We start from the raw sequence: 112,945 nt of genomic DNA, 5'->3' as shown, positions 1-112,945 counted from the left end.
CGCCATGTGTTCCAACAGATGCGAGATGCCGTGCTCGTTCGGCTTCTCGTCGCGTCCGCCGACGCCGGCCCAGACGCCGAGCGCCGCCGTCTCAAGGTGGGGCATCTCGTCGGTGACGACGGTGAGGCCGGAGGCAAGCTTGGACATCTCGACGCTCATCCGGCAACTCCCTGCTTTGCGGCGCGGCTGGCGGACAGCACGAACCGCTCGAGCTCGACCTGATCGTTCTTCATCACCCTCATGTGTTCGGATTTGGTCATCAGCCCGTCGAGCCAGGCCGGCAATTGCGGCCGCTGGCCGCAAGCCGCCTCGACGGCGTCGGGGAACTTGGCCGGATGGGCGGTAGAGAGCACGATGCTCGGCACCCTAGTATCGGTGGTGTCGCGGTCCGCGACGGCGAGCGCCACGGCGGTATGAGGATCGACCAGCTCGCCTGCTTCGCGCCAGGCGGCGCGGATCGCAGCCGCAGTCTCGGTCTCGTCGGCGCGCCCGGCATCGAACTCCTCGCGGATCGCGGCGAGTGTCGCATCGGGTAGCACGAAGCGGCCGGACTGCTTCAGCTGTTCCATCAGGCGACGCACGCCGGCGCCATCGCGCCGGCCGGCCTCGAACAGCAGCCGTTCGAAGTTCGAGGAGATCTGGATGTCCATCGACGGCGATGCCGTCGCGTGCACCTCACGCACCTCGTAGATGCCGGTCTTCAGCGTGCGCGCCAGGATGTCGTTGACGTTGGCGGCGATGCGCAGGGTGCGCACCGGCAGCCCCATGCGCTTGGCGACGTAGCCGGCGAAGATGTCGCCGAAATTGCCCGTCGGAACGACGAAATCGACCGCGCGCGCCGGAGCACCGACCGCGACGGCGGAGGTGAAATAGTAGACCACCTGCGCGACGATGCGCGCCCAGTTGATGGAATTGACGCCGGAGAGCGAGGTCGCATCGCGGAAGCGATGGTTGTTGAACATCCCCTTCACGAGCGCCTGGCAGTCGTCGAAGGTGCCTTCGATGGCGAGCGCATGGACGTTGGCCGCGCCCGTCGTGGTCATCATCCGCCGCTGCACCTCGGAGATGCGGCCGTGCGGAAACAGCACGATGAGATCGACGTTCTCGAGGCCCGCAAAGGCTTCGACCGCGGCGCCGCCGGTATCGCCTGACGTCGCGACCACGATGGTGGTGCGCTGGCCGCGCTTTTCGAGCACATGGTCCATCAGCCGCGAGATCAGCTGCATCGCCACGTCCTTGAAGGCGAGCGTCGGACCGTGGAACAGCTCCAGCACGAACTGGTGCGGGGACATCTGGCGCAGCGGCACCACCGCAGGATGGCGGAAGGTGGCATAGGCCTCGTTCGCCATGCGCCCGAGCTCGGCGTCGGAAATCTCGCCGCCGGCGAAGGGACGAATCACGTCGACCGCGACCTCCCAATAGGGGCGGCCGAAGAAGCCGGCGATCGTCTCGCTCGGAAGCTGTGGCCACACCGCAGGCACATACAGGCCGCCGTCGCGGGCAAGCCCGGTCAGCATCACGTCACAAAAGCCGAGTTCGGGGGCTTCGCCCCGGGTCGAGATATAGCGAGTCAAACTGCCCTCCAAAGGCGGCCGGGCCCTAAGCTCGACCCTTAAGCCTTTGATTTTACGTAATTACTTGTCAACAGCCGGTGGCTTTGAACCACCATAGAGTGTTTTGCGGCATCGGGAAACCGCTTCCGACCTACCCCTCGCCCAATGAAAAAGGGCTGCGGCATTGCCGCAGCCCTTCTCTTGGAAGGTCTGTCGTTGTGTGCAGACCGGTTGCCTCATCGGGGTCGCCGACCCCTCAAAACTGTTCCGGCAAGCTTTCGTCGCCTGTCACGAAATCGTCAAGTCCAAACCCCGCGCGCGTCGAAAATGTTCCTATTTTTCCCGATCCGGGCTCTGGTTCGTTTTGGCAATTGCAGCCAAGTCCTGTCAGTGATCCTTGCCCCTGAACTCCGCTTTTTCCCGAATCAGCCGCGGGAACGAATACAGCCTCGGCCCATTGTGTCGGCGGATGGGTGTCAGCCCGTTGTCCAATGCATTGCCCGGCCAACGGCGGCGTCGATCCGTCGGCCGAACCGCTGCATCCCGGAGCAGCCGGTTCGGTCGCTGGCGAACGTCAGTTCATCCCGATTTCCACTGCGATCCGGATCAGGTCGGAATGGTTCTTGGCGCCAAGCTTCTGCTTGAGCAGGGACGTGGTGTTGGCGACCGTCTTGTAGGAGATGCCGAGCGCCTCGGCGACCTCGACGATCTTGTCACCGCGTCCGAGCAAGCGAAGAATTTCGAGCTCCCGCGGCGTCATCTGTGACGCGGGGTTGGCCTTGATCGCCGCGCCGGAAAACGTCACGGCTTCCGCAAGCTGCGGCGAGATGAAGTTGTCACCCGCGACCACCTTGCGCACTGCTTTGAGCAGGATCCTGGGGTCGTCGCCTTTGGAGACATAGCCCTGCGCCCCGAGCTCGACGGCCCGCACGACGAACGCCGGATCGTCGTTCATGCTGAACATGATGATCTTGGCGTCGGGGTCGTCCTTGCGGATACGCCGCATCAGCTCGAACCCGGAGACGTCGGGCAGGCTGATGTCGATCACGGTGACGTCGGGCCGCTTGCTGACATAGGCGCGATGCCCGGATTTGGCATCGCTCGCCTCGTCAATGCGGATTGAATGGTCGGATGCGAACAGGGTGCGGCAGCCCGACAGCACCACGGGATGGTCGTCGACGATCAGGACCCTCGTCGCCAGCTTGGCGGTATCTTGCATCGCGCACTCTCTTGTTTTTCGACTCATAGCCCGCCGGGAATAAATGGAAAGAGCAAATCCGGCCGATACGCGTTAGAATTGACCTAATGTGGCGACGACTTTCGTTCCGAACGCAATTGTTTCTCCCGCTCGGCGCGAGCCTTCTCGCAGCCCTGATCCTGGGCGGCATATTACTGCAGATATTTGCACCAGGTCAGGTAGCTGATGAACACGAGCCGGCTCGACGCTCGATCCAGACCATCGCCGCCGCGCTCAACAGCACCCTGCGCGCATCGGACAACCCGCAAAAGACCCTCGATGCATTTGTTCAGTCCTTGAACGCCTCCACGGATATTCAATTCCGCCGCATGGATGGAGGTCCCCCGCCTTCTCCGAAAGACTTGCGCAACCTGAAGAAGGTTCCGCAATGGTTCGTCAACCTCATCACCATACCAGAGATGGAAGCGGCGTTTCCGATCGTCATAGACGGCAGACATGTCGGCGATATCGTGTTCTTCCCGGACATATCGGCCGACTTGTTCGAGAAGTGGATCGGCTTCCTTGCGCTGACCAGCCTGGTCGCTGTCCTGATGGTGCTCACCGGCACCGTTGCCTATGTCTTCGCCGGTTCGGCCCTGCGCCCCCTGCAACATCTCGGCGAAGGTCTCACGCGAATACGGCGGGGCGACTACACGAGCCCAATTCCGGTCCGAGGCCCAGCGGAAATCCGGCAAGGCTGCGAGGAGGCGAACGCGCTGGCTGCAACGCTGGCGCAACTCAGCCAGGACAATCGCGATCTGATGCACCGCCTGGTGTCGCTGCAAGATGACGAGCGGCGCGATCTCGCCCGCGAACTGCACGACGAGCTCGGGCCCCTCCTCTTCAGCATCCGCGCCGGCACGATCGCGCTGACCGATGCCTCCGAGCCAACGGGACATCTCGGCAATTCGGCACAGGACCTGCTGCAATCGGTCGAGGCCCTGCAGCAGACCAACCGCCGCATCCTCGACCGGCTGCGGCCGCTCTATATCGAAGAGCTCGGCCTTTCGAGCAGCGTGCAAACGCTGCTCCGGAATTTTCGTAAGCAGGCACCTCATATCATGCTGACGGATGCGATCGATCGCGATCTCAGCGCAATCGGCGGACCGTTGGCGCAGACCGTCTATAGAGTGATCCAGGAGGCACTGACCAACGTGCTGCGACATGCCAACGCCGGCAACGCACATGTGCAGGCGACGGTTGCCGACAAGACGCTCGTCGTCGAGATCTCCGACGATGGCGGCGGCTTCCCTGCGGACAACGTCTTCGGCCGGGGCCTGACCGGCATGCATGAGCGCGTGCGCGCGCTCAGCGGATCGCTATCGCTGTTGCGCGTGGATGACCGAACCTACGTGCGCTGCCGCCTTCCGGCGGAGACGATGCGGGACGTTCCGTCACCAGGCTAGTTCAGCAGGCGCAACCATCATGCGCATTCTGTCGCGCCGGTTCGCACAGCGTGCTGTGGATCTTGCCATCCGGGCTGAAGCGGAACGAGGCCTGAATGCGCAGCGCGCCGGCGACGGAATATTCGAGGTGGATGCCGTGGGGCGCGGGATTGATCTCTTCCAGCCCGAACCCCGCCAAGGAGAAGGCGCTGAGCCGCGGTTGCCAATAGGCCGCGATCTCGCTCCGGCCACGATAGCGCCGCGCGCCGTCGCACGTGCATTCGAGCTGCGCGTCGTCGGCATAGAGGTCGAGCAGGGCTGTGAGGTCGCCCTTACGGCAGGCATCCACCCAGTCTACGATAATTCCCATCTGGTCGAAATCACTCACGCCGCACCCAATCTGCCGCGGACAATATTGGCGGCTTAGAACTACCCTCGTGAATATGCGCTGAATAATAAACCCCGGGCGATACCGGGTTCCCTCGATGGACCTTATTGTTTGAGCATGATCTTTTCGGAAAACCGCTACCCATTTTCCGGATCATGCCCCAATGAGCTCAGCTCTGCCGCCGGCCTCTTGCCCACACGCCGAAGGCGATAAGCACGGCGCCTGCAAGCGTGAACCAGGTGATTGCATATTGCAGATGGTCGTCCTTGAGATTCACCTGGAGCGGTCCCGGACGCGGGATGCCGTTCGCCGGCGCGGGCCGTTCGAGATCGATATAGAACGGCGCAACCGTGCCCCAGCCCAGCACGCTTGCGATTGCCAGATGATCGCGCACGAACCAGAGCCGCTTGCCGCGATTCTCCGCCGGAGTCAGCCAGCTTGGCGCCTCGGGAAAGCGCAGATAGCCGGTGAGCTCAACCGGTTGGCCCGTGACGAGCTTGTTCACCGCGCGATCCTCGACGCCGCGGTCCTGCATCGTGTTCTCGACGAAACCCGCGTCGATCACGACCATCTCGCCGCCGGGAAGCCGCGCCGGCAGGAACGCCCAGGTGCCGGGGCCGGAGGCGTCCTTGCGCACCGCCGAGCCGGAGGAATAGACCATTGCATCGGGGAGGGCTGCGTAGGTCGCGGTGAAGCTGACGCGGCGGAATTCGTCGCGGGCGGGATTGAGCGCGGCCCATTGCGCGGGCGGCGGCAGCGCAACCGGCGCGGCCGCAAGCCGCTCGGTGAGCGCCGCAATCAACTCGTGCTTGGCGGTGCGGCGCTGCAGCTGCCAGACACCGAGCGCCACGAACACAGCCGTGAGGAACAGCGTGAACAGCGCGAAGCCGGCCACGGGGGCCTTGCGCGACGCAGGCTCGTTCATTTCGCGCGATCGACCAACCGGCCCGGCGCCGCCTTGTGGTGGAATTGCAGCGCGATCAGCAACGACTTCATCGAGCGCAGCGGCAACAGCGTGGTGGCGAGGATGAGCGGCAGCCAGAGCACCGCATGCAGCCAATATGGCGGCTGGTATTTGACTTCGACGATGAGGGCGCACGCGACGACGATGCCGCCGGCCAGCATGATGATGAAGATCGCCGGGCCGTCGCCGGTATCGATGAAGGCATAGTCGAGCCCGCAACGGTCGCATGCGGGCGCGAGCGCCAGAAAGCCCGCATAAAGCTTGCCCTGGCCGCAGCGCGGGCATTTGCAGGCAAGCCCACGCAGCGCGCTTTGCAGGACGGTGGTTTCGGACGGGGGTGTGCCGGCACTGTCGTTCATGATGGCGGACTCTATCACAGTTTCCGACGAAACTTCGGGCGGCCGGAAAGCGAAAGGGCGGCCCTGCGGCCGCCCTTCCTGATCGGTTCGATCGGGCTCAGTGCGCCGCGCTGGCCATGGTCTCGGCGCCGCGTCCCCAGACGTAGATGCAGAGGAACAGGAACAGCCAGACCACGTCGACGAAGTGCCAGTACCAGGCCGCGAACTCGAAGCCGAGATGCTGCTTCGGCGTGAAGTGGCCGGCATAGGCGCGGAATAGGCACACCAGCAGGAAGATGGTGCCGACCAGCACATGGAAGCCGTGGAATCCGGTCGCCATGAAGAACGTCGCGCCGTAGACGTTGCCGCCGAAGGAGAACGCCGCGTGGGCATACTCATAGGCCTGCACGCAGGTGAAGAGCGCGCCGAGCACGACGGTGAGGATCAGGCCATACTTCAAGCCCTGGCGGTCGTTCTCGAGCAGCGCATGGTGCGCCCAGGTGACGGTGGTGCCTGACGTGAGCAGGATCAGCGTGTTCAGCAGCGGCAGATGCCAGGGATCGAAGGTCTCGATGCCCTTCGGCGGCCAGGTGCCCGGGACCGCGCAGGCGCCGGGCTGCGTGCCGAGGCCGCAACCGAACACCGCATCGCGGGTGGCGTGGACGGCATCGGCCGGAAACAGCGCCGCGTTGAAATAGGCCCAGAACCAGGCGACGAAGAACATCACCTCGGAGGCGATGAACAGGATCATGCCGTAGCGGTGATGCAGCTGCACGACACGGGTGTGGTCGCCCTTGTACTGGGCTTCCTTGATCACGTCGGCCCACCAGCTCGCCATGGTGTAGAGCACGCCCACGGTGCCGACGCCGAACACGATCGGCGCCGCCGAGAACATGTGGTGCATCCAGGCGACCGCGCCGACCGCCATGATGAAGGCCGAGAGCGAGCCGACCGCCGGCCAGGGAGAGGGATCGACGAGGTGATAGTCGTGATGCTTGGTGTGCGCCGTGGCCATTTCCGTCTCTCTCTCTCCTCAATCCCGTGCCTGTCCGGCACTTATCCCCTTGTGTCCAACCGCCTGCGCGTGAGCCCTGCGGTCAAAGATTTCCCTTGCGCTTGTCGGCTTCGCCCGATGCCAGCGGTTTCACCACGGGATCGCGCACCGGATAGAACGTGTAGGACAGCGTGATCGTGCTCAGCCCGTCGTTCTCATGGTCGGCGGCGATCGACGGATCGACGTAGAACACGACCGGCATCTCGCGCTTCTCACCGGGTGCCATGGTCTGCTCGGTGAAGCAGAAGCAGTTGATCTTCTGGAAATAGGCGCCGACCGTCAGGGGTGCGACGTTATAGGCGGCCTGGCCCGCAGTGGCGCGCGCCGCCTGGTTGGTCACGGTGTAGAAGACCGTCACGACCTGGCCGATATTGACCTCGATCTCGCTCTGCTCCGGCTCGAACTTCCAGGGCAGGCCGGGCGCGACGTTGGAATCGAAGCGCACCGAGATCTTCCGCGCGATCGGGCCCGTGGCCGGCGCAGAGGTCGCCACTTGCGTCGTGCCGTTGAAGCCGGTGGCGCGGCAGAACCAATTGTAGAACGGCACCGCCGCGTAGGAGGCGCCGACCATCAGCGCGACCACGCCGCCGCAGATGGACGCGACCACCACATCGCGCCCCAGCCCGCGGCCCTTGCCCGGGTTGCGATGGCCGGGCTTGGCGCTGACGTCCTGCGATATGGTGGGCTCGTGATCCATGTTTTCTACATCGGCCGCACGAGCACGGCCGGCCCCTTGACCATGGTGACGGCGAAGAACAGCACCACGAGCACGCCGAGCGCCAAAGCGATCGCGATGGAGCGCTGACGACGGCTCTTCCGCTGCGCCTCGGTGAGGACGATTCCTTCCGGCTCGGGTTTGTCGGCCATCGCGGTGATCATGCGCCCCCAACCATCGGAGAAAGCGCCCGGTACACGACCTCGGCCAGCAGGGTCGCAAACAGCGCGAACAGGTACAGGATCGAGAACGCAAACAGCTTGCGGGTCGCGCGCAGCGACTGGCTGCGCTCGCGGCGCAGATAGACGTTGATGGCGAGCACCAGCATGCCGGCACCGAGGAGCAGCGAGACCACGCCGTAGACGGCATCGAAATAGCCGAGCGCCCAGGGCGCGGCGGCGACCGCGATCAGCACGATGGTGTAGAGCAGGATCTGCAGACGCGTGGCGTCGGGACCGGCGACGTTCGGCAGCATCGGAATGCCGGCGCGCGCGTAGTCGTCGGAGCGGAACAGAGCCAGCGCCCAGAAATGCGGCGGGGTCCAGAAGAAGATGATGGCGAACAGCAGCAGCGGCTCGACATCGACCGTGCCCGTCACCGAGGCCCAGGCCACCACCGGCGGCAGCGCACCGGCGGCACCGCCGATCACGATGTTCTGCGCGGTCCAGCGCTTCAGCCACATCGTGTAGATCACGACGTAGAAGAAGATGGTGAAGGCGAGCAGCGCGCCCGCGACCCAGTTGACGAGGATGCCGAGCGTCATCACCGAGAAGAAGGCGAGCGTCGTGCCGAACGCCATCGCTTCAGGGCGGGTGATGCGGCCGCGCGGGATCGGCCGGTTCGCCGTGCGCGACATCTTGGCGTCGATGTCGCCTTCGAGCGCCATGTTGAGCGCCCCAGAGGCACCGGCGCCGACCGCGATGCAGAGCAGCGAGGTGATCGCCAGCACCGGGTGGAAATGCCCCGGCGCCATCGCCATCCCGACCAGCGCAGTGAAGATCACCAGCGACATCACCCGCGGCTTGAGCAGCGCGAGATAATCGCCAACCTCCGCTTCGGAGATGTGGGGATCGATGTCGATGGCGTTGTGGTCGAGGACGGACACTTAGATTGACTCGCTTCGTTACAGCGCCGCGGCGCCCGTCACGGGCGCCGCGGGGGATTGCTTACTGCACGCGGGGCAGCACTTCGAACTGATGGAAGGGCGGCGGCGAGGACAGCGTCCACTCCAGCGTGGTCGCGCCAGCACCCCAGGGATTGTCGCCTGCCGGCACCCTCTTCATGAAGGCGTCCAGCACGCAGTAGAGGAAGATCAGCACGCCGAAGCCGGAGATGTATGAGCCGACCGACGAGACCAGATTCCAGCCCGCGAACGCATCGGGATAGTCGATGTAGCGGCGCGGCATGCCGGACAGGCCGAGGAAGTGCTGCGGGAAGAACACCAGGTTGACGCCGACGAAGGTGACCCAGAAGTGCAGCTTGGCAAGGCCCTCATTGTACATGTAGCCCGACATCTTCGGGAACCAGTAGTACCAGCCGGCGAAGATCGCGAATACCGCGCCGAGTGACAGCACGTAGTGGAAGTGGGCAACGACGTAGTAGGTCTCCTGGAGCACGCGATCGACACCCGCGTTCGCCAGCACGACGCCGGTCACGCCGCCGACCGTGAACAGGAAGATGAAGCCCACCGCCCAGATCATCGGCGCGCGGAATTCGATCGAGCCGCCCCACATCGTGGCGATCCAGGAGAATATCTTCACGCCGGTCGGAACGGCGATGACCATCGTGGCGGCGACGAAATAGGCCTGCGTCGCCGAGGACATGCCGACCGTGTACATGTGGTGCGCCCAGACCACGAAGCCGATGCCGCCGATCGCGACCATGGCGTAGGCCATGCCGAGATAGCCGAACACGGGCTTGCGCGAGAAGGTCGAGACGATCTGGCTGATCATGCCGAAGCCGGGCAGGATCAGGATGTAGACCTCGGGGTGACCGAAGAACCAGAACAGATGCTGGAACAGCACGGGGTCGCCGCCGCCGTCGGGGGCGAAGAACGTCGTGCCGAAATTGCGGTCGGTGAGCAGCATGGTGATCGCACCGGCGAGCACCGGCAGCGACAACAGCAGCAGGAACACCGTCACCAGGATCGACCACACGAACAGCGGCATCTTGTGCAGGGTCATGCCCGGCGCGCGCATGTTGAAGATGGTGGTGATGAAGTTGATCGCGCCCAGGATCGAGGAGGCACCGGCGAGGTGCAGCGACAGGATCGCGAAGTCGACCGCCGGGCCGGGATGGCCCGAGGTCGACAGCGGCGCGTAGATGGTCCAACCCGCCCCGACGCCGTTGGAGCCCGGCTCGCCCTCGACGAAGGTCGACATCAAGAGCAGCGCGAACGATGCCGGCAGCAGCCAGAACGAGATGTTGTTCATGCGCGGGAACGCCATGTCGGGCGCGCCGATCATCAGCGGCACGAACCAATTGCCGAAGCCGCCGATCATCGCGGGCATGACCATGAAGAAGATCATGATCAGGCCGTGCGAGGTCACGAACACGTTGTAGGTGTGGGCCTCGTGGAAGACCTGCACGCCCGGATACATCAGCTCGGCCCGGATCGCGATCGACATCGCCGCACCGATGATGCCGGCGACGACCGCGAAGATCAGGTACATCGTGCCGATGTCCTTGTGATTGGTCGAATAGACGTAGCGCCGCCATCCGGTCGGATGGGCATGCTCGTCATGATGCGCGTGATCGCCGTGTGCCGCTGCGCTCGTTGCCATTTTCAAATCCTGCCTTGCGTCCCATTCGGACCTTTGGAGGTCCCACCCTTATCGCTTTCAGTCCCTCAGGCCGCCCCCCGGCGCTTACTGCGTCGGGCCGGCCGCGGAGGCGTAGGTGCTGGTGCCGCCGCTCGCAAACTTCTTCTTCGCCGTCTCGACCCAGGAGGCGAACTCCTGGTCGCTCACCACGCGGATCGCAATCGGCATGAAGGCGTGATCCTTGCCGCACAGTTCCGAGCACTGGCCGTAATACATGCCGGTCTTGGTGGCCTTGAACCAGGTCTCGTTCAGGCGGCCGGGAATGGCGTCGATCTTGACGCCGAAAGCCGGCAGCGCAAAGGCGTGGATGACGTCCGCACCCGTGGTCTGGACCCGAACCACCTTGTTGACCGGCACCACCATCTCGTTGTCGACGGCAAGCAGGCGGGGCTGCTTGTCCTGGGCCATCAGCGAGTCGAACTCGAACTTGCCGTTGTCGGGATAGGCATAGGACCAATACCACTGCTTGCCGGTCGCCTTGACGGTCAGGTCCGCCTTCGGAATGTCGAGCTGCAGGAACAGCAGCCGGAACGACGGCACCGAAATGCCGACCAGGATCAGCACCGGGACGAGCGTCCAAGCCACCTCGATCAGCGTGTTGTGGGTCGTCCGCGACGGCACCGGATTGGCCTTCGCGTTGAACTTGACGACCACGATCACGAGCAGCGCCAGGACGAACAGCGTGATCAGGGTGATCAGCACGAAGAGGAAGTTATGGAACCAGACGATGTTGTCCATCACCGGGGAACCGGACTGCTGGAGCGTCCACTCCCACGGCGCCGGCTGCCCGAGCTCGGCCAATGCCGCACCACCCGTCGCCAGCGTGACTCCAGCCGCCACCAAGGCGATGGTGGCCAATCCCAGCAGTTGCCGGCCCACCCGACCCATCGACATCCTCATGTCGTTCGCGCTCCCCTTCCGAAATCACCCCACGTGCATTTCCCTGCTTGCGGGAAACGCTTATTCGCTCCGCCAGTCCGACAAACCGCCACGCAAGAATACCTCTAAGAGGAATTGGGGCCAGATCGCTAGAACGCGAAATCAAGCCTCTCAAACCATAATTCTTGATCTATCGCAATGCAGTCTTGAGCCCCGCCTGCCAGCCATCACCGGCAAGATATTTCCCAGCAAGATCAGACAAAAATACCGTTTCCCGGGACGCTGCGGCTTGACAGCGGAATTGCCCGCGGTAGGCACTGGAAGACTGCCACGCGGCAGCCTGATTCGTGCGGGCAATGGCGGTGTGCGCGGCGCGGAATTTGCTTGGGAATCGCCTTCAAGACGCCGTCATTCCGTATCAGTCCGCCAGATCAGTCCGCCAAGCGCGAGCAACCCAGGCGAGCAGAGGGACCGACCCGATGGGGCTTTCGAGATCGATGGCAAAGCCGGCGAACGGCCTCCCGGCGCTCGCCGCCCTCGTGGCTGCGATGGTCCTGCTGGCGCTGCCGGGGCTTGCCCATGCGCAGGGCGCGGTGCGCTCCGTCCATGGCGACTGGCAGATCCGCTGCGACACCCCGCCCGGCGCCCAGACCGAGCAATGCGCCCTGATCCAGAGCGTGGTGGCGGAAGACCGCTCCAATGCCGGCCTGACCGTGATCGTGCTCAAGACCGCCGACCAGAAGAGCCGGCTGATGCGCGTGGTCGCTCCGCTCGGGGTCCTCTTGCCCTCCGGCCTCGGGCTCAAGCTCGACAACCAGGACGTCGGCCGCGCCGGCTTCGTCCGCTGCCTGCCCAACGGCTGCGTCGCCGAGGTCGTCCTGGAGGACAAGCTGCTCGGTCAGCTCCGCAGCGCCAAGACCGCGACCTTCATCATCTTCGAGACCCCGGAAGAAGGCATCGGCTTCCCGCTCAGCCTGAACGGGCTCGGCGAGGGCTATGACAAGCTGCCGTAGCAGCGGCTAACCTTGGCAATCCTTTTGTTTCCGTAATGTGAGGCTTCGCGCTCTCGCGGAACTGGTCCGAAACCATTATCTTGCCCCACATCCCCGGCTAATGGACGGACGCATGACCAATCCTGCCACGACCTCCCTGCTCGACCGTGCCAATCTCGACCGCGATCAGGTTCGCAGCGAGGTCGCGCGCGGGCTTTCCGGCGCCGACGACGGCGAGCTGTTCCTGGAATACAGCCAGACCGAAGCGCTGATGTTCGACAATGGGCGGCTGAAGCAGGCGACCTACGACACCTCGCAGGGTTTTGGCCTGCGCGCCGTCAAGGACGATGCGGTCGGCTACGCTCATTCCTCCGACGTGTCGCTGCCGGCGCTGATCCGCGCTGCCGATGCGGTTGCCGCCGTGCGCGGCGGCTACTCCGGCAGCTTCTCGGCGCCGCCGCCGCACACCAATGTCCGCCTCTATGGCGACGACAATCCGCTCGATGCGCCGGGCTTCGAGACCAAGGTCAAGCTGCTCGCCGAGATCGACGCTTACCTGCGCGACAAGGATCCGCGGGTGCGGCAGGTCAGCGTGAGTCTCGGCGCGACCTGGCAGGTCGTCGAGATCCTGCGGCCCGACGGAGAGAGCTATCGCGACATCCGTCCGCTGGTGCGCGTCAACATCTCCGTCGTCGCCGGCCAGGGCGACCGCCAGGAGAGCGGCAGCAAGGGCTATGGCGGCCGCGCCGGCTATGCCGAGTTCATCCAGAGCAGGAATTGGCGCGAGGCCGCCGACGGCGCGCTGCGCGAGGCGCTGGTCAATCTGGAATCGATCCCCGCCCCCGCTGGCGAGATGGACGTCGTGCTCGGCGCCGGCTGGCCCGGCGTGATGTTGCATGAAGCGGTCGGCCATGGCCTCGAAGGCGACTTCAACCGCAAGAAGACGTCTGCTTTTGCGGGCCTGATGGGCCAGCAGGTCGCGGCCAAGGGCGTCACCGTGGTCGACGACGGCACTATCGCCTCGCGCCGCGGCTCGCTGTCGATCGACGACGAGGGCACGCCGACCAATCGCACCGTGCTGATCGAGGACGGCATCCTGGTCGGCTACATGCAGGACCGCCAGAACGCACGGCTGATGAACATGAAGCCGACCGGCAACGGCCGTCGCCAGGGTTATGCCCATGTGCCGATGCCGCGCATGACCAACACCTACATGCTCGCCGGCGATCGCGATCCGGCCGAGATCATCGCATCGGTGAAGAACGGCGTGTTCGCCGCGAATTTCGGCGGCGGACAGGTCGACATCACCTCGGGCAAATACGTGTTCCAGTGCACCGAGGCCTACAAGATCGAGAACGGCAAGATCGGGGCGCCGCTCAAGGGCGCCATGCTGATCGGCAACGGACCGACCGACCTGCATCGCATCCGCATGATCGGCAACGACCTTGCGCTCGACACCGGCATCGGCACCTGCGGCAAGAACGGCCAGGGCGTGCCCGTCGGCGTCGGCCAGCCGTCGCTGCTGATGGAACGCATCACCGTGGGTGGAACCGGCGCATGAGCGTTGAAGACAAGGTCACGGTCAGCCCCAAGCGCAAAAGCAGCGGCTGGGGCGGACAGATCGCTCAGCTCGCCGGCATCGTCGCCGCGGTCTTCATCGCCAAGGGCGCGCTCGCCGAGCCGTTCTACGTGCCGTCGGGCTCGATGGAGCCGACGCTCCTGATCGGTGATGCGCTGCTCGCCTCGAAATTCCCCTATGGCTACGGCACCTCGTCGCTGCCGATTCAGATCAGCCTGCCGGAGAGCGGCCGCGTGTTCGCGGAGACGCCGAAGCTCGGCGACGTCGTCGTGTTCCGCTGGCCCGGCGATCGTTCGCAGGCCTGGGTCAAGCGTGTCGTGGGCCTGCCCGGCGACCGCATCCAGATGCGGCAGGGCCAGCTCTTCATCAACGACCGTCCGGCCGAGCTGAAGCCGGACGGCGTCGGTGCGGCCGAGAACGACCGTGGCGGCAGCGAGCCCGCCTATCGCTATGTCGAGACGTTGCCGAACGGCGTCTCGCATCTGATCTTCAAGATGCGCGACAGCGGTCCGCTCGACAACACGCCCGAGGTGACGGTGCCGGCGGGACATCTGTTCGTGCTCGGCGACAACCGCGACAATTCCGCCGACAGCCGCGTGCCGCTGCGCTCCGGCGGCGTCGGCCTGTTGCCGATCGATAATCTGATCGGCCGTGCGGACGCCGTGGTCGGCTCCTGGGACCTCGGCATGCGCAGCCAGCCGGTGTGGACCTGGCTGTCCGGATTCAGGCTGTCGCGGTTCTTCACCGCCGTGCACTGACCGGTCGCAGGTGAGCAAGGACGAATTCCTCGCGCTCGCCTTACGCAATCCGGTCAACGCCGCGATCCTCGACGAACTGCACCGGCTCGCGCTGCCGGATGCGTGGCTGGTGTCGGGATGCCTGGTGCAGACGGTATGGAACGTGCTCACGGGGCGCCCGATCGACCACGGCATCGCCGATTACGACGTGTTCTATTTCGACGCCGACACATCGTGGGAGGCCGAGGACGCGGTGATCCGCACCCTCCATACGCGCCTCGCGCATCTCGGCGCCAAGATCGAGGTCCGCAACCAGGCCCGCGTGCACATGTGGTACCCGGCCAAGCACGGCCTGCCCTATCCGCCGCTGAGAAGCTCGAGGGAAGGCATCGACCGCTTCCTCACGCAGAACACGCAGGTCGGCGTCAGGCGCGCAAGCGATGGCCACGAGGTCTATGCACCGCGCGGGTTTGACGACATTGCAGCACTGATCGCGCGGCCAAATCCAGGACCGAATTTTTCCGCGGCGAACTACGAAGCGAAGGCTAAGCGCTGGAAGGCGCTGTGGCCGGAGATCACGGTGATCGCGGCGGAGTGAGGTGCCGTAGGGTGGGCAAAGCGAAGCGTGCCCACGCGCCTGCGGCCGTATCGGAAGATCGTGGGCACGGCGCAAAGGCGCCTTTGCCCACTCTACGGCACCTTGCCTACCGCACGACGCCCGACGTGAACCCCGCCTTCCTTCGCGGCGGCTTGATTTCCTTCTTCAGGAAGCAGCGCGCCTCGCGCCCGGTGTAGCCGGGGCGGGCATAGGTGAAGGCGCGGCATTTGTTGTCGGCGGTGCAGGCGGCCTTGCAGGCCTCGACGCTTTCGCCGTCCTTGAGCTCGAAATTGCGCAAGTCGCCGCCGGGCCGGTCGATCGACGTCTCGACGCCTTCCACGCGCGGCTCGATCACGCCGGCGCCGCGCACGCCCGAGATACAGCAACTACCCGGCACGCGCGCCGGCACGGTGTTCTTCAGCCAGCACACCGCCGAGCCGCCTTCGACATCGGGATAGTTGAAGCTCCAGGAGCGGCAACGGCGATCGCGCTCGCATAGCAGTGCGCAATCCTCGGGATCGCCGGAGGTGACGGGCGTACTGAAATAGTCGCCGCCGGGCCGGTCGAACGCCGTCTGGGCAAGCGCCGGCGCGCTTGCAAACGCAAGCGAAAGCAGCACGACACATGCCGCGGCGCTGGCCATGATGGCCCCGGACAGGCGGCAATTCCCCATCGGAACAGCTTTCGAGTTATTGACGACGCTCAGGTTTTTTCAGCCGGTCATTTGATCGCCGCAAACCTGTATGGGCGATGAACGGCTGAATCCTGGTGCCCGGCTTCAGAGGTCTAGAACGCGTATTCCGCGTAGGCCGGTTCCACCGAACCCTGCCAGGGACCGTTGAATTTATCCAGCATCTCCTCGGCCGGCGTCCGGCCGGAATCGATGATGCGATCGAGCGGCTCGAGATGCCGGGTTTCGTCACGGCCGAGCTGGTCGATCCGGCCGCGCCGGCGCAGGCCGGCATGGGCAAGAACGAGGCATTCCTTGGCGATCTCGAACAGATAGCGGTCCTTGATCCGCGCCTTGAAGCCCATGCGCGGCACGTCGTCGCGCAGGGCCTGGCGTTCATGCGCGCTCCAGTGCTTGACGATCTCCCAAGCGGCATCGAGCGAGGCATCATCGTAGAGCAGCCCGACCCAGAACGCCGGCAGCGCCGGCAAGCGGCCCCACGGGCCGCCGTCCGAGCCGCGCATCTCGAGATAGCGCTTGAGCCGCACTTCCGGGAAGATCGTCGAGAGGTGGTTGGCCCAGTCCGACAAGGTCGGACGCTCGCCGGGAAGGTTGTTGTTGCGGCCGTCGAAGAAGGCGCGGAACGAGGAGCCCGAGACGTCAATGTACTCCTCGCCGCGCTTGACGAAATACATGGGCACGTCCAGCGCATAATCGACATAGCGCTCGAACCCCATACCGTCCTCGAACGCCCACGGCATCATGCCCGAACGGGCATTGTCGGTGTCGCGCCAGATTTCGGACCGGAACGACAGGAAGCCGTTCGGCCTGCCCTCGGTAAACGGTGAATTGGCGAACAGCGCGGTCGCGACCGGTTGAAGCGCGAGCGAGACGCGCAGCTTCTTGACCATGTCGGCTTCGGAGGAGAAGTCGAGATTGGTCTGCACCGTGCAGGTCCGGTACATCATGTCGAGGCCGTATTGACCGACCTTCGGCATGTAATTGGTCATGATCTTGTAGCGGCCCTTGGGCATCACCGGGATATCGGCGCGCGACCAGGACGGCGTCATGCCGAGGCCGAGGAAGCCGATGCCGAGCGGGGTTGCGATCTCGCGCACCTGCGCCAAGTGCGCCATCAGCTCGCTCTGGGTCTGGTGCACGTTCTCGACCGGCGCGCCGGACAGCTCGAACTGTCCGCCGGGCTCGAGCGAGATCGCGCCGCCGCCGGTGACGTCGTAGAGGCCGATGATGTTGCCCTGCTCCATGATCGGCTCCCAGCCGAGCAGGAGCTTCATGCCTTCGAGCAGCGCGCCGATGCCGCGCGCGCCCTCGTAAGGCACCGGTCGATGGCCGTCGAGCGTGAACGGCGTTTTCTCATGCTCGGTGCCCATGCGGAATTCGGACGGGTCCTTGCAGCCGGCCTCGAACCACGCGACGAGTTCGTCGCGTGATTGCAGCGGCGTCATGTCGATCTGGTCTCGCGCCATATCAAACTCTAATCAAAAGCGCTTCGACCGAACGCGCGCGGGTGACAGGGATGGCCCGCGAACCCACCGGTTGCACGGGCGAGCGGATTTGCCGCGCGATCATCGCGACGGCATGGTTTCGTTGGCGGCCGCAGGCGGCAGTTTCATCTCGCCGCACGAGCAGCCCAGGCGATCGAGCAGATTGCTGAGCTTGACGGCGTCGGCGTCCGACAGTTTCGAACCGACATATTTCTCGATCGCGGCCGAATAGGCGCCCCACATCCGCTTCTGCAGCTCGCGGCCGGCTTCGGTGATCTCGACGAACTGGCCGCGCTTGTCGATCTTGCATTCGCGCCGCGAGGCGAGGCCCTCGTCGACCAGGCGGTCGATCAGGCGCGAGGTCGAATATTGCGGGATCAGCATCTGCCGCTCGAGTTCGACCGGCCGCAGCTCGCCCGAGGGCGCCCGCGACAGTTCGAGCAGCGCGTCGTACCAGGCCAGCGGTGGGAAGCCGGCCTTCTTCAAGTCCTGCTCGACGCAATCGAGCACGCGGCTCTGCACCCGCATCAGGCGGATCCAGGCGGCGGTTGCCTCGGTCGATGGTTTGCGTTTCATGATCCCGCTCAAGCTCGTCGTCCGTCTCTTACTCCACTCGATGCACCTGCATCAATCTTGACTATTTCAAGCAGGTGCATGTAGTCGTTCTTTCGGCCGAACCAAGCGTCAGGGGAAGGAAATTCCTCGAAACCGGACGGTTTGCCCGGTGTGTGCCCGCCGTCCCCACATCGTGCTCCTGGAGGCCAGCCCGCTCTATGGCCTGGTCGAGGTCGGTAGCGGCGCCAAGAAGCCCGAAAATAGTGAGGATTATCTGAAGCTGACCCCCTTGGGGCCAGGTCCCTGCGCTGGGCCTCGACAGCAAATGAGATCGTGACGGAAGGCCAAGTGATTGTCCAGATGATCGCCGATCAGGTCTGGTCCACCGTTCGCGAAGCACGACCGGAAGGACGGCGAAGAGCCGGACCGGTGATTCGGCTCTTTACTTGCACCATTCGTTAGATCCGAAGATTCCCGATGCGCTGACACCGATTTTACGAGCATTGTCCGGGTTAACAATAACTCCGTGTTGTGCGCTCCGGGGACGTCACCATCCTTGTGAGAGCAATGCTCTTGGCTCAGCTTCAGCGCGAGGACAGGACGCTAGCCGTCGGACCGGAAAAACTATCGTGACGACCGTACTCCTCCTCCTGCTCGCGAGTGCAATAACCGGCTTGGCGACGGGGCTATTCTTCCGAGTCTGGACTCTATTGCTGGTCTCGCCGGCGACTGCGATCCTTACTGCGACGGTGCTTCAGACCTCAGGCTTTGGATTCTGGACGGGCGTTCCAATCGTCGTCGTCTGCCTGTTTGCCGGCCAGGTGGCCTATTTGGCCGCGACGTTCTACGTGCACAGAGGTGAGCTTTCAGTGCAGGACGAGATAGACGGCGAACCAGGCAAGCACGGCCAGCGCAACATCAAAGACGAGGACGAGTAGGGCCAGGCCGACCCACGAAGGAATTTTTCTGCGCCGCCGGAAGAGCCTGCGGCGCGGCCACGGCCGCCGCAGCAACAACAAAGGGACGTATCGTACCGCAACGCCGGCTGCGCGGTCTTGAGACACCGTGGGGATCATTGCGAGACACCTTCAATGTCGATGGGCCATCCGGTGGATCATCAGCAAGAGCGGTGCCAGGGCGAAGCGAGCGTGGCCGGGGTGGGGGATTGGGTGCTGGGGTGAGACGAAAGCGCATCAATCGATGTGACAAGGCGCAAGGCAGAGCGCCCAAGCGATGATCCAGCCCTTCCATTTGTGAACCATCTGATCAGCGGCGACGTCGAAGGAGCATCTCCAGGAGACAATTGCCTCCATGAACATGATCGTCCTCATGACCGCCGCGGGCGCGCCGCTCGCGATGCTCGGGCTCTCGACGCCGGTCGCGCCGGAACGCAATTGCATCTTCATGATCCATCCGCAGATCACCTCGGCCGTGTTCGAGAGCAAGGAAGGCAAGATCGTCTTTCCGGACCGGCCGACCGAATATCCCTGTCGCTACGCCAGGACGAAGGGCGGCACGGAGATCGCTTTCACCAACCAGAATGGTTGGCGCTTCGAGGTGCGCATCGGCCGCGGCGACGAAGGCAGCTGGAAGGCCCGTCTCGACGACGATGTAGTCGGAGGGCGCGCCTTCTCGCCGTTCGGCGACGGGAAATGAAAAGGCCGGATCGATGATCCGGCCTTTTGTTTCTGCGTAACCTCCTCCGTCAGGCTGCCGCCTTCTTCGGCGCGAAGCGGCCGTAGAAGGTCTCGCCCTTCGCGGCCATCTCTTCCAAGAGCTTCGGCGGGGTGAAGCGCGAGCCGTACTTCGCCTCCAGCTTGTGGCAGAGCTCGACGAACTTCTTCGTGCCCATGAAGTCGATATAGGACAGCGTGCCGCCGGTGAACGGCGCGAAGCCGAAGCCGAGGATCGAGCCGACATCGGCCTCGCGCGGATCGGTGATGACGTGGTCCTCAACGGTGCGCGCAGCTTCCACCGCCTGCACCACCAGGAAGCGCTGCTTCAGCTCCTCGATATCGAGCGTGTCGGGGTCGAGCTGCTTCGGCTGCAGTGCGGAAAGGCCCGGCCACAGGCTCTTCTGGCCCTTGCCCTTCTCGGGATAGTCGTAGAAGCCCCTGCTGTTCTTGCGGCCGAGGCGGCCCTGCTTCTCGACCATCTCCACCATCAGCTTCTTCTGCTCGGGATTGATCGCGTTGGGGCCGAGGTCGGCTTCGGTCGCCTTCATGATCTTCAGACCGAGATCGAGCGCGACCTCGTCCGAGAGCGAGAGCGGGCCGACCGGCATGCCGGCCATCTTGGCGCAGTTCTCGATCATCGCGGGCGGCACGCCCTCCAGGAACATCTCGTTGCCTTCGGCGACGTAGCGGCCGACGCAGCGATTGGCGAAGAAGCCTCTGGAGTCGTTGACCACGATCGGCGTCTTGCCGATCTGGCGGACGTAGTCGAGCGCGGTCGCGAGCGCGACGTCGCCGGTGTTCTTGCCGAGGATGATCTCGACCAGCATCATCTTCTCGACCGGCGAGAAGAAGTGAATGCCGATGAACTTGCCCTGATCCTTAAAACTCTCGGCCAGCGAGGTGATCGGCAGCGTCGAGGTGTTGGAGGCGAAGATCACATCCGGCTTCAGATATTGCTGCGCCTTGGCAAAGGTCTCCGCCTTGACCTTGCGGTCCTCGAACACGGCCTCGATGACGAGGTCGACGTCCTTCAGCGCGGCGTAGTCCGCGGTCGGCGTGATGCGCGCGAGCAGCGCTTCGGCATCACCGGGCTTGGCGCGGCCCTTCTTGATCTGCTCCTCGATCACCTTCTGCGCATGTGCCTTGCCCTTGTCGGCGCTTTCCTGGTCGCGGTCGATCAGGACGACGTCGAGGCCGGCGCGGGCCGAGACATAGCCGACGCTCGCGCCCATGAAGCCGGCGCCGATCACGGCGATCTTCTTCACCTTGGTTGCGGGCACGTCCTTCGGACGACGCGCGCCCTTGTTGAGCTCCTGCATCGACAGGAACAAGCTGCGGATCATCGCGGCCGCTTCCTTCGAGCGCAGCACCGAGGTGAAGTAGCGCGACTCCACGCGCAGCGCGGCATCGATCGGCAGCTGCAGGCCCTCATAGACGCAGCTCATGATCGCGCGTGCGGCCGGGTAATTGTCGTAGGTCTCGCGGCGATAGATCGCGTTGCCGGCCGGGAACATCATCATGCCGGCCTTAGAGAAGACCGGGCCGCCAGGCAGCTTGAAGCCCTTCTCGTCCCACGGCGCAACGGCCTTGCCGCCGCCCTTGATCCAGTCCTTCGCCGCCTTGATGAGGTCGGCGGCGGGAACGATGGCGTGAATGAGGTTCAGCGCCTTGGCCTTGTCGACCGTGACAGGATCGCCCTTGAGCAGAATGGTCATGGCGTCCTGCGGCGGCACCAGGCGCGGCACGCGCTGCGTGCCGCCGGCGCCGGGGAACAGGCCGACCTTGACCTCGGGCAGGCCGAGGCGCGTCTTGGGATTCTCCGCCGCGACGCGATAATGGCAGCACAGCGTGATCTCGAAGCCGCCGCCGAGCGCGAGCCCGTTGATCGCCGCCGCCCACGGCTTGCCAGAGGTTTCGATTCCGCGCAGCACCTGCGAGAAGCGGCGGCTCTGATCGAACAGCATCTGGTTCGCCGCGGTCTCGCCCTGCTCCTTGAAAACCTTCGCATAGGCCTGGTTCATGCCTTCGAGCATGGACAGGTCCGCGCCGGCGCAGAATGCTTCCTTGGCCGAGGTAATGACGACGCCCTTCACCGCGGCGTCGGCCGTGGTCGCCTTGACGATCGCCTCGAGTTCGTTGGTCGAGGTCTCGTCGAGGACGTTCATGGAACGGCCCGGGATGTCCCAGGTGACGAGCGCGATGCCGTCGGAATCGGTCTCAACCTTGAAGTTCTTGTACGACATGTTGGTTGCTCCTCAACCCTTAGACGCGCTCGATGATGGTCGCGGTGCCCATGCCGCCGCCGATGCACAGCGTGACGAGGGCGGTCGACTTGTTGGTGCGCTCGAGCTCGTCGAGCACGGTGCCGAGGATCATCGCGCCGGTCGCCCCGAGCGGGTGGCCGAGCGCGATCGCGCCGCCATTGACGTTGATCTTGGCATTGTCGATGTCGAAGGCCTGGATGTAGCGCAGCACGACCGAGGCGAAAGCCTCGTTGAGCTCGAACAGGTCGATGTCCGACTTCTTCATGCCGGAGCGTGCGAACAGCTTCTCGGTGACGTCGACCGGACCGGTCAGCATCATCGCCGGCTCCGAGCCGATGTTGGCGAATGCGCGGATCTTGGCACGCGGCTTCAGGCCGTACTTGCTGCCCGCCTCCTTGCTGCCGAGCAGCACGGCGCCGGCGCCATCGACGATGCCCGAGGAATTGCCGGCATGGTGCACGTAATTGACGCGCTCGATCTCCGGGTGCGACTGGATCGCGACGCCGTCGAAGCCGCCCATCTGCGCCATCATCGTGAACGACGGCTGCAGCTGCGCCAGCGACTGCATCGTGGTCGAGGGACGCATGTGCTCGTCCTTGGCGAGGATGGTGAGGCCGTTGATATCCTTCACCGGCACCACGGATTTGTTGAAGCGGCCTTCGTCCCAGGCCTTGCCGGCGCGCTGCTGGCTCTGCACGGCGTAGGCGTCGACGTCGTCGCGCGAGAAGCCGTACTTGGTGGCGATCAGGTCGGCCGACACGCCCTGCGGCATGAAATAGGCCGGCACCGCCATCGAAGGATCCATCGGCCAGGCGCCGCCGGAGGCGCCGATGCCGACGCGGCTCATCGACTCGGCGCCGCCGCCGATCACGAGCTCATGCTGGCCACTCATGATCTGCGCCGCGGCGAAGTTCACGGCATCGAGGCCGGAGGCGCAGAAGCGGCTGATCTGCACACCGGGCACGGCTTCGCCGAGACCGGCCTTCAGCGCCGCGAAGCGCGCGATGTCGGAGCCGGCTTCGCCGACTGGGTCGACCACGCCGAGCACGACGTCATCGACCGAATCCTCAGGCAAATTGTTGCGGTCCTTCAGCGCCTTCAGCGGCACGGTCGCAAGCGCGAGCGCGGTGACTTCGTGCAGCGCGCCGTCCGGCTTGCCGCGGCCGCGCGGGGTGCGAACGTGGTCGTAGATGAATGCCTCAGGCATGACGCCCTCCTGATGTGATGTTCGTTACGATTGGGAGCAGGCAGCGGAAGCAGGCTCAGAACGCGTCCGCCGGCAGTTCCATGATGGTGGCGCAACCGGCCTGGATGCGCGCGAGATTGGCGGCGGTCTCCGGCAGCATCCGCTCCATGAAGAAGCGGCCGGTGACGAGTTTTGTGGAGAGATAGGGCGTCTGCCCGCTCTCGGCAATCTTGGCTAGCGTCACCTTGGCCATCCGCGCCCACATGTAGCCGAGCGCGACGAAGCCGAAGAGATGCAGGTAATCGGTTGCGGCGGCCCCCGCATTGTCAGGCTTCGCCATCGCGTTCTGCATCAGCCAGGTCGTCGCCTGCTGCAGATGGCCGAGCGAGGTCGAGAGCGGCGTGATGAAGGGCTTCAGCGCCTCGTCGCCGCCGTTCTCCTTGGCGAACGCCATGACCTCGCCGAAGAAGGCCATGATGGCGCGGCCGCCGTCGCGCGGCAGCTTGCGGCCGACGAGGTCGAGCGCCTGGATGCCGTTGGCGCCTTCATAGATCATGGCGATGCGCGCATCGCGCACGAACTGCTCCATGCCCTGCTCGGCGATGTAGCCATGGCCGCCATACATCTGCTGCGCCTGCACCGCGTTGGCGAAGCCATAGTCAGTGAGGAAGCCCTTCAGCACCGGGGTCATCAGGCCCATGTGGTCGTCGGCGGCCTGGCGGTCCTTGGGGTCTTCGGAGCGATGGGCGACGTCGCTCTTCAGCGCGGTCCACATCACGAAGGCGCGCGCGGCCTCGTTGAACGCGCGGATCGAGAGCAGCGTGCGGCGCACGTCGGGATGCACGATGATCGGATCGGCCTGCTTGTCCGGTGCCTTGGCGCCGGTGAGCGCGCGGCCCTGGATGCGCTCGCGGGCATAGGCGACCGCGTTCTGATAGGCGACCTCGGACTGCGCGAGGCCCTGCACGGCGACGCCGAGCCGGGCCTCGTTCATCATCACGAACATGCCCTGCATGCCCTTGTTCTCTTCGCCGATCAGCCAGCCGGTGGCGTTGTCGTAGTTCATCACGCAGGTCGAATTGCCGTGGATGCCCATCTTGTGCTCGATCGAGCCGCAGACGACGCCGTTGCGCGCGCCCACCGAACCGTCGGCGTTGACGAGGAACTTCGGCACCACGAACAGCGACACGCCCTTGATGCCGGCCGGCGCGCCCTCGATGCGGGCGAGCACGAGATGGATGATGTTGTCGGCGAGATCGTGCTCACCGGCCGAGATGAAGATCTTGGTGCCCGTGATCTTGAAGCTGCCGTCCGCCTGCCGCACTGCCTTGGTGCGGAGCATGCCGAGATCGGTGCCGCAATGCGGCTCGGTGAGGTTCATGGTGCCGGTCCATTCGCCGGCCACCATCTTCGGCACGTAGGTCTTCTTCTGCTCCGGCGAGCCGTGCACCAGCAGCGCCGCGGTCGCGCCCATGGTGAGGCCGCCATACATCGAGAACGCCATGTTGGCGGAGATCTGGAATTCGTTGACGGCTTGCGAGAGCGTCACCGGCAGGCCCTGGCCGCCATATTCGGTCGGCGCCGACAGGCCGAGCCAGCCGCCCTCGGCGACCTGCTTGAAGGCCTCCTTGAAACCCTTCGGCGTGGCGACGCTGCCATCATCCGCGCGCTTGCAGCCTTCGAGATCGCCGACGCGGTTGAGCGGCTGCAGCACCTCTTCAGCGAGCTTGGCGGCTTCGCCGAGGATGGCCTCGCGCACGTCGCTCGACGCATCGGAGAAGCCGGCGAGATTGTCGTAGCGATCGATCTGGAAGACGTCGTTGAGCAGGAAGTTCACGTCTTCGACGGGGGCTTTATAGATCGGCATTGGGGGTCTCCCGGCGTGGGCTTGAAGGGGATGTTGAGCTTATGATTGGGCGGCGGCAAGCTGCTCCGCCATGAGGCGGTGCAGCATGTTGATCGCCTTGAGCGGACGCACCATCACCTTGAAGTGGGTGATGCGTCCTTCGCTATCGAAGCTGATGATGTCGACGCCGTTGATCTCGATGCCGTCGATGACATTCTTGAATTCGAGCACCGCGCCTTTATCGCTGCGCCACTCGCCGACATAGGTGAAGCCGGGGCCGCCGAGCACCTTCTCGGCGCTGGAGAGGTATTTGAAGGTGATGTCGCGGCCGGCTTGCGGCGTGTGCACGACCGGGCTTTCGAACACGGCGTCGGGATGCAGGAGGTCCCAGAGCGCGGCGCGGTCGTGGGACTTCATGTAGGCGTACCAGGAATCGAGGCCGGTCATTCTCGGATGCCTCCCTCAAGGCTAGGGCAAAAGTTGCGAAAACAACCCCATGCACAGTAGCGAGGAGATTGATTTCACTTGATTATTCCAGTCGGGCCTGTGGCCCGCCTGCACGCTGCCTCATATGCACATTGACGCATATGCGCCGATGCGCATAAAGTCAAGCAAGTTGGTCAAACCTAAAGAAGGGGGCCAGTCATGGCACTGGGCGACGCAATCCTCGCATGCCTGACGGAACGCCCGATGACGGGCTACGAGCTCGCCAAGACGTTCGATTCCTCGATCGGCTTCTTCTGGAAAGCCGACCATCAGCAGATCTACCGCGAGCTCTCCAAGCTGCGGGACCGCGGCTACATCCAGGGCCGCGAGGTCGTGCAGTCGGGCAAGCCCAATAAGCTGATCTATACGCTGACTCCCGAGGGCCGAACAGCACTGCGGCACTGGGCCGCGCGGCCAAGCACGCCGCCCTCGATCAAGGACGACCTCCTGGTGCGGCTGCACGCGCTCGACAGCATCGACATCGAGCCCATGCGCACCGACCTGATGGCCCGCCTGGAGCACCACCGCGACCGCCACGCTAATTACGAGCGCATCCTGAAGAAGCGCTTTCCGGAGGGCACGGCGGAGGGACGGCTTGATCTCGGCAATCTGCTCCTGCTCCAGCTCGGCGCCCGCCACGAGCAGATGGTGGCCGATTTCTGCGAGGAGGCGCTGGAGGCGCTATCGGCGATGAGCGGCAAGGCGACAGTGGTGCCGCTGGAGGATGGCAAGCGCGAGAAGGGCTGAGGGCGCCGACGTTACGCGAGCCCTTTCCGCCTCCTCGCTGTCATCGCCCGCGAAGGCGGGCGATCCAGTATTCCAGAGACGGCGCGGCTAGAGCCGAGGAGCCGCGGCGTACTGGATGCCCCGCCTTCGCGGGGCATGACACCGGTTTGTTTCGGGACCGGATGAGCGACACAGCACCGCCCCTCAGTTCCCGCCGCCCAACTTTAAGAAAGCGGCTCCGCATTCCTTAACTCGTTATTTACCGTAACAGGAAAAAGTCGGTTTTCGAGGCAGACGACCCGCGCCAAATTCGATTGTCTTTGCAACCGGCACGCGTGGGGAAGCTGGAGGCGCCGGGGTGGGGTGCCGAAGTCGGAACCGGACAGAGTCATGAATTCGCGCGTATCGTGGAGTGTCGACGGCATCGATCCATCCGTCCGGGAGCGGGCCGAGGCTGCTGCGCGCCGTGCCGGCATGTCGCTCAACGACTGGCTGAACTCCACGCTCGGCGAAACTGCCCCGCCCAACTTCCGCGGATCCTACGATCAGCGTCCGCAGCACGTGCCGAGCCAAGGACCGAGTCAGGAGAGCCGCGAAGTCGCCGACATCCACCGGCGGCTCGACGCGATCACCCAGCAGATCGAGCGGATCTCAAAACCCGCGCCGCGCCAAGACTCCTCAAGACAAGACGCCTCAAGACAAGACTCCTCACGACCAGACGTCTCGCGTGAGCAGGGCGTCGCGCGCCAGCTCAATGATGCGATCTCGCGGCTCGACGCGCGCCTGTCGCAGATTTCCCGTCCACAGCGGCAAGCGCCGCAACCGCAGGCCCCTCGCCTCACCCCGGCCGAGACGCGCCAGCGCCAGGCCGACGCCGTCGAGCGCGCCGCCGCGCAAGTCTATCGCGGCTCACCACCCCTGAGCCCGGCTTCGTTCGACGTCGCGGTCGCCGAGATCACCGCGCGCCAGAGCGAGCTCGACGGCTTTGCGCCGCGGCAGATGCCGCCGCGTGCCGCGCCGCCGCTTGCGCCAACGGCTCCATACGCGCCGCCGATGGCGCCGCCGCCACCGCAGCCGGGGCCGGATTTTTCCTCGCTCGAGCGCCATCTGCTCAAGATCACGAGCCAGATCGAATCGCTGCAGCGGCCTGACAATACCGAGCAGGCCATCAACGCCTTCCGCAGCGAGCTGGCCGAAATCCGCGCCGCCATCACCGAGGCGATGCCGCGGCGCGCGATCGAATCGATCGAGAACGAGATCCGCTCGCTGCACCGCCGGATCGACGAGACCCGCTCCAACGGCACTGACGGGCAGGTTCTTGCCGGCATCGAGCGCGCACTGTCCGACATCAAGCAGGTGTTGCGCACGCTGACGCCGGCCGAGCAGCTCACCGGCTACGACGAGGCGATCCGCAATCTCGGCGCCAAGCTCGACCTGATCCTGCGCGCCAATGACGATCCCTCGACCGTGCAGCAGCTCGAAGGCGCGATCTCGGCGCTGCGCGCCATCGTCTCCAACGTCGCATCCAACGAGGCGCTGGCACGGCTATCCGAAGACGTGCAGCTGCTGTCGTCCAAGGTCGACCAGATCACCCGCGCCTCCGGTCCCAGCGACAGCTTTGCCGTGCTGGAGCAGCGCATCGCGGCGCTCACGGCGGCGCTGGAAACGCGCGAGCGGCCGCAGCCGTCCGAGAGCACCGAGCATCTCGAAGCTGCGATCCGCGCGCTGTCGGACCGTTTCGATCGCATGCAGGTCGGCAACGATTCCGCCTCGACCTTCGCCCATCTCGAGCAGCGTGTTTCCTATCTCCTGGAGCGGATCGAGGCCGCCGCCGATCCGCGTAACGGCAATTTGAGCCGCGTCGAGGACGGGCTGCACGACATCCTCAGGCACCTGGAACGGCAGCAGGCGACCTATGCGGCCCTCGCCGAGAGCCGCAACGCCGCGCCGCCGCCCGATTCCGGCATGGTCGATCTCGTCAAGCGCGAGCTCTCCGACATCCGCTTCAGTCAGGCCGAGACCAACCGGCACACCCAGGACTCGCTCGAGGCCGTCCACAGCGCGCTCGGTCACGTCGTCGATCGCCTCTCGATGATCGAGGGCGATCTGCGCGCGGTGCGCACCGCGCCGCCTTCCCCCGCCCCACAGCCGATGTCGATGCCGATGGCGGCGGCGATGGAGCCGGCGCCGATGGCACGCGAGCCGCGGCCGCAACCGCCAGCACAGCCGCCGAAATACGATCCGAAGCCCGAGCTGCCCAATCCAGCTGCCGCGCAGGCGCCCCCGGCTGCCTTCGTCGCCGCACCGCGCGAGTTCCACGCCGCCACCCCCACCGCGCCGCCGCCCGTGCCGGCGGCTCCGCCGGTTCCGCCGCGCGCGATCAGTGAGATCCTGGAGCCGCACACGGCGCGCGCTGCACTCGCGCCGGAACTGCCGCCGGATCACCCGCTCGAGCCGGGCACACGGCCGGGCGGGCGCGTCGCCACGCCGTCGGAACGCATCGCCGCCTCCGAAAGCGCGATCAGCGGAATTGCCGCCGCGCCGAAGGAGTCGGTGTCGTCGTCGAGCTTCATCGCGGCCGCGCGCCGCGCGGCGCAAGCTGCCGCCGCACAGCCGCCCGAGAAGCCGGCCCGCGGCGCCAAGGGCGCGATCGCCCGCGCCAAGGAGAAGGGCCAGGAAGGCGGCTCGACCATCACCTCCAAGATCCGCTCGCTGCTGGTGGGCGCGAGCGTGGTCGTGATCGTGCTTGGCACCTTCAAGATGGCGATGAACCTGCTCGAAGGCGGCAGCACGTCACCGACGCCGCAGGCGATGCAAAACATCCCGAGCGAGCCGGCACCGCAGCCGGCGCCGCCGCCGGTCGAGACCAAGCCAGCCGCGCCCGAGCAGATCACCCCGTCGATGACGTCGCCGACACCGATCGGACGACAGTCGCAGAACAATGCCGCACCGGCGCCCATTCCCGGGTCCGGCGGCTCGGCTTCGGTCGAAATCCCGCAAGCGCCTGCCGCGGCGGTGCCGCCGGCCTCCAGCGACGTCACCGGCGCGCTGTCGGGCACCAGCCGCGCCAGGCTCGGCGTCGTACAGGTGCCGCCGAGCGAGAAGCTGCCTGACGGCATCGGCGGCCCGGTCTTGCGCAGCGCCGCGATGAAGGGCGATGCGACGGCGGCCTACGAGATCGGCGTGCGCTTTGCCGAAGGCAAGGGCGTCGCCACGAATTACGACGAAGCGGCGAAGTGGTACGACCGCGCCGCGCAGGCCGGGGTCGTCCCCGCAATCTTCCGCCTCGGCACGCTCTACGAAAAGGGCCTAGGGGTGAAGAAGGACGCCGACATCGCGCGCCGCTACTACACCCAGGCCGCCGAGCGCGGCAACGCCAAGGCGATGCACAATCTCGCCGTGCTCGATGCCGACGGCGGCGGTCGCGGCGCCAATTACAAGAGCGCGGCGCAGTGGTTCCGGAAAGCGGCCGATCGCGGCGTCGCCGACAGCCAGTTCAACCTCGGCATCCTCTATGCCCGCGGCATCGGCGTCGAGCAGAACCTCGCCGAATCCTACAAATGGTTCAACCTGGCAGCTGCCCAGGGCGATGCGGATGCCGCCGGCAAGCGCGACGACGTCGCCAAGCGCCTCGACCCGCAATCGCTCGCGGCCGCCAAGCTTGCGATCCAGACCTTCAACGCCGAGCCGCAGCCCGACGATGCCGTCAACGTGGCGGCCCCGAACGGCGGCTGGGACAGCGCACCGCAGGCCAGCGCGAAGCCGGCCCCGAAGCAAGTGGCGACCAAGCGCTCGGCCTCAGCAGCGCATTGAGCCGCGTCGCGTTCGATCCGACGCTGAGACACCCCCAACCCTCCCCTCAACCGCAGGGCTACCGCGTATGACTTGTGGCGGCGGCCTGCGCGCACGCCTCGTCCTTCGAGACGGCGCTGACGCGCCTCCTCAGGATGAGGCTAATTAGCATCAGTGCTCGTTGAAACTGCTGCCGCGCGCTCCGCCCTCATCCTGAGGAGCCCGCCCAAAGCGGGCGTCTCGAAGGATGGCCGCAGGGAAGAAACTCCCCAATGCTATAACCCTCCCCGCAAGCGAGAGAGGGCTGGGGGTATCAGCTCGCAGCTTTTGCATTCTGCGGGGAAATCGCTATTTTCCGCGGCCCGGAGGCCCCTGATGTCCGTTATTGATCTAGCCGCAAACCCGAGCGAGTTGCGTGCGCTCGCCGAACAATCCAACGCCTGGCCGTTCGAGCAGGCGAAGGCCATTGTCGCGCGGCTGAAAAAAAGCCCGAAGGACGAGGTGCTTTTCGAGACCGGCTATGGTCCGTCCGGCCTGCCGCATATCGGCACGTTCGGCGAGGTGGCGCGCACCTCGATGGTGCGCCACGCCTTCCGCGTGCTCACCGAGGACAAGGTCAAGACGCGCCTGTTGGCATTCTCCGACGACATGGACGGCTTCCGGAAGGTGCCCGACAACGTTCCGAACAAGGAGATGCTGGCCGCTCATATCGGCAAGCCGCTGACGCGGGTGCCGGATCCGTTTTCGAACGAATATCCGTCGTTCGGCGCGCACAATAACGCGCGCTTGCGCGCGTTTCTGGATCATTTCGGCTTCGACTACGAGTTCGCGAGCTCGACCGACTATTACACGTCGGGCCGGTTCGATGCGACGCTGCTGAAGATGCTCGCCGCCTACGATGAGATCATGGCGATCATCCTGCCGACGCTGGGCCCGGATCGCCGCGCGACCTATTCGCCGTTCCTGCCCATTAGCAAGACCACGGGCGTCGTGCTGCAGGTGCCGATGATCCGCCGCGACGTCGCGGCCGGCACGGTGACCTATGTCGATCCCGACACCAACCAGGAAGTTGAAACGCCCGTCACCGGCGGCAACGTCAAGTGCCAGTGGAAGGCCGACTGGGCGATGCGCTGGGTCGCGCTCGGCGTCGACTACGAGATGGCCGGCAAGGACCTGATCGATTCCGTGAAGCTGTCCGGCGCGATCGCCAGAGCGCTCGGCAGCACGCCGCCCGAAGGTTTCAACTACGAGCTCTTCCTCGACGAGAAGGGCCAGAAGATCTCGAAGTCAAAGGGCAACGGCCTGACCATCGACGAATGGCTGCGCTACGCCTCGCCGGAATCGCTGTCGCTGTTCATGTATCGCGAGCCGAAGGCGGCCAAGCGGCTGTATTTCGACGTCATCCCGCGTAACGTCGACGACTACCAGCAATTCCTCGACGGCTTTCCGAAGCAGGACGGCAAGCAGCAGCTCGGCAATCCGGTCTGGCACATCCACAACGGCAAGCCGCCGACGGGCGACATGCCCGTCACCTTCCAGCTGCTCCTGACGCTGGTGTCGTCGTCGAACGCGGAGAACGCCGAGACGCTCTGGGGCTTCATCGGCCGCTACCGCCCTGGCGTGAGCCCGCAGACGCATCCGAAGCTGGATGCGATGGTCGGTTACGCCATCAACTATTATCGCGACTTCGTCGCGCCGACGAAGCAGTTCCGCGTACCCACGGACAGCGAGCGCGCCGCGCTGCAGGATTTGCGCGATGCGCTGTCGCAGCTGGCGCAGGATGCCTCGGCCGAGGACATCCAGAACGTCGTCTACGAGATCGGCCGCCGCGAGCCGTTCCTCGATCAGGTCAAGAAGGGCAAGGACGGCCGCCCCGGCGTGACGCTGGACTGGTTCAACATGCTCTACCAGGTGCTGCTCGGCCAGGAGAAGGGCCCGCGCTTCGGCTCCTTCGTCGCGGTCTACGGCGTGCAGAACGCGGTCAACATGATCGACGGCGCACTGGCAAGGAGTGCGTGAGCGGCGCCATCACTGGCTCGCCCAGAGGATCCGCGCAACCCAGGCGACATCGCTCGCCGCCACCGTTCGCGCCGCCTGTGACGCATCGAGGGGCGCCAAGTCCAGGGTCTTTGCCGTGCGGCGCTTCAGGGTCGCAATCGTGATCTCGTCCGTCTTGATCTTGACCACCACGCGATCACCCTTGCGGATCGGCGCCGCAGGCGAGACCAGGATGATGTCACCGTCGCGATAGGCAGGCAGTAGCGCAGCGCCGGAAATCTCCAGCGCAAAGACTTGACCGTCCTCTCCGATCGGAAGCGCGATCTCGGTCCAGCCCCTGCCGGTTGGAAGACCCGCCTCATCAAAGGCGCCGCTCATTCCGGCCTGTGCAAAGCCGAGCAGCGGCACCGAGCCGCGGCCGCTTCCACCGTCGTCATCAATCAGCTTCGCAAAGCTGTCGATCGAGGCGTCGGCCGCCGCCAGCGCTTTTGCGATCGATTCGGTCGAGGGCCAGCGCTCGCGGCCGTCGGCGGTGACCCGCTTGGACCTGTTGAACGTCGTGGGGTCGAGCCCGGCACGCTTGGCAAGGCCGGACGGCGACAATCCGGCGCGCGCCGCCAGCCGGTCCAGCGCGGCCCAGATCTGGTCGTGAGTCAGCATCCTCTGCGCTTTGGCCTGTCTGACCATGGAAGGTCCAGCCCGTCGCAACTCAGGAAAACTGTCCTCAAATCAACCGGTTTTCCGTTTTTCGCGCAAGAGGCGACCGAGGCGGCGTTCGCAAACGAAACGGGTAGCCGTTCGCGTCAGGAAAGCGCGCAAAACGGGAATGTGGAGCCCCGTGCCGATTTCATCGGCGCGGAAAAGGCACTAAGCCTTGAGTTCGGAAGGGGCGGCCTTTACGGTCGCGCCCGAGTTTCGAGGACCCGCGAAAAGCGAAAAAACCCAAGAGACTCAAAGAACAAACAAGGCTGCGGTAGCGGTGGTCAAGATCTACAAAATCTGTCCGGCCTCGGCCTGGCGCGAGGCGGAACGGCAGGGTGTCTACCGGGGCAGCGCAGATGACGCGCGCGACGGGTTCATCCATTTCTCGACCGCGGCCCAGGTTCCCGAGACCCTGCGCAAGCACTATTTCGGGCAGCGCGCGCTGTTCCTGGTCGAGGTCGACGGCGACGCGCTCGGCAGCGAGCTGCGCTGGGAACGCTCGCGCAATGACGAGCTCTTCCCGCATCTCTATGGCGAGCTCGATCTCGGCGCGGTGATCGCGGTGATAAACCTCAACACGCGCTCCGACGGCGGTCACGATGTTCCGGAGCTGTTGCCGTGATCCGCGCGTTCGACGCCTTTTCGCTGCCGGTGCTGCGCTGGCTCGATCCCGAGGACGCGCATCGCCTCGCGATCCAGGGCCTGCGCTTCCTGCCGCCGGTCAAGCCGCGTGCCGATGATCCCAAGCTCGCGGTGCGCGCCTTCGGGCTGAACTTTCCCAATCCGATCGGCATGGCCGCGGGCTTCGACAAGAGCGCCGAGGTGCCGGACGCGCTGCTGCGGCTCGGCTTCGGTTTCGTCGAGATCGGCTCCGTGACGCCGAAGCCGCAAGCCGGCAATCCGCGGCCGCGGCTCTTCCGTCTCGAGCGCGACGAGGCGATCATCAACCGCATGGGCTTCAACAACGACGGCGCGGAGGCGGCTCTGCGCCGGCTTGCCGCGCGGGCGCAGCACGGCGGCATCGTCGGCGTCAATGTCGGCGCCAACAAGGATTCGCCGGACCGCGTCGGCGACTACGTCAAGCTGATCGAGACCTTCGCGCCGGTGGCGAGCTATTTCACCGTCAACGTCTCCTCGCCGAACACGCCGGGCCTGCGCAACCTTCAGGAAGGCGCGCTGCTCGACGATCTGCTCGCGCGCGTGATCGAGGCCCGCGAGCGTGTCAGGCAGAAGGCCGGCGACACGCCGGTGCTGCTCAAGATCGCGCCGGATTTGAGCCTCGCCCAGCTCGACGACGTCGTGCAGGTCGCGCGCTCGCGCCGGGTCGACGGCATGATCGTGTCGAACACCACGGTCGCGCGGCCGAGCACGTTGCGTGAAGAGACGCGGGCGAAGGAGCAAGGCGGCCTGTCCGGCCGGCCGCTGTTCCGTCTGTCGACGCGCATGGTCGCGGAAACCTATGTGCGCGTCGAGGGCGCATTCCCGCTGATCGGCGTCGGCGGCGTGGATTCGGGCGGCGCCGCGCTGACCAAGATCCGCGCCGGCGCCAGTTTGATCCAGCTCTATTCGTCGCTGGTCTACAAGGGCCTCGGCCTCGTCGACGAGATCAAGCGCGACCTGACGTCGACATTGCTGCGGACAGGGCGGGATTCGCTGTCGGAGATCGTCGGTGCCGACGCGGCGACGCTGACGGCGGAAGACTGGCCGGGGATGTAGCACTGTCTCGTGCCCGGACGCCATAAGCGCGTTTACGCGCGTCTTCGACGCGCTATGGCAACGCTTCTGCAGCGGTGCGCTGCAGAGCCGGGGCCTATGCTGCCGCATCCTGGGTCCCGGCTCGCGCTTCGCGCGTCCGGGACACGAGAGCTACGGCTTCACGAACGTCGCCCGGTACAGCGCCGGATACCTCGCGCCCTGCAAGCCGCCGCGCGCGACGTAGAACGCGATCAGCGCACTCCACAGGCCGGCATTGCCGAACGATTGCAGCGCCAGCCAGGCGGCGAAGAAGATCGCGAGCGAGAGCAGCATCAGATTGCGCATCTCCCGCGCCCAGGTCGCGCCGACATAGATGCCGTCGAAACCGAAGGCGAACACGCCGGGGACCGGCGCCAGCACGATGAAGGGCAGGAACTCGCGCGCGGCGCGGCGGACGTCCTCGCTCGCCGTCATGACGTTGATGATGTCAGGGCCGAACGCTGCGAACAGCACGGCGACGACGATTGCGAAGCCGAGCCCCCAGAGCAGCACCAGCCTGGTCGAATCCGCAAATCCCTTGGCGTCGCGTCCGCCAAAGGCGCGGCCGCAGAGCTGCTGGGCCGCGTTGGCAAGGCCGTCGAGGAAGAAGGCGCTGACCAGGAGGAAATTGTTGAGCACGGAGTTCGCCGCCAGCGTGACGTCGCCGGCCCGCGCGCCCTTGGCGGTGAAGAACAGGAACACGGCGATCAGCGCCGCAGTGCGGATCAGGATGTCGGTGTTGACAGCCAGGAGCCGCATCAGCTTGTCGCGATCGAACAGCATCGCGCGAGGCACGGCAAAACCGCCGACCGCATGGCGCCTGCACACGATCACGCCGAGCATGAAGCCGATCGTCTCGGACAGAAGCGCGGCGATCGCCGCGCCGGCAATGCCGGTGTCGTAGACCAGCACCAGCAGGATCGTCGCGACCATGTTGACGAGGTTGATGACAACCTGAAGCACAAGGGCCGGATTGGCGCGGGCCTGCCCCACCAGCCAGCCGAGGATGACGTAATTGGCGAAGGCGAAAGGCGAGGACCAGATCCGGATCATGAAATAGGTCTTTGCGGCCTGCGTCACGCCCTCGCTGCCGCCCATCAGGTCAAACAGTGCGCCTGCCAGCGGCAGCTGCAGCACGATCAGCGCCGCGCCGATCAGGCCGGCGACGATGAAGCCGCGCACCAGGATCACGGTCTGCTCCCGCGTCTCGCCCGCGCCGAGCGCCTGCGCGGTGAAGGCGAGGGTGCTCATGCGCAGGAAGCCGAACAGCCAGAACAGGCAGTCGAAGATGACGGAGGCCATCGCGACGCCGCCGAGCAGCGCGGCATCGTCGAGCCGTCCGATCGCGGTGGTCGAGACCACGCCGATCAGCGGCGTCGTGAGGTTCGCGATCATCGCAGGACCTGCGATGGCGAAGACCTGCCGGCTACCGACGCGGTGATGGACGGGCGCGTGCATGTTTCAGAACACGAGCACCATGCCGTCTTCGGCGGCGAGGTGCTCGACCTCGCCCAGGCGCGAGAGCATGTCGTCGCTCATATGGGTGAGGACGAGCCGCTTGGCGCCGATGTCGGGCAGATGCTGTTCCAAGGTCTTCAGGCTGAGGTGATTCTTGACCACCTTCTCGTACATATAGGCTTCGGCGATGAAAAGGTCCGCGCCATGCGCCAGCGGAATGAGCGTCTCCGTCCATTCGGTATCGGCGGTGTAGGCGAGCGTGCGGCCCTCGGCCGCGACGCGATAGGCTAGGAACGGTCCGCCCGATTCGCCGTGCACGACCGGATAGGGCGTCACATTCACCGCGGCGAAGTCTCGGCTTTGTCCGGGCGCGAGCTCGACCACGTTCAGCTCGAAGTGCGGCTTGGTGTTCGAGGAATGCTCGAACAGCGCCTCCATCACCTCGCGCAGCCGCCTCTCGATGCCTTGCGGGCCCGCGATCGTCAGCGGCCGCATTCGCCGCGAGAATTGCGCGTCGAGCAGAAAGAACGGCAGGCCGGCAAAATGGTCGCCATGGAAATGCGTGATCAGGATCAGCTCGATGTCGCCCCGATCGATCTCGAGCCGCTTCAGCGCCGGCAAAGCCGACGCACCGCAATCGATCAGGAAGTTCGCTTTGCGCCCCGAGACGTGGAAGCAGGTGTTGAGCCTGCCGCCGGAACCGAAGGCATCACCGCAGCCGACGAACCGCAATTGCATCGGCTGCGCACTCCCTCAATCCGATCCTTACCTGCCGCGTGGCGCGCCGAACACGCGCGACAGCAGCCAGATCGGAATCACGATAACCGCACCGAGCAGGAAGTAGCGCCACAGCCAGTTCACCGCGTCGAAGCCGAGGTCCCACAGCCGCTGGAACAGGAGGCGGATGCTGTGGATGATGTTCCAGGGGTCGAAGCCGATCGTCGCCAGCACGACGCCGACCAGGATCGAGAGCAGCGCCAGGCGGAACGCGACCGCCAGCGGCGAGCCGCCGAGAAAGCGGTGCAGGCCGTCGCTGCGGCCGGCCGGCAAATCTCTGACGTCTTGGACCATCGCAAACTCCTGAAGCGGATTCGAACCCATTATAGGGCACGGCGGGGGACATGGGGAACCCGCAAGGGGCCGTCAATCGGATTACGGGAGTTTAATTCGGACGGTCGGTCACCTCTCCCGCGACGCTATTGAGAGTGTTTGCCTGCGGCCATCCTTCGAGACGCCCGCTTCGCGGGCTCCTCAGGATGAGGACGGAGTGCGCGGCAGCAGCTATAACGTGCACCGACGCCGATTAGCCTCATCCTGAGGAGACCGCGAAGCGGTCGTCTCGAAGGACGAGGCGCGCGCTCAGGCGCCGCCAAAATTCGGCTCAGCGCGCGCCTCACACCTCGATCTCCGCCGCCTCTTCCTTCAGCATCTTCTCCAGCGTCCCCAGCCGGTCGGCCTCGCGCGGCGGCTTGTCCCAGCGCAGGCGGCTGATGCGGGGGAAACGCATGGCGACGCCGGATTTGTGCCGGGGCGAGCGCTGCAATCCCTCGAAGGCGACTTCCAGCACCAGCCCCTTGTCGCCCTCGTGCACAACGTGACGCACGGGGCCGAACTTTTCCGTGGTGTTGCGGCGGACGAAGCGGTCGATCTGCAGGAGCTCCTCGTCGGTGAAGCCGAAATAGGCTTTTCCAACCGGCACCAGCTCCTCGCCGTTCTCGGTCTCGGTCCAGACGCCGAAGGTGTAGTCGGAATAATAGGACGAGCGCTTGCCGTGGCCGCGCTGCGCATACATCAGCACGGCGTCGATGATGTGCGGGTCGCGCTTCCACTTCCACCATTGGCCCTTCGGCCGCCCCGGCAAATAAGGCGCATCGCGCCGCTTCAGCATGACGCCTTCGACGGCGTCCGCATCCTCGCCGGCGCCGGCGCTGGCGGGATCGGCCCGCGCGGCGGTGAGTGCTTCCCAGCTATCGAAGGGCACGGTGGGCGAGAGATCGATGCGGGGATCGTCGAGCTTTGCGATGAACCGCTCCAGCCGCTCGCGCCGCTCGGCAAAAGGCAGCTCGCGCAGATCGTTCTCGTCGTCGCCGAGCAGATCGTAGGCGCGCAGGTGAATCGGAAACTCCTTGATCAGCTTCGGCGAGACGACCTTGCGGTTGAGCCGCTGCTGCAACACGTTGAAGCTCTGCACCCGGCCTTCGCGCAGGATCAAGAGTTCGCCGTCGATCGCGCCCGGCAGGCGCAGCGACGGCACGAGATCCGGAAAGCTTCCCGTGATGTCCTCGCCGGTGCGCGAATAGAGCCGCGCGGTGATATGGCCGCGCTCGTCGCGCCCCGCCACCGCCTGCACCCGGATGCCGTCCCATTTCCATTCGGCGATGTAATCGGCGGCATCGAGCGCGGCGAAATCCGCATCCTCGATCGCATGAGCCAGCATCACGGGCCGGAACGGCGCGGGATCGCGGTTGACAGGCTTGTCGCCGCGGCCCTCCAGCCAGGCGAACAGGTCGAGATAGGGCGGGACGAGCCCCGGCCAGATCAGCTCGATCTCGTGCGGGTCCTTGTCGCCGAGCGCGGCGGCCGCAGTCTTGGCAAGGCGCGCGGAGATGCCGATCCGCAAGCTCCCGGTGACGAGCTTCAGCAGCGCCCAGCGGCCGGTCTCATCTAGCTCGTCGAGCCAGCGCGCGAGCTGCTTGGGCAACTCGGTCTTGCCGAGCGTGCGCAGCGTGGTGACGACTTCGGTGAGGCTCGGTGGCGGCGGGTTGTTGTGGGCGGCGAGCGCGGCCTTCGGCCACATCAGCGCCACCGTCTCGGAGAGATCGCCGACATAATCGTAGCTCAGCCCGAACAGCACCTCATCGGTGCGTGCCGCGATGAGATCGCGGATCAGCGCGGGCTTGGCGTGCTTGAAGCTGAGTGCGCCGGTCAGCGCAGCCAGTGCATAGCCGCGGTCGGGATCGCCGACCTCGCGAAAATAGCCGGTGATCAGCCGCAGCTTGTTGTTGCGGCCGGGCTCATAGGCGATGCGGTCGAGCAGCTCGGCGAAGCGGTTCATGCTTCGGCCTCGCCTTGAATCGGCGTCTCGCTCTCCTCCTCGTCGCCATAGCCGACGAGATCGAGCGGCCGTGCCTTCAGGCCTTTGCTCCGGCACCAATGCACCAGCGCATCTTCCTGGCCGTGGGTGACCCAGATCTCTCCGGCGCCGGTCGACGCGATGGTCGCGGTGAGGCCGTCCCAATCGGCGTGGTCGGAGATCACCAGCGGCAGCTCGACGCCGCGCTGCCGCGCCCGGGCGCGCACGCGCATCCAGCCCGAGGCGAAGGCGGTGACCGGATCGGGAAAGCGCCGCGTCCAGAGATCGGAGGTGGCCGAGGGCGGCGCCAGTGTGATGGTGCCGGCGAGCGCCGCCTTCTTCATGCCCTTCACTGGTTTGAGCTCGCCGAGGTCGATCCCGCGGCTCTGATAATAATGCGTGATCGTCTCCATCGCGCCATGCAGGTAGATCGGCGCATCATAGCCGGCCTGACGCAGCAGCTTGATCACGCGCTGCGCCTTGCCGAGCGAATAGGCGCCGACGAGATGCGCGCGCTCCGGAAACAGCGCGACGGAAGCCAGCAGCTTCTTGACCTCGTCGCTCGCATCGCCATGCCTGAACACCGGCAGGCCGAACGTCGCCTCGGTGATGAAGACATCGCATGGCACCAGCTCGAACGGCGTGCAGGTCGGGTCCGGCGCGTCCTTGTAGTCGCCGGAGGCGACGATGCAGGTGTCCTTGCACGAGACGGCGACCTGCGCCGATCCCAGCACGTGGCCGGCCGGGTGAAACTTAATCTTGACATCGCCGAGCCGGATTTCCTCGCCATAGCGGATCGCCTGGGTCGAGCCGGCGAAATTCTCGCCGTAACGCAGCCGCATCATGTCCAGCGTTTCCTGCGTCGCCAGCACCGCGCCGTGGCCGGCACGGGCATGGTCGGAATGGCCGTGGGTGATCACGGCCCGCTCCACGGGGCGGACGGGGTCGATATGGAAGCCGCCGGGCTTGCAGCACAGGCCGGCAGCATTTGGCAGCAGGATGTCTTGCGGACGCATGCCTGTTATATAAGTCGAACCATTACATCTTCGAGTCACTTACCCATTTCGTTTCCTGGTTCCTCAATGCCGCTCCGCCTGTTCCTGACCTCCGGCGATCTCATGGCCGACCGCCGTTTCGAGTTCGCGCGCGATCTCCAGCTCAAGGGCGACCTTCCCGCCGCGGCCGACCTCCTGGAGCAGGCGATCGATCTCGCGCCCAACTTCACCTCGGCCTGGTTCACGCTCGGCGAGATCCGTCAGCAGCTCGGCCAGCGCGACAAGGCCATCGCGGCCTTTCGTGAAGCGCGGCGATGCGACCCCGGGGATCAGCACGGCGCCGGCCTGCACCTGATGCGGCTCGGCGATACCGAAATGACGGAGATGCCCAAGGCCTACGTGCAGGCGCTGTTCGACCAGTACGCGCCGCGCTTCGAGCACGCCCTGATCAACGATCTCGGCTATCGCGCCCCCACGCTGATCTTCAAGGCGGTGCTGGCGGCGCGCGTCGCGGCCAAGAAGCCCGCCTACTTCAAGCGCACCATCGATCTCGGCTGCGGCACCGGGCTCGCGGCCGCTGCCTTCGCCAAGCAGGTCGACCATTTCACCGGCATCGATTTGTCGCCCGGCATGATCAAGGAGGCGCGGGCGACGAACCTCTATGCCGAGCTCGAAGTGGCCGACATGATCGACGGCCTGCGCGGCAAGGCCGACGCGAGCGCGAACCTCGTCGTGGCCGCGGATGCGTTCGTCTATCTCTCCGAGCTCGCACCGGTGCTGAGCGAAGTAAGGCGCGTGCTCGTCTCAGGCGGCGTGCTCGCCTTCACGCTGGAGACGCATGCGGGCGACGGCATCGTGCTCGGCGACGGCCTGCGTTATGCCCATTCCGCGGAATATGTGCGCGGCGCCATCGCGAAGGCGGGGTTGAAGCTGCTGAGGCTGGACCCGGCCTCGCCGCGCAACGAGAACAACGAGCCGGTGCGTGGCCTCGTCGTCGTTGCCGAGAAAACTTGAGTCTAGGCGCTAACGCCTGCCGATTTGAGCGTCATTGCGTCGCAAAGCTGCGACTTCCCACTTGCGAGCCGAGCTGCGATGTCAGCACAATGCGCGCATCAGGGAGAAAACAACAATGACCAAGAATCCATCGCGGCGCGATTTCAGCGCCGGCACACTCGCCACCATCGCCGCATCGACATTGCCCGCGCCCTACGTCTGGGCCGCGGAGAAGAAATACGATGCGGGCGCCAGCGACACCGAGATCAAGATCGGTCAGACCGTGCCGCATTCCGGCCCCGGCTCGCTCTACGGCGTGCTCGGCCGCGTCGGCGAAGCCTATTTCCAGATGCTGAACGAGAAGGGCGGCATCAACGGGCGCAAGGTCAAGTTCCTCACCATGGACGACGCCTACAGCGCGCCGAAATGCGTCGAGGCCACGCGCCGCCTGGTCGAGCAGGAAGAAGTGCTCGCATTGTACGGCTCGCTCGGCACCGCGCCGCAGACCGCCGTGCACAAATACCTGAACTCCAAGGGCGTGCCGCAGCTGTTGCTCAACACCGGCGCGTCGAAGTGGAATAATCCGAAAGAGTTCAAGTGGACGATGGCGGGCCTGCCGCTCTATCCGACCGAGGCGCGCATCCTCGCGCGCCACGTCGTCAGCGTGAAGCCGAACGCGAAGATCGGCATCCTCTACCAGAACGACGACTTCGGCCGCGACTTCCTCGGTCCCTTCAAGAAGGTGCTGACTGACGCCGGCGGCACCGCGCAAGTGATCATGGAGCAGACCTATGATCTCACCGAGCCGACCGTCGATTCCCAGCTCATCAATCTCTCCAAGTCCGGAGCCGACGTCTTCTACAACATCTCGACCGGCAAGGCCTCGTCGCAGTCGATCCGGAAAGTGGCCGAGCTCGGCTGGAAGCCTCTGCACCTCCTGTCCGCCGGCTCCACCGGTCGTTCGATCCTCAATGCCGCGGGCCTCGATAACGCTACCGGCATCGTCGCGATCCGCTACAACAAGGAGGTCGGCCTGCCGAAATGGGAGAAGGACCCGGACGTGATGGCGTTCGAGGAGCTGCGCAAGAAGTACACGCCGGCGATCGACCCCGACAACACCATCGCTTTCGCCGGCTACGGGCAGGCCGCCACCATGGCCGAGATCCTGCGCCGCTGCGGCAATGAGCTGACCCGCGCCAACGTGCTGAAGCAGGCATCGAACCTCCAAGGTTTCCACTCGCCCTATTTCCTCGACGGCGTCACCTACAGCTACACGCCCGAGGACTACACGCCGATGAAGACGCTGTTCATCTCCACCTTCACCGGCAAGGACTGGGACATCTCGGATAAGCCGATGTCTGAGTAGCACTCACATCGTCATGGCCGGGCTTGTCCCGGCCATCCACGCCCTTCCACACGGCACAAAGAACGTGGATGCCCGGGACAAGCCCGGGCATGACGGCCTCCGCTGATTTTCAAATGCGATTGGACTTTGCTCTGCCAGCAGAGCGGAAGCGCAGCTAGCTGGCCATCACCAGCCGATACGCCTGCGCTGCATTCACACCGAAAGCCTTGTCGCGCACACGCGGGCCGAGCCGCGCCAGGCAGGCCTCCAGCGCGGTCGTGATCTCGCCGTAGCTTCCCGCGAGCAGGCATACGGGCCAGTCCGATCCGAAGATCAGCCTGTCCTCGCCGAAACATTTCGCGGCGTGCTCCACGAACGGAAACAGCCGTTCCGCATTCCAATCGTTCCAGACCGCCTCGGTCGCCAATCCCGAGATCTTGCACCAGACATTGCCGCAGGCAGCCAGCGCCGCGATGCGCTCGGACCATTCGGCGCTGCCGCCTTCGGCGATCGGCGGCTTGGCGGCGTGATCGAGCACGAAACGCGCGTGCGGAAAGGCCTGCGCGGTTGCGACCGCCGCGGGCAGCTCGCGGCTGCGGACAAGGAAATCGTAAGCGAGATCGTGGGCGAACACGGCCGTGAGTCCGCGCTGGACGTCCTCGCGCAGCAGCCAATCCGCATCAAGCTCGTCGTGGACCTGGTGGCGGATGCCGACCAGCTTGTTGCCACCAGGCAGAGCGCGCAGCCGGTCGAGCGTCTCGCCGAGCGCCGCATCGGTGAGATCGGCCCAGCCGACCACGCCGATCACCGAGGGCGTCGCATCCGCGATACGCAGAAACTCCTCGGTCTCCTCCAGCGCTGAGCGGCATTGCACCAGGATGCTGGCGTCGATGCCGTTCGCCTGTAGCAGCGGCGCGAGATCGGCCGGGCCGAAGGCACGGCGGATCGGCGCCAGCTCGTCCGCTTCCATCCAGGGATAATCGGCGCGCGCCGGATCCCAGAAATGCTGGTGGGCATCGACGATCATGTCCTACGCTCCGCCGGGAAATGGCGCGCGCGCATCGACCAGCTTTCGTGCCCGCAGCTCCTGCCAGAATGCCGGCGGCACCGCCTTCTCGGACATCGCGACGTTGTCGGCGACTTCGGCGGCATTGCGCGCGCCCATCACGGCGACCGTCACCGCCGGATGGGCCATGCAGAATTGCAGCGCGGCGGCTTTCAGCTCGGTGCCGTGCCTGCGGCAGAGTTCGTCGAGCTCCAGCGCGCGTGCCACGAGCGCAGCGTCAGCATCCTGATAGTTGAATTTCGCGCTCGCCCGCGGATTGGCCAGGATGCCGCTGTTGTAGATGCCGCCGAGCAGGATGCCGATATTGCTGGCCTGGCACAGCGGAAACAGCGCATCCAGCGCGCCCTGGTCGAGCAGCGTGTAACGGCCAGCGAGCAGGAAGCAGTCGACCGGCACGGCCTCGGCGAAGCGGGCCAGCATCTCGGACTGGTTCATGCCGGCGCCGATCGCCTTCACCGTGCCGTCCTCGCGCAGGCGCTGGAGCGCGCGGAAGGCGCCGCTGACGGCATCGTCATAATGATCGTCCGGATCATGCACGAGAAGGACGTCGACGCGGTCGAGGCCGAGGCGCTGCAGGCTCTCCTCCACCGACCGCATCACGCCGTCATAGCTGAAATCGAACACCGGCCGTTCGCGCGGCGTGCCCTTGTAGTGCTCGTCCTCCGGGGCAGCGCCATCAGGTGCGCGCAGCAGGCGGCCGACCTTGGTCGAGATAGCATAGGAGTCTCGCCTCTGTTGCCGCAGGAAGGCGCCCAGCCGCCGCTCCGCGAGGCCGAAGCCGTAGAGCGGGGCGGTGTCGAAGAATCGGACACCGAGCGACCAGGCCCGTTCGATCGTCCCGTGCGCATCGGCATCGCTGACGGGCGAGAACAATCCGCCGAGCGGGGCTGAACCGAGGCCGATCGAGGTGACATCGAGCGCGCCGAGCCGCGATCTTTTCATTCCCATGCCTTCCAGCGATCGTCGTCCATTCCAAATCATCTCTCCCGCTTGCGGAAACCGCAAGCGGGAGAGGCATGCAGAAGCGCGGGGCTGGGCAGCGCTCCTACTTCAACATCTTCGCGACGTTGTCCTTGGTGACGAGATCGAGGCCGGTGTAGACGATCTCCGGCACCTTCTCGCCCTTCTTGATGGCGAGCAGCGTGTCCATCGCCTTCTCGCCCATCTCGAACGGACGCTGGCCGACCAGCGCATTGGCATAGCCGTCACGCAGCAGCTCGAGCTGCATCTTCAGCGTATCGGCGACGACCAGCGTGAACTTGCCGGAATCGATGTCCTTCTTGTTCCTGCTGGCGAAGGCTTTGAAGCCTTCGGGCGCGAACATCGGCCAGCCGCCGATCGGAACGATGGCGGCGAGATCCGGCGTTGCGGTACGCATGTCCGTCATCTGCTGGACCGCGAGCGCGGGATCGTCGTTGCAGAAGCTCGGCGAACCCGCGACCTCGGTCCATTTCGAGCCCTTCAGCGCCTCGCGCACGCCGTCGACACGCTCGGCCAGGTTCTTGGCGCCGGGACCGCCGGAGACCATGGCGTATTTGCCGCCGTCAGGCCGCAATTTCAGCAATTCCTTGCCGAGGGCCAGGCCGAACTCCTTGTTGTTGGTGCCGATATAGGCGATGCGCTTGGAGCCCGGCGCGTCGGCATCGAAGGTGATGACGGGAATGCCGGCGGCGGTCGCCGCCTCGATCGACTTGGTCATGGCCGCGACGTCCGCGACCGAGATGGCGAGACCGTCGACCTTCTGCGTGATGAAGTCCTGGATGATCTGGGCCTGGTTCGCCGGCTCATGCTCGACCGGTCCCTTGTAGATGCACTCGATGTTGCCGAGCTCCTTGGCGCGCTTCAGACAGCCGTCGCGCGAAAAATCGAAGAACGGATTGTTCATCGCCTTCGGCACGATGACGAAGCGGTAGTTCGCAGCAAATGCCGGCGTGGCCATCATCGCAACCGCGATGCCGGCAAGAAGCAGTTTCCTCATTGTCTCCTCCACTCTTGTTGGTGCCTATCCCCTCGAAAGCCCCCGGGAAGCGGATAGGCGGCGTTTTCCTTGCCTTCCCGAGATGTCGTCATGTTAGGTCATCCGCGAGCGGACGCGGTCGACCAGCACAGCCAGAATGATGATCACGCCGACCAGCGTCTGCTGCCAGTACGAGCTGACCTGGGCCAGCACGAGGCCGTTGCGGATCACCTCCAGCAGCACGCAGCCGACGATGGCTCCGAGCGGACCGCCGATGCCGCCGGCGAGATTAGCACCGCCGATCACGGCCGCCGCGATCACGTTGAGCTCGTAGGACATCGCCATGTTGGCCGGCGCCGATCCGAGCCAGCCGGAGATGATGATGCCCTGCAGGCCCGCGGCGAGCGCGCAGATCACGTAGACCTCGATCTTCACCCGCACCACCGGAATGCCGGTGAGCTCGGCCGCCTTCTCGTTGCCGCCGAGCGCGAAGACGTGGCGGCCGAACGAGGTGTGGTGCAGCACCACGGCCATGGTCAGCGCCAGGATCACGAGATAGATGAACGGCGCCGGCACGCCGAGCACGTCACCGGACGTGAGCGCGTAGAAATAATCGGCGTCCGGCCCGCCCGGGAAGCTGCCGCGCCCGTTGGAGACGACATAGCCGAGCCCGCGCACGATCGAGAGCATGCCGAGCGTGGTGACGAAGGGCGACAGGCCGAGCACGGCGATGCAGAAGCCGTTGACGAGGCCTGCAATCAGCGCGGCGCCGAGGCCGGCGAGGATCGAGATGAGCAGGATCAGCCCCGGCACATTGGCCAGCACGGTCTTGCCGTCCGCCGCCATGTGCACCAGCGGCGAGCCGGGCGCCGACAGCTCGGTCATCACCATCGATGTGATCATGGCGGAAAAGCACATCATCGATCCTACCGACAGGTCGATGCCGCCGGTGATGATCACGAAGGTGACGCCGAGCGTCGCGATGGCGATGAAGGAAAAGTTCTTCGCCACGTTCTGCATGTTGCCCTGGGTGAAGAAGTAGGGGCTGGCGAAATGCATGATCACCAGCAGCACCGCCAGCGCGAGCAGGACGTAGCCGGTCTGCGAGGCGAAGATGCCGCGCTGCCACCACCTGATCTTGCCGACATTGGTGAAGCTGATCGGGGATTCCAAGGGCATGGCCATCACGCCGCCTCCTTCGCACCGGTGATGAGGGCGGTGACCTCCTCGGGGGAGGTCTGGTGAATCGACTTGTCGGCGCGCTTCTCGCCGCGCCGCATGACGACGACGCGGTCGCATACGGCGAACACGTCGGGCATGCGGTGCGAGATCAGCATCACGGCGACGCCCTGCTCCTTCAGCCGGTGGATCAGGCCGAGCACCTGCTCGACCTGGCGCACCGAGATCGCGGCGGTCGGCTCGTCCATCATCACCAGCCGCGCATTGGACAGCCGGGTGCGCGCGATCGCGACGGCCTGGCGCTGGCCGCCCGACATCTGCCTGACGAGATCGTCCGGGCGCGTTTCCGAACGCAGCTCGCCGAACAGCTCCAGCGCGCGCGATGCCATCGCCTTGTGGTCGAGCAAGGCAATCGGTCCGAACCTGCGCTTCAACTCGCGGCCGAGAAAGACGTTGGCGGCGGCCGTGAGATTATCCGCCAGCGCGAGGTCCTGGTAGACGACCTCGATGCCGACGGCGCGGGCATCGACCGGCCGGTTGAAATGCACCGCGCTGCCGGCAAAGCGCATCTCGCCATGCGTGGGGCGGAAGTTGCCGGCGATGATCTTCACCAGCGTCGACTTGCCGGCGCCGTTGTCGCCCATCAGGCCGACCACCTCGCCGGGCCAGACCTGCATGTCGACGTCGTGCAGCGCGCGAATCGCGCCGAACTCCTTGCCGATGCCGGTGAGCTCGAGCACCGGTGTCGCGTCAGTCTTCGTCATCAGCGGCGTTTCCTCAGACATAGCGGTTGACCAGGGATTCCAGATATTCCTGCCGGCCCGAGCGCGGCTGCGGATCGAAGCCGGGAGACATCGCGCGGTCGGCGAGATCGGCAAGCGAACGCTGGCCGCCGAGAATGGCGCGGCCCTCCGGGCCGGCCCAGCCCTCGTAGCGCTTTGCAAGCGGCGCACTCAGCGTGCCGGCGTCGAGCATGTCGGCGGCGGCGAGGAAGGCGCGCGCGCAGGCATCCATCGAGCCGACATGGGCATGGATGAGATCATCGGGGTCGATCGACTGGCGGCGGATCTTGGCATCGAAATTCAGCCCGCCGGTGGTGAAGCCGCCGCGGTTCAGGATCTCGTGGAACACCAGCGCCAGCTCCGGCACGTTCATCGCGAACTGGTCGGTATCCCAGCCGAGCAGATCGTCGCCGCGGTTGATGTCGAGCGAGCCGAACACGCCGAGCGCCTCGGCCAGCGCGACCTCGTGATGGAAGGAATGGCCGGCGAGAATGGCGTGGTTCTGCTCGATGTTGAGCTTGACGTCCTTGAGCAGGTCGTAGCGTTCGAGGAAACCGTAGCAGGTGGCGACGTCGAAATCATATTGATGCTTGGTCGGCTCCTTCGGCTTCGGCTCGATCAGCAGCGGGCCCTTGAAGCCTATTTTGTGCTTGTGCTCGACGACGAGCGAGACGAAGCGGCCGAGCTGGTCGAGCTCGCGCTTGAGATCGGTGTTGAGCAGCGTCTCGTAGCCCTCGCGTCCGCCCCACAGCACGTAGTTCTGCCCACCGAGCCGGTGCGTCACCTCCAGTGCAGCACGAACCTGGCCGGCGGCATAGGTGAAGATGTCGGGATCCGGATTGGTCGCGGCGCCCGCCATGTAGCGGCGGTGCGTGAACAGGTTCGCAGTGCCCCAGAGCAGGCGAACCTTGCTCGATGCCATCTTCTGCTCGAACAGATCGGCGATGGCGTTGAGGTTGGCGACGGACTCGGCGAGCGAAGCGCCCTCCGGCGCCGCATCGACGTCGTGGAAGGTGAAGAAGGGGACGTCCAGCAGGCGGAACAGCTCGAAGGCGGCATCGGCCTTGGCGCGGGCCATCGCCATCGCGTCGGTGCCGTGGTGCCAAGGCCGCAGGAAGGTCTCGCCACCGAAGGGATCGCCGCCCGGCCAGCAGAACGAATGCCAATAGCAGACCGCAAAGCGCAAGTGATCCTCGAGCCGGCGGCCATGCACCAGGCGGTCCTTGTCGTACCAGCGGAAGGCGGGCGCGCCTTCGGCATCCTTGCCGCCGAAGGCGACGGGTGCACTTGCATCGAAGAATTTGGCTGGCGCGTTCACTTAAGACTCCTTCAATGCGGGATAAAGCGCGCGCCATCGCCGATAGGCCTCGTCATATGCCGCGGCGACGGACGGGCGGGGTGTGAAGCTTGCGAGCCGCCGCGGGCGCGTGCAGACGTTCGCGGGGTTCTCGCCGGTCGCGGCGAGCCGGCCGAGCCGCGCAGCGCCGAGCGCGGCGCCGACCTCGCCTTCCTCGACGCGGTGGACGGGCATGCCGAGCACGTCGGCGCAGATCTGGGCCCACAGCGGCGAGCGCGAGCCGCCGCCGACGAGATCGACCTCGGCGATCGGCCCGCTGGCTGCGCTCAGCGCCGCCAGATTGTCGCGCGCGGCAAAGGCGACGCCTTCGAGCACCGCCTGCACGATCTGGGAACGTCCGATCGCGCCGCGCAGGCCGACGAAGGCGCCGCTGGCGGCGGCATCGTTGTGTGGCGTGCGCTCGCCGTCGAGATAAGGCAGGAACTGGACCGTGCCAGGTGCATCGACGCGCTCGCCGAGCGGTGCCAGGAGCGCTGCGGCCGGCGTCTCCATCACGCCGGCAAGCCAGGCGAGCGAGGCTGCGGCCGACAGCATCACGCCCATCTGGTGCCAGAGGCCGGGCAGCGCGTGGCAGAAGGCATGCACCGCCGAAGCCGGCGCGGGGGCGAAGCGATCGGTGACGCGGAACAGGACGCCCGACGTTCCCAGCGACAGGAATGCATCGCCCGGCGCGATGGCGCCGAGCCCGATCGCGCTGGCCGCATTGTCGCCGGCGCCGCCCGCGACGACGACATTTTTCGCCATGCCCCAGCGCTGCGCGTATTCAGGCGCGAGCACTCCGCTCGCCGCACTGCCCTCGACGAGGCGCGGCATGTGGTGCAGATCGAGCCCGGTGGCATGCAGCAGCAGCGCGGACCAGCGGCGCAGGCCGACGTCGAGCCACAGCGTGCCTGACGCGTCCGACATGTCCTCGACCATCTCGCCGGTGAGGCGATAGCGGACATAGGCCTTCGGCAGCAGCACCTTTGCCACGCGGTCGAAGATCTTCGGCTCGTGCCGTGCCACCCAGAGCAGCTTCGGCGCGGTGAAGCCCGGCATCGCGAGATTGCCGGCGATCGCGTGCAGCGAGGGACAGCGCCGCTCCAGCGTGGCGCATTCGGCCTGCGAGCGGCCGTCGTTCCAGAGGATGGCCGGACGCAGCGGGCGGCCGTCCTCGCCAAGCAGCGTCGCGCCATGCATCTGACCAGACAGGCCGATGCCGCGCACCTGCGCGACCTCGCGCGAATGGCGCGCGGCGAGATCGTCGACCGCGCCGACGGCCGCATCGACCCAGGCGTCGGGATCCTGCTCGGACCACAGCGGCGCCGGGTGCGACAGCGCAAGCTCGCGCGCGGCCGTCGCGGTCACCGCGCCGGCTTCGCTCACAAGCATCGCTTTCACACCGGACGTGCCGATGTCGATCCCGAGATACAAATCGTCCTCCCTTTCGCCTGCCGCGGGAGCGCGATCTTGCGTCGCTTTTCCCCGCCGGCGGTCCCGTTTCCAAGTTCACCTGCCGCTAGGGCAGATTGTCCCGCATCACAATGTCGATCCGGATCTTCTCCTGTTCACTCAAGATCGGCTCGCCGCGGGCGAGCGCGAGCAGCACGCGGACGGCCGCGCGCGCTTCATGTCCGGGGTTCTGCGAGATCGCGGCATCCATCACGCCCTGCAGTAGCAAGCGGCGCGTCAACGCGGTAACGTCGTGCCCGACGAACACCACCTGCTTGTCACGCCCGGCCGCGCCCGAGGCCTTGTCGTTCAACGCCTTGCCGTTCAGCGCTTTGGCGACGCCCTGCGTGCCGGCGCCGACGTTGTAGAGACCGACGATGTCGGGATGCTTGCCAAGCAGCCGCGCCAGCAGCTGCTCCGAACGATCGTCCTCGTCGCGCCCTTCCAGCACCGGCAGCACGCTGAGATCGGGGAATTCCGTCGCCATTACCTGGTTGAAGCCGAAGATGCGCTCGGCATGGTCGCGCAGGCCCTGCGAGCCCGCGATGATCGCGACCTTGCCGGACCTCTGGCCGACCAGGCGTCCGACCAGCGCGCCGGCGGTGCGGCCCGCGGCGATGTTGTCGATGCCGACATAATGGTGGCGGCGCGACGACGGCACGTCCGAGACCAGCGTCACGACCTTGGTGCCGGCATCGACGAGGTCGTTGATGGCGGCGCGGACGCTCGGATGGTCCAGCGCCACCACGGCGACGCCGTCGTAGTCGCCCGACAACGCCTCAAGCGAGGCCGCGAGCGCGGCAGGCTCGAATACGTCGCTTGCGATCATCTCGACATTGAGGCGGCGGGCCGACAGCCAGGCCGCCATCTCGCCGAGATAGGCCTCGATCTGCTGCATGAACGGGTTCGGACCCGACGGCATCACGAAGGCGAAACGGCGGGCGCGGCCGCGCGCGAGCTCGGCGGCGGCCACGTGCGGCTGGAACGAATTGCGCGCGATGGCATCCTTGACGCGTCGGACCGTATCCGGGCGGACCCCCGGCCGGTTGTGCAGCACGCGATCGACCGTGGCGAGGCTGACACCGGCCTCGCGGGCGATGTCCTTCAGCGTCAGCGCAGTCGGTGCGAGGGTCTCGGCCATGGCTGAAGGCTAGCAGAGGTATTTTGAGGTACGCAACTCATTTTGTGAGGGGATCGGTCTTTTTGACGCCCTGCTCTAGGAACAGCTCCTCCGGCGGACCGTTGCCGGGACGTGCGTAACGACATCACCCATGATTCCGGCGAGGGGCTGAGCCCGACGCTCGAGCGCAACATCCAGGCGTTGGTCGCGCGGCGGCGCCGCGAGCAGCAGGCGGCAAGCGGCCAGGACAAGGTCGCGGACGCGATCACGGCCTTCACCGGCAGCATGATCTTCGTCTACCTGCACCTCGCCTTGTTTGGGTTCTGGATCATCGCCAACCTACATTGGATTCCGGGAATTCCAGCGTGGGACGAGAGCTTCGTCGTGCTGGCGATGATCGCCTCGGTGGAGGCGATCTTCCTCTCCACCTTCGTGCTGATCTCGCAGAACCGCATGACCGCGGCGGCCGACAAGCGCGCCGATCTCGATCTCCAGATCAGCCTGCTCGCCGAGCACGAGCTGACCAAGGTGGCCCGCCTGCTCACTCAGGTCGCCGAGCGGCTCGACGTCAAGCCGGACGCGGAGCGCGACCTGCAGGAAGCGGCCCGGGACATCGCCCCCGAGCGCGTGCTCGACAAGATCGAGGAGACGCGCTCCTAAAGCGCGATGCGATCAGGGTGAAGCGTCATCGCGCTTTAGGTTGTTGTTTGAGCATGATCTTTTCGGAAAACCGCTTCACACTTTTCCGAATCATGCTGTAGCTATCGGCGGCCTGGCGCCGACAGCTCCAGCGTCAGGAACAGGCTGTTGGGATCCTCGACATAACCCTCGAACGGGCGGCAGGCGACGAAGCCGTGCGCCAGATAGAGTGCGTGCGCCGGCTTGAAATAGTCCCACGAGCCGGTCTCGAGGCTGAGCCGCGTCATGCCGCGCCCACGGGCCTCCGTGATGATGTGACGCAGCATCTGGCCGCCATAGCCGCGCCGCCGCGCGGTCTGCAGCGTGTGCATCGACTTGACCTCGCCGTGGCCAGTCGAAAGCGTCTTCAACGCGCCGGTGGCGACCAGCGTCTCGCCGTCCCAGCCAGTCCAGAACGCGACGTCAGGTGCACGCAGGCCCGCGAGATCGAGCGCATGGTCGCTGCCCGGCGCCGTCTGCGCCCGTGCGGCCGCAACGTGATGATCGAGCAGCGCGACGACGCGCGGATCATAGGTGTCGCCGGTACGGATCTGCATCGTGTTCGTCTCCACGCTCTGGCCTTCACATCTTGCCGTAGGACGCGCCGCGCCTGACGATGATGACGTAGCGCGCGTCCTGCCTGGTTTCGTTCTCGAAGATCACGGCACGCATCACGTCGAAATCCAGACAATCGCCCTCGCGCAGCCGCACCGCCTTGGCATCGATATGCACGGCGATCGCGCCCTCCAGCATCAGCAGCTGCTGGGTGAAGGCGTTGCGCCCCCACGGGCTGTAGGAAACGCGCGCGCCGGCGGGAAGGTCGACCACGATGGTCTCGATGCCGCTGGCCGCATCCGGCGGCGAGGCGTGACGCCGGCGATAGCCGCTGTCGGGATCGCGCCAGAGCGGCTGGTCGGCAAGCCGCACCAGGCGCTCCGGCGGCTTCTCGGTGAGCGCGACGACATCGCTGAGCGTGACGTCGAGCGCGGCGCAGAGCTTGTTGAGCAGCGCCGCCGTCGCACTGCTCTGCGCCCGCTCCACCCGCCCGATCATGGCCCGGCTGACGCCGGAGCGCGCCGCGAGTTCGTTCAACGTTATCCCGGCCTGCGTCCGCAGCGTCTTCAGGCGCCGGCCAATGGCGCGATCGAGTTTTTGCTGGTCCATGGGTTTCATCCGAACATCGCCCGATACGATGACCGCTCCCGCCCGGGCGAGAGAAGCTTAGCGCGCGCGGAGGCACACGCGGGGAGCGGAAGTCCAATATATTAGAAACTTTGCGGGGGGTCGTGCGGCGGACTAGGATACGCCCCAACCACAAAAAAAATCGGAGGCGATGAATGGGTGGCCCGACGCAGCGGAGGATCAAAGCCAACGGCATCAGCCTCAATGTCGCCGAGCAGGGCGACGGGCCCATGGTGCTGCTCTGCCATGGCTTTCCGGAAGGCTGGTACTCCTGGCGGCATCAACTCGAGGCGTTGGCGGCGGCCGGCTACCACGCGGTCGCACCCGACATGCGCGGCTACGGAAAGAGCGACCGGCCCGAAGCGATCGATCAGTACACGATCCTTCATATGGTCGGCGATCTCGTCGGCGTGCTCGACGCGTTCGAGGCGAAGCACGCCGTCATCGTCGGACATGACTGGGGCGCGACAATCGCTTGGCACACGGCGCGCCTGCGGCCCGATCGCTTCCGGGCCGCCGCGATCCTCAGCGTACCGTATCGGCCGCGCAGTCCGGTGCGGCCGACGAGCGTCATGCCGCAGACGGCGGATGCGCAGTTCTATCAGCTGTACTTCCAGGAGCCAGGTATCGCCGAAGCTGAGTTCGAGCGGGATCCTCGCGCAACACTCGGCGCCATGCTCTTTGGCGGCTCCGGCGAAGGGGCGGCCGCGATCCGCGCCAATGCAGAGCATCAGGGGCGAACGGCCGCCGTCGGCATAGTCTCCCGCAAGGACGGCATGCTACCGAAGGTGCCGGTGCCGCTTCCGTCCTGGCTGAGTGCCGCCGAGCTCGACCACTACGCTACCGAGTTTGCGCGCAGCGGCTTTCGCGGGCCGCTCAATTACTACCGAAACATCGATCGCAATTGGGAGCTGATGGCAGCATTCGAGGGCATGCAGGTGGTGGTGCCCTCGCTCTTCATCGCCGGCGACCACGACATGGTCATCTCCTTTCCCGGTGCCGCCGAACATCTCGCCAACATGAAGCAATGGGTGCCGCAGCTGCGCGAAATCAAGATGCTGCCCGGCTGCGGACATTGGACGCAGCAGGAGCGGCCGGCGGAGGTGAACGCGGCGATCGTCCAGTTTCTGAAAAGCCTACCGAACTAAAGGCTGGAGCGGGCGAAGGGAATCGAACCCTCGTATGCAGCTTGGGAAGCTGCCGTTCTACCATTGAACTACGCCCGCGGATGCGCAAGCCCGCGCCCCTCCTGATTAGCCGAGACGGCGCCTGCCGCCAAGCGGTTTGGCGCGACTGGCGGGGCAGTTGTTAACGTCCTGATAAGATTCCAGGTGCGCCGGATTGTGGCGGTGTTATGATCGCTTTTCCGGGGAGAAACGTGCACTGAGTGGGGCGTGTGCATGGTGGGGCGGGCTTACGCGATATTCGACACGGCCATAGGCCGTTGCGGCATCATCTGGAGCGGCACCGGCGTGGTCGCCGTGCAATTGCCGGAGGCGCGGGAGATCGACACCCGCCGCCGGATTTTCCAGGTCCATCCCGAGGCGCGGGAGCAGCGCCCGTCCGAGAACGCCGAGCTGGCGATCGAGGGCATCACGGGCCTGCTGCAAGGTCACGATCCCGACTTCTCCGAGGTCAGCCTGGACGCCGGCGGGGTGCCCGGCTTCGACCGGCGCGTCTACGAGTACGCCTGCAGCATTCCGCGCGGGGAGACACGCACGTATCACGAGGTCGCCCGGGCGCTGGGCGCCTCCGGCGCGTCCTATTCCGTGGCGCAGGCGATTGCGAAAAATCCCTTCATGCTGATCGTGCCCTGCCACCGGGTGCTGGAGGCTGGCAATTACACCGACCGGCTCTCGCCCTATGGAGGCGTGATCTCCAAGCGGCGGCTGCTGGCGCTCGAAGGCGCCCACCCCATCGCCAGCAAGACGCTGTTCGAGGTGCTGCTGCCGGTTGCTCCGCCGCGGGCGCCTACCTAAATACGCGGGATGCACGCCACCACGTTGCTGACGACGCCCTCGATCACGGCATCCGAGTTTCGCTGCGATGCGGGCCCGGACGACACGCCGTTTGCGGAATGCCGCACCGGCCATTCCATCGCCTATGTCCGCTCCGGCAGCTTCGGCTGCCATTGCCGCGCCGGCTTCTTCGAGCTGGTGGCGGGCTCGATGCTGATCGGCGCCCCCGGCGAGGAATACACCTGCACGCATGAGCACGTCTCCGGCGACGTCTGCCTCGGCTTCTTCCTCAGCGAGGATCTGGTCGACGCCCTCGGCGGGCGGCGCGAGGTCTGGCAGATCGGCGCGACGCCGCCGCTGCCCGAGTTGATGGTGCTGGGCGAGCTGGCTCAGACGGCAGCAGATGGCAACAGCGATCTCGGTCTCGACGAGATCGGCCAAATCCTGGCCGGCCGTTTTGTCGACGCCGTCTCGGGCAAAGCGCGCAAGCCGGCCACCCCCACCGCACGCGACCGCCGCCGCGCGGTGGAGGCGGCGCTGTGGATCGACGACAATTCGCATGCCGAGCTCGACCTCGAGCAGGCTGCCAAGCAGGCGGGATTGAGCCCGTTTCATTTCCTGCGGCTGTTCTCGGCCGTGCTCGGCGTCACCCCGCATCAATATCTCGTGCGCTCGCGGCTGCGCCACGCGGCACGGCTGCTCGCTGACGACGACATCCCCGTCACCGACATCGCCTATGACGTCGGCTTCGGCGATCTCTCCAATTTCGTCCGCACCTTCCATCGCGCCGCCGGCGTGTCGCCGACCAAGTTCCGGCAGGCGTCGAAGGGGGAGCGCAAGATTCTCCAAGAGCAGCTTGCCCTCAACTGACTAGGGTCGTCTCCGGCGCGTGTCCTTCGCGGCACGCTTCTTCGCAATGGAGACGAACATGTACGACCACATCGGATTGCGCGTTGCCGACCTCAACGCCGCCACGCGCTTCTACAGCGCGGTGCTGGCGCCGCTCGGCTTTGTCCTGTGCTCGAGCGGCGACGGCTATGCCGGCTTCGGGCCGAAGGGCGAGCCGGCGCTGTGGCTGCACCTGAACAAGGGCCGCAAGGCCGACGGCGTCCACATCGCCTTCCGCGCCGGGGATCATGACGCGGTCAAGGCGTTTCACAGCGAAGGCCTCAAGTGCGGCGGTCGCGACAATGGCGGCGCCGGCCCGCGGAAGGATTACAGCCCGACCTATTACGCGGCGTTCCTGATCGACCCTGATGGCAACAATGTCGAGGCGGTTTGTGTGTGAGCGCTAGCCACTCGCTCCGTCATTGCGAGGAGCTCTTGCGACGAAGCAATCCAGACTGCTTCCGCGGATACAGTTCTGGATTGCTTCGCTGCGCTCGCAATGACGGCATCTGTGGCACCACTTATCGCAATCAAGGATACCTTCATGGCCTCCATCCACAACGACATCTCCCTCCCCGCCCCCGCGCGCGACGTCTGGGGCGCAGTGCGTGATTTCGGCGCGCTACATCAGCGGCTGGTGCCGGGCTTCGTCACGGCGTGCACGCTCGATGGCGATGCGCGCATTGTCACCTTCGCCAACGGCTCGGTCGCGCGCGAAGTGCTGGTCGACTGCGACGATGCGCGGCGGCGCCTCGTCTATGCCATCAGCAACGAGCGGCTGAGGCATTACAGCGCCTCGGTGCAGGTCATTGTCGAGGGCGAGACGAGCTGCCGCCTCGTCTGGATCATCGACATGCTGCCGAACGAGCTCGCGCCTTACGTCCAGGGGCAAACCAAGGAGGCGGTGGCCGCCATGCACAAGGCGTTTCCGCCCGCGGCAGCCTGATCGTTCACTGTGAGTTTTCTCACAGAGCTCCGTCCTCGCCGGCCCTAACCATGCCCGCGTGCGTCCGGTTGGCTCTGCTCTCCCGGCGGCGCCACGCACGCGAGGAGCATGCCATGAGAGGTGCGGACAAGGTGATCTGCCAGGCAGCTGCAATGCTGCTGCTGTTTTCAATCTCGAGCGTGCCGGCAAAAGCGCAATTCCTCGGCGGCGGCGGTGCCGGCGGCGAGGACATGATGACCCCGATGGCGCCGATGCTGGAGATGATGAAGGCGAAGATGGGCAAGCGCCGCTTCGCCATGCTGATGCGGACCATGGGCCCGATGATGAGCCGCATGATGGAGAACGGCGGCGGCGGGCTCGGCGGCTTGATGGGCGGCGGCGGCAATTTCGGCGGCGGATTCAGTGCACCGATCTACGGCGGCTACGCGCCGATGGGCGGCGGCATCATGCCGGTCGGGATCGGCAGCATGGGCGGCGGCGACATCATGGGCATGCTCGGCGGCAGCGACATGATGGCGATGATCCCGCAATTGATGCGGCTCGCCAATACCGGCGGCGGCCATCGCCGACACAAGCGTCGCTAGTCGGCAGCCGAAAGCGCCGGCTTGATCGCAGGCTTCGTCTCGCGCGGTCCCCAGCGTGTCAGCACGACGCTGGAGCACGACAAGAGGCCGAGCACGACCATCGAGCTCGCGGCGAGCCAGAAGAAGCTCTGCGCGCTGGCGCCGTGCCTCGACAGCCACCAGCCGATTCCGGCGATGTAGATCAGCCGCGCGGTCTGCGCCAGCACCGGGCCGATCACCTTGGCCGCGCCTTGCGAGGAAAAATACATCGTCGTCGCAAGACCGAAGAAGGCGTAGAACGGCCCGACCGTCGAGAGATATTGATGGCTCGCCGCGCGCACCGCCACGCTGTCGGTGAACATGTTGACCCAGAGATCGGGGAAGATCGCAACGAGGCACGCCGGCGCACCGACCGCCACGAAAGCGGCAACGCTGGCGGTCCAGGCGATGCGCCGGGCCCGCGCGATGCGGCCGGCGCCGATCGCCATGCCGACCATCGGCACGCAGGCGATGCCGAACGAGAATGCGATCGAGGTCAGCAGGAATTCGAGCCGCGCGCCGACGCCGTAGCCGGCGAGGATCGCAGTGCCGAACTGCGCCAGCATGTGGGTGAAGATCGAGATCGTCAGCACCGATTGCAGCGGCGAGAAGCAGGCGATGGCGCCGACCTTGAGGATGTCGAAGAACATCGCCCATTGGATGCGCAGGCCGCGCAGCTTCAGTGTGATCCGCGCGCGGCCGGAGAACAGGTACCAGCTCATGATGCCGATGTTCATGGTGTAGGCGATCAGCGCGCCGGCGGCGACGCCGCGCATGCCGAACTGCGGCACCGGCCCGAGCCCGAGGCCGAGCGTGCCGCCGAGCACGATCTGCCAGGCCGCGGAGTTGAGGATCAGGAACGACGGCAGCTTCATGTTGCCGGTGCCGCGCAAGATGCCCGCCATGGTGTTAAGCAGCCAGGGCAGCACGGCGCCGCCGAAGAACACCTGCGTGTAGGCGATCGCATGCGCAAGCACATCGCCGCGGCCGCCGAGCATTTCGAGCAGCCTCGGCCCGAAGATCAGCATGCCCAGCATGAAGACGAGGCCGAAGCTGATGCCGATCAGCATCGCGTGCACGGCCAGGATGCCGGCGCGCTCGCGGTCCCCGGCGCCGAGCGCACGCGCGATGGCCGAGGCCACCGCGCCGCCCATGGCGCCGCCGGACATCGTCATCGTCAGAATGATCGTCGGAAACACCAGCGCCATCGCCGCCAGCGCCTCGACGCCGAGCCGGCCGACATAGGAGGTCTCGGCGATGACGACGCAGATGCCGGCCGACAGGCCGATCACGTTCGGCCAAGCGAGCGAGAGCAGCGTGCGCAGGATCGGCCCGTCGGTCAGCGCGCTTCTGATCGGCGGCGGAGGCGGCGGCAGCGGGCGCTCTTGCTCATCGACCGGGATTTCGGCGATGTCGGACATGTCCTCTCCCGGGCGCAAGCGCCATTTGCAGCGCAGCAATCACTTGGTGTGCCAATGGATTCGTTCGCGCGAATGGCGCAGCTGAAGCGTGTTAGCACGGCGCGCGGTGCTTCCGCCTGCGCCTGATGCAGGCGTGCCCTGCGGCAGCGCATTTCAAGCGGTGGAATTACTCGATCGTCCACACCAGCGGCGGACGGCCGCCTACCGCGGTGCGCATCTGCACGCCGATATGCCGGCCGCAGCCTGCGGCGAGACCCTCGAACAATCCCTCCAGCACCTTCGCGCAGGCGCGGTGGTAGTCGGCGATGTCGTCCATCAGCTTCCAGCTCTGCTGCCGGATCTCGAACGTGCCTTCCGATTGCGTCATCTCGGCCGCATCATCCTGCGCAGCGAGCATCGCGTTCAGGAACAATGCGAATTCTCGCGCGCCGCCGCGGGTCGTCGCCAGCGCCGCGGCGACCTCGTCGAAATATTGCATGCCGATCAGCTTGCCGGTGAGGTGCAGCAGATAGCCGGCATCCTCCGGGCCGAACAGCTGCACCATCACGGGCGCGGCGGTGCGGACATATTCCATCGCGTAATTGCGATAGGCCTTTTCCAGCCGCGGTTTTGGCCAGCTCGCGACCGGCAATGCGGGCGCCGTCTTCGCATCGAACAAAGGTGCTTCGAGGTGGCGCGCGAACACGAGGCGCTGGTCAAGCTCGAGCGGATGGTCGTAGAGATGATAATAGCCTTCGAGCCCGTCCTGACCGTCGACGCTCTGCTTGGTGCAGACGAAACCGAGCCTGAGATCGCCGAGAGCCGCGCCATTGTTGGCGTGCCAGCCGCGCAGCATGGCGCGGGAGACCTCGCCGGGGATGCCGCAGATCGCGGTGCCCTTCCAGATCCAGCGCGGCGGCGGATAGCGGATCCAGGCTTTGGTGTCGCTCTCATACATGTATTCGACGTGCACGCCGCCGATCCAGTTGGAGAGATAGTGGTATTGCGCAGCCGCGACCGCCGGCGGCAGATGGTCGATCCCGAGCTTTTTGAGCCCCGGCAGGAAGCGTTCCTGCTGCTGGCGACGGAACACGCGGAAGACGAATTCTGCCGCATCCGCCGTGCCGCGGCGCGTGACGATTGTGAGGATCAGCCCGGTGAAACAGGCGTGATAGAGATCGGCGATCGCACGCCAGCGCTTCCATTGCGCTTCCTGCGCGAGGTCTGGTGCGGTGGTCATGTTCGCTCCCGGCTTGTTGTTTTGCGGGAGTGTGTCATCGCGGATCGGGTGACGCAACCAGACGCGATCTCGGTGTCATCGCCCGCCTTGTGCGCCATTGCGCACTGGGACGGGCGATCGAGTACTCCGAGATGGTCATGCTTGAATCGAGAGGCCGCGGCGTACTGGATTCCCCGCCTCCGCGGGGAATGACAGCGGTGGGTGAGGTTAGCACTACACCCTGAAATGCTTGCTGAGCTTCAGGCCTTGCGCCTGGTAGTTGGAACCGATGCGCTGGCCGTACATGGCGTCGGGGCGGGCCAGCATCTTTTCGTAGACGAGGCGGCCGACGATCTGGCCGTGCTCGAGGATGAACGGCACCTCGCGCGAGCGCACCTCCAGCACGGCGCGCGATCCCAGCCCGCCTGCGCCGGCATAGCCGAAGCCGGGATCGAAGAAGCCGGCATAGTGCACGCGGAACTCGCCGACCAGGGGGTCGAACGGCACCATTTCCGCGGCGTAGTCGGGCGGCACCTGCACCGCTTCCTTGGAGGCGAGGATGTAGAACTCGCCGGGGTCGAGGATCAGGCTGCCATCGGGGCGCGCCGAAATCGGCTCCCAGAAATCCTCCACCGCGTAGCCCGCGCGGCGGTCGACATCGACGACGCCGGTGTGGCGCTTGGCGCGATAGCCGACGAAGCCGCTCGCCTTCTCGCCGGAGAGATCGACCGAGACGGCAACGCCGCCGGAAAGATCCGCATCGTCGATGTCGACGAGACGTTCGCTGGCGTGCAGCGCATCGAGCTCGTCGGCATTGAGGATGGCATCGCCGGTGCGGAAGCGCACCTGGCTGAGACGCGAGCCCTCGCGCACCAGCACCGGAAACGTCTTCGGGCTGATCTCGGCATAGAGCGGGCCGTGATAGCCGGCGCCGATCATGTCGAAGCGACGGGTGCCGTCGGCGATCACGCGGGTGAAGACGTCGAGCCGGCCGGTCGAGCTCTTCGGATTGGCGGCAGCGACGATCTCGGGCGGCAGCGCGAGGCTCTCGAGCAGCGGCACGATGTAGACGCAGTTGGTCTCGAGCACCGCGCCGTCGGCGAGGCTAAACTCGTGCAGCTTCAGCTCGTCGATGCGCTCGGCCACGGTGGCACCGGGCCCGGGGAGGAAGCTGGCGCGGACCCGATAGGCGATGTCGCCAAGGCGCAGATCGAGGCTCGCCGGCTGGATCTGGCTCTCGACGAAGTCGTAGGCGGGCAGGATGAGACCTTCTTCCGCCATCGCCGCGATCGTGCGGTCGGGCAGGATACCATTGGCGTCGGCGGCGACCGTGAACGTCAACCGGGGGTCCTCATCAGGGGTCGAATGCATCCGGCCATGCCGGAAATACAAGTCTTTTACGGCTATCCGATGGACGCCTTGACGGAAAGGGCATTGCGGAATATGAGCATCACTTATCCCGTGGTGATTTGAGCCGGCCGGCTTGCAGCCACGTTAAATAAGTCGCTAAACAGGCCGGGGACCTCTGTGATCCCGGCCCGTGGAGATATCCAGGCCGGTTTTTTTGTGACCGTTTTGCCTCGACGGTCATGTCGGAGAGGGTCCTATGTCGAAGTCGTCTGCTGCCTACCGCCCCGAAACCCGCCTGGTCCATTCCGGCACCCTGCGCTCGCAATATGGGGAGACCTCGGAGGCGCTGTTCCTGACGCAAGGCTATGTCTACGCCAGCGCGGAGGAGTGCGAGGCGCGCTTCAAGGGCGAGGATCCCGGCTTCATCTATTCGCGCTATTCCAACCCGACGATTGCAATGTTCGAGCGCCGCATGATCGAGCTCGAGGGCGCCGAGGCCGCGCGCTCGGCGGCAACCGGCATGGCGGCGGTGACGACCGCGATCCTGGCGCCGCTCAAGGCCGGCGATCACGTGGTCGCCTCCCGTGCGCTGTTCGGCTCCTGCCTCTACGTCATCCAGGACCTGTTGCCGCGCTACGGCATTGAGGCCACGCTGGTCGACGGGCTCGATCTCGACCAGTGGCAACGGGCGCTGAGGCCCAACACCAAGACGTTCTTCCTGGAGAGCCCCACCAACCCGACGCTGGACGTGCTCGACATTCCCTCGATTGCCGAGATCGCGCACAAGGGCGGCGCGCGGCTCGTCGTCGACAACGTGTTTGCAACCCCGATCTGGCAGAGCCCGCTCGCGCTCGGCGCCGACGTCGTCGTCTACTCCGCAACCAAGCACATCGACGGCCAGGGCCGCTGTCTCGGCGGCATCATCCTGTCCTCCGAAGCCTTCATCGCCGAGCACATCCACAATTTCATGCGCCAGACCGGCCCGTCGATCTCGCCGTTCAATGCCTGGGTCCTGCTCAAGGGACTGGAGACGCTGGGCGTGCGCGTGCGCGCGCAGACCGACACGGCCGCGCGCGTCGCCGAGGTGCTGGCGAGCCATCCCAAGATCTCGCGACTGGTCTATCCCGGCCGCGCCGATCATCCGCAGGCGGCGCTGGTGAAGAAGCAGATGCGCGGCGGCTCGACGCTGGTCGGCTTCGAGGTGAAGGGCGGCAAGGCGGCGGCGTTCCGTGTGCTCAACGAATTGAAGCTCGCCAAGATCTCCAACAATCTCGGCGACGCCAAGAGCCTCGTCACGCATCCGGCGACCACGACGCATCAGCGCCTCAAGCCGGAAGACCGCGCCGCGCTCGGCATCAGCGAGGGCTTCATCCGCTTCTCGGCGGGGCTGGAGCACGCGGATGACCTGATCGAGGATCTCACCGCGGCGCTGGAGAAGGCGTGAGGGCGAATGGCGAATAGTGAGTGGCAAATGGACCCAGCCCTATTCGCTACTCGCCATTCCCTACTCGCCTCTACATCGGCCGGTACGTTCTCACATCGGCGGGCACGCTCACACCGAGCTTGATCTGGCCGACGGAGCGGATGATGTCGTCCCCGAGCAGCTGGGCGAAGCAGGCATAGCCCCAATCGTTCATGTGCAGGCCGTCGGCGATGACGAAGCTCTCGACCGGGATCGACTGGTTCTCGTGCCAGTCGCGCATCACCTCGAAGCGGGGGAAGATACCGACCTTGCGGAGCTCGGCGACGTTGCCGAGCAGCTTGATCATCTTGCCGGCGCTCTCCTTGCGCTGGTTGACGGCCGGCGAATATTGCGGATCGACCAGCACGATGTCGGTGCCGCCGGCGGCCTGAATGCGGTTGATGCCGTCCTCCACCAGCTTGACGGTCTCGCCGGGATCGAGATTGCGCAGCACGGCGTTGGTGCCGACCTGCCAGATCACGAGATCCGGATGCCTGTCGATCACCTGCGTCTGCAGACGCTTCATCATCTCGGGGGCGTCCTCGCCGCCGACGCCCGCATTGATGACGCTGATGTCGGCGGTCGGATAGTGCCGGCGCAGCTGCGCGGCGAGACGATTGGGGTAATTGAACTCCGGCGAGCTCGCGCCGAACCCTTGAGTCGACGACGAGCCGAACGCGACGATGACGACGGGCTGGCCGGCGGCCAGCTTGCTCGCGACATGCGGCAGCGAGCCCATCGCCTTGGAGCCGCCCTTCGGCGGCAGGCAGGGCACCCGGCTGAAGATGTCGGCGGCGGACTTCGCGACCTCCTTCACCTTGTCGATGGCGCGCGAGGTGACGCCGCGCTGCTCGGGCGACCTCGCGGCGACGGTGGTCTGGGACGGCGCTGCGGGCGCGGGATCAGGCGACTGGGCGGGTGCGGGGGTCGCCGGCTGTGCAGCCGGCGTCTGCGCATGCGAGGCGGGGCGTCAGCAACAACAGCACTGCTGTTGCAGGCACGGCCAACCATGACGTCAGGCAAAAAGGGCGGAGAGAACTCATTAACGCTAGACCTCAATTTTGCTGCTGGGCCGGCTCCAGATGAGCAGCGTCAATCACGAACTGTGCCAACGCCCGGCCGAGGCAATCATGGACCTGTTTCGCCAGCTCAGGCCCGCGGGACGGGTTGAACAGGTCGAACTGGCCCTGTTCATTCCACTGCCGCATGATCGCGAAACGATCGAACAGCGGGATGTCGTGCTCCTGTGCCACGACGCGCATATTATCGAGAAAAGGCTGCGCCGAGATCATGGTCTCGGTGCGCGGGCTATATTGCAAATTCATCAAGACGACGTCCGCCCCTGCCTTTTGCAGCGCAACAACCCCGTCGGTCACCGCGCTACGAAATTCGTCGGGATCGATGGATCGGATAGCATCCACGGTCCCGGTCTGCCAGATGACCAAAGTAGGCGTTTTTGCTTCCATCAGCTTAACGAAGGTGGACGCGGTCTCCTCTGCCGTTTTCTTGCTCTGTATTTCTACGGAGACGTGCACCGGCTCGGAGGGCGGCAGCTTCTCCTTGAGGATCGCCTCCATGCGCGCCGGATAGGAGCTGCTCTCCGACGACGGAATCGTGGTCGAGCGGCTGCCGATCACCAGGATGTCGAGCGGTTTGCCGGCCTTGATCGCCTCGGCGACCTTGGGCAGCTGGCTTTCACTGGTCAGCAGATAGGACGGCAATTCGCAGGCCGCAGGCACAGGGGATGCGGCAGACGCGGCATCGCCCGCGCGCGCCGTGGGCGCGGCGAGGTTACCGCACAGCAGGACCAGGCTCAGGAGAACCTTCGCCTTCATCAGCCCCCTCCCGCCAGATCGGCGTTGCCGACGGCGTTCTTGGTTTTCGCACCGCTCTTGTCAGCCACACGCTTGTACCACGAAATGATCCACGCAACTCCCCACATGATCAGGATTCCGGAGAGGCTAATCAACGCATGCATCACCGGCCCGCCGGAGATTTCGGCGAGGACGAAATGGCCGGCAAAGGCCAGGAAGACGCCGAGGCAGAAGATCTCGAGCGAATGCTGACCACATAGAATCAATGGTCGTAGCCAGCGCGATTTCAAGCCCGGCCAATCGCGGGGCAGGAAGCGTACGGTCAGCGCCGCCAGCGCCAGGAAGTGCGCGAAGCGCAGCACGTCGAGGTCGGTCTTGTCGATCGGATACATCCATTGTTCGATCTGCTTCGGCATGAACTGGGAGAGCTGGGGCACGTACCAGGTCAAGGTCACGTAGAACGCCGCGATGAGATAGGCGATCGAGATCCACATCGTCACGGGCGAGGCCAGGATGCCCGACATGCGACGCGCACCTCCGAGCGCGCACCAGGCACCGAACACGAACAACAATTGCCAGGCGAAAGGATTGAAGGCCCAGAAGCCGTTCGGATAGGCCGACAGGTAAAGGTCGTACTCCCAGGTCACCGCGTAGAGCAGGACCGACAGCCCGAGCGTGACGTCCGGCCGCCATTTCATCGACCACAGGATCAGAGGCAGCGCCAGCATCAGCACGATGTAGAGCGGCAGCACGTCCATGTTGACGGGACGGAAGCGCAGCAGCAGCGCCTGCACGATGACGACGTCGGGCTGCTTGAGGAAGTCCATGATGCCCATCTCTTCGGTGTAGAGCGGGTTCTCGAACCTGGTCGCGACATAGGAGATCTCGGCGAGGAAGATCGTGAACAGGAAGACGTGGGCGACGTAGATCTGCCAGACCCGGCGCAGGATGCGCGCGGTGGCGATGAGAACGCCGCTCTCCAGCATGGCCCGGCCATAGACGAAGGCGGCGGTGTAGCCGGAGATGAAGATGAAAATTTCGGTGGCGTCGCTGAGGCCGTAATTGCGGATCGTGAACCAGGTCAGCAGACTGGGCGGCAGATGGTCGATGAAGATCAGCCATAGCGCGAGCCCGCGGAACAGATCGAGTCGGAGCTCGCGCTCGCCGATGGCGGGCAGCGTGATGGCCGGCGCTGCGGCGCGCGCCTTGGTCCCTGCGGGCTTGGCGCCCGCGGTTCCTGCGATGGTCGATCCCGTCACTTGGTCGGCAATGGTCATCGGGGCCTGGAAACCCTTCCGCAAATCGCGACATTGAAGCAGTGTAATGGTCCGGCTGTCGTCTCGCAAAGCGTCCGGATCACATCAGGGTGTCTCCCTCGGTGGTGTGCTTTCCCGCCAATTCTGGCGGGACGATGTCGCCAAGGCGCCCGCGGGGGTTTGGTTCCCGGGGCGGATTTCGGTATGATGACAGCCATGTACCGCGCCGTGACCCGCCAGATCGAAGTGACCGTCGAGCCGAACTTTGTTCCGGAGCAATCGTCGGCCGACCGCTCGCGCTACTTCTGGTCCTACACCATCGTCATCACCAATTCGGGCGAGGAGACCGTGCAGCTCAAGACGCGGCACTGGATCATCACCGATGCCTCCGGCCGCCAGCAGGAGGTGAAGGGCGAAGGCGTGGTCGGCGAGCAGCCGATCCTCGCCCCCGGGGAGCGCTTCGAATACACCTCCGGCGTGCCGCTCTCGACCGCCTCGGGCTTCATGACCGGCCGCTACCAGATGGTCAGCGAAACCGGCGAGCGTTTCGAGATCGACGTGCCGACATTTTCGCTGGACAGCCCCGACAACAAGCGGGTGTTGAATTAGGGAGGCGAGTTCGCCGTAACACTCACAACTGTCATGCCCCGGCTTGACCGGGGCATCCAGTACGCCACGGCCTCTCGTTTCGATCAGCATCGTCTCGGAGTACTGGATCGCCCGATCAAGTCGGGCGATGACACCGCGCGTGTGGCACTGCTCCACTCGTCATTGAGTGCAGCGACGCGGATAGGCTTACGCGTCCTCGACGCCCGCCTCGTGCGGCGTGAACTGGTACACCGACGAGCAGAATTCGCAGGTGACGACGACCTTGTCGTCCTTGACCATGGCGGCGCGGTCGTCGTGCGAGAAGCTCTTGAGCATCGCGGCGACCGCATCGCGCGAGCAGGAGCACCGCGCCTCGAGCACCTGCGGATTGAACACGCGCACGCCGCGCTCGTGGAAGAGGCGGTAGAGCAGCCGCTCGCCGGAGAGCTCGGGATCGATCAGCTCGACGTCCTCGACGGTCTCGATCAGCGAGCGCGCCTCGACCCAGGCATCGTCCTCGGCGACGCTGTGCACCTCGGTGCCGTTGGGCGCATCGCCGGGATGCAAGTCCGCCTGCCGCGCGCGCTCCGGCGCCTTCGGCAGAAATTGCATCAGCATGCCGCCGGCGCGCCAGCGATGCTTGCCGCCGTCGCTCGAGCGCCACTCCTCGCCGACCGCGAGGCGCACGCGCGTCGGGATCTGCTCGGAGCGCAGGAAATATTCATGGGCGGCGTCTTCCAGGCTGCCGCCGTCGAGCGCAACCAGGCCCTGGTAACGGCTCATGTCGGGGCCCTGGTCGATGGTCATGGCGAGATGGCCGCGGCCGAGCAGCGTGCCGGAATCCTTGGTCGTGCCCAGGCGCGAGGCGTCGAAGCGCGCATAGGCGCGCAGGCGGTCCGGGGCCTTGTAGTCGACCACCAGGAACGACACCGGACCGTCGGTCTGGGCCTGAAGAATGAAGCGGCCCTCGAATTTCAGCGTCGAGCCGAGCAGCGTAGTCAGCACGATGGCCTCGCCGAGCAGCTTGCCCACGGCTGCGGGATAATCGTGCTTGGTGAGAATGTCGTCGAGCGCGGGGCCAAGCCGCACCAGGCGCCCGCGCACGTCGAGCGCGTCGACCTCGTAAGGCAGCACGGCGTCATCGATCGGAACCGATGATGGCGCGCGAACCGGGCCTTCAGGCCCGGTTTTCATGTCAGGAGATTGGGAAACCATGGCGCTTTATCTGGGGTCGTTCGATGCAAATTGAAAGAGGCACGCCCGCATTCCGTCCTCCAGGAACGACGAGCTGCGTAGCCCGGATGGAGCGCAGCGCAATCCGGGGGGTCTTTCCACGCGTTGAGAACCCCGGATTTCGCTGCGCTTCATCCGGGCTACAAGAAGGTTACTTCACCGCGTCGAAGCACCAGGCCAAGATGCCCTTCTGCGCGTGCAGGCGGTTTTCGGCCTCGTCGAACACGACCGATTGCGGCCCGTCGATCACCTCATCGGTGACCTCCTCGCCGCGATGGGCCGGGAGGCAATGCATGAACAATGCGTCCGCCTTTGCCAGCGACATCAGCTTGGCATTGACCTGGTAGGGCTTGAGGACGTTGTGGCGGTGCTCGCCCTCCTTGTCGCCCATCGACACCCAGGTGTCGGTGACGACGCAATCGGCGCCGCGCACGGCGGCCTCGGGATCGGTGCCGAGCACGATCGGCGCGCCCGTCGCCTTGATCCAGTCGCGCATGGCCTTTTTCGGTGCGAGCTCCGGCGGCGTTGCGACATTGAGCTGGAATTTGAAGCGCTCGGCGGCATGGGCCCAGGACGCCAGCACGTTGTTGTCGTCGCCGGTCCAGGCCACCGTCTTGCCCTCGATCGGGCCGCGATGTTCCTCATAGGTCATGAGGTCGGCCATCACCTGGCAGGGATGCGAACGCCGCGTCAGGCCGTTGATGACGGGCACGGTGGCGTTGGCCGCGAGCTCCAGCAGCGCATCGTGGTTGAGGATGCGGATCATGATGGCGTCGACATAGCGCGACAGCACCCGCGCGGTGTCGGCGATGGTCTCGCCGCGGCCGAGCTGCATCTCGGCGCCGGTGAGCATGATCGCCTCGCCGCCGAGCTGGCGCATGCCGACGTCGAACGAGACGCGGGTGCGGGTCGAGGGACGCTCGAAGATCATCGCCAGCGTCTTGCCCTCGAGCGGCCTGACCGGCTGTTGCGCCTTCTGCTTCGCCTTCATGGCGGAAGAGGCGGCGAGCATGCTCTTGAGCTCCGACAGCGGCAGCTCGTTGATGTCCAGGAAGTGCTTGGGAGCTTTGTTGGGCGTCGTGCTCATCAGCTTGCCGCCCGCTTGGTCTGGCTGGAGGAGATCGCAGCGCAGGCCCGCTCTAACCGCCCGACGCTGTCCTCGATCTCCGCTTCGGTGACGATCAGGGGCGGCAGGAAGCGCACGACATTGTCGCCGGCCCCGACGGTGAGCAGCTTTTCGGCGCGCAGCGCCGCGACGAGATCGCCCGAAGGCACCACGGCCTTGATGCCGATCAGCAGGCCCTCGCCGCGAACCTCGCTGACGACATCAGGGTGACGATCGATCACGGAGGCGAGCTTCTGCTTGAGCAGCAGCGACATCTTCTGCACGTGGTCGAAGAAGCCGGGCTTGAGCATGACGTCGAGCACGGCGTTGGCAGCCGAGATCGCGAGCGGATTGCCGCCGAAGGTCGAGCCGTGCGAGCCGGGCCCCATGCCGGCGGCCGCATCCGCGGTCGCCAGCACCGCGCCGATCGGAAAGCCGCCGCCGAGCGCCTTGGCGAGCGACATCACGTCCGGTGTGACGCCGGTGCGCTTGTAGGCAAAGAGCTCGCCCGTGCGGCCCATGCCGGTCTGCACCTCGTCGAAGGCGAGCAACAGGCCGCGCTCGTTGCAGAGCTCGCGCAGCGCCCTCAGGAAGGCGTGAGGTGCAGAACGAACGCCACCCTCGCCCTGGATCGGCTCGATGAGAATGCCGGCGGTGTGCGGACCGATCGCTTTCTTCACAGCCTCCAGATCACCATGCGGCACCTGGTCGAAGCCATCCATCGGCGGGCCGAAGCCCTCGAGATATTTCGCAGAGCCGGTGGCGGCGAGCGTCGCCAGCGTGCGGCCATGGAAGGCACCCTCGAAGGTGATCATGCGGTAACGCTCCGGATGCCCCTTGGAGAAGTGATGGTGACGCACCAGCTTGATCACGCCTTCCAGCGCCTCGGCGCCGGAATTGCAGAAGAACACGAAGTCCGCAAAGCTCTCATTGCAGAGGCGGCTTGCGAGCTTCTCGCCATCAGGGCTCTGGAACAGGTTCGACATGTGCCAGAGCTTGGTCGCCTGCTCCTGCAATGCCTTTACCAGCGCGGGATGGACATGGCCGAGCGCATTCACCGCCACGCCCGAGGTGAAATCGAGATAGCGATCGCCGTTGGTCGCGATCAGCCAGCAGCCTTCGCCGCGCTCGAAACCGAGGTCGGCCCTGGCGAAAACGGGGAGCAAATGCGGCGCTGCGCTGTTAGTCATGACGTCACTTGAATGTTGCGGACGGTGTGAGGGCATGCATTGCGCGACGCACCATCGACCGGCCCCGGAAAACGAAACGTGCCGCCTTTTAAGGGCGGCACGTGGCACTATCTTATGCTTGGCAAGACGGGTGTCAATGCCGCCCGGAAAGCCTCGCGAAACGCTGATTCCGTAGTCTTGCGGTGCCGATTTTGCGGGTTTTTCACCACGGAACATGTGGAAGCGAGTCGGCGGACTCTTGCGCGGGAGTCACGCCATATTGTAGCGTTTGGACTGTCAGATACGACATCTCGTGCAGCAGTTCTGATCCCAGAAGTCCTCATGTACCGGCGTAAACGTTCGGGCGTCTTGAGCGCGCCCGGCGAGCCTTAAGGGATTCTGACGGCACGGGTTTTTCAAGGCTAAAGCATTCGCTGCGAAGGCCCCAGGATGGCAGGCGCGCAGCGAGGGAAAGGGTGCAATGACGGTTTTGACCTGGTCCGATGATCGCGTCGAGCAGCTGAAGAAGCTCTGGGAGGCCGGACTTTCGGCCAGCCAGATCGCGGCGGAGCTCGGCAATGTGACCCGCAATGCCGTGATCGGCAAGGTGCACCGGCTCGGCCTGTCCGGCCGCGCCAAGAGCCCTTCATCGGCAGCGCCGCGGCCGCGCAAGGCACGGCCCGCGCAGCACATGATGCGGGTGACCCGCCCCGTCGCGCGCGGCAACACCGCGCTGGCGCAGGCCTTCGAGGTCGAGTTGGAAGCCGAGCCGGTTACCTACGACAACGTGGTGCCGATGAGCCAGCGGCTGTCGCTGCTGGAATTGAACGAGGCGACCTGCCACTGGCCGGTCGGCGATCCCTCGAGCCCGGATTTCTTCTTCTGCGGCGGCAAGGCGCTCTCAGGCCTGCCCTATTGTGCCCAGCATTCGCGCGTGGCCTATCAGCCCGCAGCGGACCGCCGTCGCGCAGCACCGAAGCCGGGCACGCGGTGAGCTTGCGATTTCATTGATCGCCAGGACGGCAGCCGTCACACGATGACGGCTCCTATTATTCGATGTCATCCCCGCCTAGTGCGCGATTGCGCACGGGGGGCGGGGATCCCATAACCACAGAGCGCGGTGATTGCGCGAGATGGTTGCTCCGAGTCTTCGCCAAAGCACGTCCTATTGTTGATCGCGACGAGCGCGGGCGCTCGCGCTGAGATCCCGGGCTCGCGCTGCGCGCGCCCCGGGATGACGACTGAGATTGTTGCCGCGGTGCGCTAATCCGAGATCCAAAAAACTCAGGTCTGCTCAGCCTTCGCGAAGCGATCGTCCAGCGCGTAGCCGGCGCCGCGGACGGTGCGGATCGGGTCCTGCTCGCGGCCGAGATTGAGCAGCTTGCGCAGGCGGCCGATATGGACGTCGACGGTGCGCTCGTCGATGTAGATGTCGCGGCCCCAGACGCTGTCGAGCAGCTGCTCGCGCGAGAACACGCGGCCGGGATGCTCCAGGAAGAACTCCAGCAGGCGATATTCGGTCGGGCCGAGATCGATCGGCCGGCCCGAGCGCGCCACCCGGCGCTTGTCGCGGTCGAGCTCGATATCGCCATAGGCGAGCACGGTGGCGAGGCGCTCGGGGCTGGCACGCCGCAAGAGGCCCTTCACGCGCGCGAGCAGCTCCGGCACCGAGAACGGCTTGACGATGTAGTCATCCGCGCCGGTCGCAAGCCCGCGCACCCGCTCGCTCTCCTCGCCGCGCGCGGTGAGCATGATGATCGGCAGCTGCTTGGTCTCGGGACGGGTCCGAAGCCGCCGGCACAGCTCGATGCCCGACAGGCCCGGCAGCATCCAGTCGAGCACGATCAGATCGGGAATGTGCTCCTTGAGGCGGGTGTCGGCGTCATCGCCGCGCATCACCGTCTCGACGTCATAGCCGTCGCCTTCGAGGTTGTAGCGGAGAAGCTCGGTGAGAGCTTCCTCGTCCTCAACCACCATAATGCGTGCGCCCATGTGGTCGTCGCTCCTTAAGTCGTCAGGTGTTCGGCACCGTCGTGGCGAAGGTCGTCATGTCGCCCTTCGGCCGCTTGTCAGTGATCGCCTGGCCCTCGATCATGTAGAACACGGTCTCGGCGATGTTGGTGGCGTGGTCGCCGATCCGCTCGATGTTCTTGGCACAGAACATCAGGTGGATGCAGAACGAGATGTTGCGCGGATCCTCCATCATGTAGGTGAGGAGCTCGCGGAACAGCGAGGTGCAGATGGCGTCGACTTCCTCGTCGCCCTTCCACACCGCCATCGCCGCCGGCAGGTCGTGCGCGGCATAGGCGTCCAGCACCGACTTGACCTGCTGCTGCACGAGGTCGGTCATGTGCTCCAGGCCGCGGAACAGCTTGAGCGGATGGAAATCCGTCTCCAGCGCCGCGACGCGCTTGCCCATGTTCTTGGCGAGATCGCCGATGCGCTCGAGATCGGTCGCAACGCGCATGGCGCCGACGATCTCGCGCAGGTCGACGGCCATCGGCTGGCGGCGGGCGATGGTGAGCACGGCGCGCTCCTCGATGCGCTTCTGCAGCGCGTCGAGCTCGGCGTCGGTGGCGACCACGCGCTGGCCGAGCGCGACGTCGCGGCGGATCAGCGCGTCGACGGAATCGACGATCATGCGCTCGGCGATGCCGCCCATCTCGGCGACAAGGCGGGTGAGCTCCTGAAGATCGCTGTCGAAGGCCTTTACGGTATGTTCAGAACCCATGTTCCGTCTCCTCAGCCGAACCGGCCGGTGATGTAATCCTGCGTGCGCCGATCGCTCGGCGACGTGAAGATCTTGCTGGTGTCATCGAACTCGATCAACTCGCCGAGATACATGAAGGCGGTCTTGTCGGAGACGCGCGCCGCCTGCTGCATGTTGTGGGTCACGATCGCGATCGTGTAGTTCTCGGACAATTCCTGGATCAGCTCTTCGACCTTGGCGGTCGAGATCGGGTCGAGCGCCGAGCAAGGCTCGTCGAACAAGATCACCTCGGGCCGCACCGCGACGGTGCGGGCGATGCAGAGGCGCTGCTGCTGGCCGCCGGAGAGCGACAGGCCGGAGGCATTGAGCTTGTCCTTGACCTCGTTCCACAGCGCGCCGCCGCGCAGCGCCTTCTCGACGCGGCCGTCCATCTCGGACTTGGAGATCTTCTCGTAGAGACGAATGCCGAAGGCGATGTTCTCGTAGATCGTCATCGGGAACGGCGTCGGCTTCTGGAACACCATGCCGACCCGGGCACGGAGCAGGTTGAGGTCGAGCTTGGGGTCGAGGATGTTGGTATGGTCGAGCAACAGCTGACCGTCTGCGCGCTGGCCCGGATAGAGGTCGTACATCCGGTTGAAGATGCGCAGCAGGGTGGACTTGCCGCAGCCGGACGGGCCGATGAACGCCGTGACGCGGTTGGTGCCGAGCGCCAGGTTGATGTTCTTCAGCGCGTGGTGATCACCGTAGTAGAAGTTGAGGTTGCGCGCGGTGACCTTGGCGGGCGCCTCGGGCAACGGCTGCGAACCGGGATGAACGGTCGGTGCGCTGACGGAAACAGACATTTCACTCATTTTGCAGTCCTCTCGGCGCCAAGGATGCGCGCGCCAATGTTAAGGGCAAGCACGGTCAGGGTGATCAGCAGCGCGCCGCTCCAGGCGAGTTGCTTCCAATATTCGTAGGGGCTCTGCACGAAGTTGTTGATGGTGACAGGCAGGTTCGCCATCGTCTTGTCCAGGCCGAGGCTGAAGAACTGGTTCGACAGCGCCGTGAACAACAGCGGCGCGGTCTCGCCGGCGACCCGGGCGGTGGCGAGCAGCACGCCGGTGATGAGGCCGGCGCGCGCCGCACGGTACGCGATTCGCCTGATCACCAGCGAGCGCGGCAGGCCGAGCGCGCTGGCAGCTTCGCGCAACGGATTCGGCACCAGCAGCAGCATGTCCTCCGTGGTGCGCACGACGACCGGGATCACGATGACGGCAAGCGCCAGCGCGCCCGCAATCGCCGAGAAGCCGCGCATCGGCACCACCACCGCGCCATAGATGAAGAGGCCGATGATGATCGAGGGTGCCGACAAGAGAATGTCGTTGATGAAGCGGATCACCGAGGTCAGCTTGTCGTTGCGGCCGTACTCGGCGAGATAGGTGCCGGCGAACAGGCCGAGCGGCGCGCCGATGCCGACGCCGATCACGGTCATGATCAGCGAGCCGACGATGGCGTTGCGCAGGCCGCCCTCGTTCGATCCGGGCGGCGGCGTGTCAGCTGTGAAGACCTGGAGGTTGAGCCCGGCCAGGCCGTTGTAGAGCAGCGTGACCAAGATCAGCGCGAGCCAGGTGACGCCGAAGGCGGCGGCGGCGATGCAGAGGCCGCGGATGACGATGTCCCAGCGGCGGCGGCGTGAATAGATCGGGTTCATGGCTTCACTTCCCGGCCTTGGTTTCGAGGCGCAGCAGCATCAAACGGGCGGCCGCGAGCACGAAGAACGTCAGCACGAACAGCAGGAGGCCGAGCAGGATCAGGCCGGACTGGTGCAGGCCGTCGCTCTCGGCGAACTCGGATGCGATCGCCGCCGAGATGGTCGTGCCCGGCGCGAAGATCGACGAGGAGATCCGGAACGAGTTGCCGATGATGAAGGTCACCGCCATGGTCTCGCCGAGCGCCCGGCCCAGCGCCAGCATGACGCCGCCGATGATGCCGACGCGGGTGTAGGGGATCACCACGCTGCGGACGACCTCCCAGGTGGTGCAGCCGACGCCGTAGGCGGCTTCCTTCAGCACCGGCGGCACCGTCTTGAACACGTCGACCGAAATCGAGGTGATGAAGGGCAGCACCATGATGGCGAGGATCAGCGCGGCGTTGAACAGGCTGAGATAGGACGGGGGCCCTGCGAAGATCGCGCCCAGCACGGGGACGCCGTCGAACACCCTGATCATGAAGGGCTGGAAGGTGTTGGCCAGGAACGGGCCGAGCACGAAGAAGCCCCACATGCCGTAGATGATCGAGGGAATGCCGGCGAGCAGCTCGACCGCCATGCCGATCGGGCGGCGCAGCCATTGCGGGCAGAGCTCGGTGAGGAAGATCGCAATGCCGAGACCGACGGGAATGGCGATCAGCATCGCGATGAAGGAGGTGACAAGCGTGCCGTAGATCGGCCCGAGCGCGCCGAGCACCGGCGGATCGGCCGAGGGCGCCCAGCGCTGCGTCCACAGGAAGGAGATGCCGAACTCCTGGATCGCCGGGAAGGCGCCGACGATCAGCGAGATGATGATGCCGCCGAGGATCAGCAGCACCGAGATCGCGGACAACCGCGTGATCCAGTAGAAGGTGACGTCGCCGAGCTTGAACGCGCTCAAGGCCTTGGCGCGATCATATGGACCGGCAGCATCAATCACATTGCTCTCAACAGCCATCTCAGCCACGCCGATCCCCTATACCCGTTTTATGTACGCTTGTTGTTGGTGGCGCGCTCCGGATGCGGCAGGAGGCCGATCCGGAGCGGAGATCTTGCAGCGTTCCGGAACCGTGTCCGGGACGCATATGGCGCCTTAGCTCTTGATCTCGGCAGCCCAGGTCTTCTCGATCTGCTGGACGACGCTGTCCGGCATCGGAATGTAGTCGAGCTCCTCGGCCATCTTGCCGCCGTTCTTGAAGGCCCAGCGGAAGAACTTGATCGCTTCCTGCGCGGCCGCCTTGTCGGTGGCGGACTTGTGCATCAGGATGAAGGTCGCCGCCGTGATCGGCCAGGACTTCTCGCCGGGCTGCTCGGTCAGGATGACGTAATAGCCGGGAGCCTTGGACCAATCGGCGTTGGAAGCGGCCGCCTGGAAGGCCTCGACGGTCGGCTGCACCGGCTTGCCGGCCTTGTTGACGAGACCGGTGTGGGTGAGCTTGTTCTGCTTGGCATAGGCGTATTCGACATAGCCGATCGAGTTCTTGGTCTGGCTGATGTTGCCGGACACACCCTCGTTACCCTTGGCGCCGACGCCGACCGGCCACTCGACCGCGGTGCCCTCGCCGACCTTGCTCTTCCAGTCGGCGCTGGCCTTGGAGAGATAGTTGGTGAAGTTGAAGGTGGTGCCCGAGCCGTCCGAACGACGGACCACGGTGATGGCTTCTGACGGCAGCTTCGCGTTGGGATTGAGCTTCTTGATCGCGGCATCGTCCCACTTGGTGATCTTGCCGAGATAGATGTTGGCCAGGGTCTCGCCGTCGAACACCAGCTCGCCCGGCTTCACGCCCTCGAGGTTGACGACGGGGACGATGGCACCCATCACCATCGGCCACTGGACGAGGCCGTCCTTCTCGAGTTGCTCGGCCTTGAGCGGCGCGTCGGTGGCGCCGAAGGTCACAGTCTTGGCCTGGATCTGCTTGATGCCGCCGCCGGAGCCGATGGACTGATAGTTCAGACCGTTGCCGGTCTCCTTTTTGTAGGCGTCGGCCCACTTCGAATAGATCGGGAACGGGAACGTCGCGCCGGCACCGGTGATGTCGGCTGCAAAGGCTACCGTCGTCGATGCGGCGACCAAGCCGGCAGCGACCATGGTTTTGAGGAAATTCATGCTGGTCTCCATACAGGGGAGCGAAGCGCCATCCGCGCCCGATCGCGCTCCCCGCGCCGCCGCTTTAGGGGCGGTCGGCTGTGCTTTTACGAAGGTTTCGTGACAGTTGGATGACGACACCAAGCAATTGAAATTGCTTGCGTTTCCGATCAAGCCGGAGTCTTGGTCTGGGGAAAACAGGCGGTGAAGGTGGCGCCCTGCCTGGGCACGCTTTCGATCAAAAGGCGGCCGCGATGACGGTTAAGAATATGTTTCACCAGCGATAACCCGAGCCCGGTGCCGCCTTGCGAGCGGCTGTCGCCGACATCGACCCGGTAGAAGCGCTCGGTCAGCCGCGGCAGGTGCTCCGGCGCGATGCCCGGGCCGAAATCGCGGACCATGACCCGGATTTCCTGAGCTCCGTCAGCGGCGGCGCTCGAGGTCAGCGACACGATGACGCGCCCGCCGGAGGCGCCGTATTTGAGCGCGTTCTCGATCAGGTTCTCGAACAGGCGGAGCAGCTCCTCGCGGTCCCCCGCGATCATCACCGGTGGCTCCGGCAGGTGGATGTCCACCTCGACCTGACGCTCGCGCGCCAGCGGCTCGAGCCCGTCGGCGACCTGACGGATGATCGGGACGAGATCGACCAGGGTGTCGGGCCGGACATGGGCCGACAGCTCGACCCGCGACAGCGACAAGAGATCGTCGATCAGGCGCGCCATGCGCGTGGCCTGGTTGTGCATGATGCCGAGGAAGCGCTCGCGCGCCTTGGGATCGTCCTTGGCCTGGCCCTGGAGCGTATCGATGAAGCCCGACAGCGCCGCCAGCGGCGTGCGCAGCTCGTGGCTGGCATTGGCGACGAAGTCGGCGCGCATCTCCTCGACCCGGCGCAGCGGCGTCTGGTCGTGGAAGGTCATCAGCATGCATTTGTCGGCGCCGCCGAAGCTGGTCGGCACCGGTACCGGCGTGATGATCAGCTCCATCCAGCGATCAACCGGAACATGATCGAGATAGGTCGCGCGCCGCGGCTCGGTGGTCGCGATGGCCTCGCGCAGCGCGGTGATGATCTCCGGCGAGCGCAGCGCGAACTGGGCGAGCTCGTTCTTGCGCAGCGCCGGCGCGAGCTGGGCGGCGGCGGCGTTGAGGTGGATGACGCGGCCGGCCCGGTCGAGCAGCACCGCCGGATCCGGCATGCCGGCGACCACCGCGGCCACCGCCGCGCTCTCGACCGGGTTGATGCGTCTGACGTCGTCGCGGGAGGTGGCGGGATCGTGCAGCCGCCACGGGATCAAGGCAGCCGCCGCGATGCAGAGGAACACGATTGCAGCGTGCAGCGCCGACAATTCGCCGAGCGAGACCACGACGGACAGCGCCAGCGCCGCGGCGATCAGGATGATGGTCGAGTGCCGCAGCCGATCGGACCAGGGCTGGGCGGAGGGAGAAGAGGGGGCGTCGATCGCCATCGGGGCGGACTTCTCCTGGGGACTGTCCTTAAGGACCTGACACCGGTCAGGCGCCGCTGTCGCTGCGCTCTCTCACATAGGCGGCTTCAGGCGCCGGGCCGGGGTCCAGCTTGAGCGCCGCCTGTTGCAAGCGCTTCGATCGGGCGCCGATTATAACCTCTCGAAACGTCAGCAAGATTACAGATAAGACGAACGGAGACAGATAATAGAGGACGCGGAACAGGAGCATGCCGCCCAGCAGCTCCTCGCGGTCCATCTGCCAGAGGCCGACCAGCATGGCGGCATCGAACACCCCCAAGCCTCCGGGTGAATGGCTGGCGAAGCCGAGCAGGGTCGCCGAGACGAAGATCACCGCGACCATCACGAAGCCGAGATTGGGCTCGTCGGGGACCAGCACATACATCGCCAGCGCGCAGAAACCGAGATCGACGATGCCGATCGCGATCTGGAGCAGCGTCAGCGGGCCGCCCGGCAGCACCACGGTCCAGGGGCCGCGGCCGACCACCCGCGGCTGGCTCCAGACCCAGATTACGTAGCCGATCAGCGCCACGATGATCGTCAGCGCCAGTGTCCGGTTCAGCCAGACCGGCAGCTGATCGATCGAGGCTGCCGCCTCCGGATGGTAGGCGATGCCGAGGCCGAGCACGGCGGCATTGCCCAGCCAGAAGGTCAGGCCGGCGAGAAAGCAGATTTTTGCGACGTCGATCGCGTTGAGCCCATAGGCCGAATAGATGCGGTAGCGCACCGCCCCGCCGGTGAAGACGGAGGCGCCGACATTGTGGCCGATCGAATAGCTGGTGAAGGCCGCGAGCGCGTTGATGCGATAGGGCACATGGGCATGGCCGATCGCGCGCGTGGCGAAGAGGTCGTAGAAGGTCAGCGTGAAATAGCCCGCAGTGACGAATAGCGCCGCCATCGCAATCTGGCTCGGCTCGGTGCTCTTGATCGCTTCGAGGACCTCGTTGAAATCGATGCCGCGCAGCATGTGGTAGAGCACGTAGCAAGCGATGCCGATGACCGCGATGCTGATCACGACTCCAAGCTTATGCAGGACTTGCTTCTGGCGCAGAAACGTCATCGCCCTGCGTATGGCTTCCAGCATCTAGACCTCGAACAACGCTTCAGCGGCCAGGGTGGCCGGCGGACAGGCGGACGCGCAGGCATTCAACGAACCCTCGCCGCCGGCGCCGGAATCGCGCATGCCCCCTGCCCCTCCACTAGCGCGTTTTCGGCCGAAGTGGAATTCGCCAATTCGAACAAAAACACGTGCCTTCAATATTTTAGGCAGGGTTGCAACTCCCAGTGCAGGATTTGGCGCTTTCGTCGGCAAGGCTTGGCGCGAATCTCCAGGCGATCCTGCGCAGGGGCCATGAAGTTTTGATGATTTCGGCCGCACAATGTTCCGTCACGCCTTAAGCCGACGTCAATCTATGGAGCCGGCCTGCCTGTTGAAAGAGGGGTGACTGGAGCGGCCAGGTCCCGGTTTTCCAATGCGCCGAAAGGCCGCGGCGGAGGCACACCCCGTCCCGCGCGTGAGGGTGCATAGCAACATCACACAACGGCGGGCGGCACGGTGCGCGAGACCACCCGATCGCGCAGCCACGCTCCGATCGTGCAGCCGACGAGATAGCAGGCGAACATGATCAGGCCGAGGTCGAGCCAGTAGCCGAAGCGACCGGGGACCACATGGGCGAGAGAGACCGCGACCAGGACGGCGGCAAGCACTGCGAGCCACCGCGCAGTCACCTTCGAGGTGCCGTTGCCGCGCTGGACCACCGAGATCCAGCCCATGCAGAAGCCCAGCAGCAGCGAGCCGATCAGCCAGCCCAGATGGAACGAGACGAGATAGGGCATCGTCACCTCACCAGAAATTCGATGCGGCGATTCTGCGCCTTGCCTTCATCGGTGTCGTTGCCGGCGACGGGCTGCGTGCTGCCATGGCCGACCGCGGTGAAGCGGCTGGCAGGAAGGCCCGCCTTGACGAGATAGTCGATCACCGCCTGCGCGCGCTTTTCCGAAAGGGCCTGGTTGAAGGCATCCTCGCCATCGGCGTCGGTGTGTCCGACGACCTCGATATTGGTGGTGGGGCAGCGCAGCGCGGTCTCGATGAGGCGATCGAGAATGCCGGCCGAGTCGGGATCGATGTCCGCGCGCCTGTTCGCGAAGCGGATCTTGCCCTTGGTCAGAAGCTCCGAGAACAATTGCTGGCACACGGTGCCGTCGACCGGGCCTGCGGCGGGCTTCACCGTGATCTCCGGCTTGTACTGCCAGTTCTTCGGGAAGTCCTTGCCGAGGCCTGCGCGGATCTCGTTGGCGGCGCCCTCGTAGAGCGCATCGCCCGAGAGCTTCACCTCGCGGTCGGAGACGACCAGCGTGCCGGTCGACAACCGCGACAGCGCGCCCAGCGCGGCGATAACAGCCGTGCTGAAGGAGCCGGGGGCGCCGATGCTGGCCTTGAGATTGTCGACGACCTTTTCGGTGAAGAACTTTCGCGAGGCGCTGGTGCCGATCGCGGCGTGGACGTTGTTGTCCGGAACATAGCCGGTCAGCGTCACCGTCGCAGCCACCGGATCCTTGTAGGCCTGGAAGATGTAGGGCGGCGCCTTGATCTCGTTGGCCGCAATCGAAAAACCCTCGGGCAGGTTCTTCAGCGCAGCCGCGATCGCCTCACGGCCGCCGAGCTCGCGCGCCATGCCCGACAGATTGACCTTGGTGTCGGTGATCGTGATCTTGCCGTCCTTCAGCTTGCCGATCTGATCCAGCAGCAGCACCGCGGCGGCTTCGAACCGAGGCGGCGCCCCGCGCGCCAGCCCCATCTGGTCGGCGACCTCGACGCCGCCGACTTCCTTGCGGGCCGCCTCGGTCAGCCGGGCCCTCATCGATGGCAGCGGCGCGGAGCCCGACAGCGTCACCCGCACCACGTCGCGCTCGGCATTCCAGACGAAGGGCTTGGCCTCGGGAACGAGGCGGGTCCGGTCGTCGACCAGCCGCACGCCGGGCACGGTTTCGACCGCCATCACGGCGTCGCGGCGCCCCTCCTCGGAGAAGGCGTCCGCGGCCAGGCTGACGTCGCGGCCGTCGACCGCGATCCGGGTCTTGTCCAGAACGGTCTCCTTGAGCGCAGCCGAGCTGCGGGCCGACAGATCGGCCTCCACCGGTAAGGTATTATTCCAGGCCGCAAATCCCCACATGACGGCAAGGGGGATCAACCCCGGCCACCATTTGCTGGCCCACGAGAAAAGCTTCTGCATTCGACGACCCGACCTCTGGAAACGGAGACAAAACAAACCCTTGGCAGGCTGTCAAACCGGAAATGGCCCTGGTCCCAAGGCCCGGGTGGGACAATCGGAATAACTTTTTCTTCAAGAGTTCTTCCGTAAGTTGAGGCCGGAATGCCAAAGTCCCCACCCGGTCATGAAACAACTGCGTAACAACGTCATCCGCGCCGGGCTGGGAGCACTCTATCTCAGCGGGGCGCACCACCTGTTGCGCCCGATTTTGTCGGGCGTCGGCGCCATTTTCATGCTGCACCACGTGCGGCCGGCGCGCGAGGCCGCGTTCCAGCCGAACCGGCATCTCGAAGTCACCCCCGACTTCCTGCGCGCCACGCTGTGCCATTTGCGCACGCGCGACATCGACGTCGTCAGCATGGACGAGCTGCATGAGCGGCTGGTGCGGGGCCGGTTCGACCGCCGCTTCGCCGCCTTCACCCTCGACGACGGTTACCGCGACAATCTGGATTACGCGCTGCCGGTGCTGCGCGAATTTGACGCGCCGCTGGCAGTCTATGTCGCGAGCGATTTTGCCGACGGCACCGGACGATTGTGGTGGACGGCGCTGGAGGCCGTGATCGCCAAGGCCGAGCAGATCGACATTCAGATCGGCAATTCCGCGCTGCGGCTCGATGCGACCAATGTCGCGGCGAAGCAGGCGGCGTTCGACCGCCTGCACGACTGGCTTCGCGCGCTGCCGAGCGAGCAGGATCTTGCGCGCGAGATCGGCGCGCTGTGCAGGACTTACGGCGTCGACATGGAAGCGCTGTGCCGCGGCCTGTGCCTGTCCTGGGCCGAGCTCAAGACCTTTGCCGCCGATCCGCTGGTCACGATCGGCGCGCACAGCGTCAGCCATTGCAACCTCGCCAAGCAGACGGAAGACATCGCCGCGCAGGAGATGGCCGCAAGCCGCGCGCGGATCGAGCAGGTGTTGGAGCGCCCCGTGCTGCACCTCGCCTATCCCTATGGCGACCGTGACGCCGCGGGCGCGCGCGAATTCGCCCTTGCCGCATCCGCCGGTTTCAAGACCGCGGTGACGACGCGGCCCGGCATGCTGTTCGCGGAGAATGCCGACCACATGACCGCGCTGCCCCGCGTCTCGCTCAACGGCAATTATCAGGACGCGCGGATCCTGCCGGTGCTGACCTCTGGCGCCGCGACCGCGATGTGGAACGGCTTCCGCCGCATCGCGGCGGCGTAGGCCTCAATCTGCACTGGTCGAGGACAAGCGCGCCTTCCTTGACTCCTCTCCCTGCTCCGCCCACAACCGGCGGCAACAAAGGGAGGAACGCATGTTCAACGATCTGTTCTCGCTCAAAGGCCGCATCGCGCTGGTAACCGGCGGCTCGCGCGGCATCGGCAAGATGATCGCGGCGGGATTTCTCAGTGCCGGCGCGGCGAAGGTCTACATCACCGCGCGCAAGGCCGGACCGTGCGAGGAGACCGCCAAGGCGCTCAGCGCGCAATATGACGGCGAATGCATCGCGCTGCCGATCGACATGTCCACGGTCGCCGGCTGCGAGCTGCTCGCGAGCGAATTCAAGAAGCGCGAATCCAGGCTCGACATCCTCGTCAACAATGCGGGCGCGGCCTGGGGCGCGGAGTTCGACGAATTCCCCGAGAACGGCTGGGACAAGGTGATGAACCTCAACGTCAAGGCGCCGTTCTTCCTGACCAAGGCGCTGGCGCCGACGTTGCGCGCCTCGGCAAGCGCGGAACGGCCGGCGAAGGTGATCAACATCGCCTCGATCGACGGCATCTTCGTCAATCCCGGCGAGACCTATTCCTATGCCGCGAGCAAGGCCGGGTTGATCCACCTGACGCGGCGCATGGCGGTGAAGCTCATCCCGGACCACATCGTGGTCACCGCGATCGCGCCGGGCCCGTTCAAGTCGGACATGAACCGCGCCGCGCGCGACCACGCCGACGAGGTCGCAACGCGCGTCCCCATGGGCCGCATCGGCACCGACGAGGACATGGCGGGCGCTGCGATCTACCTCGCCTCGCGCGCCGGCGATTACGTGGTGGGAGCGACCATCGCGGTCGACGGCGGCATCGTCTATGCGAACCCCGGGATCAAGGGCAGCGGGTGGGACAGCGATTGATCCGGCGGTCTCCGGTCACACGCGATGGGGCTCGAAAGCAAAACGTCGAAAACAACCCCATGCACAGTAGGAGGCCCCTTGATCGACAAGGGGCTTTTCTTGCCGCGCGGAAACGACCCTTGCCGCCGCGATGATGTTGACACGTCGGGCAAAACACTGCCGAGCTGGGGCATGTAGTCAAAATCCATCAGGGGCGATGCAGGCACAGCGACGTCTGCTTTCCGCTCGAAAAGGTGCATTGGCGGTCCCAGATGTGCATGTCCGCCAAGGCCACAATCGAGAGCGTTGCAACACGCCAGGACCACCGCATTCCGGTAGTCGACAAGTGGGACGTCAGCGCTTATCGGGCCTGAGAATAAGAGTTTTCCCTTCTCTCGGGGCGTCATCCCCCGAAGTGAACACCAGATCGCCGTGTCGTTTGGCAGGGACGTAGTTTCCCTGCGGTATTGGCCTTCCACGTTGTTGCGGGATCATCATGCGCGGTATCGCTCGACGAGTTGGACGACCCGTTCGACGGCACGCGCGGCGGGCTGTCGGGCCTGCGAAAAATTGAGACGGACACTGTCGTCGGAGTGAGGGCTAAATTCCGTGCCAGGGGTCACCGTCACGGCGGCCTGATGTCGGAGTATGCGAACGAAATCCCTCATGGATACCGACAGCTTCGGCAGGCGTGGGAACAGGTAGCTGCCGCCTTGTGGTCGACGGACTCTGACACCCTCCACCGAATCGAACGATTCGATCAGATCATCCCGAATGATCTGATGCAGGCGTATACGCTCCTCCATCCATCCTGTCGGCTCGTCAAACCAGCTTTGCAGCACCGATTGGCTATAGCCCGCGGCCCGCAGCGAGACGATCGCCTGCAGCTTTTCCATGCGCGAGATGATCGCTGGAGATCCGAACGCCACCCCAAGACGATACCCACTCAGTGATTCCGTCTTGGAAGGTCCCATGATCGTGATGATCCGGTCAGGGTCGACGTCGCCGGCGCGCAGGTGCCAATAGTCCGCTCCATCGAATATCTGTCGTGCGTATAATTGATCGACGATCACGGTCACACCGTAACGTACGGCGAGCCGCTATATGCTCTCGACGTCCTCCCGACAGTAGATGACGCCAGTCGGATTGTTCGGGTTGGAGAAGACGAAGACCTTCGCTCCGGCTCTGAGGGCATCTTCGAGACCGGAGAGGTCGATTCCACTTGAAGTGGTCGTTCCGAGATAGTCCAGGCTGACGGGAACGATTTCGCCGCCGAAGAACTCGACAAGTTTTCGGTTTGCGAAGTAGTCCGGTCGGACGATCGCGACCTTATCGCCTGCTGACACCGTTGACGCGATGGCCAGAAAGAGTGCGCCCTGGGTTCCTGGCGTGACCATCAGACCCTCGGAGGCTGAAACCGGTGCACCGGTGAAACGCTCGAGCTTCGCCGCGAGCCCATGACGAATCTCGGCATCGCCCCTGTATTCTGTGTAGGCTCTCTTGCCGCCGACACGGACGCCTTGGACGAATGCTTCCAGGGTACCCGGTGCAGGCTCGAAGGCATCCACGTCACCATGGGAAAAGTCAACTGGCATACCGTCGAGAGTTCTCCCCTTCAGCAAATTTGCATGATGAGTCGAAGCCTGACGTACCTCCTGGCCTGGCGCATCGTCGGTAGCAAGTCTTCCGAATTTCTCTAGCAACGAAGTCATCATGTTTCCTTCCTCGGTGCTCCTTTGATGCACCGAGCCAATTGCCTGATCAGCGATGCGGTTTGTGACGCTCAGCTTGCCGAAGCTGATCTGGACCGTCCTTTGTGCAGCGCCACGAGTTCGGCAAGCGAATTGACGGTCAGATGCGGCTCGGCCTCCGTCGCCAAGGTGGCCCCGCTTCCGGCCCGGTCGTGGCGACGATTGACCCACACGGTGGTCAGCCCAAGTTCGCGCCCAGGAGCGACGTCGTGATGCTTGCTCTGCGCGACATGCAGGATTTCGTTTTTTGCCATGCCTTTCGCGGCCAGCGCCTCGATGGCGCGTGTGAAGTGCGGCAGTGCAGGCTTGTACGAGCCGACATCCTCCGCCGTCACCGTTAATTCGAAGGGCACTTCGAGGTGGCGCAGCGTTCCCGTAAGCGACGTGTTGTCAACATTTGACAGGATGACTAGCTTGTAGAAGCGCGACAGATACCGCAGGCTATCCACGGTGTCGGGGAAAGCTGGCCATTCCGGAACCGAAGCCGAGAAATTTGCGGCATGACCTCCGTCCGCGGTCCAGCCAAAGGTGCGCTCGATATCCTTCCATGTCCTGGCGAGCACTTCGGGGTAGAGCAATGCAGGTCTCGTCTGTTGATGCTTGGCCTGGTGAAGCGCGAAGGACGTGACGACGAGATCGGTCGGAATCGCCGGGTTGATGGCGTCGATCCATGGACGGACGACCCGGGCAATGCCGGTCTCCCAATCGATGAGCGTGCCATAACAGTCGAACGTAACAACCTTGAACTTGTCGAAATCGATCACTCGAGGCCTCCTGGTCTGTTGGCGGCGCCTGACGAGCTAGAGCCGCCGATCTCGGTTTTAAAATGCGATGCCGCCAGAATCGCTGGGCCGGGTCACAGAACCTTCGAAAGGAAAGCTCTGGTCCGGTCGCGGCCCGGTCTTCCGAGCACTTGCTCCGGCGTTCCCGTTTCGACGACTTCGCCTTCGTCCATGAAGGCCACGATGTCGGCCACTTCGCGTGCAAATCCCAGTTCGTGCGTGACCACGACCATGGTCTTTCCGGCTTTAGCCAGCGCCTTCATGACGTCGAGCACTTCGCTGACCCGTTCCGCGTCCAGGGCCGACGTGGGCTCGTCGAACAACAGGACGCGGGGGTTCATCATGAGCGCGCGGGCAATAGCAACGCGCTGCTGTTGCCCGCCGGACAGGTGCGCCGGATATGACAATTCGTAGCCGGCCAGTCCGACCGTCGACAGAAGCTCGGCGGCCCGCTCGCGCGCGTCCGCCGCGGCTTCCTTGCGCAACAAGGTAGGAGCGCAGGTCAGATTCTGCGCAACGGTCATGTGCGGAAAGAGATTGAAGTTCTGGAACACCATGCCGACGTGTTCGCGCTGCTGCGCCAAACGACCAGGCGAAAGTCTCCTATAGGCTCGACCGGATAGGACGTAGCCCTGAAGTTCTCCGAAGATCCGCACCTCACCTCCCTGAATCTCCTCCAGGCTGTTCAGGCAGCGCAACAGGGTGGACTTGCCGGACCCGCTCGGGCCGATGATGCAGGATACTCGACCGGGCTCGACGGAGAAATCGACGTTCCTCAACACGGTGCGACCGCCGAATCGCTTGACAAGACCGCGGACGGAAACAGCCAGATCGCTCATCGATCGCGTCCTCTTCGAAGCAGCTCCTTCCACGTCGCGTCCGACTTGCGACTTGTCGATCGGCCATATGCCCGTTCGACCCCATGCTGGACGACCGAAAAGACGGTCGACAAGGCGAGGTACCAAAGCGAAGCGACGATGAGGAGGGGAATGGTCTGATAATTGGTCCCGTAAATGATTTCGGCACTGTGCAGGAGCTCGGACACGCCTAGTACCGATACCAGCGAGCTGTTCTTCAGCATCGCAATCGTCTGATTCCCGATGACAGGAACGATGACCTTCATCGCCTGCGGCAGGAGGATGCGGAAAGTTACCTGCCGCGGCCGGAGCCCCAGGCTGGTGGCCGCCTCCGTCTGACCGCGATTGACGCTCTCGAAGCCCCCGCGGACGATCTCCGCCATGTAGGCGGCTTCGTTCGTGATCAACCCGATGATCGCTGCGAGGAAGGGCGTGACTATCTGCGTGGCATTCACCTCGTATCCGAAGAAGCCGAGCGTCGGATAAAGGGCGGCAAGGTTGAACCAGAAGATCAGTTGCACGAGCAGCGGCGTTCCTCGGAAGAACCAGACATAGCCAGACCCCAGCTTTGCGACCACGGGCGATTGAGACCGCATCATCACGGCCAGCACCGCTCCGATCAGTACTCCGAGAACGATGCTGATCGCGGTGAGCACCAGCGTCATTCCGACGCCCCTGAGGATGATCGGCGCCATAAGATATTCGGCGGCGATATCCCAGTGGAAATTGGGATTGGTCACGACCGAACGCGTCAACGACAACGTCACTAGGATGGCGACGATCCAGCCGGCATACTCCCAGCGGGAACGATGTGGCTTTCTGACGTCCACGAGAATTTTAGGGGCGACCCCCGCCATATTCGGATCCAACATCTCGGCGGCTCTCAGTGGAGTTCGATCGTTTCGAGCGTGGCGTTAGGCAGGCCCCACGCCCGGAATATCTCCTTGTACTGCGGCATGGTCACGATGTGCTTCATGGCCGCGACCAAAGCGGGAGTCAGCGCGCTGCCTTTCTTCGTGGAGAGCGTTATGGGGAGCGGGCGGATCTCCGCGCCGGCGACGCGAAAAAATCGGCTGCTTGAGAACCGCGTAACTCATGACCGGCGTATCGCCGAACGCGGCGTCAAGACGACCGGACAAAAGCTGGGTCAACGCATCCTGCTGGCTCGGAAGGCCCACGATGTTGACAGGTTTTTTGCCGCTTGCGGCACACTCGTCCGAGAGTTCCGGCAACAGCTTCGCGAGTTGAAGAGAACCGAGTTGAGCGCCGACGTTCAGGCCGCAGAGGTTCGAGACGTCGGCATTGCTGCTCCTAAGGGTGACGGCCTCGGAGCCCCACTTCGCATAGTCGATCATGTCGAGAACTTTGGTGCGTTCCGGCGTTACCCCCATGCTTGCGATGGACAGATCGAATTGCCCGCTGAGCAATCCGGGGATGATGTTGTCGAATCCTACGTTCGCGAACTGCACCTGCACCCCGAAGACGCGGCCCATCAATCTGGCGAGATCCGGATTCGTGCCGAGTGGCGTTCGACCATCCGTAGCCAGAAACTTGTTCGGCGGCGTCGACAGATTCATGGCCACCTTCAGGCTCTTCGTGCTTGCCGGCAACAGCGCGGCGACTTCCTTCACGGGCTGAACGTCGGCGAAGTCGTTGGCGTCGGTCGTGCTCAGGGCTGGCGCTTCCGAAGCTGCTGATGCGCTTGCGTTCCAAGTGGCGGCGCCGATAGTCCCCGTCGCGATCGCAACCATGAAGCCTCGGCACAGGGAGCGGTAGGCCACTGAGTGTCTCATTTTCCTAATCCTCTTCATGGCAAACGGTTGCTGGTTGTTGGCGCTCAAGTTGACGCCCTGACCGGAGTTGGCGCGACGCCGCTCGTGGCGCGCGGCTGGGAAATCATTCGAGTTCGTCCGCCGTGGAGACGGTGGCCGGTAGCTGATCCAGCATGCGAAGCATCGCCTGCTGGATCTGATCGCCGGTCAGCCGGGCCGCCTGCTCGACATCGCCCGCCCGTAGCGCGTTCACGATATCGCGATGACTGTCATCCCAATCGGCCGACAGACCGACCGTGCGCCAGACGGGGAGCACATATCGATTGATTGCGATCTGCAGTGCCGAAATTTGCGAGAGCAGCCGGGGGCGACCCGAGCGACCGTACAATCGATTATGGAACGCCCAATGGAGGACGGCGGCCTCTGCTCCCAGTCTTGATGGCCGCACCTGTGCGAGAATCTCTTCGGCTTGATCGTAGTCAGCGGCCCGCAGGTGCGGCGCCGATAGCCGAAGCGCGTGCGGCTCGAGCAGCTTCCGCATTTCCATGATGTCTTGGAAATCGGCTCGGCTCAGGGGCGCGACCCTAATGCCCCTATTGAAGCGCTGCACCGCCAAGCCTTCCGTGACTAGCTTTGCCAGCGCTTCACGAACCGGGACGCGGGAGACGCCAAATCGCTGAGCGATTTCGTCTTGGTTCAACCGCTCGTTCGGAGCGAAGGCGCCTTCGAAGATGGCTTCCCGCAACGCCCTTGCGATCGCGTCAGGCAGGCCGTCACGGCCGGCAATATGACGAGCAGCCAAATCGGCGAGGAGGTCGGGCATGAAGAAGTGCACCTAAAATGAATATTGTCGAATGTATTCATTTTAGGGGGTGAGTCAATCCTTTGGTAGCAAGGCTACAAAATTCATTATTTTCAATGGCTTGATGATTGTTTAGTGGAAAGCCTCATGCAGGCCAGTGGGATGCGGCCCAAAAAAGACTAGTAGACAATCGCAGTGGCGGAGATGTCCCCTCCATTCGTTACGAGTACGCCGCGGCGCCTCCACCGTCGCTGGAATGCGGGATCGCCCGGCCAAGCCGGGCGATGACAGCGGGATGTGTGGCGAGATCGCCGCGTCTTGCGAAGAGCGCTTCGTCCCGCCAGCAGCCCTTACGACTCGATCTTCACGTACTCGAAATCGCCGGGCTTGTTGTCGATGCCGACTTTGGGCGGCGAGATCCAGGAGGCGAACTGGCCGATCTCGGTGACGGGCTGCATCAGCGAGGTGATGAAGTCGCCGTCGCTCGCCGACGGCAGCCATTCGTCCTTGCGCTTGGCCCAGGTGGCATCGTCGATCAGGATCCCATCCGGCGTCGCGTGCACGTCCTTGAACTCGCCGATGTGGCGGTGGAAGGCGACGTTGGGCAGCGTCAGCTTGAAGTCGTAGCCCGCGGTCGAGATCACCTTGTTCCAGCGCAGCATGCCCTTGATGCAATCCTGGCTGTAATCGTCGCGCAGGCGCATGTTGAGCGCGGTCAGCGCCGGCTCGTCAACCAGCTTGATCTCGCCGTTGATCAGCTTGAGCACCGGATAGGTGGAGTTCTTGAGCTGGTGATCGTCGTCGATCTGGGTCTCGTGATAGCGGCCCTTGATGCCGGCGTTGAAGGCGTTGGCCGCGTTGGTCGAGACTTCCGAGCCGAACAGGTCGAGCGAGAGCGTGTAGTGCAGGTTCAGCTTCTTCTGGATGGTCGGAAGATCGATCACGCCGAGCGCGCGGACTTTCGCGATGTCGGTGGGGTCGGTGATGCCGGCCGCCTTCATCGCATCGCAGGTGCGCTGCACGACGCGGGTGATGCCGGTCTCGCCGACGAACATGTGGTGCGCTTCTTCCGTCAGCATGAAGCGGCAGGTGCGCGACAGGGGATCGAAGCCGGACTGCGCCAGTGAGTGCAGCTGCATCTTGCCGTCGCGGTCGGTGAAGTAGGTGAACATGAAGAAGGACAGCCAGTCCGGCGTCGCCTCGTTGAACGCGCCCAGCATGCGCGGCGCGTCGGCATCGCCGGAGCGGCGGCGCAGCAAGTCATCCGCTTCTTCACGTCCGTCGCGGCCGAAATACTTTTGCAGCAGGTAGACCATCGCCCAGAGGTGACGGCCTTCCTCGACGTTCACCTGGAACAGATTGCGCATGTCGTAGAGCGAGGGCGCGGTCTTGCCGAGATGGCGCTGCTGCTCGACCGAAGCGGGCTCGGTGTCGCCCTGGATCACGATCAGGCGGCGCAGCATGGCGCGATGCTCGCCCGGGACTTCCTGCCAGGCCGGCTCGCCATAATGCTCGCCGAACGGCACGACGCGATTTTCTTCCTGCGGCGCAAGCAGGATGCCCCAGCGATATTCGGGCATGCGGACATAATCGAACTTGGCCCAGCCGCGCGGATCGACGGAGTAAGCGGTGCGCAAATAGACCAGCGATTCCTGGAAGCCTTCCGGCCCCATGTCGCTCCACCAGTCCATGTAACCGGGATGCCAGCCCTCCAGCGCTTTGAGCACCTGGCGGTCTTCGGCGAGGTTGACGTTGTTCGGAATCTTGGTCGAGTAGTCGACGTTCATGATGTTCATGTTCATGTGGACCTCCCGTGTGGGACTAGCTCGTTTGAAGGGGCGAATGGCGAATGGCGAGTAGCGAATGGGCATTCCCTATTCGCCATTCGCCACTCCCTACTCGCTAGACTCTCGTCATATCGAATTTCGGTTTCTGGCCGCTGCCGTAGCGGCGCAGCGCGCCTTCTTCGCCGACGGCGTTCGGGCGCTGGAAGATCCAGTTCTGCCAGGCGGTGAGGCGCGCGAAGATCTTCGATTCCATCGTCTCGGGGCCGACGAAGCGCAGGCTGGCTTCCATGCCGGTGAGGCTGTCGGGCGAGAAGCTGGCGCGCTCCTCGAGGAACACGCGGACCTCGTCGTCCCAGTCGATGTCGTCGAGGGCGAAGGTAACGAGGCCAAGCTCTTCGGCCTGCTCGGCGTCGAGGCTGGTGCCGAGCGTTGCTTCCACGCGCTCCAGATCGGACGGATCGGCCTGGAAGCGCGCCTGCAGCCGTGTCAGGCCATGACTCATCGGATAGGGACCGAAATTCATGGCGGACAGCTCGATCGACGGCGGCGGACGATTGTCACCCTGGCGGGTGCCGATCAGCATGTAGGAGCGGTCGGCGGCGAAGACGAGCTCGGCGAGCGTGCCGGCAAAGCAGGAGCCGGGCTCGACCAGCGTCACCAGCGTGCGCGAAGTGACGTCGACGCGCTTGAGCACGCGCTTCCAGTAATGCCTGATCTCGTTGACCAGCCAGTGCGCCTTGTTGGCTTCGAGGAACGCATCGCAGGCGAGCACATGGGCGCGGTCGCCATGGCTCTTGAAGACCAGCATCGCGATCTCGAGCTCGTTGATGCGCAAGTGCAGGATGGCGTCGTCGAGCTCGCGCGCCACTTGCAGCGGCCAGAACGAGGCGCCTTGCGCCATCATGCCGTCGATGTCGGCGGGCGGCGCGGTCTCCGGCGCCTTGATCGAGATGGTGGCAATGCGGGCGGTGCGATCGATGTCGACGCTGACGAAGCCGTAGCGGATGCTGTTTTCGTCGATCAGGCGCCTGAGCGGCGTCAGCGCGATGCCCTTGCCGCTGCCCTTGCGCGTCGAGGCCGCCGCAAACTCCTTGGCGCGCTCGGCGATCTTGGCCTCGAGCTTGGAGTTCGGCGCGATCTCGTCGACGAGGCGCCATTGCACGGCGCGCTTGCCCTTCACGCCTTCCTCGATGGTGCAGAAGACATCGGCGTGGTCGCGCCGCACCTTGCGCTTGTCGACCACTCGCGTGAGACCGCCGGTGCCCGGCAGCACCGCGAGCAGCGGCACTTCGGGCAGCGCGACGGCGGACGAGCCGTCGTCGGCGAGGATGATATGATCGGTCGCGAGCGCCAGCTCATAGCCGCCGCCGGCGGCGGAGCCGTTCACCACGGTGATGAAGCGCTGGCCGGAATTCTCCGAGGAGTCTTCCATGCCGTTGCGGGTCTCGTTGGTGAACTTGCAGAAGTTCACCTTGTGCGCATGCGTCGAGCCCGCGAGCATGCGGATGTTGGCGCCGGCGCAGAACACGCGGTTCTTGGCCGAGCGCAGCACGACGACTTTCACCTCGGGATGCTCGAAGCGCAGGCGCTGGATCGCGTCGGCCAGCTCGATGTCGACGCCGAGATCGTAGGAATTGAGCTTGAGCTGGTAGCCTTCGAACAGGCCGCCATTCTCGTCGACGTCCATCGTCAACGTCGCGACGTCGCCCTCGACCGCCAGCTTCCAATGCCTGTAGCGGGACGGTTCGGTCTGGAAATCGATGAATGTCGCGCCGCCTGCGAGGCGCCGATCTTCCCCGGCCATGAGCCACCCTTGAGCTTGGTTATGCATTCTGGAGCGTTAGATGCACAATAGTGCATCTTACTAGATTAGTCTAGCCCGAATCGCGGCGCCATATGCACTTTGCTTCATCTAGGCGCTCATGGGTTTCATGCGGCCTGAAGCCCCGAATCGTCCCGCAAGGCGGCCTGCGCAAACTGCACGATGGCATCAAGGGTCGGCCCCGGGGCCTCGCGATGTGGGGAATGCGCCGCGCCGGCAATGATTTTCAGGTCGACCGGGCAGTAACATTCTTCCTGCGCGATCTCCGCCTGGCGCACGGTCCCATATTGATCGTCCGCGCCCTGCACGATCATCACGGGCACGCGGATGTAGGCAAGGTATTCGGAGACATCCCAAGTGCGGAATTTCGGATCGAGCCAGGCGCCGTTCCAGCCGTAGAAGGCGTTGTCGACGTCCTTGTGCCAGCGCGTGAGCTTCGACCTGAGGTCCGAAGTTTCGAACGTCGTCTTGATCGCGGCGATCGATTTGATCGAGATGTCCTCGACGACGAAATGCGGCGCGATCAGCACGAGCCCATTGAGGCGATGATCCTGATGCGCCCCGGCATAGATGGTCGCGATCGAGGCACCATCGGAATGGCCGAGCAGGAGGCCGCGCTTGAAGCCGATCATGTCGAGCAGCTTCGGCAGCACGTCCAGCGCCTCGCGATGCATGTAGTCGAGCGGCCGCGGCAGTGCGACCGGGCTGGACTGGCCGTAGCCTGCGCGCGAATAGGCGAAGATGCCGGCGCCCGTGGCCTGCTGCAGTTTTTCCAGGAAGTCGCCCCAGAGGCCGACGCAGCCGAGGCCCTCGTGCAGCGTGACGATGGTGGGAGCGTCCGCGGACGATGGCGCGAGCCATTTGTATTCGAGGCTGGCTCCATCGATGCTGAGGAAGCCGGTTGGGGTGAGTTGGGTCATGGTCGAATTCCCATTCCTAGCCAATGCCGAGATGCCCACCCTCCCCTGGAGGGGAGGGTCGATTCACAGCGAGCGCAGCGAGATGTGAAGCGGGGTGGGGTGACAGCCTCTCCGCGGATGCGGTGCCCGTGGAGAGATCACCCCACCCCGCCACGCGTCTCGCTACGCTCGATCGCGTGCCGACCCTCCCTCCAGGGGAGGGTAAGCGAGCGCGTTCGCCGCCTGCTCACTCAATTCGCGCCCTCGCGCAATTTGAACCGCTGGATCTTTCCGGTCGCGGTCTTAGGTAGCGACTCCACAACGTCGATCCAGCGCGGATATTTCCAGGGGCCGATCTTCTGCTTGACGTGCTCCTTGAGCATCTCCTGCAAATCCGTCGTCTTGGCGCCCGGGCGCAGCACGACGAAGGCTTTCGGCTTTAGGAGTCCTTCCGGATCGGCCTCGGGCACGACGGCAGCTTCCAGCACGGCGGGATGCGTGATCAGCGCGCTCTCCACTTCGAACGGCGAGACCCAGATGCCGGAGACCTTGAACATGTCGTCGGCGCGGCCGCAGAAGGTGTAGCGGCCATCGGCGTCGCGGATGTATTTGTCGCCAGTGCGGGTCCACGGCCCCTCGAAGGTGCGGCGGCTCTTGTGGCGCTGGTTCCAGTAGCCTTCGCCGGCGGAGGGCGCATCGACCAAGAGCTCGCCGACCTCGCCGTCGGCGACGTCCTGCCCGGCCTCGTTGACGAGCCGCACCGCATAGCCCGGCACCGGCTTGCCGGACGAGCCGTATTTAATGTCGCCGGGCGCGTTCGACAGAAAAATGTGCAACAGCTCGGTCGAGCCGACGCCGTCGAGAATGTCGACACCGAACCGTGCCTTCCAGCTGTGGCCGACGGATTCCGGCAGCGCCTCGCCGGCGGAGGTGCAGATGCGCAAAGCCTTGCCGCCGCGCTGGCTCTTCATGGTCTCGTCGTTGAGCATCGCGGCGAACAAGGTCGGCACGCCATAGAAGATCGAGGGATTGTAGCGGTTCATCAGCTCGAACATGCGCGCCGGCGTCGGCCGCTCGCTGTTGAGGATCACGCTGGCACCGACAGACATCGGGAAGGTCAGCGCATTGCCGAGGCCATAGGCGAAGAACAATTTCGCCGCGGAGAGGCACACATCGCTCTCGCGAATGCCGAGCACCTGCTTGGCGTAGGTGTCGGCGGTCGCCTGCAAATTCGAATGCAAATGGCGCACGCCCTTCGGCATGCCCGTCGACCCCGACGAATAGAGCCAGAACGCCGGCTCGTCGGGATGCGTCGCGGCGGTGGTGAACTGATCGCTCTCGCCGGCGAGTTCTTCGGCAAGCTGCTTGTGTCCGTTCTGCTTGGCGCCGGAGACCACGACATGCTCGAGATCCGGCATGCGGCCGACGACGTCCTTGATGACGGGATAGAGCGCTTCGGACACGAACAGCACGCGCGCGCGGCAGTCGGCGAGGATGTAGGCGTATTGGTCCGCGGTCAGCAGCGTGTTGAGCGGCACCGGCACGATGCCGGCGCGGATCGCGCCCAGGAACACGACCGGGAAATCGACCGTATCCAGCATGATCATCGCCACGCGCTCCTCGCGGCGGACGCCGAGCCGGCGCAGCATGTTGGCGGCGCGCCGGGTCTGTTGCTGGAGCTCGCCATAGGTGAGCCGCGAGACGGTGTCGTCGAAGGCGAGCTTGCTGCCCCTGCCCTCCCTGACATTACGGTCGAGCAGCCAGGTCACCGCGTTATAGGATCCCTCGCTCACGGACATCTCCCCGGAATTTAGAATTATAATTCATAGAAAGACACCACGGCGGCTTGCTGTCAATGCCAGCAGGCACTATGTTTCATTAAAATGCGCCGCAGGACCCCTGTAAAGAAGACTCATGACCGAAAGTCCCGACGCCGAATCCCGCTTCCTCGAACAGCTCGGCCAGCGTGTGCGCACCATGCGCGCGTTGCGCGGCATGTCGCGCAAAGTGCTCGCCAAGGTGTCGGGAATTTCGGAGCGCTACATCGCGCAGCTCGAGAGCGGCAAGGGCAACGTCTCGATAGTGCTGCTGCGCCGCGTCTCCGATGCGATGGGCGCGCATCTCGAAGACTTGCTCCCCTCGCCCGATTCGACGCCGGACTGGCAGATGTTTCGCGATCTCCTGCGCAAGGCAACGCCCGCGCAGATTGCTCAGGCCAAGGATCTGCTCTCCGGCGGCAGCGCAACCGCGCCGCGGCGCGCACCGTTCTGCGGCATCGCGCTGATCGGCCTGCGCGGCGCCGGCAAGTCCACACTTGGGCGGATGCTGGCGAAGAGGATCGGCTGGAGTTTCGTCGAGCTCAACAAGGAGGTCGAGCAGCAGAACGGGCTCTCGGTCGCCGAGATCATCGCGCTGTACGGCCAGGAAGGCTTTCGCCGCATGGAGCAGGCGGCGCTGCAACAGCTGCTCGCGCGCAACGAGCTGATGGTGCTGGCAACCGGCGGCGGCATCGTCTCCGAGCCTTTGACTTTCGACCAGGTCCTCTCCTCGTTCTACACGATCTGGCTGAAGGCCGAGCCCGAGGAGCACATGGCACGCGTGCGCCGCCAGGGCGATCTGCGGCCGATGGCGGATGATCGCTCGGCGATGACGGAGCTGCGCAACATCCTGCTCAGCCGCGAGCCGCTGTATTCGCGCGCGACCGCGGTGGTGGATACCGCCGGGCTGTCGGTCGACGCCGCCGCCGTGCGCCTGATCGATGCGGTACGGCCGGTGCTGCAGAACGAAGCCCGCAGCTTCGGACTGCGCAGCGTGGCGCTGTAGGTGGTTGGACCTCGCTAAAGCGACACACTCGGCTGTCGTCCCGGACAAGCGTAAGCGCAGATCCGGGACCCATACCCCCAGGGAGAAGTTGTTGCGCAAGCTGGCAACCACGAGTCTTCGCAAAACAACTCCCTGTGGTTATGGGTCCCGGATCTGCGCGCGCTTAGGGCGCGCTTGTCCGGGACGACAGCGAGGGTTTGGGGCGACCTCCGGCAACACTATATCGACGCCGAACAGCAAGCCTTGGAATCAATGATGACGTCCACCGACATCACCACCTCCATGTTCGAGCGGATCGGCGGTCGTGCCACGATCGACGCCCTCGTCGACCGCTTCTACGACCGCATGGACACCCTGCCGGAAGCGAAGATCATCCGCGCCATGCATGCGGACGACCTCGGCCTGATCAGGGACGTGCTGAAGCGCTATCTCACCGAATGGACCGGCGGCCCGCGGCTCTATACCCCCGAGAAGGGCCATCCGCGGCTGCGCCAACGCCATTTCGGCTTCACCATTGGGGACGCCGAGCGCGACGCCTGGATGCTCTGCATGCGCGGCGCGATGGAGGAGACGATCGCTGACGCCGCCGCGCGGCAGGATCTCGACAAGGCGCTGTCCGGCCTCGCCGATTGGATGCGCAACCAGCCGTGACAGGGCGGCAGCGCCTTTGGCATCGGCGGCGTGCCACGCACCGGGTCATTTGAGTTCCGCGGTGATCGCCTGCTAAGCTCCAGGCATGACCGACATGCTCCCCGACACCATACGCATGGAGCGCGAAGCGACGGAGCGTTAGCGCGTGATGGACGCACCTCCCGATGTCATCCGTCGACCGCCCTCGCCGCGCCTTGCGCGGCTGATCTCCAGCATTTCCTTCTACCGCGAGCGCGGGATCGGCTTGGCCGCCTTCCGGCATGCCGCGCCGCTTTCGCTGCCTCTGCTGGTGAATTTGGGGACGCCCTTCCGCATTGGGCTCGGACACCGACCGGACACCGCCGATGCGCGGCCGAGTTTCGCGGCGGGTCTCTTTCCCGGGCCGGTCGTGATCGAAGCCGACGGGCGCGCCGAATGCGTTCAGGTCGATTTCACGCCGCTCGGGGCGTATCGCTTCTTCGGGGGCGCCGTGCCCGATCTGACCGCGCGGATCGTCGGCCTCGACGACATTTTGGGGCGGCACGGCAGGGAGCTCCGCGCAAGGGTGGCCGAGGCAGCCAGCTGGCAGCGACGATTCGAGATCGTGGAAGACTTCGTGCTTCGCCGCGCCGTTCACGAGCCCTCGCCTGAGGTCGCTTTCGCGCTGGAGACGCTGTGGCGAGGCGCGGGCGCGGTCAGGATCGCCGACATTGCCACCGACATCGGCTGGAGCCGCAAGCATCTCACGCGCCGCTTCCACCACGAGATCGGCGTTCCTCCAAAGGTGCTGGCGCAGATGCTGCGCTTTCATCGTGCTTGCGTCCTGGCCCGGACGGATGGCGCAGGCGGCTGGGCGGCCATTGCCGCAGACGCCGGCTATGCCGACCAGGCACATCTTGCTCGCGATTTCCGGATGTTCAGCGGAGAGACGCCGACCGGATGGGCCGCGCGGCTCGATGTCGTCGATCCACGACTGATGCGCGACGGCGGAGGCTAGCGCCAAGGCAGCGCGAAGACAGCGCGAGACTTGGGCCAAGTCCCATTTGTTCAAGCCGGCCGCTGTGATCCGAATTATGGTCGGCTTCGCAACAGACAAGGACTTGCACCGGACGTCTCGCAACGAGCTTGGAGAGTGTCATGAACCCGCCGAACCTTTATGAAGCGCCGCGCCTCTACCACACCATGCGCTGCAAGGATGCCGAGGCGATGATCGCCTGGCTGAAGAACGTTCTCGGCTTCACCGAACGGGTGGTGTACCGCAAGGAGGGCACGGTCGTTCACGCCGAGCTGGCGTTCGGATCGTCGATCCTCATGCTGGGCGCGCATCGCGACGATGCTTACGGCAAATTGGTTGGCGACATCGGCGGCCGGCGGACGGATGCCGTCTATCTCGCTGTCGATGATCCCGACGCGCTCTATGCGAAGGTGAAATCCGCTGGTGCAGAGATCGAGATGGAGCCCTACACGACCGATTATGGCAGCCGCGATTTCGCCGCACGCGATCCGGAGGGCGGGCTCTGGAGCTTTGGCACCTACTGGCCCAAGGTCGGCGAGCAGCCGCTCGCGGGATAGCGGGCGCTCGCGTCAAATACTGCTCCGCGGCCGAACCGTCTTGCTCGCTAGACCGACCAGTAGTGCGGATGCGGGTAGGGCCGCGAGCGGTCGCCCCAGTCGAACGCGTCGCCATCGAACTCGCACGGGCCGCTGCTGAGTTCGTCCAGCGTCTGCTCGGTCTGGAACGCCTGCCGTGCTGGATCGTATTTCAGCGCGCCCCACTGCAGCGGATAATGGTGACGCGTACCGAGCAGCCCGCCGGTCTTGATCACGGCATAGGCAACCGTTCCGCTCATCTTGTCGAGCATCAACCGCTCGATCGTGCCGAGCTTCGTGCCGTCGCGTCCGTAGACGGCGACGTGCTCCACGCGATCACTGGGAACCATGGTGTGGTTCATGGTGTCCTCCCTGTTCTCGTCTGTTCACGATATTATAGCACCGGTTTCGCGGCGGCGGGAGCAGCTACAACTGCTGTAAGCGGCCCGCCCCGACCACCAGAGCGTCACTTCAGCCGAATCGTGTCGACGCGACGGCACTGGACGCAATGATAAACGTGCTCCGCAGGCAGCGTGACTATTCCAGGTAGTGTCGCCAGGAACTTCATTGGCCGCCTGCATTTTGAGCAGATGAGGATCGGCGGATCGTCTTGGCGATCGGAACTCATACAATAACCGGGGCTGAAGGCCGCCCGCACGTTACTGCCGCGCTGCGCGCGCTTCATCCCGGGAGAACTACCGGCCTTGATCGGAATCCGATCGGTCCCGCTCGGCGCGCTGCTTCACGCCCGCGTGAGGCGACTTCTTCCGGACTGTTGCGACGACATCGCGCCGCCCCCGGACGAAGCCATTTTCCTCACCCGGCGAAAAACGCCGGAAAGGCAGGCGGTCTAGAATTCTCCGCATTGATCAACAACGGAGTTCGGTCATGTGGGGTCAACTTTTCAGCCTGATCTATCGCCTGTCCTGCCGGACCACACTGATGGAGATCGGCGCGCACCGCCTCGCGCGTTAGGTCCATGAAGCCCAGGGGAATTGGGTAAGATCGATTGACCAGATGACGGGGATTGCCATGCGCAAGCTGATCCTGATCGCCGCGATGTCGCTGCTCGCAAGCCAGGGCCATGCCGGAGGCTCGCGGAGCCTCAGCCTGGCGGCCAGCAATGCAAGCCAGCAGGCGGAACAGCCGGCCACCGCGAGGCCAGTTCCGGCGCAGACGCCTCAAGCCCCGCCAACAACGAATGTGCCGACGGCGACCGCACCAGCTGCATCGACGGCGCCTGCCTCGGCAATTCCGGCCGCCACAACGTCGGCCCGGTCCGCAACGGCGTCGAGGGCCGAAACCGCCAAACCGAAGCGCCGGCAGCCGTCCACCGAGGCGCGCGTGATCCGCGAGCTGCATCGGCACGGAATTTATTGGTGAGAGCTCACGTTATCTCTTCCGTCATTGCGAGCGCAGCGAAGCAATCCAGGATCTTTCCGCAGCGGCAGTCTGGATTGCTTTGCTGTGCTCGCAACGACGACGCGGCTGGAGTCGGGCTCAAATTCCCAGATATTTGTGCTGCAGGTCCGGCGCGGCCATCAGCTCGTCGGAGGTGCCGCTCCACACCGTCTTGCCGCGCTCGATGATGTAGTGGCGATCGCAGATGCGGGCGAGATGGTCGACGTTCTTGTCGACGACCAGGATCGACTGTCCGCGGCTCTTGAGCAGCGACAGGCAATTCCAGATCTCCTGCCGGATCAGCGGCGCGAGGCCTTCGGTCGCCTCGTCCAGGATCAGGAGCTTCGGATTCGTCATCAGCGCGCGGCCGATCGCGAGCATCTGCTGCTCGCCGCCGGAAAGCTGGTTGCCCATATTGGACGCGCGTTCGGCGAGGCGCGGAAACATCACGTAGATCGCGGCGAGCGTCCAGGGATTATCGCTGTTGAAGCGATCGGCCGCGGCCGCGACCAGGTTTTCGCGCACGGTGAGGTTCGGGAAGATCTGCCGGCCCTCGGGAACGAGACCGACGCCGAGCTTGGCAATTCTGTAGGACGGAAGCTGCCGCACCTCCGCGCCCGCGAAGCGAATGGTGCCTGCGCGCGCTGGCGTCAGGCCCATGATGGAGCGGATGGTGGTGGTCTTGCCCATGCCGTTGCGGCCCATCAGCGAGACCATCTCGCCCGGCTTGATCGACAGCGACAGACCGAACAGCACCTGGGACAGGCCGTAACAGGTCTCGATGCCGTCGACCTCGAGCAGCGTGTCAGCCATGATGCGTCACCACATGCTGATCGCCGAGATAGGCGCGCTTGACGTCCTCGTTGGCGCGAATCGCGGCCGGATCGCCGGAGGCGATGACGCGGCCATAGACCAGCACCGTGATGCGGTCGGCGAGCGCAAACACCGCCGGCATGTCGTGCTCGACCAGCACGATCGAGACCTCTTTCCGCAGCTCCTGGAGCAGCTTCACCATGCGCTGGGATTCGGTCACGCCGAGGCCGGCCATCGGCTCGTCCAGCAGCAGCAATTTCGGCTTGCTCGCGAGCGCGACCGCGAGCTCGAGCTCGCGCCGCTCGCCATGGCTGAGCCTGGACACCACGATATCGGCACGGTGACCGAGGCCGACGCGATCGAGCGCCGCCTGCGCGGCATCGCGCAGACCCTTCTCTTTCCGCGCATTGGCGAAGAATCGGAACGAGGTGCCGGCATGCGCCTGCGCCGCCAGCGCGACATTGTCGGCGGCGGTGAAGTCGAGCAGCAGCGAGGTGATCTGGAACGAACGCGCCAGACCCAACGCGCAGCGGCGATAGGCCGGCAGATAGGTGATGTCGCGCCCCGCCAGCGATACGCTGCCGGAATGCGGTTCGAGATGCCCGGTGAGCTGGCTGATCAGCGTGGTCTTGCCGGCGCCGTTCGGGCCGATGATGGCGTGCAGCTCGCCGGATGCGACGTCGAGCGAGACGTTGTCGGTGGCGATGATGCCGCCGAAGCGGCGCACCAGCTTTTCGACGCGGAGCAAGGGTTCAGCCACGGCCAGCCCTCCCGAGTGCGCCCATGATGCCGCCGCGGCCGAACAGGACGATGAGCAGCAGCAGCGGGCCCAGGATCAGCGCCCAATATTCGGTGATCTGCGACAGCAGCTCTTCCAGCAGCAGGAACACCACCGCGCCCATGACCGGGCCGAACAGCGTGCCCATGCCGCCCAGGATCACCATCACCATGAGGTCGCCGGAACGGGTCCAGTACATCACGGCCGGGCTTACGAAATCGGTGTTGTTGGCGAGCAGCGCGCCGGCAAGGCCGCACATCGTGCCTGATATGACGAAGCAGACCAGTTGGTAGCGCTTGGCCGGGAAGCCGATGGCCTGCATGCGCTGCTCGTTGGAACGCAGGCCCTGCACGACAAGACCGAAGCGCGAGTTGACGATGCGCCATATCAGGAGCATGACGCCGAAAAGGCAGGCGAGGCAGAGATAGTAGAACTGCGTGCGGTTGCCGAGATCGATCAGGCCCGAGAAGTCGCTGCGCGTGTAGATGGTCAGGCCGTCGTCGCCGCCGTAACGGGCCAGACCCGAGGCGACATAGTAGGCCATCTGGGCGAAGGCCAGCGTGATCATGATGAAGTAGACGCCACGGGTGCGCAGCGACAGCGCGCCGATCACCAGCGCATAGATCGCCGACGCCGCGATCGCGACCGGAAACTGGATGAAGCCGGACCCAACGCCTTCCTGCGCGAGCATGCCGACGGCATAGCCGCCGATGCCGAGATAGGCGGCATGGCCAAAGCTCATCAGGCCCGCAAATCCCATGATGAGGTTGAGGCTCGCGGCCGCCAGCGCCAGGATGATGATGCGGGTGAACAGCGTCAGGATGAAGATGTTGCCGGTCAGATGCGAGTAGAGCGGCAGCAGCACGAGGCCCGCCAGCATCAGGGCCGTGACGGCCTTGCTCACGCTCAAACTCTTCATCGACGGTTGGCCGGAAACAGCCCCTCCGGCCGCACCACCAGCACGATCGCCATCAGCAGATAGATCAGCATGGAGGACAGCGCGGGCGCGGCGGTGGATGCGGCGGCGCCGCTCAGCACCTGGCGGAGCAGGTTCGGAAGGAAGGCGCGGCCGAGCGTGTCGATCATGCCGACGAAGATCGCAGCGAGGAAAGCGCCGCGGATCGAGCCGATGCCGCCGATCACGATGATGACGAAAGCGAGGATCAGGATGTTCTCGCCCATGCCGATCTGCACGGTGAGGATCGGGGCCTGCATCAGCCCGGCAAGGCCCGCGAGCGCGGCGCCCAGGCCGAACACCAGCGTGTAGAGCAGCTTGATGTTGATGCCGAGCGCGCCGATCATCTCGCGGTTGGATGCGCCGGCCCGGATCAGCATGCCGATGCGGGTGCGCATCACGCCGAGATAGAGCAACAGCGCGACCAGCAGCGCCACCGCGATGATGGCGAGGCGATAGGCGGGATAATGAATACCGGGAAGGATCGGCACCGGCACGGTGAGCCAGGCCGGCAGCGGCAGCGCCAGGCCCGCCGGGCCCCAGATCAGCCGCACGGCTTCGTTGAAGAACAGGATCAGGCCGAAGGTCGCGAGCACGTGGTCGAGGTGGTCGCGGCCATAGAGATGCCGCAGCGCCGTCACCTCCAGCACGATGCCGAGCACGAGGGTGGCGCCTAGCGCCATCAGCGCACCGAGCAGGAAGCTGCCGGTCCACGCCGCGAAGGTCGCGGCGAAATAGGCGCCCATCATATAGAGCGAGCCGTGCGCGAGGTTGACGAGATCCATGATCCCGAACACCAGCGTCAGGCCGGCGGCGAGCAGGAACAGCAGCAGACCGAACTGCAGCCCATTCAAGAATTGTTCGACGACGAGCAGCATCAGGACTCTTTCAGGCGCATACAGACGCGCGCCGATGTTCGAACACAGTCGCCATCAGTGAAAGAGCTCCCCCTGCCTCTTCAAGGCCGAAAAATGGGTAATGGCAGTATCGTTCCGAGGCAAGAGCGATTCGACATCAAACATGCACTTTGTTGCATCTCGGCACGTGCGGCCCGGACGCGCCCCGCAATGCAAAAAAGCTGCCGCGCGGCATGAGGCAACCTGCCGCAGCCAGACGACATCACCCTCTCACCGGCTGGCGTTGAGAGGGTACGATCGTCGTAAAATCGAGCAGGGCTGCGTCTAGTGCGACGTCATCTGCCGGGGGAGCTCGTCCGGCTCGGCGAGAACACTGTTGGCCGTCGACGCCTCCAGGGCCGCCATCCGAAACAGATAGGCGAGCGTCGTCAATCCGGTGTCCTCCGCCATTTGCGCCAGCTCGAGCGCCATGTCGGACATGTAGCCGAGATTCTCGTCTTCCATTTGCGCCATGATCTGGCTGTCCCGCATCACGTTCGACATCTCAGGCGCTCTTTCGTTGCGCGGCAACATGACCGCAGAGGTTGGCACGGGCGACGGCATTGAGACGAGGGCCGTCCTGCTGCACGACCGAAGCCGTGCCGATCCGACGATGCAGGACATCGAGCGTCTCCCGACGAATGTCGATGGTCGCCGCCATGGTCCATGCGTTCTCGACCAGAGCCGGCAGACCGAGCGGCGTCACGACGAAGCCGGCTTCATGGAAGCGCGGCAACCACCAGGTCTCCATGATCGCGCTGACCCGCGCGATACCCTGATCGAGGCAGAACTCCTGCACCGCAGCCATCAGTTGCAGGTTGAGCGCGCCGTCGCGACGATCGCGCACGACGAAGTAGCGCGACCATTCCCACACCAGCGGATCGGCCGGCCAGCCGCGAACCGCCGCCAGATGCGGAAACACCTCACTCATCATCGACGGCTTGGTGGTCGGATAGAGCCGATGACCGCCCACGACGCGGCGGCCCTCCAGCGCCAGCAGATAGATGGTGTCCTCGTCGTCGTAGGAATCGATCTCGCGGCCGTCCGGCCGGCGCAGCGTCTCCCAACGCCGCTCCTCGACGAAGATGTCGTGACGCAGCCGGAAATGCTGCTCGATGACGTCTTCATAAAGGTGGCGATTTGCCGCGGAAATTGCGTGAATCATGAAAACCCCCATTCATTCTCAATGGAGGCAGAGTCCGCGAAAAGACGCAGCTTCGGTATTGGGAAATTTCCCAGTAAGGCGGCTTACGGAGCGATGATCTTGTTCCGAATCGCCAGCGCGACCGCATGCGTACGGTTGACGGCGCCGAGCTTGCGCGCGGCAGTTGCAAGATGCTCTTCGGCGGTGCGCTGGGTGATGTGCAGGATCTCGCCGATTTCCCAGGCCGACTTCCCCTGCGAAGCCCAGGCGATCACCTCGCGCTCGCGCGGCGTGAGGCGCGTCGACGGATGCGGCATCGGTTCGAGCAGACGGCGAATGTGGTCGAAGCCATACATCGCCATCAGATGCAGCGCCGGCTTGCTGCGGGCATTGAGGTCGAGATGGACACCGCCGAGCGAGACCGCAGCCTCGTAGCCGGTGAGCCCGTGGATCGGCACGATGAAGCCGCGCGACATGCGGAACTCGCTGGCGCGGTTCATCACCTCGGCCGCATTCGGCTCGAGTTCCGCATCATAGGGCGCTTCCGACCACTCGAACGGATTGACCGACTGACGGCACAACCGCACCACGGGATCGAACCGATCGTAATTGTTCTCGGTGTAGAGGCTGAACCACCCCGCGGGCCAGCGCTTGGCGAGCACCATCTGTGCAAACTGCTGATCGGGATTGGGCAACCCCGTCACGATGATGGTTTCGAAGCCGAAGCGACCGAACGCCGCTTCGAGCGCATTCATGGCCTCTGGTACCTTGCGGTAGGTCTGCAGGCCTTCAATGAAGTCGAGCGCCTCCCGGCCATAGTCTACGGCGGACATCGTACGTTTCCTGACCCTCGCCGCTTTCGTATAGCACGTATTCGCAGACTGCCTCAATTCGCTGTGGCCGTAGTTTCCCGGTGCTCATCCGCTCTGAACATTTAACTACTTGTGGCAGAATTGACGCCACGATACACCTGAGAACGTCGAAGCGGGAAACCAACGATGGAAGACGAGGACATCGCCCTCAACAGCGTGCTCGGCCTGGAATTGAACCGCGTGTTTTTTGCCGTCCGCGAAACGTCGAACAAGCAGAAGATCATCGAGTTTGCGCGCGAGGTGCTGCAGAGCGAGCGCGCGGAGCTGGCCGAGAGCGTGTCGCCGGAAGGGCCGGCGAGCTAGAACGCCGTTGCAACAGCCGAAGCAACAGATCGCGCCACGAGAGCGCCTCTCCATCTGACCGCGCGGATTTTAGTCGAAACACTCTGACTGCGAAATTACTCCGCCATTATCCGTAACGCCTGCTGCGCCCTTACCCTCCCCTGGAGGGGGAAGGTCGGCACGCGGTCGAGCGAAGCGTTGCGTGACGGGGTGGGGTGATCTCTCCACTCGGGCACCGCTTCAATGGATAGACTGTCACCCCACCCCGCTCGCGCTGCGCGCGATCGACCCTCCCCCTCCAGGGGAGGGTAAGGCAGCGCGCCTCCGGCCACATCGGCGCACACTTGCCGCTGGATGACAGCGCATCTCTCGTGAGATGATCGCCGCCGCGATCTCTTGTCGATGCCAGGGACAGTTCAAGGCCATGATGACGCTGCGCCAGGTCGAAGTGATCCGTGCCGTGATGGTGACGGGCACCATCGGCGGTGCGGCGAAGCTGCTCAACGTCTCGGCGCCGGGGATCAGCCGTCTCGTCAAATACACCGAGCGGTCGCTCGGCATCCGCTTCTTCCAGCGCCAGAACGGGCGCTACTTCCCGACGCCGGAAGCCGAGAACATTTTTGAGCAGATCAACGGCGTCTACAAGAAGGTCGACGACCTCTCCGAGATCATCTCCAAGATCGGCCGCGGCGGCCTGTCGGAGCTGCGCATCGGCTCGGTGCCGAGCATCTCGCAGGTGATGGTGCCGCGTGCGATCGAGCGCGTCCGCCGCCGCTATCCCGATCTCGGCATCGACATCAACATCCTCAAGCTCGAGGAGGCCATCGACTACCTGATGCTCGGCCGCGGCGAGTGCGTGGCGATGAGCTATCGGCTCGAGCATTCCGGGCTCGACTTCATGCCGCTCGCTTCGGGCGAGCTCTATTGCATCGTGCCGCCGGGCCACGAGCTCTCCGGCCGCAAGCAGGTCTCCGCCGCCGAGATCACGCGCTATCCGCTGATCGGCATCGATCCCAACGACCCCTACGGGCGGATCATGGCCGGGATCTTCGCGCGCCACCGGCTCGACTACAACATCACGATCCGCGCGCGCTTCGGCACCACCGTCTGCGCGCTGGTGAAGGCGGGGCTCGGCATCGCCATCATCGACCAGTTCACCGTCGCCCATGGCGGCTATCCCGGCATCGAGCTTCTGAAGATCGCCGAGCCGACGCGGTTCGACACCTACATCGCAGTCAAGCGCGGCACGCCGTTGTCGCTGCATGCGGAGTACTTCATCGAATCTCTGCGCACCGAGACGCGCGCGGTCGAGCCGTCCCGCGGCAGTGGCAAGACCGCCCCTGCCCGCGGGCGGAAGAAATAACATGATGTTAGGTTTGCCAGATAAAAGGGTAATTGTGTTAGGCGGGGGAAAGGCTATCGTCGCAGCTGGAATTGCACGGATTTCCCCGCTAATGGCCGGGGCCGGACGCTCCCTTTGAGACGATAGCGAACCATGTCGAAACGCGGATACGCCGCCAGCAAGAAGCTCCTGATCGGCCTGATCGGCGCCCCGATCGCGCATTCCGCCTCGCCCGCCATGCATGAGCGCGCCGCCGAGGCGCTCGGCCTGCGCGGCCATTACCAGCTTATCGAGGTCGCCGGGGCCGATGCGGCCGGGCTGCGCATGATGCTCGAGGGCGTCCGGCGGCTCGGCTTTGCCGGCGTCAATGTCACCTATCCCTACAAGGAAGCGGTGGTGCCGCTGCTCGACGCGCTGGCGCCGGGCGCAGCCAGCATGGGCGCGGTCAACACCGTCGTCGTCAGGGAGGGCCGGCTGACCGGCCACAACACCGACACCACGGGTTTCGCGCGGGCGGTGACGCCATTGCTGGCGCCCTCCGGCAACGCCGTCGCCCTGATCGGCGCCGGCGGCGTCGGCAAGGCCATTGCGTTTGCGCTGGCGAGCCGAGAGGTGGCTGACATCCGCATTTTCGACAGCGAGCCGGCGCGCGCCGAGAAACTGGCCGCCCTGCTCGCCCCGGGCGGCGCTCGCGTTGCCGCCAGCGTTGAGGATGCGCTCGACGGCGCGACCGGTCTCGTCAACGGCACGCCGGTCGGCATGCTGCCGAACCGTGACACGCCGGTGCCGGCGGGACTGCTCAGGGCGGACCTATGGGTCGCCGACGCCGTCTACTCGCCGCTGATCACGCCGCTGCTGGCCGCAGCGCGAGAGAAAGGCGCGCATATCATGACCGGCCGCGACCTCGCGATCTACCAGGCCGCCGACGCCTTCGAACTGTTCACAGGCCTTGCCCCATTCCACCGAGATCATGGGAGAGGCTTTCGACGCCGTGATGGCAGCGCGCAGCGCCGCCTATCAGGCAGCTTGAGGCGAAGCGGCCGGAATACAAGGCCGCTTGCAAGATTTGAAACGGGAGGAGAGGACGATGAAATCAACGCTAGTGGTGGGCGCATTGCTCACCGTCATGACCGCAACGGGCGCCTTTGCCCAGGCCATCAAGCTCGCCAACGTCGCGGAGCTCTCGGGCGGCGGCGCTACCGTCGGCACGAACTGGAAGAACGGCATCGACCTCGCGATCGAGGAGATCAACGCCAAGGGCGGCGTGCTCGGCCGCAAGCTCGAGGTCAGCCACGCGGACTCGCAGTCCAACCCCGGGGTGGCGCGCGCCCAGGTGCAGAAGGCGCTCGACGCCGAGCCCTATGTGCTGCTCGGGCCCGGCTATTCCGGCTCGGTGAAGGTGACCGCGCCGCTCGCGGCCGAAGCCGGCATCGCGCAGATCATGGGCGGCGAGGCCGCCGAGCTGACGCAGACCGGTAACAAGTTCCTGTTCCGCACCTCCTTCGGCCAGCAATCCTCAATGCCGAAGGTCGCAAAGTACATCCACGACGAGATGAAGGCGAAGACCGTTGCGGTGGTCTGGGTCAACAACGATTTCGGCCGCGGTGGCCGCGACGTCGTGGTCAAGGAGCTCGACCGGCTCGGCTCCAAGGTCGTCGCCGATCTCTCCACCGAAGCGGGCCAGGCCGACTTCGCCGCCGACGTCGGCAAGATCAAGGCCGCCAATCCCGACGCCGTGTTCGTCTACCTGAACGAGGAAGAGAGCGCGCGCATCCTGAAAGAGCTGAAGCGCCAGGGCGTCACCGCGCCGCTAATGGGCGAGACCACGCTGATCGGCCAGAAGGTGATCGAGCTTGCCGGCGATGCCGCCAACGGCGCGCGCGGCCATGTCGGCCTCACCACCGACGCGCCGGTCGACCTGGTCAAGGCGTTCCGCGAGAAGTTCTCCAAGAAGTACAATTACGTCCCCGACCATAACGGCCTGAAAGGCTACCTCGCCGTCTACATGGTGAAGGCCACCACGGAAAAGATGGGCAAGGTCGACCCGAAGAAGTTCGCCGATACGCTGCACGGCCTCACCATCAAGGCCGCGGACGAGCCGGGCATCCTGATGGACGTCACCTTCAGCGACACCGGCGACATCGACCGCCAGAGCTTCCTGGTCGAGGTGGTCGAAGGCAAGCAGGTGGTGAAGCAGGTGCTGCCGAAGGTGAAGTGAAGCGTGGCCCTTCTCCCTCGCCCCGCTCTTCGCGGGGAGAGATCCTTCATCTCCCTCTCCCCGCCACTTCGCGGGGAGAGGGCGGGGTGAGGGGCTGCTTCCGCGACGACGGTGACAAGCGAGTACGCGGAGACAGCCCCTCACCCCAACCCTCTCCCCGTAAGTACGGGGAGAGGGAGAGGAAAGAGAGCGGGGAGAGGGAAGGAAAGAGGGGAACATGTCCAACCTATTCGATCTACTGGTCGCGGGACTCGCCACCGGCGCCATCTACGCGCTGGTCGCGGTCGGCTTCACGCTGCTGTGGCAGACCTCGCAGACCATCAATTTCGCGCAAGGCGAGTTCGTGATGCTGCCGGCGTTCCTGATGCTGGCCGCGATGCATGTGGGCGCGCCGTTCTGGCTCGCGATCATCCTCGGCATCCTGCTCTCGCTGATCCTGCTCGGGCTCGCCTTCAAGATGCTGCTGGTGGACCCGATGATGCGTCACGGTGTGCTACCGCTGGCGATCGCGACCATGGCGCTCGCGATCGGCATCAAGGAATCGGTCAAGCAGTTCTACAGCGCGGAGGCTTCACCCTTCCCCTCGATCGTGCCGACCGGCGACATCTCCATCCTCGGCTATGCCGTGTCGCTGCAGAGCATCGGCGTGCTCACTGTTGCCATCCTCGCCGTTCTCGGCCTGACCACGCTGCTGAGCCGTACCTCGCTCGGCCACCAGATGCAGGCGGCGGCGCAGAACCCGACGGTGGCCCGCATCATCGGCGTCCCGGTCGAGCGCATGATCCTGCTGACCTTTCTGATCAACGCCTTCCTGGTGGCGCTGGCCTCGCTGCTGATCACGCCGATCTATCTCGCAAAATTCTCGTCCGGCGAGGTGCTGGGCCAAGCCGCCTTCATCGCCGCGATCGTCGGCGGCTTCAACCAGGTGCGCGGCGCCATCGCCGGCGGCCTGCTGATCGGCGTACTCGACAATCTCGCGGCGGCCTATGTCTCGACGCAGTATCGCGCCGCCGTGCCGATGATGTTCCTGATCGCCGTCATCCTGTTCCGGCCGCAGGGCTTGCTCGGCCGTGCCGAGGAGCGCACCGTATGAGCGGCATCGCCAAACCCCTGAAGATCGCGCTCGGCCTTGCCGTCATCGCCGCGCTGATCATCGTCCCCATGAACTTCAACCGCTACGGCCTGTTCATCCTGAGCCAATGGGCGGTGATGAGCATCGCCGCGATGGGGCTCAACCTCACGCTCGGCTATGCCGGCCAGGTCTCGCTGGCGCAAGGCGCCTTCGTCGGCATCGGCGCCTATGCCGCCGCGATCATGACCACACATGGCTGGCCGCTGCCGGCGGCGATCCTGGTGGCGATCGTCTTGAGCTTTGCGATCGGCTGGGTGCTCGGCTATCCCGCACTGCGCGTGCAGCACCATTACCTCGCCTTCGTCACCCTCGCCTTTTCCACCCTCGCCTTCCTGGTGTTCCGCAACGAGAGCTGGCTGACCGGCGGCATCTACGGCATCTCCAACATCCCACGTCCGCACATCTTCGGCATCGCGACCGCCAAGCCGCTGCCGTTCTACTATGTCTGCCTCGGCTCGCTCGCGATCGTCTCGCTTGCGGTGTGGTGGCTGATCCGTTCGCCCTGGGGCCGTGCCTTCATGGCGTTGCGCGAGAATCCGTTGCGCGCGCAATCCCTCGGCGTCGACACCCGCCGCTACACGCTGATGGCCTTCGCGATCGGCTCGGCGCTCGGCGGCGTCGCCGGAGCGCTCTATGCGCCGCTGACGCAATATATCGATCCGGTGCCGTTCAACCTGTCGCTCTCGCTCGACCTCCTCTTGATGGTGATCGTCGGCGGCGCCGGCTTCTATTTCGGCCCCTTCCTCGGCGCGATGATCGCGGTGCTGCTGCCGGAATGGCTGCGCTTCACGGAAGGCTACTACCTGATGCTCTACGCGGTGGCCGTGATGCTGCTGCTGATCTGGTCGCCGACCGGCATTCTCGGAATCCTCGACCGATATCTTGCCGAACGCCGCACCAAGGCGGCGTCCGCGCTGCGCGCCGTCGCAAAGTCGCGCCTGGAGACGGCACAATGAGTGCGGTCCTCGAAGTCACCGACATCAAGAAGAGCTTTGGCGGCATCCACGCCGTCAACGGGGTCTCGTTCGACGTGCGCGAGGGCGAGATCCTCGGCCTGATCGGGCCGAACGGCTGCGGCAAGTCCACATTGTTCAACTGCATCCTCGGCCAGCTCACGCCGACCGGCGGCGAAGTCAAGCTCGACGGACAGGTCGTCACGGGCCTGCGCCCCTCCGAGCTCAACAAGCTCGGGGTCAGCCGCACCTTCCAGCTGTTGCAGGTGTTCCCAAAGCTCTCGGTGCGCGAGAACCTGATCCTCGCCGGACAGGAGCACCAGGGCAACATGGCCTCGCGCCTGGTCGGCCGCTCCGATGCCGGGCTGACCGAGGCCGCCAACCAGATGATCGGCTTCTTCAAGCTCGACCATCTCGCCGACGAGCCGGCCGGGGGCCTGTCCTATGGTCAGCAAAAACTGCTCGATGCCGCCATGGCCTTCATGGGGGGCTCGCGCCTGGTGCTGCTCGACGAGCCAGCCGGCGGCGTCAACCCGTCGATGCTGGCGGACCTCAAGGAGCGCCTGGTCGCGATCAACCGCGAGAAGAACGCCACCTTCGTCGTGATCGAGCACAATATGGAGTTCGTGATGTCGCTGTGCTCGCGCGTGATGGTGATGGCGGAAGGCAAGGTGCTGGCGATGGGCCGGCCCGACGAGGTGCGGAAGAACCCCGCCGTGATCGAAGCCTATCTCGGACATTAGGAGCGCGTAATGAGCGATCCCATTCTCTCAGTCCACAATCTCGTCGGCGGCTACGGCAAGATGACGATCTTGAACGGCACGACGTTTGCCGTTCCTTCAGCCACGATCACGACGATCATTGGTCCGAACGGCGCCGGCAAATCGACGGTGTTCAAGGCCATCTTCGGTCTGCTCAAGCTGCGTGAAGGCAAGATCAGCTTCGCGGGTCGCGACGTCACCAATCTGAGCCAGCGCGCGCTGCTCAACGCCGGCATCTGCTACGTGCCGCAAGGCCGCAACATCTTTCCCGAGCTGTCGGTGCGCCACAATATCGAGCTCGGCGGCGTCGCCGCCGACAAGGGCCTCGACTTGCCCAAACGGATCGAGGCGGCGCTCGACCTGTTTCCGGCATTGCGGCGCAAGTCCGCACAGCAGGCCTCCACGCTATCAGGCGGCGAGCAGAAGCAGCTCGAGATCGCCCGCTCGCTGCTGCTCGAGCCGAAGCTGGTGCTGGTCGACGAGCCTTCGATCGGCCTGTCGCCGCTGATGGTGCAGCAGACCTTCGACATCCTCAAGAGCTTGCGCGAT

Annotated in this window: 108 protein-coding genes, 1 tRNA gene, 3 pseudogenes and 1 riboswitch (2 of these 113 only partly in view); of the genes and pseudogenes, 39 read left to right on the top strand and 73 right to left on the bottom strand. The window is 65.1% G+C overall.

Annotated features, from left to right (window positions below; translation table 11 throughout):
- The 3 genes from ABIA45_RS30585 to ABIA45_RS30575 all read right to left on the bottom strand — a co-directional run.
- A protein-coding gene (locus ABIA45_RS30585) for a pitrilysin family protein (protein WP_036040217.1) crosses the window boundary here: on the bottom strand, positions 1–159 show its 5' portion. It extends 1,131 nt beyond the left edge of the window; the window shows 159 of its 1,290 coding nt (coding positions 1–159); it begins with the start codon at positions 157–159; its stop codon lies beyond the left edge, outside the window.
- The gene (thrC, locus tag ABIA45_RS30580) at positions 156–1,574 is read right to left on the bottom strand and encodes a threonine synthase (protein ID WP_275501311.1); all 1,419 of its coding nucleotides are present in this window, start codon (positions 1,572–1,574) and stop codon (positions 156–158) included. Before thrC ends, ABIA45_RS30585 begins: the two co-directional genes overlap by 4 nt.
- A 553-nt stretch (positions 1,575–2,127) precedes the next feature.
- Entirely contained in the window at positions 2,128–2,772 is a 645-nt protein-coding gene (locus tag ABIA45_RS30575; RefSeq protein WP_028178165.1) for a response regulator transcription factor, read from the bottom strand.
- 86 nt (positions 2,773–2,858) lie between these two features.
- On the opposite strand from ABIA45_RS30575, the gene ABIA45_RS30570 reads away from it, so the two are divergent.
- A complete protein-coding gene (locus tag ABIA45_RS30570; RefSeq protein ID WP_404654668.1) occupies positions 2,859–4,196 on the top strand; it encodes a histidine kinase in 1,338 nt (445 codons plus the stop codon).
- 1 nt (position 4,197) lies between these two features.
- Here the strand turns inward: ABIA45_RS30570 and ABIA45_RS30565 are convergent, their stop codons facing one another.
- The 9 genes from ABIA45_RS30565 to coxB form a co-directional block, all read right to left on the bottom strand.
- Complete coding sequence (locus ABIA45_RS30565) at positions 4,198–4,563, bottom strand: nuclear transport factor 2 family protein (protein WP_404654667.1); 366 nt, start codon at positions 4,561–4,563, stop codon at positions 4,198–4,200.
- A gap of 169 nt (positions 4,564–4,732) precedes the next feature.
- Positions 4,733–5,488, bottom strand: a complete 756-nt coding sequence (locus ABIA45_RS30560) for an SURF1 family protein (RefSeq protein ID WP_271546247.1) — start codon at positions 5,486–5,488, stop codon at positions 4,733–4,735.
- Positions 5,485–5,886, bottom strand: a complete 402-nt coding sequence (locus ABIA45_RS30555) for a DUF983 domain-containing protein (protein WP_404654666.1) — start codon at positions 5,884–5,886, stop codon at positions 5,485–5,487. Before ABIA45_RS30555 ends, ABIA45_RS30560 begins: the two co-directional genes overlap by 4 nt.
- A gap of 97 nt (positions 5,887–5,983) precedes the next feature.
- Positions 5,984–6,880 carry a cytochrome c oxidase subunit 3 gene (locus ABIA45_RS30550; RefSeq protein WP_035996590.1) on the bottom strand — a complete coding sequence of 299 codons (897 nt, stop codon included), beginning with the start codon at positions 6,878–6,880 and terminating at the stop codon, positions 5,984–5,986.
- A gap of 82 nt (positions 6,881–6,962) precedes the next feature.
- Positions 6,963–7,616 (bottom strand): cytochrome c oxidase assembly protein, encoded by a 654-nt coding sequence (locus tag ABIA45_RS30545; RefSeq protein ID WP_035996588.1) that lies wholly within the window; start codon positions 7,614–7,616, stop codon positions 6,963–6,965.
- 5 nt (positions 7,617–7,621) lie between these two features.
- Entirely contained in the window at positions 7,622–7,798 is a 177-nt protein-coding gene (locus ABIA45_RS30540; RefSeq protein WP_035996586.1) for a hypothetical protein, read from the bottom strand.
- Positions 7,795–8,739, bottom strand: coding sequence for a heme o synthase (locus ABIA45_RS30535; protein ID WP_404654665.1), 945 nt, complete (start codon positions 8,737–8,739; stop codon positions 7,795–7,797). Before ABIA45_RS30535 ends, ABIA45_RS30540 begins: the two co-directional genes overlap by 4 nt.
- A 61-nt stretch (positions 8,740–8,800) precedes the next feature.
- Positions 8,801–10,417: a cytochrome c oxidase subunit I gene (ctaD, locus tag ABIA45_RS30530; RefSeq protein ID WP_035996582.1), complete on the bottom strand. Its 1,617-nt coding sequence runs from the start codon at positions 10,415–10,417 to the stop codon at positions 8,801–8,803.
- Between the two features lie 84 nt (positions 10,418–10,501).
- Complete coding sequence (gene coxB / locus ABIA45_RS30525; RefSeq protein WP_271546252.1) at positions 10,502–11,356, bottom strand: cytochrome c oxidase subunit II; 855 nt, start codon at positions 11,354–11,356, stop codon at positions 10,502–10,504.
- A gap of 458 nt (positions 11,357–11,814) precedes the next feature.
- Here coxB and ABIA45_RS30520 point away from each other — a divergent pair, with 458 nt between their 5' ends.
- From ABIA45_RS30520 to ABIA45_RS30505, 4 genes are all read left to right on the top strand, one after another.
- Positions 11,815–12,348: an invasion associated locus B family protein gene (locus tag ABIA45_RS30520; protein WP_198399886.1), complete on the top strand. Its 534-nt coding sequence runs from the start codon at positions 11,815–11,817 to the stop codon at positions 12,346–12,348.
- 112 nt (positions 12,349–12,460) lie between these two features.
- Entirely contained in the window at positions 12,461–13,888 is a 1,428-nt protein-coding gene (tldD, locus tag ABIA45_RS30515) for a metalloprotease TldD (RefSeq protein ID WP_157285671.1), read from the top strand.
- Positions 13,885–14,664, top strand: a complete 780-nt coding sequence (gene lepB, locus ABIA45_RS30510) for a signal peptidase I (protein WP_036020560.1) — start codon at positions 13,885–13,887, stop codon at positions 14,662–14,664. The genes tldD and lepB overlap by 4 nt, the downstream gene beginning before the upstream one ends.
- Before the next feature lie 10 nt (positions 14,665–14,674).
- Positions 14,675–15,241, top strand: a complete 567-nt coding sequence (locus ABIA45_RS30505; RefSeq protein WP_275501319.1) for a nucleotidyltransferase family protein — start codon at positions 14,675–14,677, stop codon at positions 15,239–15,241.
- A gap of 106 nt (positions 15,242–15,347) precedes the next feature.
- Here ABIA45_RS30505 and ABIA45_RS30500 read toward each other — a convergent pair whose 3' ends face one another.
- The 3 genes from ABIA45_RS30500 to ABIA45_RS30490 all read right to left on the bottom strand — a co-directional run bounded on the left by ABIA45_RS30500 (position 15,348) and on the right by ABIA45_RS30490 (position 17,992).
- Positions 15,348–15,914, bottom strand: coding sequence for a PAN domain-containing protein (locus tag ABIA45_RS30500; RefSeq protein ID WP_404654664.1), 567 nt, complete (start codon positions 15,912–15,914; stop codon positions 15,348–15,350).
- Positions 15,915–16,027: 113 nt separating this feature from the next.
- Complete coding sequence (locus ABIA45_RS30495) at positions 16,028–17,398, bottom strand: glutamate--cysteine ligase (protein WP_271546262.1); 1,371 nt, start codon at positions 17,396–17,398, stop codon at positions 16,028–16,030.
- Positions 17,399–17,497: 99 nt separating this feature from the next.
- Positions 17,498–17,992, bottom strand: coding sequence for a MarR family winged helix-turn-helix transcriptional regulator (locus ABIA45_RS30490; protein ID WP_035996519.1), 495 nt, complete (start codon positions 17,990–17,992; stop codon positions 17,498–17,500).
- A 608-nt stretch (positions 17,993–18,600) separates the two neighbouring features.
- Between ABIA45_RS30490 and ABIA45_RS30485 the strand changes: the two genes are divergently transcribed.
- Positions 18,601–18,909, top strand: coding sequence for a hypothetical protein (locus tag ABIA45_RS30485; protein WP_404654663.1), 309 nt, complete (start codon positions 18,601–18,603; stop codon positions 18,907–18,909).
- A 373-nt stretch (positions 18,910–19,282) separates the two neighbouring features.
- Entirely contained in the window at positions 19,283–19,627 is a 345-nt protein-coding gene (locus ABIA45_RS30480; RefSeq protein ID WP_404654662.1) for a hypothetical protein, read from the top strand.
- A gap of 49 nt (positions 19,628–19,676) precedes the next feature.
- Here the strand turns inward: ABIA45_RS30480 and ABIA45_RS30475 are convergent, their stop codons facing one another.
- The 4 genes from ABIA45_RS30475 to ABIA45_RS30460 are packed head-to-tail and all read right to left on the bottom strand — an operon-like array spanning position 19,677 to position 25,390.
- On the bottom strand, positions 19,677–21,890 hold the full coding sequence (locus tag ABIA45_RS30475; protein ID WP_404654661.1) for an FAD-dependent oxidoreductase: 2,214 nt from the start codon (positions 21,888–21,890) through the stop codon (positions 19,677–19,679).
- A 19-nt stretch (positions 21,891–21,909) separates the two neighbouring features.
- Positions 21,910–23,118: an acetyl-CoA C-acetyltransferase gene (locus ABIA45_RS30470; protein WP_157285676.1), complete on the bottom strand. Its 1,209-nt coding sequence runs from the start codon at positions 23,116–23,118 to the stop codon at positions 21,910–21,912.
- Between the two features lie 55 nt (positions 23,119–23,173).
- Positions 23,174–24,964 (bottom strand): acyl-CoA dehydrogenase C-terminal domain-containing protein, encoded by a 1,791-nt coding sequence (locus ABIA45_RS30465; protein ID WP_404654660.1) that lies wholly within the window; start codon positions 24,962–24,964, stop codon positions 23,174–23,176.
- 39 nt (positions 24,965–25,003) lie between these two features.
- Positions 25,004–25,390, bottom strand: a complete 387-nt coding sequence (locus ABIA45_RS30460; protein ID WP_025033468.1) for a nuclear transport factor 2 family protein — start codon at positions 25,388–25,390, stop codon at positions 25,004–25,006.
- Positions 25,391–25,588: 198 nt separating this feature from the next.
- Between ABIA45_RS30460 and ABIA45_RS30455 the strand changes: the two genes are divergently transcribed.
- The 3 genes from ABIA45_RS30455 to ABIA45_RS30445 all read left to right on the top strand — a co-directional run bounded on the left by ABIA45_RS30455 (position 25,589) and on the right by ABIA45_RS30445 (position 31,966).
- Entirely contained in the window at positions 25,589–26,176 is a 588-nt protein-coding gene (locus tag ABIA45_RS30455) for a PadR family transcriptional regulator (protein ID WP_275501327.1), read from the top strand.
- A 369-nt stretch (positions 26,177–26,545) separates the two neighbouring features.
- The gene (locus ABIA45_RS30450) at positions 26,546–29,968 is read left to right on the top strand and encodes a hypothetical protein (protein WP_404654659.1); all 3,423 of its coding nucleotides are present in this window, start codon (positions 26,546–26,548) and stop codon (positions 29,966–29,968) included.
- Positions 29,969–30,322: 354 nt separating this feature from the next.
- On the top strand, positions 30,323–31,966 hold the full coding sequence (locus ABIA45_RS30445) for a lysine--tRNA ligase (protein WP_271546278.1): 1,644 nt from the start codon (positions 30,323–30,325) through the stop codon (positions 31,964–31,966).
- A 9-nt stretch (positions 31,967–31,975) separates the two neighbouring features.
- Here ABIA45_RS30445 and ABIA45_RS30440 read toward each other — a convergent pair whose 3' ends face one another.
- Positions 31,976–32,632, bottom strand: a complete 657-nt coding sequence (locus tag ABIA45_RS30440; protein ID WP_157285681.1) for a helix-turn-helix transcriptional regulator — start codon at positions 32,630–32,632, stop codon at positions 31,976–31,978.
- Positions 32,633–32,924: 292 nt separating this feature from the next.
- Here ABIA45_RS30440 and ABIA45_RS30435 point away from each other — a divergent pair, with 292 nt between their 5' ends.
- Both ABIA45_RS30435 and ABIA45_RS30430 read left to right on the top strand, forming a co-directional pair.
- Positions 32,925–33,269, top strand: coding sequence for a DUF952 domain-containing protein (locus ABIA45_RS30435; protein ID WP_271546282.1), 345 nt, complete (start codon positions 32,925–32,927; stop codon positions 33,267–33,269).
- Positions 33,266–34,363 (top strand): quinone-dependent dihydroorotate dehydrogenase, encoded by a 1,098-nt coding sequence (locus ABIA45_RS30430; protein WP_035996478.1) that lies wholly within the window; start codon positions 33,266–33,268, stop codon positions 34,361–34,363. Before ABIA45_RS30435 ends, ABIA45_RS30430 begins: the two co-directional genes overlap by 4 nt.
- A gap of 150 nt (positions 34,364–34,513) precedes the next feature.
- On the opposite strand, the gene ABIA45_RS30425 is transcribed toward ABIA45_RS30430, so the two are convergent.
- From ABIA45_RS30425 to ABIA45_RS30405, 5 genes are all read right to left on the bottom strand, one after another.
- Positions 34,514–35,839, bottom strand: a complete 1,326-nt coding sequence (locus ABIA45_RS30425; RefSeq protein WP_404654658.1) for an MATE family efflux transporter — start codon at positions 35,837–35,839, stop codon at positions 34,514–34,516.
- 3 nt (positions 35,840–35,842) lie between these two features.
- On the bottom strand, positions 35,843–36,577 hold the full coding sequence (locus ABIA45_RS30420) for an MBL fold metallo-hydrolase (RefSeq protein ID WP_404545441.1): 735 nt from the start codon (positions 36,575–36,577) through the stop codon (positions 35,843–35,845).
- Positions 36,578–36,604: 27 nt separating this feature from the next.
- A complete protein-coding gene (locus tag ABIA45_RS30415) occupies positions 36,605–36,910 on the bottom strand; it encodes a DUF6460 domain-containing protein (RefSeq protein ID WP_271546290.1) in 306 nt (101 codons plus the stop codon).
- Between the two features lie 322 nt (positions 36,911–37,232).
- A complete protein-coding gene (locus tag ABIA45_RS30410; RefSeq protein ID WP_404654657.1) occupies positions 37,233–38,894 on the bottom strand; it encodes an ATP-dependent DNA ligase in 1,662 nt (553 codons plus the stop codon).
- Positions 38,891–39,928, bottom strand: coding sequence for a ligase-associated DNA damage response exonuclease (locus ABIA45_RS30405; protein ID WP_404654656.1), 1,038 nt, complete (start codon positions 39,926–39,928; stop codon positions 38,891–38,893). The genes ABIA45_RS30410 and ABIA45_RS30405 overlap by 4 nt, the downstream gene beginning before the upstream one ends.
- A 66-nt stretch (positions 39,929–39,994) precedes the next feature.
- On the opposite strand from ABIA45_RS30405, the gene ABIA45_RS30400 reads away from it, so the two are divergent.
- Both ABIA45_RS30400 and ABIA45_RS30395 read left to right on the top strand, forming a co-directional pair.
- Positions 39,995–40,921 carry a methyltransferase domain-containing protein gene (locus ABIA45_RS30400; RefSeq protein ID WP_404654655.1) on the top strand — a complete coding sequence of 309 codons (927 nt, stop codon included), beginning with the start codon at positions 39,995–39,997 and terminating at the stop codon, positions 40,919–40,921.
- Positions 40,922–41,036: 115 nt separating this feature from the next.
- A complete protein-coding gene (locus ABIA45_RS30395) occupies positions 41,037–42,266 on the top strand; it encodes an ABC transporter substrate-binding protein (RefSeq protein ID WP_275501343.1) in 1,230 nt (409 codons plus the stop codon).
- A gap of 154 nt (positions 42,267–42,420) precedes the next feature.
- On the opposite strand, the gene ABIA45_RS30390 is transcribed toward ABIA45_RS30395, so the two are convergent.
- The 8 genes from ABIA45_RS30390 to ABIA45_RS30355 form a co-directional block, all read right to left on the bottom strand.
- Positions 42,421–43,272, bottom strand: a complete 852-nt coding sequence (locus ABIA45_RS30390) for an amidohydrolase family protein (protein ID WP_404654654.1) — start codon at positions 43,270–43,272, stop codon at positions 42,421–42,423.
- Between the two features lie 3 nt (positions 43,273–43,275).
- The gene (locus tag ABIA45_RS30385; protein ID WP_404545431.1) at positions 43,276–44,253 is read right to left on the bottom strand and encodes an aldo/keto reductase; all 978 of its coding nucleotides are present in this window, start codon (positions 44,251–44,253) and stop codon (positions 43,276–43,278) included.
- Between the two features lie 103 nt (positions 44,254–44,356).
- A complete protein-coding gene (locus ABIA45_RS30380; RefSeq protein ID WP_057028437.1) occupies positions 44,357–45,289 on the bottom strand; it encodes a sugar-binding protein in 933 nt (310 codons plus the stop codon).
- Positions 45,290–45,382: 93 nt separating this feature from the next.
- Positions 45,383–46,453, bottom strand: a complete 1,071-nt coding sequence (locus tag ABIA45_RS30375) for an ABC transporter permease (RefSeq protein WP_157285690.1) — start codon at positions 46,451–46,453, stop codon at positions 45,383–45,385.
- Positions 46,453–47,211, bottom strand: coding sequence for an ATP-binding cassette domain-containing protein (locus tag ABIA45_RS30370; RefSeq protein ID WP_109145592.1), 759 nt, complete (start codon positions 47,209–47,211; stop codon positions 46,453–46,455). The genes ABIA45_RS30375 and ABIA45_RS30370 overlap by 1 nt, the downstream gene beginning before the upstream one ends.
- 13 nt (positions 47,212–47,224) lie before the next feature.
- A complete protein-coding gene (gene xylA / locus ABIA45_RS30365) occupies positions 47,225–48,547 on the bottom strand; it encodes a xylose isomerase (protein ID WP_404654653.1) in 1,323 nt (440 codons plus the stop codon).
- Positions 48,548–49,999, bottom strand: a complete 1,452-nt coding sequence (gene xylB, locus ABIA45_RS30360; RefSeq protein ID WP_404654652.1) for a xylulokinase — start codon at positions 49,997–49,999, stop codon at positions 48,548–48,550.
- Between the two features lie 85 nt (positions 50,000–50,084).
- The gene (locus ABIA45_RS30355) at positions 50,085–51,158 is read right to left on the bottom strand and encodes a LacI family DNA-binding transcriptional regulator (protein ID WP_404654651.1); all 1,074 of its coding nucleotides are present in this window, start codon (positions 51,156–51,158) and stop codon (positions 50,085–50,087) included.
- Positions 51,159–51,269: 111 nt separating this feature from the next.
- Here ABIA45_RS30355 and ABIA45_RS30350 point away from each other — a divergent pair, with 111 nt between their 5' ends.
- A complete protein-coding gene (locus ABIA45_RS30350) occupies positions 51,270–51,797 on the top strand; it encodes a DUF1003 domain-containing protein (RefSeq protein ID WP_225128496.1) in 528 nt (175 codons plus the stop codon).
- Between the two features lie 101 nt (positions 51,798–51,898).
- Here the strand turns inward: ABIA45_RS30350 and ABIA45_RS30345 are convergent, their stop codons facing one another.
- On the bottom strand, positions 51,899–52,372 hold the full coding sequence (locus tag ABIA45_RS30345) for a GNAT family N-acetyltransferase (RefSeq protein WP_404654650.1): 474 nt from the start codon (positions 52,370–52,372) through the stop codon (positions 51,899–51,901).
- 25 nt (positions 52,373–52,397) lie between these two features.
- Positions 52,398–52,979 carry a helix-turn-helix domain-containing protein gene (locus tag ABIA45_RS30340; protein ID WP_404654649.1) on the bottom strand — a complete coding sequence of 194 codons (582 nt, stop codon included), beginning with the start codon at positions 52,977–52,979 and terminating at the stop codon, positions 52,398–52,400.
- 173 nt (positions 52,980–53,152) lie between these two features.
- Here ABIA45_RS30340 and ABIA45_RS30335 point away from each other — a divergent pair, with 173 nt between their 5' ends.
- Positions 53,153–54,145 (top strand): alpha/beta fold hydrolase, encoded by a 993-nt coding sequence (locus ABIA45_RS30335; RefSeq protein WP_404654648.1) that lies wholly within the window; start codon positions 53,153–53,155, stop codon positions 54,143–54,145.
- 4 nt (positions 54,146–54,149) lie between these two features.
- Here the strand turns inward: ABIA45_RS30335 and ABIA45_RS30330 are convergent.
- A tRNA-Gly gene (locus ABIA45_RS30330) sits at positions 54,150–54,223 on the bottom strand.
- A 174-nt stretch (positions 54,224–54,397) separates the two neighbouring features.
- On the opposite strand from ABIA45_RS30330, the gene ABIA45_RS30325 reads away from it, so the two are divergent.
- The 5 genes from ABIA45_RS30325 to ABIA45_RS30305 all read left to right on the top strand — a co-directional run bounded on the left by ABIA45_RS30325 (position 54,398) and on the right by ABIA45_RS30305 (position 57,373).
- Positions 54,398–54,976 (top strand): methylated-DNA--[protein]-cysteine S-methyltransferase, encoded by a 579-nt coding sequence (locus ABIA45_RS30325; RefSeq protein WP_404654647.1) that lies wholly within the window; start codon positions 54,398–54,400, stop codon positions 54,974–54,976.
- A gap of 9 nt (positions 54,977–54,985) precedes the next feature.
- Positions 54,986–55,825 (top strand): helix-turn-helix domain-containing protein, encoded by an 840-nt coding sequence (locus tag ABIA45_RS30320; RefSeq protein WP_404654646.1) that lies wholly within the window; start codon positions 54,986–54,988, stop codon positions 55,823–55,825.
- A 58-nt stretch (positions 55,826–55,883) separates the two neighbouring features.
- The gene (locus tag ABIA45_RS30315) at positions 55,884–56,243 is read left to right on the top strand and encodes a VOC family protein (RefSeq protein ID WP_404654645.1); all 360 of its coding nucleotides are present in this window, start codon (positions 55,884–55,886) and stop codon (positions 56,241–56,243) included.
- Between the two features lie 144 nt (positions 56,244–56,387).
- Positions 56,388–56,789: an SRPBCC family protein gene (locus tag ABIA45_RS30310; protein ID WP_275501357.1), complete on the top strand. Its 402-nt coding sequence runs from the start codon at positions 56,388–56,390 to the stop codon at positions 56,787–56,789.
- 113 nt (positions 56,790–56,902) lie between these two features.
- Complete coding sequence (locus ABIA45_RS30305) at positions 56,903–57,373, top strand: hypothetical protein (RefSeq protein WP_404654644.1); 471 nt, start codon at positions 56,903–56,905, stop codon at positions 57,371–57,373.
- On the opposite strand, the gene ABIA45_RS30300 is transcribed toward ABIA45_RS30305, so the two are convergent.
- From ABIA45_RS30300 to ABIA45_RS30290, 3 genes are all read right to left on the bottom strand, one after another.
- Positions 57,370–58,812 carry an MATE family efflux transporter gene (locus ABIA45_RS30300; RefSeq protein ID WP_275501359.1) on the bottom strand — a complete coding sequence of 481 codons (1,443 nt, stop codon included), beginning with the start codon at positions 58,810–58,812 and terminating at the stop codon, positions 57,370–57,372. The two genes, ABIA45_RS30305 and ABIA45_RS30300, sit on opposite strands and share 4 nt — an antisense overlap.
- A 166-nt stretch (positions 58,813–58,978) precedes the next feature.
- Entirely contained in the window at positions 58,979–60,031 is a 1,053-nt protein-coding gene (locus ABIA45_RS30295; protein WP_404545412.1) for a hypothetical protein, read from the bottom strand.
- A 213-nt stretch (positions 60,032–60,244) separates the two neighbouring features.
- A complete protein-coding gene (locus tag ABIA45_RS30290) occupies positions 60,245–61,381 on the bottom strand; it encodes a 2'-deoxycytidine 5'-triphosphate deaminase (protein WP_404545410.1) in 1,137 nt (378 codons plus the stop codon).
- An 80-nt stretch (positions 61,382–61,461) separates the two neighbouring features.
- Positions 61,462–61,541: riboswitch (SAM riboswitch) on the top strand.
- Positions 61,542–61,616: 75 nt separating this feature from the next.
- On the opposite strand from ABIA45_RS30290, the gene ABIA45_RS30285 reads away from it, so the two are divergent.
- Positions 61,617–62,804, top strand: coding sequence for an O-succinylhomoserine sulfhydrylase (locus tag ABIA45_RS30285; protein ID WP_225128479.1), 1,188 nt, complete (start codon positions 61,617–61,619; stop codon positions 62,802–62,804).
- Between the two features lie 70 nt (positions 62,805–62,874).
- On the opposite strand, the pseudogene ABIA45_RS30280 reads toward ABIA45_RS30285, so the two are convergent.
- The 3 genes and pseudogenes from ABIA45_RS30280 to ABIA45_RS30270 form a co-directional block, all read right to left on the bottom strand.
- A pseudogene (locus tag ABIA45_RS30280) lies at positions 62,875–63,865 on the bottom strand (SGNH/GDSL hydrolase family protein).
- A 12-nt stretch (positions 63,866–63,877) separates the two neighbouring features.
- The gene (locus tag ABIA45_RS30275; protein WP_271546336.1) at positions 63,878–64,657 is read right to left on the bottom strand and encodes an SGNH/GDSL hydrolase family protein; all 780 of its coding nucleotides are present in this window, start codon (positions 64,655–64,657) and stop codon (positions 63,878–63,880) included.
- On the bottom strand, positions 64,657–65,913 hold the full coding sequence (locus tag ABIA45_RS30270) for an OpgC domain-containing protein (protein WP_404545407.1): 1,257 nt from the start codon (positions 65,911–65,913) through the stop codon (positions 64,657–64,659). Before ABIA45_RS30270 ends, ABIA45_RS30275 begins: the two co-directional genes overlap by 1 nt.
- Positions 65,914–66,108: 195 nt before the next feature.
- Between ABIA45_RS30270 and apaG the strand changes: the two genes are divergently transcribed.
- Positions 66,109–66,501, top strand: coding sequence for a Co2+/Mg2+ efflux protein ApaG (apaG, locus tag ABIA45_RS30265; RefSeq protein ID WP_024337101.1), 393 nt, complete (start codon positions 66,109–66,111; stop codon positions 66,499–66,501).
- A gap of 186 nt (positions 66,502–66,687) precedes the next feature.
- On the opposite strand, the gene ABIA45_RS30260 is transcribed toward apaG, so the two are convergent.
- The 3 genes from ABIA45_RS30260 to ABIA45_RS30250 form a co-directional block, all read right to left on the bottom strand.
- Positions 66,688–67,695, bottom strand: coding sequence for an Hsp33 family molecular chaperone (locus ABIA45_RS30260; protein WP_404654643.1), 1,008 nt, complete (start codon positions 67,693–67,695; stop codon positions 66,688–66,690).
- 169 nt (positions 67,696–67,864) lie between these two features.
- Positions 67,865–68,800: an ornithine carbamoyltransferase gene (gene argF, locus ABIA45_RS30255; protein ID WP_036042744.1), complete on the bottom strand. Its 936-nt coding sequence runs from the start codon at positions 68,798–68,800 to the stop codon at positions 67,865–67,867.
- Positions 68,800–70,008, bottom strand: a complete 1,209-nt coding sequence (locus tag ABIA45_RS30250) for an aspartate aminotransferase family protein (protein ID WP_404545403.1) — start codon at positions 70,006–70,008, stop codon at positions 68,800–68,802. The genes argF and ABIA45_RS30250 overlap by 1 nt, the downstream gene beginning before the upstream one ends.
- Positions 70,009–70,468: 460 nt before the next feature.
- Between ABIA45_RS30250 and ABIA45_RS30245 the strand changes: the two genes are divergently transcribed.
- Positions 70,469–70,981, top strand: a complete 513-nt coding sequence (locus ABIA45_RS30245) for a GcrA family cell cycle regulator (RefSeq protein ID WP_036001664.1) — start codon at positions 70,469–70,471, stop codon at positions 70,979–70,981.
- A gap of 290 nt (positions 70,982–71,271) precedes the next feature.
- Here ABIA45_RS30245 and phoB read toward each other — a convergent pair whose 3' ends face one another.
- The 10 genes from phoB to ABIA45_RS30195 all read right to left on the bottom strand — a co-directional run bounded on the left by phoB (position 71,272) and on the right by ABIA45_RS30195 (position 81,229).
- Positions 71,272–71,979: a phosphate regulon transcriptional regulator PhoB gene (gene phoB / locus ABIA45_RS30240; RefSeq protein ID WP_008143479.1), complete on the bottom strand. Its 708-nt coding sequence runs from the start codon at positions 71,977–71,979 to the stop codon at positions 71,272–71,274.
- A 22-nt stretch (positions 71,980–72,001) separates the two neighbouring features.
- The gene (gene phoU, locus ABIA45_RS30235) at positions 72,002–72,718 is read right to left on the bottom strand and encodes a phosphate signaling complex protein PhoU (RefSeq protein ID WP_271546345.1); all 717 of its coding nucleotides are present in this window, start codon (positions 72,716–72,718) and stop codon (positions 72,002–72,004) included.
- 11 nt (positions 72,719–72,729) lie between these two features.
- Positions 72,730–73,551: a phosphate ABC transporter ATP-binding protein PstB gene (gene pstB, locus ABIA45_RS30230; RefSeq protein ID WP_271546347.1), complete on the bottom strand. Its 822-nt coding sequence runs from the start codon at positions 73,549–73,551 to the stop codon at positions 72,730–72,732.
- Positions 73,548–74,393: a phosphate ABC transporter permease PstA gene (gene pstA / locus ABIA45_RS30225; RefSeq protein WP_157285717.1), complete on the bottom strand. Its 846-nt coding sequence runs from the start codon at positions 74,391–74,393 to the stop codon at positions 73,548–73,550. Before pstA ends, pstB begins: the two co-directional genes overlap by 4 nt.
- Positions 74,394–74,397: 4 nt before the next feature.
- Positions 74,398–75,387, bottom strand: a complete 990-nt coding sequence (gene pstC / locus ABIA45_RS30220; RefSeq protein ID WP_036001678.1) for a phosphate ABC transporter permease subunit PstC — start codon at positions 75,385–75,387, stop codon at positions 74,398–74,400.
- 135 nt (positions 75,388–75,522) lie between these two features.
- Positions 75,523–76,536, bottom strand: coding sequence for a phosphate ABC transporter substrate-binding protein PstS (pstS, locus tag ABIA45_RS30215; RefSeq protein WP_157285719.1), 1,014 nt, complete (start codon positions 76,534–76,536; stop codon positions 75,523–75,525).
- Between the two features lie 149 nt (positions 76,537–76,685).
- Positions 76,686–77,978 carry an ATP-binding protein gene (locus tag ABIA45_RS30210; RefSeq protein ID WP_404654642.1) on the bottom strand — a complete coding sequence of 431 codons (1,293 nt, stop codon included), beginning with the start codon at positions 77,976–77,978 and terminating at the stop codon, positions 76,686–76,688.
- 46 nt (positions 77,979–78,024) lie between these two features.
- Positions 78,025–79,080, bottom strand: a complete 1,056-nt coding sequence (locus tag ABIA45_RS30205) for a lysylphosphatidylglycerol synthase domain-containing protein (protein ID WP_157285722.1) — start codon at positions 79,078–79,080, stop codon at positions 78,025–78,027.
- A 449-nt stretch (positions 79,081–79,529) separates the two neighbouring features.
- Positions 79,530–79,832: a hypothetical protein gene (locus ABIA45_RS30200; RefSeq protein ID WP_404654641.1), complete on the bottom strand. Its 303-nt coding sequence runs from the start codon at positions 79,830–79,832 to the stop codon at positions 79,530–79,532.
- Positions 79,833–79,834: 2 nt separating this feature from the next.
- Complete coding sequence (locus tag ABIA45_RS30195) at positions 79,835–81,229, bottom strand: OmpA family protein (protein WP_271546353.1); 1,395 nt, start codon at positions 81,227–81,229, stop codon at positions 79,835–79,837.
- 163 nt (positions 81,230–81,392) lie between these two features.
- Here ABIA45_RS30195 and ABIA45_RS30190 point away from each other — a divergent pair, with 163 nt between their 5' ends.
- Together ABIA45_RS30190 and ABIA45_RS30185 are read left to right on the top strand one after the other, a co-directional pair.
- Complete coding sequence (locus ABIA45_RS30190; protein WP_404654640.1) at positions 81,393–82,451, top strand: polysaccharide deacetylase family protein; 1,059 nt, start codon at positions 81,393–81,395, stop codon at positions 82,449–82,451.
- 91 nt (positions 82,452–82,542) lie between these two features.
- The gene (locus ABIA45_RS30185; RefSeq protein WP_404654639.1) at positions 82,543–83,355 is read left to right on the top strand and encodes an SDR family oxidoreductase; all 813 of its coding nucleotides are present in this window, start codon (positions 82,543–82,545) and stop codon (positions 83,353–83,355) included.
- 473 nt (positions 83,356–83,828) lie between these two features.
- Here ABIA45_RS30185 and ABIA45_RS30180 read toward each other — a convergent pair.
- The 10 genes and pseudogenes from ABIA45_RS30180 to ABIA45_RS30135 all read right to left on the bottom strand — a co-directional run bounded on the left by ABIA45_RS30180 (position 83,829) and on the right by ABIA45_RS30135 (position 95,599).
- Positions 83,829–84,929: pseudogene (locus ABIA45_RS30180) on the bottom strand (pyridoxal phosphate-dependent aminotransferase).
- Between the two features lie 188 nt (positions 84,930–85,117).
- Complete coding sequence (locus tag ABIA45_RS30175; protein ID WP_271546361.1) at positions 85,118–85,849, bottom strand: HAD-IA family hydrolase; 732 nt, start codon at positions 85,847–85,849, stop codon at positions 85,118–85,120.
- Positions 85,850–85,941: 92 nt separating this feature from the next.
- A complete protein-coding gene (locus tag ABIA45_RS30170) occupies positions 85,942–86,706 on the bottom strand; it encodes an amino acid ABC transporter ATP-binding protein (protein ID WP_404654638.1) in 765 nt (254 codons plus the stop codon).
- On the bottom strand, positions 86,703–87,596 hold the full coding sequence (locus tag ABIA45_RS30165) for an amino acid ABC transporter permease (RefSeq protein WP_271546365.1): 894 nt from the start codon (positions 87,594–87,596) through the stop codon (positions 86,703–86,705). The genes ABIA45_RS30170 and ABIA45_RS30165 overlap by 4 nt, the downstream gene beginning before the upstream one ends.
- A 42-nt stretch (positions 87,597–87,638) precedes the next feature.
- Positions 87,639–88,505, bottom strand: coding sequence for a transporter substrate-binding domain-containing protein (locus ABIA45_RS30160; RefSeq protein ID WP_404654637.1), 867 nt, complete (start codon positions 88,503–88,505; stop codon positions 87,639–87,641).
- 115 nt (positions 88,506–88,620) lie between these two features.
- Positions 88,621–89,319: a GntR family transcriptional regulator gene (locus ABIA45_RS30155; protein WP_271546369.1), complete on the bottom strand. Its 699-nt coding sequence runs from the start codon at positions 89,317–89,319 to the stop codon at positions 88,621–88,623.
- A gap of 329 nt (positions 89,320–89,648) precedes the next feature.
- Positions 89,649–91,100 carry a benzoyl-CoA 2,3-epoxidase subunit BoxB gene (gene boxB, locus ABIA45_RS30150; RefSeq protein WP_404654636.1) on the bottom strand — a complete coding sequence of 484 codons (1,452 nt, stop codon included), beginning with the start codon at positions 91,098–91,100 and terminating at the stop codon, positions 89,649–89,651.
- Between the two features lie 100 nt (positions 91,101–91,200).
- The gene (gene boxC / locus ABIA45_RS30145) at positions 91,201–92,889 is read right to left on the bottom strand and encodes a 2,3-epoxybenzoyl-CoA dihydrolase (protein ID WP_271546373.1); all 1,689 of its coding nucleotides are present in this window, start codon (positions 92,887–92,889) and stop codon (positions 91,201–91,203) included.
- Positions 92,890–93,014: 125 nt separating this feature from the next.
- Positions 93,015–93,827 (bottom strand): alpha/beta fold hydrolase, encoded by an 813-nt coding sequence (locus ABIA45_RS30140; protein ID WP_404654635.1) that lies wholly within the window; start codon positions 93,825–93,827, stop codon positions 93,015–93,017.
- A 230-nt stretch (positions 93,828–94,057) separates the two neighbouring features.
- The gene (locus tag ABIA45_RS30135; protein ID WP_404654634.1) at positions 94,058–95,599 is read right to left on the bottom strand and encodes a benzoate-CoA ligase family protein; all 1,542 of its coding nucleotides are present in this window, start codon (positions 95,597–95,599) and stop codon (positions 94,058–94,060) included.
- A gap of 121 nt (positions 95,600–95,720) precedes the next feature.
- On the opposite strand from ABIA45_RS30135, the gene ABIA45_RS30130 reads away from it, so the two are divergent.
- The 4 genes from ABIA45_RS30130 to ABIA45_RS30115 all read left to right on the top strand — a co-directional run bounded on the left by ABIA45_RS30130 (position 95,721) and on the right by ABIA45_RS30115 (position 98,831).
- Positions 95,721–96,629 (top strand): helix-turn-helix transcriptional regulator, encoded by a 909-nt coding sequence (locus ABIA45_RS30130; protein ID WP_404654633.1) that lies wholly within the window; start codon positions 95,721–95,723, stop codon positions 96,627–96,629.
- A gap of 255 nt (positions 96,630–96,884) precedes the next feature.
- Positions 96,885–97,280 (top strand): group II truncated hemoglobin, encoded by a 396-nt coding sequence (locus ABIA45_RS30125; protein ID WP_404654632.1) that lies wholly within the window; start codon positions 96,885–96,887, stop codon positions 97,278–97,280.
- A gap of 148 nt (positions 97,281–97,428) precedes the next feature.
- Positions 97,429–98,256: a helix-turn-helix domain-containing protein gene (locus tag ABIA45_RS30120; RefSeq protein ID WP_404654631.1), complete on the top strand. Its 828-nt coding sequence runs from the start codon at positions 97,429–97,431 to the stop codon at positions 98,254–98,256.
- 140 nt (positions 98,257–98,396) lie between these two features.
- Complete coding sequence (locus tag ABIA45_RS30115; RefSeq protein WP_157286581.1) at positions 98,397–98,831, top strand: VOC family protein; 435 nt, start codon at positions 98,397–98,399, stop codon at positions 98,829–98,831.
- A gap of 47 nt (positions 98,832–98,878) precedes the next feature.
- On the opposite strand, the gene ABIA45_RS30110 is transcribed toward ABIA45_RS30115, so the two are convergent.
- Complete coding sequence (locus ABIA45_RS30110; RefSeq protein ID WP_271546387.1) at positions 98,879–99,211, bottom strand: PRC-barrel domain-containing protein; 333 nt, start codon at positions 99,209–99,211, stop codon at positions 98,879–98,881.
- Positions 99,212–99,866: 655 nt separating this feature from the next.
- Between ABIA45_RS30110 and ABIA45_RS30105 the strand changes: the two genes are divergently transcribed.
- The gene (locus ABIA45_RS30105; protein WP_404654630.1) at positions 99,867–100,232 is read left to right on the top strand and encodes a hypothetical protein; all 366 of its coding nucleotides are present in this window, start codon (positions 99,867–99,869) and stop codon (positions 100,230–100,232) included.
- 117 nt (positions 100,233–100,349) lie between these two features.
- Here ABIA45_RS30105 and ABIA45_RS30100 read toward each other — a convergent pair whose 3' ends face one another.
- The 7 genes from ABIA45_RS30100 to ABIA45_RS30070 form a co-directional block, all read right to left on the bottom strand.
- Positions 100,350–101,063 carry an ABC transporter ATP-binding protein gene (locus ABIA45_RS30100; protein WP_036001768.1) on the bottom strand — a complete coding sequence of 238 codons (714 nt, stop codon included), beginning with the start codon at positions 101,061–101,063 and terminating at the stop codon, positions 100,350–100,352.
- On the bottom strand, positions 101,056–101,823 hold the full coding sequence (locus tag ABIA45_RS30095) for an ABC transporter ATP-binding protein (protein WP_036001772.1): 768 nt from the start codon (positions 101,821–101,823) through the stop codon (positions 101,056–101,058). Before ABIA45_RS30095 ends, ABIA45_RS30100 begins: the two co-directional genes overlap by 8 nt.
- On the bottom strand, positions 101,816–102,760 hold the full coding sequence (locus ABIA45_RS30090; RefSeq protein WP_109142170.1) for a branched-chain amino acid ABC transporter permease: 945 nt from the start codon (positions 102,758–102,760) through the stop codon (positions 101,816–101,818). Before ABIA45_RS30090 ends, ABIA45_RS30095 begins: the two co-directional genes overlap by 8 nt.
- Positions 102,757–103,674, bottom strand: coding sequence for a branched-chain amino acid ABC transporter permease (locus ABIA45_RS30085; RefSeq protein WP_018644491.1), 918 nt, complete (start codon positions 103,672–103,674; stop codon positions 102,757–102,759). The genes ABIA45_RS30090 and ABIA45_RS30085 overlap by 4 nt, the downstream gene beginning before the upstream one ends.
- Before the next feature lie 303 nt (positions 103,675–103,977).
- Positions 103,978–104,196 (bottom strand): hypothetical protein, encoded by a 219-nt coding sequence (locus ABIA45_RS30080; protein WP_271546392.1) that lies wholly within the window; start codon positions 104,194–104,196, stop codon positions 103,978–103,980.
- 1 nt (position 104,197) lies between these two features.
- Positions 104,198–104,857 carry an acyl-homoserine-lactone synthase gene (locus ABIA45_RS30075; protein ID WP_198399951.1) on the bottom strand — a complete coding sequence of 220 codons (660 nt, stop codon included), beginning with the start codon at positions 104,855–104,857 and terminating at the stop codon, positions 104,198–104,200.
- A gap of 83 nt (positions 104,858–104,940) precedes the next feature.
- Positions 104,941–105,669 (bottom strand): LuxR family transcriptional regulator, encoded by a 729-nt coding sequence (locus tag ABIA45_RS30070; RefSeq protein ID WP_157286586.1) that lies wholly within the window; start codon positions 105,667–105,669, stop codon positions 104,941–104,943.
- Between the two features lie 165 nt (positions 105,670–105,834).
- Here ABIA45_RS30070 and ABIA45_RS30065 point away from each other — a divergent pair, with 165 nt between their 5' ends.
- The 8 genes and pseudogenes from ABIA45_RS30065 to ABIA45_RS30030 form a co-directional block, all read left to right on the top strand.
- The gene (locus ABIA45_RS30065) at positions 105,835–106,011 is read left to right on the top strand and encodes a hypothetical protein (protein WP_157286587.1); all 177 of its coding nucleotides are present in this window, start codon (positions 105,835–105,837) and stop codon (positions 106,009–106,011) included.
- A gap of 403 nt (positions 106,012–106,414) precedes the next feature.
- Complete coding sequence (locus tag ABIA45_RS30060; protein ID WP_404654629.1) at positions 106,415–107,353, top strand: LysR family transcriptional regulator; 939 nt, start codon at positions 106,415–106,417, stop codon at positions 107,351–107,353.
- A gap of 132 nt (positions 107,354–107,485) precedes the next feature.
- A pseudogene (locus ABIA45_RS30055) lies at positions 107,486–108,362 on the top strand (shikimate dehydrogenase).
- Positions 108,363–108,419: 57 nt separating this feature from the next.
- Complete coding sequence (locus ABIA45_RS30050; RefSeq protein WP_036001805.1) at positions 108,420–109,550, top strand: ABC transporter substrate-binding protein; 1,131 nt, start codon at positions 108,420–108,422, stop codon at positions 109,548–109,550.
- Positions 109,551–109,767: 217 nt separating this feature from the next.
- Positions 109,768–110,643: a branched-chain amino acid ABC transporter permease gene (locus ABIA45_RS30045; protein ID WP_271546399.1), complete on the top strand. Its 876-nt coding sequence runs from the start codon at positions 109,768–109,770 to the stop codon at positions 110,641–110,643.
- Positions 110,640–111,638 carry a branched-chain amino acid ABC transporter permease gene (locus ABIA45_RS30040; protein ID WP_404545377.1) on the top strand — a complete coding sequence of 333 codons (999 nt, stop codon included), beginning with the start codon at positions 110,640–110,642 and terminating at the stop codon, positions 111,636–111,638. The genes ABIA45_RS30045 and ABIA45_RS30040 overlap by 4 nt, the downstream gene beginning before the upstream one ends.
- The gene (locus ABIA45_RS30035) at positions 111,635–112,378 is read left to right on the top strand and encodes an ABC transporter ATP-binding protein (RefSeq protein ID WP_036001814.1); all 744 of its coding nucleotides are present in this window, start codon (positions 111,635–111,637) and stop codon (positions 112,376–112,378) included. Before ABIA45_RS30040 ends, ABIA45_RS30035 begins: the two co-directional genes overlap by 4 nt.
- Before the next feature lie 9 nt (positions 112,379–112,387).
- Positions 112,388–112,945: the 5' portion of an ABC transporter ATP-binding protein gene (locus ABIA45_RS30030; protein WP_404545375.1), read on the top strand. 180 nt of this gene lie beyond the right edge of the window; 558 of the gene's 738 nt are visible here — the first part of the coding sequence; its start codon is at positions 112,388–112,390; its stop codon lies off the right edge, out of view.

This window comes from Bradyrhizobium sp. USDA 336 (genome assembly GCF_044908355.1).
Lineage (GTDB): Bacteria > Pseudomonadota > Alphaproteobacteria > Rhizobiales > Xanthobacteraceae > Bradyrhizobium > Bradyrhizobium yuanmingense.
This window is presented reverse-complemented; position numbering and strand designations above follow the sequence as displayed.

Coding starts and splice junctions, on each gene's coding strand:
- ABIA45_RS30310 (WP_275501357.1), top strand. CDS start 56,388: ATGGCCTCCATCCACAACGACATCTCCCTCCCCGCCCCCGCGCGCGAC.
- ABIA45_RS30475 (WP_404654661.1), bottom strand. CDS start 21,890: ATGTCGTACAAGAACTTCAAGGTTGAGACCGATTCCGACGGCATCGCG.
- ABIA45_RS30355 (WP_404654651.1), bottom strand. CDS start 51,158: ATGGCCGAGACCCTCGCACCGACTGCGCTGACGCTGAAGGACATCGCC.
- ABIA45_RS30445 (WP_271546278.1), top strand. CDS start 30,323: ATGTCCGTTATTGATCTAGCCGCAAACCCGAGCGAGTTGCGTGCGCTC.
- ABIA45_RS30050 (WP_036001805.1), top strand. CDS start 108,420: ATGAAATCAACGCTAGTGGTGGGCGCATTGCTCACCGTCATGACCGCA.
- ABIA45_RS30140 (WP_404654635.1), bottom strand. CDS start 93,827: ATGACCCAACTCACCCCAACCGGCTTCCTCAGCATCGATGGAGCCAGC.
- ABIA45_RS30550 (WP_035996590.1), bottom strand. CDS start 6,880: ATGGCCACGGCGCACACCAAGCATCACGACTATCACCTCGTCGATCCC.
- ABIA45_RS30405 (WP_404654656.1), bottom strand. CDS start 39,928: ATGCGTCCGCAAGACATCCTGCTGCCAAATGCTGCCGGCCTGTGCTGC.
- ABIA45_RS30480 (WP_404654662.1), top strand. CDS start 19,283: ATGAACATGATCGTCCTCATGACCGCCGCGGGCGCGCCGCTCGCGATG.
- ABIA45_RS30385 (WP_404545431.1), bottom strand. CDS start 44,253: ATGAAAAGATCGCGGCTCGGCGCGCTCGATGTCACCTCGATCGGCCTC.
- ABIA45_RS30460 (WP_025033468.1), bottom strand. CDS start 25,390: ATGACCGGCCTCGATTCCTGGTACGCCTACATGAAGTCCCACGACCGC.
- ABIA45_RS30100 (WP_036001768.1), bottom strand. CDS start 101,063: ATGGCTGACACGCTGCTCGAGGTCGACGGCATCGAGACCTGTTACGGC.
- ABIA45_RS30275 (WP_271546336.1), bottom strand. CDS start 64,657: ATGAAGGCGAAGGTTCTCCTGAGCCTGGTCCTGCTGTGCGGTAACCTC.
- ABIA45_RS30125 (WP_404654632.1), top strand. CDS start 96,885: ATGACGTCCACCGACATCACCACCTCCATGTTCGAGCGGATCGGCGGT.
- ABIA45_RS30270 (WP_404545407.1), bottom strand. CDS start 65,913: ATGACCATTGCCGACCAAGTGACGGGATCGACCATCGCAGGAACCGCG.
- pstA (WP_157285717.1), bottom strand. CDS start 74,393: ATGAACCCGATCTATTCACGCCGCCGCCGCTGGGACATCGTCATCCGC.
- ABIA45_RS30285 (WP_225128479.1), top strand. CDS start 61,617: ATGTCGAAGTCGTCTGCTGCCTACCGCCCCGAAACCCGCCTGGTCCAT.
- ABIA45_RS30120 (WP_404654631.1), top strand. CDS start 97,429: ATGGACGCACCTCCCGATGTCATCCGTCGACCGCCCTCGCCGCGCCTT.
- ABIA45_RS30290 (WP_404545410.1), bottom strand. CDS start 61,381: ATGCATTCGACCCCTGATGAGGACCCCCGGTTGACGTTCACGGTCGCC.
- boxB (WP_404654636.1), bottom strand. CDS start 91,100: ATGAACATGAACATCATGAACGTCGACTACTCGACCAAGATTCCGAAC.
- ABIA45_RS30450 (WP_404654659.1), top strand. CDS start 26,546: ATGAATTCGCGCGTATCGTGGAGTGTCGACGGCATCGATCCATCCGTC.
- ABIA45_RS30070 (WP_157286586.1), bottom strand. CDS start 105,669: ATGTCCGCCGTAGACTATGGCCGGGAGGCGCTCGACTTCATTGAAGGC.
- ABIA45_RS30455 (WP_275501327.1), top strand. CDS start 25,589: ATGGCACTGGGCGACGCAATCCTCGCATGCCTGACGGAACGCCCGATG.
- ABIA45_RS30390 (WP_404654654.1), bottom strand. CDS start 43,272: ATGATCGTCGATGCCCACCAGCATTTCTGGGATCCGGCGCGCGCCGAT.
- lepB (WP_036020560.1), top strand. CDS start 13,885: ATGAGCGTTGAAGACAAGGTCACGGTCAGCCCCAAGCGCAAAAGCAGC.
- ABIA45_RS30210 (WP_404654642.1), bottom strand. CDS start 77,978: ATGGCGATCGACGCCCCCTCTTCTCCCTCCGCCCAGCCCTGGTCCGAT.
- ABIA45_RS30260 (WP_404654643.1), bottom strand. CDS start 67,695: ATGGTTTCCCAATCTCCTGACATGAAAACCGGGCCTGAAGGCCCGGTT.
- pstS (WP_157285719.1), bottom strand. CDS start 76,536: ATGAATTTCCTCAAAACCATGGTCGCTGCCGGCTTGGTCGCCGCATCG.
- phoB (WP_008143479.1), bottom strand. CDS start 71,979: ATGGGCGCACGCATTATGGTGGTTGAGGACGAGGAAGCTCTCACCGAG.
- ABIA45_RS30375 (WP_157285690.1), bottom strand. CDS start 46,453: ATGGCCATGCCCTTGGAATCCCCGATCAGCTTCACCAATGTCGGCAAG.
- ABIA45_RS30425 (WP_404654658.1), bottom strand. CDS start 35,839: ATGCACGCGCCCGTCCATCACCGCGTCGGTAGCCGGCAGGTCTTCGCC.
- ABIA45_RS30415 (WP_271546290.1), bottom strand. CDS start 36,910: ATGGTCCAAGACGTCAGAGATTTGCCGGCCGGCCGCAGCGACGGCCTG.
- tldD (WP_157285671.1), top strand. CDS start 12,461: ATGACCAATCCTGCCACGACCTCCCTGCTCGACCGTGCCAATCTCGAC.
- ABIA45_RS30380 (WP_057028437.1), bottom strand. CDS start 45,289: ATGAGGAAACTGCTTCTTGCCGGCATCGCGGTTGCGATGATGGCCACG.
- ctaD (WP_035996582.1), bottom strand. CDS start 10,417: ATGGCAACGAGCGCAGCGGCACACGGCGATCACGCGCATCATGACGAG.
- ABIA45_RS30105 (WP_404654630.1), top strand. CDS start 99,867: ATGACGGGGATTGCCATGCGCAAGCTGATCCTGATCGCCGCGATGTCG.
- ABIA45_RS30335 (WP_404654648.1), top strand. CDS start 53,153: ATGGGTGGCCCGACGCAGCGGAGGATCAAAGCCAACGGCATCAGCCTC.
- ABIA45_RS30490 (WP_035996519.1), bottom strand. CDS start 17,992: ATGAAACGCAAACCATCGACCGAGGCAACCGCCGCCTGGATCCGCCTG.
- ABIA45_RS30395 (WP_275501343.1), top strand. CDS start 41,037: ATGACCAAGAATCCATCGCGGCGCGATTTCAGCGCCGGCACACTCGCC.
- boxC (WP_271546373.1), bottom strand. CDS start 92,889: ATGGCCGGGGAAGATCGGCGCCTCGCAGGCGGCGCGACATTCATCGAT.
- ABIA45_RS30040 (WP_404545377.1), top strand. CDS start 110,640: ATGAGCGGCATCGCCAAACCCCTGAAGATCGCGCTCGGCCTTGCCGTC.
- ABIA45_RS30560 (WP_271546247.1), bottom strand. CDS start 5,488: ATGAACGAGCCTGCGTCGCGCAAGGCCCCCGTGGCCGGCTTCGCGCTG.
- ABIA45_RS30470 (WP_157285676.1), bottom strand. CDS start 23,118: ATGCCTGAGGCATTCATCTACGACCACGTTCGCACCCCGCGCGGCCGC.
- ABIA45_RS30060 (WP_404654629.1), top strand. CDS start 106,415: ATGATGACGCTGCGCCAGGTCGAAGTGATCCGTGCCGTGATGGTGACG.
- ABIA45_RS30185 (WP_404654639.1), top strand. CDS start 82,543: ATGTTCAACGATCTGTTCTCGCTCAAAGGCCGCATCGCGCTGGTAACC.
- ABIA45_RS30035 (WP_036001814.1), top strand. CDS start 111,635: ATGAGTGCGGTCCTCGAAGTCACCGACATCAAGAAGAGCTTTGGCGGC.
- ABIA45_RS30075 (WP_198399951.1), bottom strand. CDS start 104,857: ATGATTCACGCAATTTCCGCGGCAAATCGCCACCTTTATGAAGACGTC.
- ABIA45_RS30540 (WP_035996586.1), bottom strand. CDS start 7,798: ATGATCACCGCGATGGCCGACAAACCCGAGCCGGAAGGAATCGTCCTC.
- ABIA45_RS30555 (WP_404654666.1), bottom strand. CDS start 5,886: ATGAACGACAGTGCCGGCACACCCCCGTCCGAAACCACCGTCCTGCAA.
- ABIA45_RS30295 (WP_404545412.1), bottom strand. CDS start 60,031: ATGACCACCGCACCAGACCTCGCGCAGGAAGCGCAATGGAAGCGCTGG.
- argF (WP_036042744.1), bottom strand. CDS start 68,800: ATGAGCACGACGCCCAACAAAGCTCCCAAGCACTTCCTGGACATCAAC.
- ABIA45_RS30155 (WP_271546369.1), bottom strand. CDS start 89,319: ATGCCCGACCTCCTCGCCGATTTGGCTGCTCGTCATATTGCCGGCCGT.
- ABIA45_RS30090 (WP_109142170.1), bottom strand. CDS start 102,760: ATGAAGAGTTTGAGCGTGAGCAAGGCCGTCACGGCCCTGATGCTGGCG.
- apaG (WP_024337101.1), top strand. CDS start 66,109: ATGTACCGCGCCGTGACCCGCCAGATCGAAGTGACCGTCGAGCCGAAC.
- ABIA45_RS30500 (WP_404654664.1), bottom strand. CDS start 15,914: ATGGGGAATTGCCGCCTGTCCGGGGCCATCATGGCCAGCGCCGCGGCA.
- ABIA45_RS30245 (WP_036001664.1), top strand. CDS start 70,469: ATGACGGTTTTGACCTGGTCCGATGATCGCGTCGAGCAGCTGAAGAAG.
- ABIA45_RS30575 (WP_028178165.1), bottom strand. CDS start 2,772: ATGCAAGATACCGCCAAGCTGGCGACGAGGGTCCTGATCGTCGACGAC.
- ABIA45_RS30420 (WP_404545441.1), bottom strand. CDS start 36,577: ATGCAATTGCGGTTCGTCGGCTGCGGTGATGCCTTCGGTTCCGGCGGC.
- ABIA45_RS30205 (WP_157285722.1), bottom strand. CDS start 79,080: ATGCTGGAAGCCATACGCAGGGCGATGACGTTTCTGCGCCAGAAGCAA.
- ABIA45_RS30200 (WP_404654641.1), bottom strand. CDS start 79,832: ATGCCCTATCTCGTCTCGTTCCATCTGGGCTGGCTGATCGGCTCGCTG.
- ABIA45_RS30400 (WP_404654655.1), top strand. CDS start 39,995: ATGCCGCTCCGCCTGTTCCTGACCTCCGGCGATCTCATGGCCGACCGC.
- ABIA45_RS30165 (WP_271546365.1), bottom strand. CDS start 87,596: ATGTTGGATCCGAATATGGCGGGGGTCGCCCCTAAAATTCTCGTGGAC.
- coxB (WP_271546252.1), bottom strand. CDS start 11,356: ATGAGGATGTCGATGGGTCGGGTGGGCCGGCAACTGCTGGGATTGGCC.
- ABIA45_RS30130 (WP_404654633.1), top strand. CDS start 95,721: ATGACCGAAAGTCCCGACGCCGAATCCCGCTTCCTCGAACAGCTCGGC.
- ABIA45_RS30065 (WP_157286587.1), top strand. CDS start 105,835: ATGGAAGACGAGGACATCGCCCTCAACAGCGTGCTCGGCCTGGAATTG.
- ABIA45_RS30250 (WP_404545403.1), bottom strand. CDS start 70,008: ATGACTAACAGCGCAGCGCCGCATTTGCTCCCCGTTTTCGCCAGGGCC.
- phoU (WP_271546345.1), bottom strand. CDS start 72,718: ATGGGTTCTGAACATACCGTAAAGGCCTTCGACAGCGATCTTCAGGAG.
- ABIA45_RS30110 (WP_271546387.1), bottom strand. CDS start 99,211: ATGAACCACACCATGGTTCCCAGTGATCGCGTGGAGCACGTCGCCGTC.
- ABIA45_RS30545 (WP_035996588.1), bottom strand. CDS start 7,616: ATGGATCACGAGCCCACCATATCGCAGGACGTCAGCGCCAAGCCCGGC.
- ABIA45_RS30440 (WP_157285681.1), bottom strand. CDS start 32,632: ATGGTCAGACAGGCCAAAGCGCAGAGGATGCTGACTCACGACCAGATC.
- ABIA45_RS30495 (WP_271546262.1), bottom strand. CDS start 17,398: ATGGCGCGAGACCAGATCGACATGACGCCGCTGCAATCACGCGACGAA.
- ABIA45_RS30115 (WP_157286581.1), top strand. CDS start 98,397: ATGAACCCGCCGAACCTTTATGAAGCGCCGCGCCTCTACCACACCATG.
- ABIA45_RS30320 (WP_404654646.1), top strand. CDS start 54,986: ATGCACGCCACCACGTTGCTGACGACGCCCTCGATCACGGCATCCGAG.
- ABIA45_RS30315 (WP_404654645.1), top strand. CDS start 55,884: ATGTACGACCACATCGGATTGCGCGTTGCCGACCTCAACGCCGCCACG.
- ABIA45_RS30190 (WP_404654640.1), top strand. CDS start 81,393: ATGAAACAACTGCGTAACAACGTCATCCGCGCCGGGCTGGGAGCACTC.
- ABIA45_RS30045 (WP_271546399.1), top strand. CDS start 109,768: ATGTCCAACCTATTCGATCTACTGGTCGCGGGACTCGCCACCGGCGCC.
- ABIA45_RS30170 (WP_404654638.1), bottom strand. CDS start 86,706: ATGAGCGATCTGGCTGTTTCCGTCCGCGGTCTTGTCAAGCGATTCGGC.
- ABIA45_RS30305 (WP_404654644.1), top strand. CDS start 56,903: ATGAGAGGTGCGGACAAGGTGATCTGCCAGGCAGCTGCAATGCTGCTG.
- ABIA45_RS30345 (WP_404654650.1), bottom strand. CDS start 52,372: ATGCAGATCCGTACCGGCGACACCTATGATCCGCGCGTCGTCGCGCTG.
- ABIA45_RS30465 (WP_404654660.1), bottom strand. CDS start 24,964: ATGCCGATCTATAAAGCCCCCGTCGAAGACGTGAACTTCCTGCTCAAC.
- ABIA45_RS30085 (WP_018644491.1), bottom strand. CDS start 103,674: ATGCTGCTCGTCGTCGAACAATTCTTGAATGGGCTGCAGTTCGGTCTG.
- ABIA45_RS30340 (WP_404654649.1), bottom strand. CDS start 52,979: ATGGACCAGCAAAAACTCGATCGCGCCATTGGCCGGCGCCTGAAGACG.
- pstC (WP_036001678.1), bottom strand. CDS start 75,387: ATGGCTGTTGAGAGCAATGTGATTGATGCTGCCGGTCCATATGATCGC.
- pstB (WP_271546347.1), bottom strand. CDS start 73,551: ATGAGTGAAATGTCTGTTTCCGTCAGCGCACCGACCGTTCATCCCGGT.
- ABIA45_RS30570 (WP_404654668.1), top strand. CDS start 2,859: ATGTGGCGACGACTTTCGTTCCGAACGCAATTGTTTCTCCCGCTCGGC.
- ABIA45_RS30325 (WP_404654647.1), top strand. CDS start 54,398: ATGGTGGGGCGGGCTTACGCGATATTCGACACGGCCATAGGCCGTTGC.
- ABIA45_RS30410 (WP_404654657.1), bottom strand. CDS start 38,894: ATGAACCGCTTCGCCGAGCTGCTCGACCGCATCGCCTATGAGCCCGGC.
- ABIA45_RS30370 (WP_109145592.1), bottom strand. CDS start 47,211: ATGACGAAGACTGACGCGACACCGGTGCTCGAGCTCACCGGCATCGGC.
- ABIA45_RS30195 (WP_271546353.1), bottom strand. CDS start 81,229: ATGCAGAAGCTTTTCTCGTGGGCCAGCAAATGGTGGCCGGGGTTGATC.
- ABIA45_RS30080 (WP_271546392.1), bottom strand. CDS start 104,196: ATGTCGAACGTGATGCGGGACAGCCAGATCATGGCGCAAATGGAAGAC.
- ABIA45_RS30520 (WP_198399886.1), top strand. CDS start 11,815: ATGGGGCTTTCGAGATCGATGGCAAAGCCGGCGAACGGCCTCCCGGCG.
- ABIA45_RS30300 (WP_275501359.1), bottom strand. CDS start 58,812: ATGTCCGACATCGCCGAAATCCCGGTCGATGAGCAAGAGCGCCCGCTG.